The organism is Rhizobium sp. 18065 (assembly GCF_902706095.1).
Lineage (GTDB): Bacteria > Pseudomonadota > Alphaproteobacteria > Rhizobiales > Rhizobiaceae > Allorhizobium.
In genome coordinates this window covers 460,027-575,369 of sequence record NZ_CACSJP010000003.1, presented here as the reverse complement: position 1 = coordinate 575,369, position 115,343 = coordinate 460,027, and the positions used below count along the sequence as shown (strand labels likewise).

The window sequence follows — 115,343 nt, the reverse complement described above, 5'->3', positions numbered from 1 at the left end:
CCACTGGAGCGAATGAGCGACACCATTACCCGCGTCGAGGCCGGCAACATGGGCGCAAGGACCGAGCTCAAGGCCGCCAGCGACGAGATCGGGCGCGTGGCGCTGCATCTCGATGGTTTGCTGGAACAGTTGCAGCAGCGTGATCGTGAGCTCCGGCAATGGAACGACGAGTTGAATGACCGCGTGGCTGAGCGCACCAGCGAACTGGAGCTTGCCAACCGCCAGATCGAGGCGACAACGAAGCAGTTGATCATGTCGGAAAAGCTTGCGGCCATCGGCGAGATCACCGCAGGCGTCGCCCATGAAATCAACAACCCGATTGCCGTTATCCAGGGCAATCTCGACGTCGTGCGCAGTGTTCTCGGCGAAAAGGCAGACGAGGCCAATGTCGAATTCCGGCTGATCGACGAACAGATCCACCGGATCAGCCAGATCGTCACCAAGCTTTTGCAGTTTGCCAAACCAGAGGAATATGCTGGCTATCTCGAGCGCCATGCTGCCAAGGACGTGGTCCTGGATTGCCTGCCGCTGGTGCAGCATCTGCTCAACAAGGCCGAGATCGCCCTTGTGCTTGAGGATCGGGCAACCAGGCTGGTCCTTATGAACCGCACGGAATTGCAGCAGGTCGCGGTCAACCTGATCGTCAATGCCCTGCACGCCATGCCGAATGGCGGCAAACTGACGATCCGTACCTTCGATCAGAACATGGATGGCAAGAAAGGCCTCGCCCTTGAGGTCGAAGACACCGGCGTAGGCATGGCACCGGACCTGATCGGGCGGATCTTTGATCCGTTCTTTTCGACCAAGAAACGGGATGGAACGGGTCTCGGCCTCTCCATCAGCCAGCGGTTGATCACCCGTCAGGGCGGTCGGATCTCCGTGCAGAGCGAACCCGGCAAGGGCACCTGCTTTTCGATCTGGCTGCCCGAAGCCAGTTGACGGACAATCTGTCCCTGTTTTCCCGGACATTTTGTCCGTCAACTGGCTTCGGGCAGCCGCCTGATCATCGACAAACCCTTGATAAAACACAAATTCCAATCTGGCACACCGGTTGCAACGCTCCTGCGGGGATGGACGAGGCCTTGCGCATGCGCGACAAACCGCATGGCACAATGGCCTCTATTGAACCCGGCAAAGACTGCAACTGGGACACGCCTGATGACATTCGGGCGCAAGGGAGGACAAAAATCATGGCCGCGACAACAGACACATACCCCGGCGGAGGAGCGATCGGGCTTCTTGACCGCGAGCGCATCATCGCCAAACCGGGTTTTAATCGCTGGCTCGTGCCACCGGCAGCACTGGCCATTCATCTCTGTATCGGCATGGCCTATGGTTTCAGCGTTTTCTGGCTGCCGCTGTCGAAATCGATCGGCATCACCGCTGCCGCAACCTGCTCCGACCTGACACTGACTTCGGCCCTGTTCACCACCAGCTGTGATTGGCGCGTCAGCGACCTCGGCTGGATCTACACGTTGTTCTTCGTGCTGCTCGGGTCGTCAGCTGCCATCTGGGGCGGTTGGCTCGAGCGCGCTGGCCCACGCAAAGCCGGCTTTGTCTCCGCCTGTTGCTGGTGCGGCGGCATCCTGGTCGCAGCACTCGGCGTGCTCACTCATCAGCTGTGGCTGATGTGGCTGGGTGCCGGCGTGATCGGCGGCATTGGGTTGGGCCTTGGCTACATCTCGCCGGTATCGACCCTGATCAAATGGTTCCCGGATCGTCGCGGCATGGCGACCGGCATGGCGATCATGGGCTTTGGCGGTGGTGCCATGATCGGTGCACCGCTGGCCAATCTGCTGATGACCCATTTCCGCACCGATAGTTCGGTCGGCGTCTGGCAGACCTTCGTCGTCATGGCCGCTGTCTATTTCGTCTTCATGATGGGCGGCGCATTCGGCTACCGCATTCCGCCGGCAGGTTGGCGTCCGGAAGGCTGGACGGCACCGGCTGCCAAGAGCACGATGATCACCACTCGGCATGTGCATCTGCGCGATGCCCACAAGACCCGCCAGTTCTGGCTGATCTGGGCCGTTCTCTGCCTCAATGTCTCAGCCGGCATCGGCGTTATCGGCATGGCGTCTCCCATGCTGCAGGAGATTTTTGCCGGCTCGTTGATCGGTCAACCAGGCGTCGCCTTCATCGACCTTCAACCTGAACAGCTCGCAGCAATTGCGGCGATCGCTGCCGGTTTTGCCGGCCTGCTGTCCCTGTTCAACATCGGCGGCCGTTTCTTCTGGGCATCACTGTCGGACAAGATCGGCCGCAAGAACACCTACTTCTGCTTCTTCGTCCTCGGCATCGTGCTCTACGCTTTGGCCCCTTGGGCTGCCGGCATCCAGAGCAAGATCCTGTTCGTCGGCATGTTCTGCATCATCCTGTCGATGTACGGCGGCGGTTTCGCCACCATCCCGGCCTACCTTGCCGACATTTTCGGAACCCAGTTCGTCGGCGCCATCCATGGCCGTCTGCTGACGGCCTGGGCAACGGCGGGCATCATTGGCCCGGTCGTCGTCAACTATATCCGCGAAGCGCAGATTGCCGCCGGTGTTCCGCGCGACCAGGTCTATAACTTCACCATGTATATTCTCGCCGGCATGCTGTTGCTCGGCCTGATTGCCAATGCCTTTGTCCGGCCGCTGGCCGACAAGTGGTTCATGACGGACGAAGAGGTTGCAGCGCTTCAGGCAAAGAGTGCTGCGGCGAATGCAGGCCCGAGCGGTTCCTTCGGCATCGGCAAGGGCGGTTTCGATGGCAAGGCCCTGATCGCATGGACCGCGGTCGGCATTCCGATGCTGTGGGGTGTGTGGAACACGCTGAAGGCGACCTTGGCGCTCTTTGGCTAAGGCATGCGGATCAAGAAGCCGCATCGTTACGAAACGATGCGGCTTCATTCTTTTTCACATATCCGTCCGGTCGCCCCCACGCTCCTTGTCCGACGCCGATCGAGGCCAACGCATCAGCGCGTCACTACCGGCAGCGCTAAGCGCGTAAACTCCCTTTTCCACTCTCTCGAACCAGCCATAATAATTGGCCAGCAGGATCTGACCGGCTGTCGGCACAGCGGATTTGAGATCACGCGGACGCAAAGGGCCATTGGCAAGGGCTGCGGCACAGGCAAGAGCCTGCTGACGATAGGCTGTCATGATCGGCACTTTCGTCGATCCGCCAAGCGCCGGATCGCCTTGCCGCTTCTTGTGTTCCTTGACCAGACGGGTTCGACGTTTGGGATTGCTGCGTGGCATCGGCGATACGGAGCTGACGATTATGCTGACCTCGCCGGCATCGGATACGCCAAGCATGCCGATGCCCAGTCGCCGACACAGGTCGCGGTAACGCCGGTCGGCCTCACGTCCCTTGCCGCGGGCCGAAATGCGTGCCGCAATCCAGACCTCATCGCAGGCTGACGCCCGATCGACCGCCTGCAGGATAAGTTCCAGATTGAAGGTCAGTTTCAATTCGCAGATGACGACCAGCGTCGTCTCACCTTCGGCGAGACCGACGACATCGCATCCGCCGATCTCTCCCTTGACGACATAGCCGGCACGTTCGAGGAACAACTTGACGGGCGGATAGAGCGAGGTTTCCAAGGCGTGGCTTTCGTGACGAACTGCAGTCTTTCGGAAAGCAAACCTCATAGCAGAGGTCCAGGGCTTTGCTCAAAGAAGATTTCTCAGCCGTCACTGGTGCATTGCACAGCCATGCGCGGACACGGATGTGCGACGCCCAAGTCTTTCGAAAAGGCGTCACACGCGTCGTCATCTCAACGTCACAGGGCCGTCACACCGATCCCAGGGATCGCTTCTGGAAACCTCAACGACGCCGCTGATGAATATCGAGAAGATCCGAATAGGCCCCGGGATTGCTCGCCAGGACGGGATGTCCTTCAAGCAGCGCATCTCCTTCTGCCGGAAAGTCGAGATACTGGCCGCCTGCTTCCTTCACCAGGCAAAATCCGGCCATGCAATCCCAGGCACGCATATGCGGCTCATAGTAACCAACTAGGCGTCCCGCGGCGACATAGGCCAGCATCAGCGCGCCGGATCCATTGCGGATGAAGTTGCCGCCCTGAGCGAGCAGATCGGTGACGATCCCGCCAACACATTCCGGGCTCACGTAGCTGTTGCTGCCAATGCCCGTCAGGGCGTTGCGGATCGTCCGGCTGGGATCAAGAACAAGTGTCTTATCGTTGAGGCTGGCACCCATGCCCGTGGCAGCCGCATAGGTTTCATCGACACAGGGCACCTGGATCACGCCGACCACCGGCACGCCCTGATGCAGGACTGCAATCGAGACACACCATGTCGGCATTCCGTTGACGAAGGGCGCCGTGCCGTCAATCGGATCGACAACCCAAGTATAGCCGGAACTGCCAGGTTGCAGGCCAAACTCCTCGCCAAGGAAGCCATCGTCCGGAAGCGCCTTGGCCACGCGTTCGCTCAAAAGCGTCTCGACGTTGCGGTCGGCGATGGACACGACATCCTGCAGATCGCGCTTGGTCTCGATCACGAGCGTCTCGCGCCTGTTGAAATAGTCGAGCGCCAGAGCGCCGGCCTCCTTGGCCAGGGTCTTCGCAAGAGCAAAACGTTGCTCGATATCGGCGTCATGCGCAGTCATGGTGGTTGTCCTTGAATTCATCTGTCGGTGTCGTGGATAGGAGCAAGCCGAAGGGCCTGGTGGATCAGAATCACGCGTCGATCAGGGCTATGCCACGGCTCTTGAACCCGAGTGTGACAGCGCTTTGCACCGGCAGACTTCTTTCAACCGCGTGGTCGATGATGAACAGCGTGCCGACATCCGTCTCGACCTCGTATTCGACATGACCACCGAGATAGGCGCTGTGCAGGACACGACCGGCAATGCCCTGCCCGCCCGATGCCGCAATCGATATGGCACCCGGCCTGACCGCAAGTTTTGCCTTGCCAGGCTTTGCGCTGCGCCCCGGCACACGGTGATCCACGCCAGCGACACGGATCAACGCATCGGCCCCATCAAGACTGAGCACCTCGCAAGGGATGACATTGGCCTCTCCCATGAAGTCGGCAATGAAGGACGAGGCCGGCGCCTCATAAAGCTCACGCGGTGCGCCGGACTGGGCGATCTCGCCATCCTTCATCACGATGATGCGGTCAGATACCGCCAGCGCCTCGTCCTGGTCATGGGTGACATAGACGGCGGTGAAACCGAGGCGCTGCTGCAAATCGCGGATTTCGGTGCGCACCCGGCGGCGCAGGCGGGCATCGAGATTGGAGAGCGGTTCGTCGAGCAGAAGCACCTGCGGCTCCAGAACCAGGGCGCGGGCGACAGCGACACGCTGTTGCTGGCCGCCCGAAAGCTCGGCGGGAAGACGGCTGCCCATTCCGCCAAGACCAACAAGCTTCAACCCTTCCTCAGCTCTTTCGCGCGCGTCTTTCTTGCCAAGGCCCGACGACTGCAGCCCGTAGGCGACATTGTCGAGCGCCGTCATATGCGGAAACAGTGCATAGGACTGAAATACCATCGAAACGTCGCGCTCATTGGCCGGCAGCATGGTGACGTCCTTGCCGCCGATCAGGATGCGGCCGGATGTCGGATGTTCAAGGCCGGCCAGCATGCGCAATGTCGTCGTCTTGCCACAACCCGAAGGGCCGAGAAGCGTCACCAGCGTGCCGGGCTCGATGGTGAGAGACAGATCCGGAATGGCGGTGAAGGCCCCGAAGGTCTTGCGCACGTTCTGGAAGGTGACGGAACCGGGTTTCACGGTGATCATACGGTTTTCTCCTGACCAAGGGGAACAGAGGGAGCGGCGGTGACGCCAGCGACGCGGTTTTCGCGGCGCAGGCGTCGCTCACCGACAAGAAGCTGGAAGCCGGCGATAATCACGAGCATCACCACGATCAGCATCGAGGAATAGGCGATGGCCACTCCATATTCGCCGTTCTCGACAAGACCGACGATGTAGGACGTCGCCATGTTGTATTGGGCGCTGACGAGGAAGATGACCGCACTGATCGACGTGATCGCGCGGACGAAGGAATAGACCAGCGCTGCGGTGATCGCCGGGCGCAACAGCGGCAGGATCACTTTGCGGATGGTGCGGAAACTGTCTGCACGCAGCGTCAGCGATGCCTCGTCCAGGCTTTTGTCGAGCTGGCTCATCGCCGCAATGCCACCACGCACGCCGACCGGCATGTTGCGGAAAACGAAGCAAGCAACGAGGATCAGGGCAGAGCCGGTCATCTCGATCGGCGGCAGGTTGAAAGCCATGATATAGCTGACACCGATGACCGTGCCGGGGATGGCGAAGCTCATCATCAGCGCAAACTCGAAAAGGTTGCGCCCGGCAAATTTCTGCCTGACGATGATATAGGCGGTCAGGAGACCGACGGCGGCAGTCAAAGGCGCCGAGATGAGCGCGATCTCCATGGTCGTCCAGAACGAATTCCAGGCGACGCCCGTCCAGGCAATTCCGCCATTGCTGAAATCAATCGAGAAGGCGCGGATATAGTGGTCGAGCGTGAGGGAATTATCGAGGCCCCAGGTTTTGACAAAACCACCCACCAGGATCATCCCATAGACCACCAGCGTGAAGATCATCCACGGAACCACCACCGCATGCACGCCGATCGACAATCCGCGCGGCAAGGCGATATGGGAACCGCTGTCACCCTTGCCGGTAACGGTAGCGAAGTTCTTGCCTGACAGCCAGAAGCGCTGGGCCATGAAGGCCGAGAGGGTGAAGAACAGAAGCACAATGGCGAGCACGGCGGCGCGCGACGGATCATTTTGCGATCCAACGACGGCAAAGAAGATTTCGGTTGAAAGCACGCCGTGGCTGCCACCGAGAACGAGAGGATTGCCAAAATCGGCCATGCTCTCGATGAATCCGATCAGGAAGGCATTGGCGAGGCCCGGCTTCATCAACGGCAGGGAAACGCGCCAGAACGTGCGCCAGCGATCGGCGCGCAGGGTCTGCGAGGCTTCCTCCATTGACGGGCTGACGCCTTCCACCACACCGATCAGGACCAGGAAGGAGATCGGAGTGAACGACAGAACCTGGGCGATCCAGATGCCGGTCAAACCGTAGAGCCAGCGACCGGGTTCGATGCCGAAAAGATTGGAAAGACCTTCCGTGATCACGCCAGCCCGCCCGAACAGCAGCGTCAGCGCCAGGCCAATGACAAATGGCGGCGTGATAATCGGCAGCACTGTCAGGAGGCGAAGGCCTTTCTTGAACGGAAAGCGTGTGCGGGTCGCCACCAGCGCAAAGCCAAGCCCAAGCATGGTCGAGCCGAACGCCGTCATGATGGCGAGGAACAGTGTCCGCCATGCCACCCCGCAGCGTTCCTCACCCAGCACACAGCCCAGGCTCCAAATGCCGGGATCCTGCATGTTGGCGATAAAGCCGTCTGGATTGAACGAGCCGTCGAAATCCTGCACGGAGCCGATCAGCATGCTGCCGATCGGATAAAAGACAAAGACGGTCACGAGAAAGACAAGCACGGAGATCGAGGCGACGATGAAGGCATCCCCCTTCATCACACCGCGTTCGGCCAGACCGAAAGCAAAGAGAAGCACAAAGACCAAAGCCATCAGAACGGCGCCGGCACCCATGGAAGGCTGCCCGTCCGGGAGCATGCCGAACAGGCTTTCGCTGATGGACCAGGTCCAACCGCCAAAGCCGATCGCAAGCCCCTGCAGCGACAGGAAGACGAGACCGACGGCGCCGACCCAGGCCAGAAGCGCGCCGCGCTTCATCGGATCCCGGACACCGCGCGCCAGACAGCCAAGCACAAAGAACAGAACGATGCCGGCAAGCCAGACACGCCCATGCGAAAGGATCTGCAAGAGCCCCGGTGCGGTATCGGCACTGGACAGGAATCCGTCGACCCAGCCAAGCCCAAAGAAGCCGCCTTCGATACGGTACCAGGGAACCAGAGCCAGCGCCGCGCCACCTAGGGCGAGAACAATATCCAGTCTGCGGTTGCCACGTCTCATGGCTGACCTCGCTATGTCATGTCGATGAATGGAAGGAGGGACACGGCATGCTGGCTATCCACCGCAATGCCGTGTCGATGATTATGGACGATCAGTTGGCGACGGCGCCGACTTCACGGTCCCAGCGCTCGAGAAGCGCCTTGCGTCTGGCCGGATCGCCAAAAGTCTTGAAGTCGTAGTCGATCAGCTTGATGTCTTCGAACTTCGGCGCTTCTTTCGGCACCTCGGCAGTCTTGTTGGACGGAAGCTGGAACGACTTGGCATCCTTCATGCGCGACTGGACATCGGGCTGAAGAGCCCAGTCGTACCAGATCTTGGCATTGTCGAGATTGCGCGCGCCCTTGATGATCGACATCGAGCCGATTTCGTAGCCCGTACCTTCGCAAGGTGCGATGGACTTGACCGGGAAGCCCTCGGCCGTCTGGGCGACCGCATCATGCATGAAGACGATGCCGAGGCCCGTCTCGCCGCGCGCCGCAGCCTTGACCGGCGCCGAGCCGGACTTGGTGTACTGCGAGATATTGGTGTTCAGTTTCTTCAGGTAGTCGATCGCCTGATCTTCACCCATGATCTGCACCAGCGAAGCCAGCGCCGTATAGGCGGTGCCGGACGAATTCGGGTTGGCAATCTGGATCTCACCCTTCAGTTCGGGTGCCAGAAGGTCGGCCCAGCAGACCGGCTCCTTGTAGCCCTTCGACTTGAAGATCTCGGTATTGTAGCCCCAGCCGAGCGCACCGGCATAAACGCCGACAGTCTTGAAGCCGGAGCTTTCCGCCTGTTTCTTTGCCCAGTCCTGCAACTGGTCCAGCATCGGCGATTTGTATTCCAGCGTCAGATTCTCCGACGCTGCCTGCATGTGCGGATCGCCTGTGCCAGCCCACCACAGATCCGTTTTTGGATTGCGCGATTCCGCCCGCACCTTGGCATAGGTTTCGCCAGACGACAGGCGCACCATATTGACCTTGATGTCATGAGATTTTTCGAAATCGCCCTGCATCTGCTCGCAGATGACCACATCGGCCGAGCAGATGAGGTTGAGTTCGCCGGCCGCTTGCGCCGAGACCGCTGTCAGTGCGGTTCCGGCAAAAAGCACGGTTGAAAGAATTGTCAGTCGCATGGTGATCCTCCTGTTGCTTGCGTCTGAATGGATTAAGAGGGTGCTTCCAGACATGGCACTCCCTGCGGTGCAGCGATGGCTGCGCCGATTTCTGTTTCGGGTTGTCTCGGGTGGAGAGGTTTGGCCCGCCGGCCCCTATTGGGTCGGGTGGATCTCAGTGTCGAAGCGCTTCAGCAGCCGACTTCGCTCATCCGGCGAACCGAAGGTGGCGAAATCATAGTCGACCATCTTGATCATGGAGATGTCCGGTGCCGACGGCGGCAAGTCCGCCCGTGCATTGGACGGAACCTGGTTTTGCCCGGCCGCAGCCCCCGTCGCCTGGCCCTCGGGGCTCAGCGAAAAATCGACGAAATCGCGGGCAGCCTCAAGATTGCTGGCGCCCTTGATGATGCTGACTGCGCCAATCTCATAACCCGTGCCTTCACAGGGCGCGACGATGACGAGCGGCGATCCCGCCTGCTTCTGGGTGACGGCATCATGCATGAAGGAAATGCCGATCAACGTCTCGCCGCGGGCGGCCGCCTTGACCGGCGCCGACCCCGCCTTGGTGTAGCGCGCGATGTTGCGATCAAGCGCACTCATGTAGCGAAAGGCTTCATCTTCACCAAAGAGTTGCACCAAAGTGGCAAGCTCGGTGAAGGCGGTTCCGGACGAATTCGGGTTTCCGGACTGGATATGGCCGCGGTAGGCAATATCGGTCAGGTCCTTCCAGCATGTCGGCGCTGGCAGTTTGTACCGCTTCAACAGATCGGCATTGTAGGCGAAGCCGAGCGCACCGGCATAGATGCCTGCGGACCGGCCACCCGACATGGAAAAGAAGTTCTGCGCCCAGGGCAACATTTCCCGCGCATGGGCCGGCTGATAAGGCTGCAGCAGATCTTCGGTTGCCGCCTGCAGATGGGTGTCGCCTGTGCCACCCCACCATACATCGATCGTCGGTCGGCTTTTCTCGGCCCTGATCTGATCAAGGATCTCGCCGGTGCTCTTGCGCTCCATGACGATTTCCACACCAGTGCGCGCCTCAAAGGCCTGCTTCATCGTCAGGCACCATGCCTCGTCAACGCCGCACAGCACGTTCAAACCCGGGGCTGCCTGGCTCTGGCTTGCGCCGCACAGCCATGTCGCGACGCCGAAGCTTATGCCCACGGCCAAGCCGAAAGCGGTCAATGCTCGCACTGGTGAAACCTCCCTGACCGGAACCTCCTCGCTCCGATCTCTTGGCACCGAACATGTCAGATCTGGCGGCGACCGCAATCCAAGAATGGTTACCGAATTTTCACTGCAGCGCCGAAGCACATTACATTCATTACAATTGTGACGTCCGCCATAACCAGCAAGCCTTTGAACATTGGCGCCACCGTGCCTATGGTGATCATGGGAGGACTACATATTGCTGACAGACACAATTCGCATTCTGATCGTCGAGGACGACCCGGACATGGCGGAGCTGATTTCCGATCTCATCGAGGCGGAAGGCTGGATACCGGCTTGCGCAGGGTCGGCAGAAGAAGCCGCCGAAATGCTGGAGAAGGAGCCGATGCATCTGGTGCTGGTCGACCACAATCTCCCTGGCATTTCCGGTCGCGTTTTTGCCCAACGACTGCGGGCCCAGGCCAATATCGGCATCGTCATGGTGACAGCTGCGGGCAGCGCCGCAGAACGCGTGCTCGGCCTGGAGACGGCGGCCGACGATTACGTCGTCAAGCCGTTCGAGCCGATCGAGCTGACGGCCCGCATCAAGGCAGTCCTGCGTCGGACCATCCCGTCGTTGCGGCCGGACAAGGACCTGGAGAAGGAACTGGTCCGGCAGTTGGGCCGGGCGACAGACCGCGACCATTCCGGCTCCGCCCTGAGACTCGGTGATTGGGCGATCGATATGAAGGGTCGGCGGGCCGTCTGCCTGTCCGACCAAAGCCGGACGCTGACAGCCGCTGAATTCGCCCTGCTTGAAATTCTCGCCCAGACGCCCAACCAGCCTGTCAGCCGGGCCCAGATTCTCGATCGCCTCGGTTCAGAAAGCGATCGCTATATCGACAGGAACGTCGATGTCCTGGTTCTGAGACTCCGCCGCAAGATCGAGCGCAATCCGGATCTGCCACGCCATATCAAGACGCGGCGTGGCAAGGGTTACGTCCTGCATATGGACGAGGTCGAGCTGTCATCGTGATCAACCGCCCGTTTCTGTCATCCATTGCCTTTCGTCTGCCGTTTGCCATCGTCTTTATCTGCTTTCTGGTTTTCAGCCTGTCGACCATCGCGATCTACGGACTGCAGAAGGCGCGCAACGAAATGGCGGCCTATGGCCTGCAGGCATTTTCCAGCCTGACCAAGGCCTCGCTGGTCTCGCGCCAGGTGTCGGATCTCGTCTCCAGTGCACCCTTCCTGATGAATGCCACCTCGCCCTACAGGGTATCGAGCGAAAGCCGCGCCGTCGTCGCGCAGGTAGACAGCCTCCTGCGCACGATCGAGCCGCAGAATTTTGACAGGCTGATCCAGGGTTTTGCCAGCGCGCAGATCATCGAACTGCTCGGCCATATCCGAACCCAGACGCTCACCCTGGCGAGCGATGCCGACTCCGCGCAGGCCCACAAGGCGCAAGCCGCAGCAGCTCTCAGCGAAATCGCAACGGGCCGCGGCGTTGCCGATACAGATCTGCGCCGCCGGTTGAACGCCATCGTGCAATCAGCATCAACCTCGGACAGTCTTTTCCAGCTGGGAGAGCTGCAGCGTCGGTATGTGGCAGAAACCGCAGCCAGCGAAGACGCAAGGCCGCCGGCTCCGACTGGTCTCACGGCCGAGCTTCGCCCCTATGAGCAGGTCTTCGATGCCCAGACCCGCTACCTGCTAGAGATGTTTGCCATTCGCGCCTCCGTCGCGCGGCTGCATTCCGTATCGCGGGAACTGTCGCTTGCGACAGAGATGCAAAACGACGCGGTCGCCCGTGCGCTGAACGAGGATCTGATTTCCACCTCCGATGCGCTGAGCCGGCTGCTGGTGATCGTCGCCCTGGCCTCCCTGCTCGTCTTCACCATGGCCACACTGTCGATCCGCTCGGTGATGCGGGTCTCACGCGGCATCAGCAACCTGTCAAACGGCATGAATGCGCTGGCAAAGGGCGATACCGATATCGGCCCACCCGACTACCGCGGCAACGAGACGGAGCTTTTGCGCCTGCTCGACGCGTTCAGGGCGTTCAAGGACAGCGTCGACCGTGTCTCGCGGTTGCGGCGCACGGCCGAAGCCGCTGCCCGCACCATCCGTTCAACCTTTCGCAACATGAACGAGGGCATTGCGCTTTTTGATCCGATGGGCCGGCCGATCACCATGAACCGGCGGATGATCGAACTGGTCGGCCGTTCAGGCTCATCGCGCAAGCTCCCGCTTAGACGCTTCGTCCTGCCCATTCCGGAAATCAATCCCGATCTCCTGCCGGATGAGGATAGGCCGGGAAACCTCTCGGAACGGGCAGTCATCCGGCACCACGCGGAGGATGGCACAGTGATTGAAGTATCGCTGTCGCGCCAGCCCGATGGCGGGATTGTACTCCTGGCGCGCGATGTCACGGCGATCGACCGGCAGGAAGCGGAAGCCGCCAAGGCGCAGCGACTGGATGGCATCATGCGCATGACCCATCAGGTGAGCCATGAAGTCGGCAACATGATCGGCATCATCACGGGCAGCCTCGGGCTGCTGGAGCGGGAAGACGGTTTCAACGATCGGCAGAGGCGACATATTGCCCGCATCCGCAAAGCCGCCGATCGCGGACGCGACCTCGCCAGCAGCATGCTATCTATCGGCAGCCAGCAACCGATCAATCCCAGCTGTGTCGATGTGCGGAGCCTGCTTCGCGGCATGGCCGACATTCTGGAAATCGCCATCGGCAGCAAAAGTCACCTGCAGCTGGAACTCGATGCCGACCTGCCGGCAATCCCTCTCGATGCCGCCCTTTTCGAGCAGTCGGTTCTCAACCTTTGCCTGAACGCTTGTGCTGCAATGCCGGATGGCGGCGTGATCGCCATCAAGGCCGTCCTGACCGGGGGCGCCGTCATCGTCTCCGTCCGCGACACGGGCATTGGCATGACGGCCAAACAGGTGGACAAGGCGTTCGAGCCCTATTTCACCACGCGCGGAAAAAAAGGCGGCGCCGGTCTCGGACTGGCGATGGTCTACGGCTTCGTCCGCCAGAGCGGCGGCGACGCCACGATCCACTCGCGACAGGGACACGGAACGACCGTGGAACTCAGCTTTCCGGTCGAGCAGATCTGAGCATCAGCTAATTTCGGCACGTGATGCAACTGGCCGCATCGTTCGTATTCCCGGCGCACTGCCGCCGATCTTCCGTTCTAAGATCAATTTCTGATCAATGCGCAATGTTGGGAGCAATAATTCCCAGACCGCCAAGTCCACTAACGATCAATTGCACGGCAACGGCGGTCAGAAGAATGCCGAATACCACCTCCGAGACCACCATCGTCGCCGGTTTCATGCGTTTGGCGAGCGCGTCGATATTGGTAAACACCAGATAGTCAAAAGCCGCGACGAGCAAAATCAGCCCGGTGACCATGGCTGCGCTGGCGACCGAGACGACTTCGCCGGACGCAAGGATGATCACGGTGATGCCGACAGGATTGAGCAGGTAGGGTACAGCGAGCGGAAACACAGCAAGCTTGTCCGGATCGACAGGCGCCGGCAGCTCATCATGCGGCTTCTCCGTCGGCCCAGCCGCCATTTTGATCGCAATCAGCGCAAGGATAATGCCCCCGGCCACAGCGACAGCTCCGCCGGTGATGTGCAGCAGCCGCATGAGAAAAGCGCCCGAGGCAAACAGGATCAGGGCCGTGACCAGGGCGGTCAGAACCATTTTGCGACCGATACGAACCTTGGTTTCCGTGTCGAACGCGTGTGTCTTTTCCAGAAAAGGCACAAGCGCGATCTTTGGCCCCATTCCGATCAGAAGCATGAGGAGAAGTTTGCCCACCAGAGCAGTGTTGATGACGGAAAAATCCATGTAAAATCCCCCTGAGTTTGTGATCCTAAAAACAGTGCCTGTTCTTCGCCCCTCTGTTGCACGGCTCTCCCACCGGCCCTTGGCAAAGACACGTGTCAGACGTCCACCAGAAGTGCGGGCACTAGCGCCCGCATCCGCTTTGCCCCCTCTCGGCTCTGACGCCCGGCTCGCAGTCCGGCGCATTGTTCTGCATGGTGCCCGAACCGAAAAGACCGCTGACATTTCCAGCGTAGTTGTCTCTTGTATTTGCGTCGATCACGGCAACCGGTGCAGCCAGGATCAGACCCGCGACATTGCCGGCAGCTGCGGCCGTACCGGTCGTTGCGGCAAGAAGCGTGTCACCCAGCCCGATCTTGCTGTCGGTCAGCGCCTGTCCATCCGAAATTCTCGCGCCGATCAGGCGCACGACTTCAGGCGATTCGGCAAATTTGCCATGGTGGAGCCGGTCGCCCGCCTTGACCTTGGTGAGATCGATCACCGTGATCTTGTTATCGGAAAGCTCTTTCTTGTAAGGGGGCTGCTCTGGATCGATCGCTCCCAGTCTTGCGACATCGCCCCAGACCCTGCGCGATAGTGCGAGCGCACGGTCGTCGCGCGAGACAAACAGCGTGAAGTGGGGACGCTGCTCTCCCATGTCGGCAATCTGCTGACGGAAGACGTCGACATCCACGTCAGGTGCGGCCAACATCACATTTTCGAACTTGGCCGGAAGCCGGCCGTTGCGGATCGCCATCTGGCGGAGCGCTTCCAGCGCCAGCCAGTTGCCCATGGAATGTGCAAGAATGGAAACTTCCTTCACCTCCGGATCCCTGGCGAGATACTGGAACAGCGTTTCCAGTGCATTGCGGGTATAGTTTGTACTTTCCCTGTCATATCCATAGGCGAAAACGCTGCCGCGCGACGGCCAGGTCACCAGCACGGGCGCGCTGCGGACACCGGAATCCTCGACGATCTGGGCGAAACGGTAGACGGAATCTTCAAAACGGTTGTTGAAACCGTGGATGAAGACAAGCACGCTGCCATCGCCGCTCTTCCTGACCGCGGCGCGTAGCCAGGTTCTGGCGTCCTCCCGACTGATCTCGTCCGCCTTCAATGTTGCAAAGTCGGTTGCCGGATTGGAGGGAAGTTTTTTCGGCCAGGCGACCTCGCCGACCTTTCGGACGCTCTCAGGTGGTATGGAAACGGTCATGTCGGCAAACGTCGGCTCCGGTGCCCGCTCGCCGGTGAACATCTCCCCCTCCAGCGCCGAGCGGCCGCGCGTCGTGGTGACCAGCATGTCGACGCGCTTGGTTTCGGGGACGCTGTCAGCAACCGGGGTGAGGACATTCTTTGGACGACCGCCACATCCCATAAGAACCGCCAGCATCACGCAGACGAGCAGACATTGCACGACGCGGGGGGAACCGCCATCTGTTTGCTGCGCGATCGAATACGGTGTTCTCAGCAATGTCGCATGCTCCCTTGTCGAGCAGTCCGTGGCAGCCGGCAGCAGATCCGAAGGAAAACCTATTCCAACAGCCAGCAGCTTGCCCGTAACATCTGGTAGGTTACGGGCTGCTGCGGCCGACGTCGCGGCAGGCTGGGCCAACAAAAACCGCTGTTTCGGCAGGCTTTTCGCCTTCAACCGCGCAAGGTGCAGCTGCTCGGACGGCATATCGATATGTACGCCGGGCGGGAGCCAGGACAGTTCCTGGATGAGGATGCCCGCTTTTCCCGTGTCGTTCGAACCTCACGCGTCCCGTATGTTACGGTATCCTACTGCACGAACTCCGCATCATGGTCGACCATGGGCCTGCAAATACGCCTTGCGCCGCGATGTCGAGCCGGGGGGAGCATGAGCCATGGATGAGGACATTGCTGCTGCGGTCAGGCTGCGGTTTCCCAACGGAGCCGAGGCGATCGCTGAACGTGCATTCTGGGACCCCGTCTTCTGCGAGATCTGCCGGGATTTTGCCGAAGCCCAGACGGAATTGGTCAAGTGGGAAGCGTCATTGAATCCGCATGCGGGCAAGCGATGCGACGAGTACAGACAACTGATCATAGAACTCGCCAAGGAAATAGAAGAGGCCCTCGCCAAAGCCAAAGTGGTCAAGCTGCACCATCCGCCTGTGCAGCGTTCCCGGTGATCTGATGAGATCCTGCTGCACCCAACAGGATAGTCGATCGCGGCCCAAGCCTTTTCGACGATTTCATCCAACAGAGATAGAATTCCGAAGGACACAAGACAGTGGATTCAGAAGTCATCAATGAGCCGGCCGCGACGGCTCCACCCCGCAATCCCCTGCGCCGGATCGCCCTGATCATCATTCTGTTGGCATTGGTTCTGTTCGGCCTGTCGGTTTTCATGGAACGGCGAACCCCGTCGACCTCGCAAGCCTATGTGCAGGCCTATGTGGTCGGAATCGCGGCCGAAGTCACGGGACGGATCGTTGAAGTGGGCATCACTGACAATATGCAGGTGGAGGCCGGTCAGATCCTGTTTCGCATTGATCCTGAGCGATACGCACTGGCCGTCAGCGAAGCTGAGGCTGCCCTGGCCAGTGCGGGCCAGTCTATCGGCGCATCCACCGCGACGGTCGATGCGGCGCAGGCCAAGCTGGTGCAGATCAGGGTGGACCGCGACAACCTGCGCGATCAGTATGCGAGGGCCTCCGAACTCGTTAAACGCGGGGTCTATTCGCAGGCGCGCTACGATGCGGCCAAATCAGCCTATGATCAGGCGGAAGCATCCGTCGCAGCAGCCGAGGCGGAACTTGCCAAGGCAAAAGAACTGCTCGGACCATCCGGCAATGACAATCCGCAGTTGCGGGCAGCGCTTGCCGGACTGGAGAAGGCCCGGCTTGACCTTGTGCGGACGACCATCCGGGCACCGTCGGCCGGTGTCGTCACCAACCTTCAGCTGACGATCGGCAAGGTCGTCTCGGTCGGACAGGCTGCCATGACCTTCATCGATGTCGGCACGATCTGGATCAACGCGGCGTTCAAGGAGAACAGTCTCGAGAGGGTTGCCATCGGCAACAGGGCGGAGGTGCTTTTCGATGCACTCCCCGGCCGTGTTTTCCCGGCAACGGTCGAAAGTGTCGGCTTCGGTGTTTCGCAAGGAAACACGGACCCGAATACCGGCCTGCCGAAGATCCAGAACGACAGTGGCTGGGTCAGGCAAGCGCAGCGGTTTCCTGTCCGCCTCCTCATGGACGAAACACAGCGGCCGAAAGGTGGCCTGCGCTACGGCGCGCAGACAACCGTTGTCATCTTCACCGGCGACAATCCGCTGACCAATGCGTGGGGTTGGCTTCGGATCCGGATCCTCTCGGTTCTGTCCTATGTCAATTGACCCGGCCCATAGCCGTCTGGCGCAGACCCGCATGGGATTGCGGGTCGCTCTGGCAGTCGCTATCGGCTTCACCGCAGCGCTGCACGCAGGGGCGGTCGTGCCCTTCCTTGGCCCTCTGTTCGCGGCCCAGTTCCTGCTATCAAGCGCGCGGCCGGCACCCTTGGCAAAGACGATTGGCGCGGTGCTGGTGATCCTGGTTGCCGGGCTTGCAATGATGGTGCTGACCGCTGTGCTGGGCGACCGACCTGCGCCTTTCATGCTTCTGCTGGGGCTCACCTATTTCGTCTGCTTTGAGATGCAGTCGACCGGAAAGGGCGGGCCTGCAATCTTCCTTGTCCTGGTCGTTGCGATCATCGTGCCGCTGTTCGGCATCCTGAACAACGAGCTCGCCGGATCCATCCTCTCCATCCTGGTCACCGGGGTCTTGTCCGGCACCGGACTGATGTGGTTCGCTCATGCGCTCCTGCCGGAACCGCATGCATCGGATGATGAAGTGATCGCGGCTATCGCCAGACCTCCGGCATTGATGCGCGCGCTTGCCAACACGGTCATCCTGCTGGCATCCGTCGTGATCTGCCTGACGAGTGACAATCTGACCGCCGCCGCAGTCATTCCCATCACGGTAGCCTCGCTGCTCGGACAGCTCGATATCTCCGCCAGTGCGCGGACAGCTTTCGGTACGGTCCTTGTCAATCTGCTTGGCGGACTGCTCGCCAGCCTCGCCTATGCATTACTCAGCCTGCGCCCGAACCTGTTCACGATTTTCGTCATCGTCCTGATAACTGGACTGTTTCTTGGCGGCCGGGCGGCCGGGCGGTCGGGCGACGCAAAGATGTATGCCGGCGCCTTGACCATCTTCCTGACAATTTTCGGACTTGGCGTCTCCCCCTTGCCGGGAAGCGCAGGTGAAGCATTCGTCACGCGCATCGTCTATGTCGGCGGGGCATTACTCTACGGCTTGCTGCTCGCTGCAGCCCTGTGGCCGCGATCATCCCACACCAATGGGTCCTCCTTCAAAGTGACGAGCACCGCCGAGTAAAGCCGAAACCGAACTGCGGCGTCCCGGCGTGTCGCCCGGCTTCAGGCTTCGGGACAGTCACGATCTCGAACAGGCCAAGCACGAACCGGCCAAAGGACGGCAGTGCGTCCAATTCGGACAAGCGCCGACGCAACCAACTGCGACGATTCAAAGTCTCAGCGGGGTTGCAAATCTGACGTATCGACCGCATCTGCCGCCTCCTGGGGAAGCGGCAGGCCGGCCTTGCGCAGATCTGCCATCAGCCGCAAACGATCATCGGGCTGGACATTCTTCGCTATGAGTTCTGCATCGATGTTGGCAAGGACATCAGGACGCATCGAAGCAAAGATCTCTCCCTGATGCCGGGCGTCATCGATCATGCCGGCCTGTGCATAAATGACCGCCGCCACCGCGTGAAACAGCGGAAACGTCTGCATATTCGCCCTAGTGATCTCCCGGACGGAGGTCTCATTGTCATGCAGCATATAGGCAGCAAGCGCACGCATACCATGATAGTAGCCGCCACCCGCCGGATTAAGTGCGATTGCCTGGTCAAGCAGGTCCGCCCCTCGTCGCCACTGGCCGGCGAGCGCCATGCTCGTGCCCAGTTCGCCGATCAGTTCGGTGTCATTCGGGTTCGAGCCAAGTGCCTGTTCGCCTATGCGCAAGGCCTCGCTGACGTCCCTGTTGAAAAACAGGGCCATCATCAATGCCTGCAGCCCGCGTGTATTATTGCCGTCGAGTTGCGTCGCGCGTCTGGCCGCCACCAGCGCCTGTTCTATCGGCGGTCTGGATCCCGTCTTTGGATTGAAGTTGAAACGGGCCTCGTCGAGATGAATGATCGACAGCATCGCCCAGGCGGTGGCGTTGGTTGGATGCTGCGCCAAGGTGGTCTGGAGGCAATCCCGTGTGCCTGCATGCGCCTCGACGCTCGGATCGAAACGATACGCGTAAAAGCGCAGCGCGCATTCATGGCGACCAGAATCGGTGTGGGACGGATTTGCCGTATCAACCTGCGCCATGATGCCGTAGGGCTGAGCGATCGCCGTCGCAACCCGCCGTGCAACATCCTTCTGGACCGAGAGCGGATCCTTCGCAGCAAGAATTTCGTCGTAGTCTCTCGACCAGAGGATCTCACCATTGGCCGTGGCGAGCAGACGCGCCGTCACACGCAGACGGCCGGATGAGGCTCTGACACCACCCGCGAGCAGATAGCGGGCCCCAAGTTCCGGTCCTACCCGGGCCGTATCGACATCTGCGGCAAGCGTTTTGGATGCCTCGCCGCTGAACACTTTGATCTCCTTGAAACGGGGAAGAGCCGTCAGCAGCTCTTCTGTCAGGCCAGCCGAAAAGAGCTGTGCATCCGACCCTCCGTCGAGATTGGTGAACGGGGCAACGGCAACTGACGGAATGCCATGAAAGGCATCACCGAGCGGACGGCCCGAACTGCCTGCTGACTGCACCACTGGCTGGGCACCCGTGACCCGTGACGCGGAGACACCTGCAATCCAATACGAACACGCAGCCACCAGAGCTGTCGCGCCGGCAAGGGCCACGCCCCTTGCAGACCATCGCCTCGAGGCAGGCTTCAGTTCAAGGTGAGCAGCTACGGGCTCCTGCACCGTGCCCACGGCATTTGCGTTCCAGGAAAACGCCGGTGAATAGCCGCCTTTGGGGATGTCGATCCGGACGGCATCCCTGTTTCCTTCAACCAGGTAATATCGCTCGAGGGCACGCCGCAGGCGTCCCGCCTCTATTCTGACGACGGGATCGTCCTGCGTGAACGTCTGGTCGCGTCCGAACACCTCGATAGCGATCGAATAGCCCTTGATGCGCCCAGCTCGCCCGGCAAGCGTCTCTTCCACGACATAACGCAGAAATGCGGGCGCGCGCCCAGCGCTTGGAAATTCCGGGCTCGAGAGGATGCGTTCCAGTTGCGCCCGGACGTCATCGATCCCGGGCATTCCCGCCGCCGTTCCCGAGGCTGCGGATCTTGTCGATAGCATAGCCGTCCCCCAATCCCCCGGAGTACTCACTGTCAGCATGCATGATCGTGCCAGCCTACTCCTGCGAGGCGAACTCGTCCAATGTTTCGCCGGAGGTTGCACATCCCAGGTTGATGAGCGGTATTCGCATTGGCAAAACCGCCTTGCCGCCCTGCAGGCATCCCAAGACCTGATGCGGCCAAATGTCCAAAAGACGCCGCTCGGTGACACCGCCAAGTCAATCACATTTACGATCGTCAGCGCTGCCGGCATCGCCTGGACAGCAAATGTCTGATAACGTCACCCACATCGTCGAATTCGCATGCCGGCTCATGCAGCCACCATGGCGGCAATGGAGCGCGTAGCGAAAGCCGTTTCTCCAATCCTATCAGGGCGCCACCACTCTCGACGCTGCTCTGCACGAGCTTGAACGAACATCGTTTCAGACCTCGCGGCAAACCCACAGTCCGATCCACATTCAGAGGATCAGGCAATCATCCAAGAGGATCGAACCTACTGGCTTTCATCCAGATCATGTAAAATACGGATCAAGCTGTGTCGTCGCGCGACCGGCCCTTGCCCACAAATGACGGGAGTAGATAATGATAAAGCTCACAATCAATGACATCGTTCACGAGGTCGATGCGGATGCCGATATGCCTCTGCTTTGGGCAATCCGCGATCTCGTCGGTCTTACTGGCACGAAGTTCGGATGCGGAATGGCCCAGTGCGGTGCCTGTACTGTTCATCTGGATGGTTCGCCGGTCCGGTCGTGCCAGACCTTTGTCAGCGACATCGGCGATGCAAAGATCACGACGATCGAAGGCCTGAAGGGCAAGGTTGCAGAGACGGTCAAAACCGTGTGGGCAAATCTCGACGTCCCGCAATGTGGTTACTGTCAGTCCGGACAGATCATGTCCGCCACCGACCTTCTGGCAAACAATCCAAAGCCGACCGACGAAGACATCGATGGCGCGATGGCTGGCAATCTCTGTCGGTGCGCCACCTATCAGAGAATCCGTGCCGGGATTCACGAAGCTGCAAAACGCTTGGAGGCTTGAGCCATGATTCCGAACCTGATGAACAAATTTTCCAATCCATTGCAGCAGGCCGTGTCGCGCCGCAATTTCCTGCTCGGCGCATTGGCGACAGCCGGTGGCCTGGCTGTCGGCTTTCGCGTTCTCGAGGCCGTTCCGGCCGAAGCGGCAACGGACAGCAGCGGCAAGGCTGCCAACGCCTTCAGCCCCTACGTGCTGATCGACGCAGACGGCAAGGTCACAGTCCTGTCGTCGCAGTTCGAAATGGGCCAGGGAGCCTATAACGGCATCGGCACGCTCGTTGCAGAAGAACTCGACGCGGATTGGTCCGCCATCGAGGTCGTCGGCGTTGCCGGTGACGTCAAGGCCTACGGGAACGTGGCCTTCGGCGGTGCGCTCCAGGGCACCGGTGGTTCAACATCGATGTTCACTTCGTGGGACCGCTACCGCCAGGCGGGTGCAGCGACACGCGCCATGCTGGTTGCGGCAGCAGCTGCCGAATGGGCCGTGCCCGCATCCGAGATCACCGTGGAAAATGGCGTCCTGAAGCATGCGTCCGGCAAGGAAAGTGGCTTCGGCGCGTTTGCTGCCAAGGCGGCGACAATGCCGGTTCCCACCACTCTCGTGCTGAAGCAGCCGGCCGATTGGAAACTCATCGGCAATGAGAGCCTGAAGCGTTTCGACAGCGCCCGCAAGGCAAACGGTACCGAGCAATATACTCTGGACGTGAAACTTCCCGGCATGCTCACCGCCGTGATGATCCACCCACCGCTGTTTGGCGCCAAGGTCAAGTCGTTCGACGCGGTTGCGGCCCGTGCGATCAAGGGCGTGGTTGATGTCGTCGAAACACCACGCGGCGTCGCCGTCGTGGCTGAACATATGTGGGCCGCCATCAAGGGCCGCGAGGCAGTCACGGTGGAATGGGACGACAGCGCCGCCGAAAAGCGCGGCACCGCCGAGTTGTTCACCAGTTACAAGGAGATCGCCGCAAAAGCACCAGCCGCCGTGGCACGCAAGGATGGCGATGTGGATGCCGGTTTTGCATCCGCCGCCAAGGTCATCGAATCGACCTACGAGTTCCCTTACCTGTCGCATGCGCCGATGGAACCGCTGAATGCCGTGGCGCGCATGAACGAGGATGGCACGCTGGAAATCTGGGGCGGACACCAGTTCCCCGACGTGTATCAGGGGCTCGCGGGCCAGATCGTCGGGATCACCCCGGACAAGGTCAAGCTGTGGGTGATGAAAACCGGCGGCAGCTTTGGCCGGCGGGCTGTCTTCGATGGCGATATCGTGGTCGAAGCCGTCTATGTGGCGAAGGCGATCGGCTACAAGGCACCGGTCAAGGTCCAGTGGACCCGCGAAGATGACATGCGTGCCGGGCGCTATCGTCCGCTTTTCGTCCACCATGTGAAGGCCGCACTCGATGACAAGGGCCAACTGATTGCGATGAGCGATCACATTGTCGGCCAGTCGATCATGGCCAAGACCATGTTCGAGAGCATGGTCCAGAACGGCGTCGATCCGACCTCTGTCGAGGGCATGCACAACATGCCTTACAAGATCCCCAACCAGGCGATCGGCCTGACCTCGACCGACGTCGGCGTGCCGGTCTTATGGTGGCGCTCGGTCGGTAATACCCATACGGCTTTCGTCGCTGAAACCTTCATGGACGAAATGGCCGAGGCTGCCGGCCAGGACCCAATTGCTTTCCGGCTTTCGCTGCTTGAGCCGCAGTCGCGTCATGCAGTGCTGCTCAAGTTGGTCGCGGACAAGGCCGGCTGGGCAGAACCGGCTCGGGAAGGCCTGTTCAGGGGCGTCGCGGTCGCCGAAAGCTTTGGCACCGTGGTGGCGCAGATCGCCGAGGTCACGGTCGACGCCTCCGGCGGCTTCAAGGTCGAACGTGTGGTGGCGGCTGTCGATTGTGGCCTGGCGATCAATCCGGACCAGGTTCGCGCCCAAGTCGAGGGCGGCATCGGCTTTGGATTGGGAGCTATCATGGGTGAAGAAATCACCTTGACGGACGGACAGGTCGATCAGGGCAATTTCGACGTCTACACGCCCCTGCGCATCGACGCGATGCCGAAAGTCGAGGTGCACATCCTGGCATCCGCCAATCCACCTTCTGGCATCGGCGAACCAGGTGTTCCTCCCATCGGGCCTGCCGTCGCAAACGCCCTTTACAAGGCGCGCGGCAAGCGTCTGCGTGTCATGCCCTTCTCCAAATCCATGGAATCGTAACCCAGAAACCCCGGCTCCAGCCGAGCCGGGGTTTCAATTCCCTCGCCGTCAAAATCAACGACAGCTGAAGGTCGATCGCGCGGACTGTACCGTTCGGTGCTTGCTTCAACCCTTTCAACGACATTCGAACCGCCAGTGCTGAACAACGGGCAGACCCAAGTCCGTTCTGCGGCCTGCCCTGGTTAAGATGGCACTCCTTCGAAACGCTCAACGGCGAACAAGCCGATTGAATGCGTGTTTTTTCGACCTTTGTTGCGCTCGTCTTGAGCAAGCACGCGCCCCTCTGCCCCATTACTGTGCACCCACAACTCTGCCCAAAAAATATCTTGACGGGCGCCGAAATTCGGCATTCACTGAACCAATCATCAATTGGTTCGGACCAATCATGCCAGGCACCCCCGCTCCGGAAAGTTCGAAGGAAAACTCCAATTACGCGCTGGAAAAGCTGCGGGATCTCCTTCGACACGGCGACGTCGCGGCCGACGGAAAGCTGCCGACGGAGCGCATGCTGAGCGAAACACTGGGCCTAAGCCGTCGGGCGATCCGTCGGGCGCTGGAGGTTCTGGAGGCCGAAGGCGCGATCTGGCGCAAGCAGGGATCCGGCACCTATGTCGGCCAGAAGCCGGACGACTGGAGCGAGCAGTTAGAGACTATCGTGGCTGGCACCAATTTCATGGAAATCATGGAAGTGCGCCTGCGGATCGAACCGCAGTTGGCGCAACTGGCCGCCCTTCGCGCCAAGGGCAGCGACATCGACATCATGCGCGAGCTTGCCCAGAAGATCCTCGCCAGCGAAGATGCCGACGCCAAGGAATTGTGGGATGGCGCCCTGCACCGGCAGATCGCGCAAGCCGCCGGAAACCAGCTCTTCCTGTCGATCTTCGATGTCATCAACCAGGTGCGCCAGGATGACGCCTGGCAATCGATCCGCGAGCGCGCCCGCAGCAGCGCCAACACCATGGGCATATCCAATGCCCAGCATGCGACCATCATCGACGCCATTGCGGCGCGCGATCCGGCAAAGGCCGGTGAAGCGATGCGCCAGCACCTGTTGATGCTGCAGGAGAGGCTGATCCGCCAGACATCCATGGACCACCTGGAGAACGACCCGCTCGGCGATGTGTCCTGAGTGCACAGTTCCGGCCGCTGCCGGACAATAATCAACGTCGGGGAAACAACCGGCGACACCCGTGAAAACAGAAAACCACACCAGAGGATTTTTCGACCATGAAGATACTGTCCCGATTTTCCGCCCTACTCCTGGCGAGCGCCATGCTTGCAGGCCCCGCACTCTCGGCCGAGCTTCGCATCGGCCTGCAGGACGATGCCGACGTACTAGATCCGGCCCAGTCGCGAACCTTTGTCGGCCGTATCGTCTACACCGCCATGTGCGACAAGCTTGTCGACGTTTCGCCCGACCTGAAGATCGTGCCGCAGCTGGCGACCGAATGGGCCTGGTCCGCCGACGGCAAGGAACTGACCATGAAACTGCGCGAAGGTGTCAAGTTCCATGACGATACGCCCTTCAATGCGGCAGCGGTGGTGGCTACCATCGAGCGCAACAAGACGCTGCCGGAATCGCGCCGCAAGAGCGAGCTGACTTCGGTGGAAAAGGTTGAAGCCACCGGCGACTACGCCGTCAAGTTCACGCTCAAGGCGCCGGACGTGACGCTGCTCGCCCAGCTCTCCGACCGCGCCGGCATGATCGTCTCACCGAAGGCCGCGGCCGAACTCGGCGCCAATTTCGGCTCCAAGCCGGTCTGCGCCGGACCGTTCAAATTCGTCGAGCGCATCCAGCAGGATCGCATCGTGCTCGAAAAATTCGCCGACTACTGGGACAAGGACAAGGTGTTTATCGACAAGGTCACCTATCTGCCGATCCCCGACACCACGGTGCGGCTTGCCAACCTGCGCTCGGGCGAACTGGATATGATCGAGCGACTGGCGGCAACCGACGCGACATCGGTCAAGGCAGACGACAGCCTGACATATTCCGACGTCGTCAACATCGGCTACATGGCGCTCTATGTGAACATCGCCAACGGCGCGCGCGCCGACAATCCGTTCGGTAAGGACAAGCGCCTGCGCCAGGCCTTCTCGCTCGCCATCGACCGCGAAGCGCTGAACCAGGTGGTCTATGAAGGCACGGCCGTCGGCGGCAACCAGCCCTTCCCACCGAACAGCCCGTGGTTCAACAAGGACCTGCCGGTTCCGGCCCGCGACCTCGAAAAGGCAAAGGCCCTGATCAAGGAAGCCGGTTTCGAGCGGGTGCCGATCGAAATGCAGATTCCCAACAATCCGGTTGCTGCCCAGATGATGCAGATCGTCCAGGCGATGGTGGCCGAGGCCGGCTTCGACGTCAGCCTGAAGACCACCGAATTTGCGACGCTGCTCAGCGAACAGACCGCCGGCAACTATCAACTCAGCCGCTCCGACTGGTCCGGCCGCGTCGACCCTGACGGCAACCTGCACCAGTTCGTCACCTGCGAGGGCGGCATCAACGACACCAAATACTGCAATCCGGAAGTCGACACGCTGCTGAACGAAGCCCGCGCCTCGACCGACGATGCCGTGCGCAAGCAGAAATACGATGCCGCCGGCAAAATCCTCAACGACGACCTGCCTGTGATCTATCTCGGCCACCAGTCGTGGATCTGGGCAACGAAGAAAGAGGTCACCGGCTTCGTTCCTTCGCCTGATGGCATGATCCGCCTGCTCGGCGTCAAGAAGGGCTGATCCGCCTCGATCTCTCCTGCGGAGCGCCAAACGCTCCGCAGGGACCTCCCAAAATCAGGACCGGATGTTCATGCATATCTACATCGGAAAACGGCTGCTGGTCGCCATACCGACGCTTTTGATCGTGTCGATCTTCGTCTTCTCACTGCAAAAGCTGCTGCCGGGTGACCCGATCCTTGCCATGGCCGGTGAAGAGCGCGATCCGCAGGTGATCGAATTCCTGCGGGAGAAATACCGCCTGAACGATCCCGTCGTTTATCAATACGGCTACTGGATCGCCAATGTGCTGCAGGGCGATTTCGGCATGTCGCTGCGCACCAACCAGCCGGTGCTGGAACTGATCGGCGAGAAACTGCCCGTCACCATTCAGCTGGCGGTGATGTCGATGATATTCGCCTTTGTCATCGGTGTGCCGATGGGCATCCTGGCCGCCGTCAAGAAGAACACCGCCATCGACTACATCGCCAATATCGTCGCCCTCTCGGGTCTCTCGATCCCGAACTTCTGGCTGGGCATCATGCTGATCCTACTGGTCTCGGTCAAACTCGGCTGGCTGCCGGCCTCCGGCTACGAGTCGATCTTCGTCGACCCGGTGCGCTCCATTGAAACGATGATCATGCCCGCCTTCGTGCTGGGGACAGCACTTGCCGCCACCTTGATGCGGCACACCCGCTCGGCCATGCTCAGCGTTATGAAGGCCGATTACATCCGCACCGCCCGCGCCAAGGGCCTGTCGGAACGGGTCGTCATTCTCAGCCACACCTTCCGCAATGCGCTGCTGCCAATCGTGACGCTCAGTGCCCTCCTGTTCGGAGAATTGCTGGCCGGCGCCGTGCTCACCGAACAGATCTTCACCATTCCGGGCTTCGGCAAGCTTATCGTCGATGCGGTGTTCAATCGCGACTATGCCGTGGTGCAGGGTGTCGTGCTGTGCACCGCCGTCGGCTTCATCCTGATGAACCTGGTTGCCGACGTGCTCTATGTCATCCTCAATCCGCGCATGAGGGCAAGCCTATGACCGCGCTCGGACAGACCGGCAGCGTGGCCGTTCCCACCAAGAGTGGCAATCGCGCCTGGCGCAAGCTCAAGGCCAATCGCAGCGCGCTGGTCGGCCTTTGCATCATCCTGTTCTTTGCGCTTCTGGCTCTCGCCGCGCCGCTTCTGCCGATCCCCGATCCGCTGGCGACCAGTTGGACCGCCATTCGCAAGGCGCCGTCAGCGGCGCACTGGATGGGCACCGACGATATCGGCCGCGATATCCTGTCGCGCATGATCTGGGGTGCGCAGGCCTCGCTGATGGCGGGCATCTTTTCGGTCGCCATCTCGATCGTCATCGGCGTGCCTTTCGGCCTGATCGCCGGCTATTTCGGCGGCTGGGTTGATCAGGTGATTTCGCGCATCACGGAAGCCTTTCTCGCCCTGCCCTTCCTGATCATGGCGATTGCGCTCGCCGCCTTTCTCGGCCCCAGCCTCACCAATGCGATGATCGCCATCGGCCTGTCGGCCATGCCGGTCTTCGTGCGGCTGACGCGTGGCCAGGTTCTTGCCGTCAAGACGGAGGATTATGTCGAAGGTGCCCGCTCGATCGGCCTTGGCCATCTCGACATCATGCTGCGCTACATCCTGCCCAATATCACCGCACCGATCATCGTCCAGGCCACCCTGACGGTGGCGACCGCGATCATTGCCGAGGCAAGCCTATCCTTCCTCGGGCTTGGCCAGCAGCCGCCGGCGCCGAGCTGGGGCTCGATGCTCAATGTCGCGAAGAACTTCCTCGATCAGGCACCCTGGATGGCCATGTGGCCGGGGGTGGCGATCTTCCTCGTGGTGATCGGTTTCAATCTGCTCGGCGATGGTCTGCGCGATGCACTCGACCCCCGGGAATCCTAAGAATAGAACTGAAGGAATAGTCGATGACTGAGTTTACCACCCGCCCGGAGATCCTCGGCACGTTCGGCGTTGTCACCTCGACCCACTGGATCGCGTCGGCCGTCGGCATGAGCATCCTGGAAAAGGGCGGCAATGCCTTTGATGCGGCTGTTGCCACCGGTTTTGTGCTGCAGATTCTCGAGCCGCATCTGGTGGGGCCGGGCGGCGACATGCCGGCGCTGATCTATTCGGCAAAGACCGGCAAGGTCGAGGTGATCTGTGCGCAAGGGCCGGCCCCGGCAGGCGCGACAATCGAGCACTATACCGCCGAGGGCCTTGACCTGATCCCCGGCGACGGGTTGCTGGCGACCGTTATTCCGGGCGCCTTCGACGGCTGGATGCTGATGCTGCGCGACTTCGGCACGATGACTGTACGCGAGGTGCTGGAACCGGCCATCCATTATGCCGAACACGGTCACCCGATGCTGCCGCGCGTCTCGGCGACTATCAAGGGGCTGGCCAACTTCTTCGAAAAGGAATGGCCGACATCCTATGCGACCTGGCTGCCGGGCGGCGTGGCGCCCGAACCGCATGCGCTGTTTTGCAATCCGGCTCTCGCCGCCACCTATACCCGCATCGTCAGGGAGGCGGAACGCGCCACCGGCCGCGAAAACCAGATCGACGCGGCGCGTGATGCCTTCTACCGCGGCTTCGTCGCCGAAGCGATCGAGGACTACCTGAAGACCGCCGAAGTGATGGATGCCAGCGGCAACCGCCACAAGGGCGTCCTGACCGCAGCGGATATGTCCGGCTGGTCTGCGACGATCGAAGCGCCGCAGACATTTGACTATCATGGTTGGACCGTGGCCAAGACAGGCCCATGGGGCCAAGGTCCGGTGCTGCTGCAATCGCTGGCGCTGCTGAAAGGCATCGATGTCGCGGCGATGGACCCGCTGGGCGCCGATTTCGTCCACACCGTCGTGGAAACCATGAAGCTCGCCTATGCCGACCGAGAGGTCTATTACGGCGATCCGGCTTTTGCTGCCGTGCCGATAGAGCAATTGCTGTCGGATGCCTATAATGACGAGCGCCGCAAGCTGATCACGTCGCAGGCGTCGATGACGCTGCGTCCGGGCCGATTGCCGGGCTACGAGAATCAGCACGACCTCACCATGGAAATGCTGGCCTCCATGTCAGGCACCGGTGCCGTCTACGAACCCACCATGTCGCATCTGACCGAAAAGCGCGGCGACACCGTGCATATCGATGTCATCGACCGCGAAGGCAACATGGTCTCGGTCACGCCTTCCGGCGGTTGGCTGCAATCCTCGCCGATCGTGCCGGGCCTCGGCTTCTGCCTCAATTCCCGCGCGCAGATGTTCTGGCTGAAACCAGGCCTGCCGACCTCGCTCGCCCCTGGCAAGCGGCCGCGCACCACGCTGACACCGTCGATGGCGCTCTACGAAGGCCGCCCGACGCTCGCCTTCGGTACACCCGGCGGCGACCAGCAGGACCAGTGGCAGTTGTCCTTCTTCCTGCGCTACGTGCATCACAAGCAGAACCTGCAGGCCGCGATCGACATGCCGCTGTTCCACACCGCACATTTCCCCGGCTCCTTCTATCCGCGCACCAGCCAACCGGGCAATGTGATGATCGAGAGCAGTATCGGCGCGGAGACAATCAAGGCGCTGAAAGCCATGGGCCACGACATTACCGAGGCCGATCCGTGGAGCGTTGGTCGCCTTACTGCGGCACGCCGCGATGCCGGTGGATTGCTGCGGGCGGCTGCGACGCCACGGCTGATGCAAGCCTATGCGATCGGGAGATAATCGATGACCTGGTCCATCGTCGCCCGCGATCCTGCCACTGGTCATCTCGGAATCGCCGTCGCCAGCCGCTTCTTCGCGGTCGGTGCCGCGGTTCCCCATATGCGCGGCCGCTTCGGTGCGATTGCCACGCAGGCCTTCGTCAGCCCGCTCTACGGCACGGATGGCCTCACGCTTCTGGTCGAAGGCCATTCTCCGGCTGACATCATCGCGATCCTGACCGGTCGCGACGACGGCTGCCAGCAGCGGCAGATGCATCTGATCGACGGGCAAGGTCGCAATGCCGCCTTCACCGGCACAAAATGCATCGACTGGGCCGGGCACCTTGTCGATGACAACGTCTCGGTGGCCGGCAACATGCTGGCCGGACCTGACGTCATTGCCGAAACCCTGCGGGTCTACAAGGCGACGGCGGGCCTGCCGCTGGCCGAGCGGCTGCTGGCGGCCATGGATGCCGGCGAGGCGTCCGGCGGTGACAAGCGCGGGCGGCAATCGGCAGCGCTGAAGATCTACCGCGATCAGGATTATGCCTGGCTCGACATCCGCGCCGACGACCATCCCGATCCGCTCGGAGAATTGCGCAGGCTTTATGCGGTGGCGCAGGAGCGTTTCCTGCATGTCGCGGAAACCATGCCGACCCACGACAATCCCCATGGCCTGACCGACCGCCGGCTGATCGATGAGACGATCGCCGCCCTTGAAGCGGCGCGCATCGCCGAGGGTCACCCCTCGCCTTCCTTTGCCACGCCGCTGAAACCAGCCTGAACAAGCCCCCGATGATCGGAGCCGGAAAGCCATGATGTCCATGACAACAGCAGCAGCCCAGACAGAGACCCCCGCCGTACTTACCGTCGAGGGTCTGACGACCTCGTTTCTGGTCGACGGTCAATGGCGGCCGGTGGTGCGCAACATTTCCTTCGACGTGAAGCCCAGGGAAACCGTGGCCATTGTCGGGGAATCCGGCTCCGGCAAAAGCGTGACTTCCCTGTCGATCATGCGGCTTTTGGCCCGTGACCAGGCGCGCGTCGAAGGCCGGGTGCTGCTGAACGGCCGGGATATTCTGGCGTTGCCGGAAAAGGAGATGCAGGCGATACGCGGCAATGTCGCCGCGATGATCTTCCAGGAGCCGATGACCAGCCTCAATCCGATCTTCACCATCGGACGGCAGATCTCCGAAGTGCTGACACGGCACAAGGGTCTCTCGAAAACGGATGCCCGCACCGAGACCGTGCGCATGCTGGACAAGGTGCGCATTCCGAATGCCGCGAACCGGTTCGACGACTATCCGCACCAGTTTTCCGGCGGCATGCGCCAGCGCGTGATGATCGCCATGGCGCTGGCCTCACGCCCCAACCTTCTGATCGCCGACGAACCCACGACGGCGCTCGATGTGACGATCCAGGGCCAGATTCTCGATCTGATCAAGGAGTTGCAGGAGGAGGACGGCATGTCGGTGCTGTTCATCACCCATGATATGGGCGTGGTTGCCGAGATCGCCGACCGCACCATCGTCATGCTGCGCGGCGACGTGGTCGAGCAGGGACAGACCGCCGACGTCTTTCATCGCGGCCGGCATGCCTATACACGCGCGCTTCTCGCGGCCGTGCCGAAGTTGGGTTCGATGCATGGCCATGCCTGGCCGCTGCGTTTCCCGATCGTCGATATCGGTTCGGGCCTGGCAAGCGTACCGACCGAAGTGGCGAACACCGTCGACACGCGCAAGACGCCGGTGCTGTCGGTCAAGAACCTGGTGACACGTTTTCCGATCCGCAGCGGCCTGTTCGGCCGGCAGACCGGGGCCGTGCATGCCGTGGAGGATGTCACGTTCGATCTCTTCCAGGGCGAGACGCTGTCGATCGTCGGCGAAAGCGGATGCGGCAAGTCGACCACCGGGCGCTCGATCACCCGGCTGATCGAACCGGACAGCGGCGAGGTGCATCTCGACGGCTACAATGTGCTGGCGCTGGATCAGCCAAGCCTGCGCGCCATGCGCCGCAGCGTGCAGATGATTTTTCAGGATCCGTTCTCCAGCCTCAATCCGCGCATGACGGTGGGAGCTGCCATTGCCGAGCCCTATCTCAAGCACCGCCTCGGAAGCCAGGAAGAGGCGCAGGCCAAGGTTGCGGATCTCATGCGCAAGGTCGGCCTTGTGCCTGAGATGATGGATCGCTATCCGCATGAATTCTCCGGTGGACAGCGCCAGCGCATTGCCATTGCCCGCGCCCTGTCGCTCGATCCGAAGGTCATCGTTGCCGATGAAAGTGTCTCGGCTCTCGATGTTTCGATCAAGGCACAGGTCTGCAACCTGTTGATGGACCTGCAGGAAGAACTCAACCTCGCCTTCCTGTTCATCAGCCATGACATGGCTGTGGTCGAGCGCATCAGCCACCGCGTCGCCGTGATGTATCTCGGTGAAATTGTCGAGATCGGCCCGCGCGCCGCAATCTTCGACAATCCGCAGCATGCCTATACGAAAAAATTGATGGCAGCCGTTCCGGTTCCTGATCCAGAGCGGCGCGGCCTGAGGCGAAGTGCGGCGATCGACGAGTTGAAAAGCCCCGTGCGTCCGGCAGGCTATGCGCCGCCACAGCGTGAATATCGGGAAATCACGCCCGGCCACTTCGTTCAGTTGTGATCCCAGCTTCGAAGCGGCTTGCCACTCCAGAACGGATTCAACAAGTTAGCACCAAAAGAAGGCGCCACAGCCTCCCGCTCCTTGCCACCATTTGCGGAAGCTGATCGGTCCCAGGCAAAGCGTGAAAGTGTCGAATCACCCCGGTCATCGCGTTGATCAGCCTGATCTGATCTGGCCTGATCTGATCTGGCTTGGTCTCTCGAGCACTGCCGTCCGGCTTGCAGGCCCGAACCGGGTTCGGTCGCCACCGAACTCCAGGCTTTGATCATGATCGGCAAAAGCGTAAGGTCCGCGATGGGCACGTTCCAGAGACCGCTTCGGACAGTCACGACCGGCATTCTGCTGGGCACAATCGGCGCTGCCTTGGTGCCTGATTACGTCGCTGCCGCCGAGGCGGAGGACAGACCCGGCTGCCTCTACCAACGCGCGGACGACCAACTCTGCATTCGGCAGGAGACATTCAACGCCGATCTGTGCCGCATGATTGGCCACTTTGCCGATTCCCATGACGTGCCCTCCGCCTTCTTTGCCCGCCTCATCTGGCGCGAAAGCCTGTTTCGACCGGAAGCGGTCAGCCCGAAGGGTGCCGAGGGCATTGCGCAGTTCATGCCGAATACCGCCAAAAGGCGCGGCCTCGACAACAGCTTCGACGTCATTGACGCCCTGGACGCATCGGCAGCCTATCTCAAGGCGCTGCACACCCGGTTCGGGAATTTCGGTTTTGCCGCGGCCGCTTACAATGCCGGAGAAAACGGGCTCGGGCGCTTCCTGTCCAAAGGACGGCTTCCGATCGAGACACGGGACTATGTCTTTGCAATCACCGGCAACATCATCGAGACATGGCGCGACGCTCCGCCCGTCATCGCAGCTCCGGCACTGGACGAGGCGCTGCCATTCGAGGAGGCCTGCACAAATCTGGCGCAAACGCGCCGGATGAACGAGCCCGTGCTTGCCGGATCGGCCGACTGGGCACCCTGGGGTGTCCAGCTTGCTGCACATTTCCGCCCTTCCGTCGTGGACCATCTGTTCAGGCGCGCAATCAGCAGCCTGCCTGAACCACTCAATGCCGAGCGTGCCCTGATCGTCCGTCAGCGTGGCGGGAATTTCGGATACCGAACGCGCTACGCAGCAAGGATCGGGCGTGAGACACGACAGGAGGCGACCAAGCTCTGCGCCGCCATTCGCGCTGCCGCCGTGCCCTGCACGGTCTTTCGAAACCGATGAGAATGGTTGCTTGTCAACCGGTTGCCATCCACGGCTGCGTACCAGAGCCACCCGTGCCCGTGCGCGCACCCTGTCCTTCGTGCACGATACAGGCGACCGCGTCGCGGCTGCCCGACGAGGCACTTTTCCACCTCACATCGAGCTGACAACCTTTTCTGAAGCGTCGTGAAAAACTTGCATCCACATGCCAGCTAGCTGTCGACGTTTCCACCTGTTTGCATTAGAAACGCACTAGACCGTTGATAAGCACGCGCCAGAACGATAAGTTCTGCCCGCGAGTCAAACGGCTGCACAATTAAAGAGGAACTATCATGGCGACCGGTACGGTTAAATTTTTCGCTGAAGACAAGGGCTTCGGCTTCATCACGCCTGACAATGGCGGTCCAGACGTTTTCGTTCACGTTTCTGCCTTGCAGCAGGGCGGCTCGCTGAGAGACGGTGACAAGGTCAGCTTCGAAGTTGGCCAGGATCGCAAGACGGGCAAGTCGAAGGCCGAAAGCGTCAGCGTTCTCTGATCGCTTCAGGATACGGATTCAGCCTGCCTCAACGGGCGGGCTGAATCTGTCTCAAATTCTACGACACCTGGCATTACACAGCGTAAAGCGTAGTGGACACGTGCAGCATTGCATCGGTCCCGGATAACTTCGGCCGGTGACTTTTGATGTTTCCAATCCCTCAGATAGGCCATTCTCATGGCACAAGGATCTGAGGAACAGTTGGAGCCAGCAGCTTTCGCATTGATATCAAGCAGCTGACATCATCGACATGGCGACCAGCCATTGATCGCTCCATTGATCGACGGGCCTTGAGCCGCGCTCCGCCAAATAGCTCTTAATTCCATCCGACAAGTTCTCTTCTTCTCCGGTGGGGCAGTCGGCATCGAAGTCGACGTCAGAGCGCCTCTCAGACCACATCGACATGAAGCGAAGAGGGGTTGCTCATTCCATGAGCCGGCAAGCCGCATGCCATCGCCTTCAATTGCTGATTGACGGGCACCGGTGCTGGTGTGCAAATATGGCGGCAAGAACGCTCCAACCTCGCGCGGGAAAGCTCTATCATGGACGCGTCATGGACGGCCCTATGCTTGAGAACAAGAATGCAACTTCAGGTCGCGGTCCTGACGCTAACCCTGTGGCTCCCCGCATTTTCCGCCCTTGCGCAAGCATCTGCACCCAGTCCCTCACAACCGGAAAGCGTGCAGCAATTTATTGAGCTCATCGCCAATCCAGACGTGCAGAAATGGCTTCTCGATCAGGCTGCCCCTTCGCAGGCAGCCGAACGACCCGCAGCCCCACACATCGAACCTGATATTTCCTTCGCCGGTTTCACCATGCGCTTGCGATCGCATATGGCAAGCCTCTTCGATGCGAGCCAATCGTTCCCGTCGCAGACGATGCAGGCGGCCGACCTGCTCAATCAGGAAATCCGCGAGAGCCGCGGGATACGACCAACGTTTCTGGTCGCAGCCTTCCTTGCCGTCGGTCTGCTAGCCCAATGGCTCTTCCGTCGGCTAACCGTTGGATGGCGCGCATGGATGGCACAGGCGCCATTTTCCACCGTTCACGAGCGAACGCTTGCAGTGGGGACACGGCTGCTTTGGGCGGCATGTTATCTGGCATCCTTCGCCATCGGCAGCATCGGCTTTTTCCTGCTGTTTGCATGGCCGCCGCTGATCCGCGAAATCGTCGTCGGCTATCTGCTCGCCATCGTCGTGTTCCGGCTGGCCAGTGCCTTGGTCACCGTCCTCCTGGCACCGCCAGGTTCGACAGACCCCACGCTGCACATTCACCGTGTCATTCCGGTCAGTGATGCGGCCGCCGCCCATTGGGCAAAACGCGCAGTCTATCTGATCGGCTGGTATGCCTTCGGCTGGGTCACGATCAGGCTGCTCGGAACAATGGGCTTTTCCATTCCTGCCCAGCAACTCGTGGCCTATTCACTGGGCCTGGTGCTACTCGCTATCGGCATCGAAGCCGTCTGGCGGCGGCCTCAGGCTTCAACCCTGACGGAACAGAGGCCACGCATCAGCTGGCGGGCGAAAAATACACTCTGGACGCTCTACTTCGTCGCGATCTGGATTCTGTGGGTCGTGGGGGCCATGAAGCTGTTCTGGCTTGCCGTGGTGATTGCCGCCCTGCCGGGCTCGGTGATCCTTGCCAAGGCGTCGGTCAACAATATGCTTGGCGCAAAAGACGCGTACGGCGATGACGGCTCGACCACGACAGTCCTGTCAGTGATCGTCGAGCGCGGCATTCGAGCCGGGTTGATCATCGGGTCGATTGTCTTTCTCGCCGATGTGCTCGGGGTGGAGCTCACCGAGATGACCATGCAGGATTCGCCGACACTGCGCCTGGTGCGCGGCATCCTGAGTGCCGGGATCATTGTTCTCGCCGTCGACCTGATCTGGAACGTCACCAAGGTGCTGATCGATCGGAAACTCGGACAAACGCAAGTGATGTTCGAGATCGGAAGCGAACAGGAGCGACGGCGTGCGCGTATCCGTACTCTGTTGCCGATCCTGAAAAACGTGCTGATGATCCTCCTGGTCGCCATTGCCGTGATGATGGGACTGTCATCACTTGGTGTCGAAATCGGACCTTTGATCGCCGGCGCCGGCGTTGTCGGCGTGGCCATCGGGTTTGGCGCGCAGACCGTCGTCAAGGACGTGATCAGCGGCATGTTTTACCTGCTGGACGATGCGTTCCGCGTTGGTGAATACATCCAGAGCGGCAGTTACAAGGGTACTGTCGAGTCCTTCAGCCTGCGCTCTATCAAGTTGCGCCACCATCGCGGTCCCATCTTCATTGTACCCTTCAGCGAGCTTGGAGCCGTGCAGAACATGAGCCGTGACTGGTCTGTGGTAAAATTCATGCTGACAGTTTCCTATGACGCGGACATCGCCAAGGTCAAATCCATCACCAAGACCGTCGGCAAGACCCTGAAGGATGACGAGGAGTTCCTGCCGTTCATCATAGAAAACCTCAAGATGAAGGGCGTGGAGGAGTTTACCGACTACGGCATCAAATTGAGTTTCGGCATGACCCTCAAACCGACGCAGTTGCAATCCGCGATCCGCCGGCGGGCCTATGCCATGCTGCGGGAGGCCTTCAAGCAGAATGGGATCGAATTTGCGCAACCGACCGTCCAGATCGGCGGGGATGACAAGAACCCTGCCGCGGCAGCGGCCCAGATTCAACTTCAGGCACAACAAAGGGAGGCAGCAATTGGCGCCCTGGCGAAATAGTTCACGTCGTCGCGCCTGATGCGCGTAGGGCATATGGACAATGTCATCCGGAACAATGTCCGTTTGATCGGCTTGATCAGCTTGTGCCACTGAACGTCTGCTTTCACCAGCAAGCCGACCTCGTATCTCTGGAAACCCAAGTCTTGCCCCAGGAACCGAAGCGTGAGGAACGCTTCCCATTCGATGGACCATCGCCATGAAAAACGTCGCACCTATCATGCTTGTTGCATTCGCTCTTTCCGGCTGCTCTGCAACGACAGTCGAACCCATTCCCGGCAGCATCACCTATAGCGGGCAGCCGCAGAGCAGGCTGGCCAAGGCCCCAGTAGGCAGCACATTCACGCATCGCCTGATCGACCAGAATGGTCGACGGGCGGAGGAAACATACCTCATCCTTCCCGACAGATCGTTGAAGCTAATCAGCAGACGCACGATCGAATTTGATTTGTCGCGTCAACGTTGAGGCTCAGGCACATTCGCACACACTGAAAAGGAAGGTACGGCCATACGGTCGGGCTCACCCAGAGCTTGCGTGCGAGAGCGCCTGAAAATTAGCAGAACGTCGGACGGCGGGACCGCAATGCGAGAACGGCTTCCAATGCATGTCCCGCTCTCAGCACTGTGCCATCTTCAAAATGTCGACCGATGATCTGGATTGAGGTCGGAAGGCCGGCGGGTGTGAAACCGTTGCAAAGCGCAAGCGCGGGGCCGCCGGTCAAATTGAACGGGCGCGTCAGCGACAGTTCAGCCTCTCCGATTTCTGTATGCTCATAACCAAGGACCTGTGCGGGTTTCTTCGTGGTTGGCAAGACCAGAACATCGACGTCTCGCATGCGTTCGCTGAGGTCGGCAACCAGCGCAGCCTTCTGCTTTTGCGCCTGAATGTAATCGACAGCGCGGAAGGCCTTGCCATCGGCAAAGCGCGATCGGGTGACTCCGGTAAAGCGGTCGGGATATGCTTCAAGTTCTGCTCTGTGCTCCTCATATTCCTCCGGCCAGGAAATCGTATTCACCAGCGAGCAATACAGGTCGAATTCGCTTAGCCGCACGGTCGAAATATGCGCGCCCAACCGCTCGAAAGCAGACAACGAGTGCTCCATCGCGTCGAGCACCGCATCATCCATATGCGGATCGTCTTCGTAAAAGTGGCGCACGACACCAACCCGAAGACCGTGGACACCGTCCTGCAACATTGATGTGTCCGGACGCCTGAACCTCGTGATTTCTGTATCTTGAGGATCGCATGACACCATTGCAGACAGCATCAGGGCGCAATCTTCCACGGTCCATGCAATCGGGCCGACGCAGTCCAGCGATCGCGACAGCGGAAGCACACCACGACGGCTGACCAGCCCGTTCGTCGGCTTCATGCCGGACACACCGCACCAGGCTGCCGGATCACGGATCGAACTGGCAGTCTCCGTCCCGATCGAACCGGCGCAAAAGCCGGCAGCCGTCGCTGCAGCCGATCCGCTCGACGACGAGGACGGATCGAGCTCAAGGTTCCACGGATTGCGGGTCGCCGGCCATGGCAGATCAAACTGAGTGCCACCCATGGCATATTCCGCAGTTGCCTGTTTGCCGAGAATAATCGCTCCCCCCCGTTTCATGGCTTCGACCACGCCTGCATCGCGGTCGGCGACCGCATCGCGCCTATGCGCCGCCTGCGCCGTTGTCGGCATCCCCTCAACGTCGATCAGATCCTTTATGCCGACCGGAATCCCGTGAAGCGGTCCGAGCCAATCTCCGTTTTTCATGTCCTGCTCGGCTCGTGCCGCGTCCAGCAACGCGCCCTCTGTCCGCACGCAGTTGAAGCTGTGGAGGTGAACATCACACAAAGCGATCCGATCGATATAAGCCTGTGTCAATTCGACGGGGGAGATTTCCCTTGACCGTATGCGGCGGGACAATTCTGCAAGCGGCAACTGGGTCAATTCAGCCATGTCGAACCCCTTCGATACGCTCCGGATTGACTGAAGCAACTAAGCGCTGTTCGAGATTCGCCAAGAAGCTCTCGATGTCCGTCCACAACTCCTCCTCATCTTCAAGTCCGATGCTGAGGCGCAGGATCAGATCCGGACCACCCCACGCGGTCGCGCTGCGAAAGCGTTCAACCGACATCGGCGCAACCAGGCTGCGGGTCCCGCCCCAGGATGCACCGATGGCAAACAACCGGAATGTATCGAGCGCCGCCGCGACATGAGGCGACGCCTCATCGGTAAAGGTCATGCTGAACACCCCACTGGAACCGAGAAAATCCCGTTTCCAGACAGCATGTCCGGCAAAGTTTTCCAGAGCCGGATGCAGAACCGCATCCACCAAGGGGTGCTTTGCCATCCTGCGGGCAAAATTCAACGCAACCCGTTCGGAATGGCGCAAGCGAACCCCGAGTGTCTCGAACCCGCGCAGCACAAGTGAGGCATCGTCCGGCGAAACGCCAATGCCCATGCGTCCCACCAGCGACCTGATCGGTTGCAGCAGTGCCTCGTCTCCAATGGTGATCGATCCCATCAATATGTCTGAATGACCCGAGACGAATTTCGTCAGCGCTTCCGTGACGATGTCGGCTCCATGGAGAAGCGGCTTGAAATTGAGCGGCGTCGCCCAGGTATTGTCGACCCCAACCAGCGCACCGCGCGCATGGGCAATGGCGGAGATCCGGGGTAGATCAAGGACCTCCATCGTTGTCGACCCCGGGCTCTCGCACCAGACGATCTTCGTCCTGTCGCTTATTTTCCCACTGAGGTCTTCCGGGGCAAGCGGGTCAAAAAAGTCCACATCGACACCAAGCCGACGCAGATCGGTTTCCGCCAGATCGCGCATCGGCGGATAGGCCGTATCGACGATCAGCACATGATCACCTGCGGCAACAAACGGAAGGATCGCAAGCGCGTTTGCCGCCTGACCTGACGGCGTCAGGAAAGACCAGACACCTCCTTCGAGACTGGTGAGCTTAGCCTCCAGGGTTCGCGTCGTCGGCGTGCCGTAGAGACCGTAGGAATAACCCTGGTGACCGCGCTCCCCACGGGCAGCGTAGGCCGCAGCATCCTTGAACACGATCGTCGATCCACGATGGACGCCCACCCCCAGAGGATCAAAACCTTCGGACGAGACCGCCGGGGTGAGCACACATTGGGTCAGATCTTTCATGGGGCAAGTGCCTTTCGGAAAATGCTTCGGATGCCTTGGAACGACAATTCCTTTTTAGGCAAGCGGCTGCTATGTCTATTCTTCTTGGTTATGGAATCGGGTCGAGTTGCGCGATGAATTTGCGGCAGGTGGAAGTTTTCAGGGTCGTGATGACGAATGGCACCACGGCGCGGGCCGCCGAAGTCCTGCATATTTCGCAACCCGCGGTCAGCAAAATGATCCAGGAGCTCGAGCGCTCCCTCGACTTCGATCTCTTCCATCGCATCAAGGGACGATTGCTGCCGACGGCTGAAGGACAGCTTTTCTTTCGAGAGGTCGAACAGGCATTCCTTGGCCTGACGCACCTGCGCGGCGCGGCGGCGCGAATTCGCGACTATGGGTCGGGCGAACTGCGGATCGCCTGCCTTTCGGCCTTGTCGACCAACGTGCTCCCCCGCGTGTTGCGCAGCTTCATGGATCGAAACCCGAACATCGCGATCACCTTTCAGGCACGAATGTCCTCGAATGTTCGCGATCTCGTCGCCTCCGGCCAGTTCGATCTCGGCATCGTCGCCGACGAAATCGACAGGACGGGGGTTGAAGTTCAGCCCTTCACCCAGTTTCGCGTGGCCATAGCAATTCCGGAGGGCCACCCTCTCGAGGCGCTGGATGTCGTTCATGCTGCCGATCTCGCTGGACAGCCCTTTATTGCCCTTGCTCCCGAAGACACCACCCGACGTGAAGCCGAACGGGCGTTCGAGATCGCCGGGATCACCGTTCGCACCGTGATCGAAACACCTTACTCGACGACCATCTGCTCCATGGTGGCGGCCGGCATCGGCGTCGGCCTTGTGAACCCGCTGACGGCCGAGCCCTATATCGGTCAGGGACTGACGCTGCGACCGTTCGAGCCCGCCCTGCATTTTCGTACACTCCTGATTACGCCGCCCAACCGACTTCCTTCCCTCGCCCTTGAAGCGTTCATCGAGGAACTGAAGCGCGCCGTTGCCTGACTGCTCTCTGCTGGCACTCGTCATTCGCGCAATGCCATCTTGGCGACCGTCGTGAGCCAGGACATGGCAGGAGCAAGGACGTCATCATTGAATTCGTAGCGTTCGTTGTGAAGCTTTCCGTCCTCAACCACGCGGCCATTTCCGATGAGGACATAGGCCCCCGCCTTTCCCTCCACAAGGAACGCGAAGTCGTCGCCGCCCATCGCCGGCCTGATGTCGCGGGTCACAGCCAATCCGGCGGCCTCCGCTGCGGCGACGGACAATGCGGCCTCCGCCGGCGTATCAGCCATCACACGACCCGTGGAATTGATCTCGTACTCGGCCTTGACGCCCCAAGCTGCAGCCGTCCCCTCTATGACCTCCGACATCCGCTGGATAACGGCTTTGCGAATGGCTGCATCGAATGTCCGGAGCGTGCCCATGACGGTCGCCGTCTCGGGAATCTGGTTGGTGACTGTTCCGCCTTGGATCATCGAGACGGTCAACGCAACCGTCTCAAGCGGATCGATGTTGCGTGAAACAATGTTGTTCAGCGCAACAATCAGGTGTGCTGCCGCATTGATCGGATCGCGCGTCAGATGTGGAGCTGCTGCGTGACCTGCCAGTCCTTTGAGTTCGACGCGCCAGTCACCACCGGCGGCCATCGAGGGCCTCGTGTGGACCGCAACTTGGCCGACCGGCAGGCCGGGCCAGTTGTGCCAGGCAAACAGCTTTTCCATCGGGTAACGCTCGAACAACCCATCGGCGATCATCGCCTTGGCACCCTTGCCGTTTTCTTCGGCCGGCTGAAAGACGAGGTTGATTGTTCCCGTCCAGCTATCGTCCTTGAGCAGCACGGCGGCTGCCCCGAGAAGCGCTGCTGTGTGGCCGTCGTGACCACAGGCATGCATGACGCCGGGGTTGCGAGAAGCATGCTGGAAACCATTGGCTTCCTTGATCGGCAATGCGTCCATGTCGGCGCGCAGGCCGATCGACCTGTTCGAACCTGGCCGATGGAGTGTCGCGACAATGCCGTGATTGCCGATGCCTGTTTCATGCGGAATGCCCAGGGATGTGAGTTGCCCCGAGACAAAAGCCGCAGTCTTTATCTCTTCTCCGGAAAGTTCCGGATGTGCATGAAGGTGGCGTCGCCATCCAGTGACTTGTTCAACGAGTTTCGGCTCTATCATGGTTGTATTTTCTCAAAGGACCTTGGAGAGGAATGCGACCGTGCGCGGGTTTTTCGGATTGGCAAGCATGTCACGGGGACGCCCCTCTTCCATGATCATGCCTTGATCCATGAACACCAGATGGCTTGCGACTTCTCGAGCGAACCCGATCTCATGGGTCACCACGACCATGGTGATACCGCTTCGGGCAAGGTCCTTGATCACATCGAGAACTTCCCCGACAAGCTCTGGATCCAGCGCACTCGTAGGCTCGTCAAAGAGCATGACCTCCGGCTCCATTGCCAATGCGCGCGCAATGGCCACGCGCTGCTGCTGACCACCGGATAACTGGCCGGGATAGCGATTGCCGAAACCTGACAACCCAACGCGGCCCAGAAGCTCCAGTGCCTTGGCTTGGGCATCGTTCTTGGACCAGCCCTTAACATGCACCGGCCCTTCCATCACGTTTTGCAGCGCCGTCATGTGCGGAAAGAGGTTGAAACGCTGGAAGACCATGCCGGTCATCCGTCGCTGCCTTGCCACATGGCCGGGCGCGAGCGGATGGAAGCATTCGTTCTGCTCGGTGAAGCCCTGAAGCTCTCCCTTGACGAACACCCTTCCGGCCGAGATCGCCTCCAACTGGTTGATGCAGCGCAACAGCGTCGACTTGCCGGATCCGGAAGGCCCGATTGCAACGCAGACCTCACCGCGCCGAACCACCAGGTTCACGCCTTTGAGCGCGTGGACCGGGCCATAGAACTTATGGATGTTCTGCATTTCGACGCAGACGTCCGATTTAGCGACTGTATCCATGACCTCACTCCGCCCTGGCTGGATTGGGAGAGACGCCCTTGCCGAAGTGAAGCTCGAGAAAATGCTGACCAACCATCAGCAGGCTTGTGATGGCGAGATACCAGGCGCCCGACACCATCAGCAGAGGGATCGGCAGGTAGAGCCTGTTGGCGATCGCATTCGTGGCGAACATCAGGTCGAGCGTAAATGGCACCGCAAGCACCAGGGATGTCATCTTCAGCATGCCGATGGTTTCGTTGCCTGTGGGCGGAATGATCACGCGCATCGCTTGCGGCATCAGGATGCGCAACCAGATCTTGGTCGGCCGCATTCCCAGAGCCTGCGCGGCTTCCGCCTGACCATGATCGATGGAATTGAACCCCGCCCGGAAGATTTCGGTGAGATAGGCGGACTCGTTGAACCCAAGTCCGAGAATGGCCGCAACCGCCGGCGTCACGAGATAGCGTGTTTCCACGCCGACAATTTCAGGCCCGAACGGAATGGACAGCGTCAGATGCGGAAACAGGACAGCGAAAAGGCCCCAGAACAGCAACTGCGTGTAAATCGGAGTTCCCCGGAAAAACCAGATCCAACTGTAGGCCAGGCCTTTCAAAACCGGATTGTCACTGTCGCGCATGACCACCAGCACGCCGGCGACAAAAATGGCGACCGCCATGGCGACAACCGTCAACAGGAGCGTCCAGCCGACACCGCGAATGACCTGCGGCCAGAACAGATATTTCAGGAAAACGTCCCAATGAAAATTCGGATTGACCGCGACAGCGTGCGCGGCCTGAAGGGCAATGACCGTGATCACGGCCACCGCCAGCCAGCGGCCCGGGTGTCGGCGCGGAACAACGATGTTCCGCGCGACGTCCGGTTTCACGGCTGCAGACGGATCCGCTGCGGTCCGCGTGGTATCTGCGTCCAAAGCCACGGCATCAATCCTTGACTGTCGGATTAACTTCGGCCTTCTTCACAATTTCGGTTCCGACGCCCCAGCTATCGAACAGGGCCTGATATGTGCCTTCCGCGATCAGCGCGTTGATGGTATCGGCGACAAGCTGGGTCAATTCAACATCGGCCTTTGCGACGGCGATCCCGTTCGGTCCACGTTCGCTGAACACTCCGGTGGTCGGCGAGACAACTTCCAACTGGCCCTTTGATTGCTTCGAAGCATAGCCGACAGTCGAGCCACCGGAAATTGTTGCATCCGAGCCGCCGGCGGCAACACGGGTCAATGCTTCTGTCTGCGTTGCAAAGGGCAGAACTTCGATCGCTGGCTTTCCTGCAGTGGTGCACGTCTTGTCCACGTCATTGACGATGCCCTCGTGCCAGGAACCAGACTGGATTGCGATTTTCCGACCGCAGAAGTCTGCAGGATCGAAACTGGACGGGTTGCCAGCCTTGACGGCCCACAAGCTTCCGCTGTCGGAATAGCTGACGAAATTGACCACCTTCATCCGCTCGTTGCTGACAGTAAATGCGGATACGCCGAGATCGAATTTGGTCCCGAGAGCAGGCAAGATGGCGTCAAACGCTGAAGTCTGGAAGTCGATCTTGACTCCGAGTTTCGCCCCGATTGCATTGGCGATGTCGACATCGATGCCCTCGGGCGTTTGACCGTCTTTCTCGCTGAGATATTCCCAAGGAGCATAGGCGGTGTCAGAGCCGATCGACATTACGCCCGCCGCCTTGATCTTGGCAGGAAGGCGCGCAGCGAGCACCGGATCAGCCTTGATGCCGGACGTATCAAAGCCGTCGGCAAGGGCGGGACCGCAGAAAGCGATTGCGACCAGGATGGCGGTACCAACGGTCGACTTAAGGCAATTACGCGTGTTGGACATTGAGTTCCCCATTATTTTTGCTTCGAGTTACGCAGATGAGTTCAGCTTGGGAGGATGCACGTCTCTGGCTCGATGAAAGCAATATGCGCGAACCTAACAATGCCGTCTAATAGTAAGAATGATGCGATCTATTCTCCTGGGTTATCGGGTTGATGGAGGCAGGCTGGTACACAGGCATGGAGCCGCGGTGTCCGATGAAACGGGGCCTGACCTGGCTGAAGGTGACACAGAGGGCGCGCCAGCCGAATTTGCCACCAGCTGGAATGGCGATGAGGATTTGGGAGACGCGCGGAAATCATAACGCTCGCTGCGGCGATGTACGCCATCTTGAACATACGCATTATTTCGATGTCCTTGCGTTGTGTTTTGATCACACGGCGCATATTGCTTTCCGTGATGGTTCCGCCCGATGAAATGACGGCGGATGAAAAGGGAACACGGTGAGGACTACCCATCAGGGACCAAAACCGTGGCTGCCCCCGCAACTGTAAGCGGTGAGCGATGTCCAACGATGCCATTGGCCGATATTTCGGCTGATAAGGCGGACTGAGCCAAGACCCGTGAGCCAGGAGACCTGCCATCGCTGGGCCACGACATCCGTGGTGTTTGTTCGAGCCGCGCGGTGGGCGCGGTAGAGGGTTATGCTATGCATATTATGGAAGGCTATTTGCCGGCCGCGCACGCAGTCGGCTGGGGCGCGGTTTCCGCGCCATTTGTGATTTACGGCGCCCGGCGCATTGTAACGCTTGTTCGTGAAAAACCCGAAATCAAGCTCCTGATGGCCGCGTCCGGCGCTTATGTGTTCGTGTTGTCCGCACTCAAGATCCCGTCTGTAACCGGGAGCTGCTCGCACCCGACGGGAACCGGACTTGCGGCATCGCTATTCGGTCCCACGGTCACCACTGTGCTCGGGACGATCGTCCTCCTGTTTCAGGCTTTGCTGCTGGCACATGGCGGACTGACCACGCTGGGCGCAAATATCTTTTCCATGGCGATCGTCGGTCCATTTGTCGCCTATGGCCTGTTCCGAGGCATCACAGCAGCCGGCTTCAGCGGCGCGATTGCAATCTTCGTGGCTGCGACACTCGGCGATCTGGCAACCTATGTGACGACATCTCTGCAGCTCGCTCTCGCGTTTCCGGACCCGGTATCGGGTATCGCGGGTGCTGCGGCGAAATTTCTGGGTATTTTTGCGGTCACACAGGTGCCACTGGCTATCAGCGAGGGCCTGTTGACGGTCATCGTCTTCAACCTGTTGCAGCGCTACAGCCGCGGCGAACTGAACGCCCTCAACATCTTTACCGCGAAGGCCTGATCATGCTGAAACGTAACCTCTGGATGTTGTTTGCCGTCGTCGCCCTGGCAATCCTGCCGTTGATCATTCACCATGGCGGAGACGCCGAATTTGCGGGTGCAGACGGCGAGGCGGAAGCCGCCATCACCGAAATTCAACCAGACTACACGCCCTGGGCCGCACCGATCTGGGAACCGCCGAGCGGAGAGATAGAAAGCCTGCTGTTTGCCCTGCAGGCAGCTTTGGGAGCAGGCCTTGTCGGCTTTTATTTCGGTCGTCGCACGTCGCCGGCAAAGCGCCCGGATACCCACTAGACGATGCGTGCGATCGATCGCTGCGCCCAGACCAACCGGTGGCGACACTACGCCACCGGAGAAAAGCTCCTGCTTGCCCTCGGCCTGATGATCATCTCGCTGGTATCGGTCGGATGGGCGGGACAAATCGGCCTGCTCATCGCCACACTCGCCCTGATGAAGGCAGGTGCCGGGATTCGGTTCGCTGACATTTTCAAGGCGGCGCGGGTACCCATGCTGTTCATCGTTACGGGAACAGTGGCGCAGCTCGTGTCCGTCAGGATGACCGGGCTTGTTCCGAACTTGTCGCTGGTCGCCGGAGATGCTGTCTATTCCGCATGTTTCGTGGCGCTCAGAAGCACCGCCTGCGTGTCAGCCCTGCTGCTTCTGGCCTTGACCACGCCGCTTTCCAGCATCGTTCAACTGTTGCAGCGGATAGGCTTGAACGCGGAAATATCCGATATCGCCATGGCAATGTTCCGGCTGATCTGGCTGCTACTGGACTGTCTCGAGGCCGGCCAGCAGTCGCTCGGTGCGCGATTGGGCTACACCAGCAACCGGCGGATGCTGAGGTCCAACGGTCTATTGCTCGCATCGCTTCTGCCGCGCGTACTCGGACGAGCCCAGCGCATGGAGGCAGGCCTCGCGGCGCGAGGCTATAGCGGTCGCCTGAACTTCATCTCGGTGGAACAGCCAGCGTCGACCGCACGGCTCATGATGATCTTGTGCCTCCTCTGCACCGTTGCTGTCATGATGTGGTCCTTCCCATGATCCTTGAGGCACGCGCTGTCGACTTCAGCTACGACGACGGGACCCGCGCCCTCGACCAGGCCTCGCTCGTCGTCAACCGGCAGGAAATACTGGCGATCCTTGGCGCGAACGGCGCTGGGAAATCCACACTTCTGTCGACGCTGAACGGCACTTTCAGACCTGCGGCCGGACATATACTGCTTGACGGCAATCCCGTCAGCTATAGTCGCAAGGGCCTTGTCGAGCTCCGCTCGCGGGTTGGACTGGTTCTGCAGGATCCCGACGATCAGCTTTTTGCCGCCACGGTTTTCGAAGACGTGTCATTCGGCCCACTCAATCTCGGCCTTTCGGTCAGCCAAGCCCGGACCCGCGTGCTTGAGGCGCTCGCCATTATGGGGATCGAGGCACTGTCGCATCGCCCGACGCACATGTTGAGCTTTGGGCAACGCAAACGGGTTGCGATCGCCGGGGTGCTTGCGATGTCGCCCGCTGTTCTTCTTCTCGACGAACCGACCGCCGGCCTCGATCCGAAATCGGTCGACGAACTTTGCGAGACCCTGCGCGGCCTTGCCGTCCAGGGCGTTTCCGTGGTGATTGCCACGCATGACATGGATATCGCCTACAATTGGGCGGATCAAATCGCAGTCTTCGCCAGAGGCAAAATCATCATGGAAGGGCGTGCCGAAGATGTATTCGGCAAAAGTGGCTTCCAGCAGGACACGGATTTGCGGCTTCCGCTCATCTACCAACTGTCGAGCGAGCTCAGAAACAGCGGACTGATTTCGCAGGATGGAGATCTGCCGCGAAGCGTGCCGGAGTTAGTCCACCAGCTTCGATCACATCGCAGCTGAAATACGCCATCGCATGCCATGAAGCCGCGATCGCTTCGCGTTCTTCTGGATTTCAACGGATGCTACCTCGAGCCGAAGGTCGCCTCCATCGATTCAGACGTCACCCGGAAAGCCAGCGATCAGCTTGTCCAGCGTGGGAGGGTAAAGCCTGCCCCTACCTCATGACGCGCGTGGCATCGTCGACACAATCGCAAACTCGAATGGACGGGTGTGCCTTACTGCGAATTCGCCAAACCAGTTACTCGTCTGGAATGGCTCGGCACCGGCGTTTTCCAAACACCTGCAGAACGCTGATCTGAGGTGAACAAGCGAAACGGCAGCCCGCCGGAGCCCCTCACTATGCTTGCTCGGCCTCGAAAAAAATATATAATGCCCACAACAGTCATTTATAGCGGCACAATCAGTGCCGAAAAGTTTTTGCATGTTCAGTTTTTCGTGCAAGAGAATGACGGATGAAGGAATTGTGTCGGAATGACCGTTTCAACCATTGAACCCGGCACCTCTCTGCGCAAGCGCAGCCTCTATGAAGAGTTGTACCTTCAATTGAAGACCGACATTGCCAGCGGAAAGGCTCTGAGGGGGACGGTCCTTTTGGAAGGCCCGCTTGCCGAACTTCTCGGCAGCAGCCGCGCACCCGTGCGGCAGGCTCTTCAACTGCTGGCGGAAGAGGGCCTCATCAGCCGCTTCGAAGGAAGAGGCTTTGTCGTCGGCCCGTCTGGGACCGCGGCCAAACGTATCGACCTAGCCGAGAGTTTCGGACATCTGACACAAGCCCAGGACCGGCCGATGTTTGCCTGGCAGTCGCTTTACGAGGACGTCGAGCGGATCGTCGTCTATCGCTCGTTTTTCGGCCGCTTCAGGATCAACGAGATCGAACTGGCCCGGCATTTCAGCGTCGGACGGACGGTTGCACGCGACGTGCTGCTCAAGCTGGAAACGCTGGGCATCACGCAAAAGGATGAGAGCTTCCGCTGGTCGATCGTCCCGCTGGACGACCAGCGCATCCGGGATCTTTACGAAGTCCGCGAGCATGTGGAGCCGCTGGCGCTGGTCCATGCAATGGACGCGATTCCGGACGATCATATCGACAGGATGCTGTCTCGACTGGCTCTGGCACTCGACACCTATCCCGACGTCTCGGCGGCAACAATGTATGATCTGGAACTGGATTTGCATTTGCGCAGCATACAGCCGTGCCCGAACAAGGAACTGCTGAGCATCCTGCAACGCACACATTGCATCCTGACGCTGAGCAAGCACGTTCTCGGCATCCAGCTGGAGATGCCGGAATATGAGCCGTTCCTCGCCGAGCATGTCGCCGTGTTCCGGATGATGCGCCGGCGCGACAAGGAAGGGCTGATGCTGGCGATGCGTAGCCACATTCATGGTTCACAGCCGAAGGTGGTGGAGCGCGCAGCTGCCGTGCGCCGAACCTACAAGCCGGACGACTACAGCTTCATCGTCTGATCCGGCGCGGTTCTGCTCAGGTCACGGCCCCGACCTGCCAGGGAACGAATTCGTTGTCACCGTAGTCGTAGATCTCGCTCAGCGTCTTCTTGCCCGATGCGACCGCGATGATGCTTTCGAAAATCCGGGTTCCCGCCGCCTCGATCGTATCCTCGCCGGTAACGATACCGCCGCAGTTGATATCCATATCCTCTTGCATATGCTCGTACATTTCGGTGTTCGTCGCGATCTTGATGCAAGGAGCCGGCTTGAAGCCGGAGACGGATCCGCGGCCGGTGGTGAAGCAGATGACATTGCAGCCGCCGGCCACCTGGCCTGTCACCGCGACGGGATCGTAGCCTGGCGTGTCCATGAAGACGAAGCCGGGTTCGGTGACGATTTCGGCATATTCATAGACGGCCTTCAACGGCATTGTTCCACCCTTGGCAACGGCACCGAGCGACTTTTCGAGGATGGTCGTCAGACCGCCCAGCTTGTTGCCATGCGATGGATTGTTGTTGAGCTCGGCACCGTTGCGTTGGGTGTAATCACGCCACCAATCGATCCGCGACAGCAGTTTCTCGGCGACCGCTGGCGTTGCCGCACGGCGGGTGAGCAGGTGCTCGGCGCCATAGATTTCCGGTGTTTCGGCCAGAACCGAAGTGCCGCCATTGCGCACGATCAGGTCTGATGCATATCCAAGCGCCGGGTTGGCGGAAATGCCGGAATAGCCATCCGAACCACCGCATTCCAGAGCCACTTTCAGGCCCGAAAGCGGTTGCGGCGTACGTTTCGCAGCATTCACATCCGGCAACATATCGCGGATAATGTCGCTTGCCGCCGCGATCGTCTTGCGTGTTCCACCGAGATGCTGAATCGTCATGGTCCGCAATCGCTTGCCTTCCTCCAGCTTGAAATGCTCAAGGATCGGGCCGATCTGGTTGGTCTCGCAACCGAGCCCGATCATCAGAATACCGCCGAAATTGGGATGCCGCGCATAGCCTTGCAGCGTGCGGATCAGCATCAGATATCCTTCAGCCTTGGTGTTGATGGCGCAGCCGCCGCCATGGGTCAGCGCAACGACGCCATCGACATTGTCGAAACCTTCGAGCCCGCCGGTCCGGTTGAAATGCTCGGCAATCGCCTTCGACACTGTGGCCGAACAGTTCACCGTAGTGATGATGCCGATGAAGTTGCGCGTTCCGATACCACCGGCGCCGCGATCGAAGCCCATAAAGGTGCGGCGCTCAGCCTCGGGCAGCATGCCCTTTTCCTCGATATCGACACTGAACTGATGCTGATGTTCGGACTCGATGACGGCGAGGTTGTGGAGGTGCACATGTCCGCCGGCAGGAATGAGCTGCGTGGCAATTCCGATCGACTGGCCGAACTTGCGAATTTCCTCGCCCGGCAAGATATCGCGCACCGCGACCTTGTGGCCACGCGGAATCTGCTCCGCGGCAGCAAGGCCATCGATACCGGTCGGAGCACCCGCCCTCACCATGGCGCGCGCCACGGCCACGTCGTCGATGGCGTTGAGAAGGATCACCGGTGAGTTTGAGATGGTCATGGACGCTTTCCAGGAATGTATTCAAATAATGACTATTGCAGGCAATAAACAATCATGTTAGGTCACTGCCGTCAAGTGAAATCGGGACCCGAACTTGACGGGAGGATGTCTTGGGCTACCAGTTTGATTTCAGCTTTCTGGCCGACTACTGGCCGCAACTCGTCGACGGCGCACTGCGCACGCTGTGGCTATCGGCGTTCAGCATCCTGTTCGGCTTCGTCTTCGGCGGTGCTTGCGCCGTTGCCCGCATTCACGGCTCACCGCTGTCGCAGCGTCTTGTCGGTATCTATGTAGATGTCATCCGCAACACGCCGCTGGTCATCCAGGCCTTCTGGCTGTTTTTCGGCATGGCGGCGCTCGGGTTCCGCATTCCGGCCTTTTACGCGGCGGTCATTACGCTGGTGATCAATGTCGGGGCATATACGGCCGAAATCCTGCGCGCGGGGCTAGAATCCATTCCGAACGGCCAGCGCGAGGCGGCGAACTGTCTTGGCTTGAAGACCTGGCAGGTGATTTTTTACGTCGAGTTGCCGCAGGCGGTCGAACGCGTTTATCCGGCGCTGGTCAGCCAGTTCATCCTGATGATGCTCGCAACGTCCATCATGTCGCAGATCTCCGTCGAAGAACTGACAGGCGCCGCCTACGGCATCCAGTCCATCACCTTCCGCGGTTTCGAAATCTACATCGTCGTGGCTGTCATCTACCTGCTTTTGTCATGGTTGACGCGCGCCGTGATGATGCTGGCCGGCAAAGTGGTGTTCACACGCAAACGCCGTCTCGGCACGAACTTGTGAGGAGATGATCATGGGTGGCGTCACATATCCGCAAATTCTCTTTATTCTTCAAGGCGCCGGCTGGACGCTGGTGCTCTCCCTTCTGGGGTTTGTCGGCGGAACGATCATCGGCCTTCCGGCCGCGATTGCCCGCATTTCGACAAATGGCCCGCTGCGCATCGCCGTTGCTGCCTATATCAACTTGGTCCAGGGCATCCCCCTGCCGATCATCATGTTCCTTGCCTATTTCGGAATCTCGATTGCCGGCTTCAACGTTCCGGCACTGGTAGCAGCCGGGATCGCAATGACGGCCTATTCCAGCGCTTTCCTTGCCGAAATCTGGCGGGGATCGATCGAATCCGTTCCAAAGGCGCAGTGGGAAGCCGCGGAGTGTCTGGCGCTGACCAACCTGCAGCGCCTCACACATGTCATCCTGCCGCAGGCCGTGCGCATCTCCATTCCGCCGACCATCGGATTTCTCGTACAGATCATCAAGAATACGTCCTACGCGGTCGTGATCGGCTTTGCGGACCTCACCTATTCGGCCCGCCTGATCAACAACACCACGTTCAAGCCGTTCACCGTCTTCACGATCGCCGCCGTTCTCTATTTCGCGATCTGTTTTCCGCTCTCCAGGTTCAGCAAGACGCTCGAACGCAAACTCAACCGCAGCTGATTTAGGAAAATGGCCATGTCGTCTCTGGTAGCGTTCAAGGATGTCCACAAAGCCTATGGACAGGTCGAGGTTCTCAAGGGTGTCTCGTTCGATGTCCCCAAGGGGAATGTCGTCGCCCTGATCGGACGCAGTGGCTCGGGCAAGAGTACGGCGCTCCGCTGCATCAACGGACTGGAGAAGATCAAGTCCGGCACACTCGACGTGTGCGGCCGCAGCCTCGGCGCAAGCCCGGACCTGCGCGACCTGCGCATGGAAGTGGGGATCGTCTTCCAGAGCTACAACCTCTTCCCGCACCTGACGGTCGAGGAGAACATCACGCTTGCGCCGCGCCTGGCCAAGAAGCTGTCGAAAACCGCAGCAAAAGCCGTTGCCGAACGCGTGCTGACACAGGTCGGCCTGTCGGAAAAGGCGCAGTCCTATCCCGAACAACTATCAGGCGGCCAGCAACAGCGCGTGGCGATCGCCCGCTCGCTCGCCATGGAACCCCAACTGATGCTGTTCGACGAGGTGACCTCGGCACTCGATCCGGAACTGACCGGCGAAGTGCTGAAAACGATCGAGGCACTGGCCGAGGGCGGCATGACCATGGTGCTTGTGACCCACGAAATGGCATTCGCCAAGCGCGTCGCCGACACGATCATCTTCATGCATCAGGGCGTCGTCTGGGAAACCGGCGATGGTTCGATGCTGGACAATCCGCAAACGGCGGAACTCAGGCAATTCATTGGCAATGGCCTTTGACAGCAACGATTTTTCTCACCACAGGGAGGTAACGATGGTGACTTTGAAGGGACTGATCAAACTGACGCTGGCGGCTGCAACCGTCTTCACGCTGGCGCAGGCGGCGATGGCCGATACGCTTGCCGACATCAAGGCACGCGGCCGCATCCTGGTCGCGATCGATCTGGGAGCTCCGCCCTACGGCATGCTCGACGGCAACGCGCAACCCTCCGGTTCGGACGTCGAGGCAGCACAGGCACTTGCCAAGGATCTGGGCGTCGAGCTGGAAATCGTGCCGGTAACGGGACCAAACCGCGTGCCCTTCCTTCTGACCAGCAAGGCCGACATCGTCATGGCCTCCTTCTCGATCACCGACGAGCGCAAGAAGGTCATCGATTATTCGACGCCTTACGGCGTTGTACCGACGGTCGTCGGCGGGCCTGCCGGTGAAGCGATCGCCGATTTTGCCGCACTTTCCGGCAAGACCGTCGCCGTGACCCGCGGCACCACCAGCGATGCAGCGCTCACCAAGGGGGCTGACGCCGCTGGAGGCCTCGAGATCGTTCGCTACGAGGACGATGCGACGACCAACACGGCCATTTCCACTGGGCAGCAGGATTACATCGCTGCGGCGGCCTCCGTGATCAAGCAGGTGAATATCGCCAACCCGTCGCGCAATGTCGAAATCAAGTTCGTCATGACGACGGCGCCCTACGCCATCGGTTTGCGCCAGGGAGAGACAGAGCTGAAATCCTGGCTCGACCAATGGGTCTCGGCGAACATTGCCAGTGGCAATCTGAACACGATCTACGAGAAGCATTTCGGCATTCCGTTGCCCGCCGAATATCAGGCCAAGAAGTAGTTCCGCGGGACAGCACTGCCCGAACTTTACCGTTCGGGCAGGATTTCGCTTTCATGGATTAAAGGACAGAAACATGCTGATATCCCAGATCAAGAGCACAGAGGGTGCGACGGCCGTTGTGGCGCGCGCGGTCGGCGAGGCCGGGCGCATCGTCAACGGCGTGACCAGTGTGCATGCTTTGGCGCTGGAAGCGGCAAACACCGGTCGCAGCCTAGTCTCCCTGATCGAAGCCAAGGGGTTCACCGAGACTGTAGATCTGGATGCGGTCTATGCGGATGGGCGCTTCCTGCCGCCAATCACGCATGACGATCCGGCGCATCTGCATCTGACGGGCACGGGCCTGACCCATCTCGGCTCGGCCTCAACGCGCGACGCCATGCATGCCGCCGTCTCCAAGGTGGAAGAAGGCGCCACCGACACCATGAAAATGTTCAGAATGGGTCTTGAGGGCGGCAAGCCGATGGCTGGCGAAACCGGCGTTCAACCGGAGTGGTTCTACAAGGGAAACGGCATGCAGGCATCGGCACCCGGCAGCGCGCTGGTGTCTCCTTCGTTCGCGCTCGACGGCGGCGAGGAGCCGGAAATGGCAGGCATCTATGTCATTTCGGACAGCGGCCAGCCATTCCGCATCGGCTTTGCCGTCTCCAACGAATTCTCCGACCACGTGACCGAGCGGATCAACTATCTTTACCTCGCCCATTCCAAGCTCCGACCAGCCAGCTTTGGCCCGGAGATCCGGATCGGCGCGCCGCCGGCCGATATCCGTGGCACGTCGCGGATTATCCGCAAAGGTGTGGTACTGTGGGAGAAGCCTTTCCTTTCCGGCGAGGCGAACATGTCGCATAGCTTCGCCAACCTCGAACATCACCATTTCAAATACGGCATCTTCCGTGCGCCGGGCGATGTGCATGTCCATATGTTCGGAACGGCCACGCTGTCCTTCGGCGACGGCATCAGGACTGAGGCCGGCGATGTGTTCGAAATCGAGGCGGCCGATTTCGGTCTTCCTCTGCGCAACACGCTGACTGTCGCAGCGGCAGAAGAGATCGTTGTCACGCAGCTTTGATCCTTAAAAGTCCGCACACTCGTCTCGGGCGACGCAGCCGATGACAGTAAAATTATCGTCCCCCCACTTTTCGAAGTGGGGGGTGTTTTCGGTTACGCGTCGCTATTTTCTTTTTTGAAAACCATTTGACTAAATCATTTCCCGCTGTCACTCTTTCGTCATTCGGAGACATTCGACATGGCTTTACGGGGAACCAATCAGGAAACGGGAAGACCGTATAACCGACGGATCGTGCTGGAAGCGATTCGTCTGCGTGGCCCGACGACGCGTGGTGATGTCGCGCAAAGCGTCGGCCTCACCGTGCAGACCGTCTCGACCATTGTCCGCGAACTCGAGGAACAGGGACTGATCCTTTCGGTCCAAAAACCGCCCAAAGGACGCGGCATCCCGCCCTCGACCTTGACCATCAATCCAGAGGGCGGACATGCCCTGGGCATTCACGTCACGCCGCTCGGTATTGAGGCGGCGCTGGTCAATCTGCGTGGCGACGTGGTGGACAGCGTGCGCCGCAAAGTCATGAATGCCACGCCCAACGAGGCATTCTCCGTCATCAGCGACATGGTCGTGCAGCTCAAGGCCAGTCCACGCTGCGGTCGCCTGCTCGGTGCCGGGCTGGCACTGCCCGGTCCGTTCGACGTGGAATCCATGAGCTTCGTGGGTTCGACCACGATGACCGGTTGGAAGAACGTCGACATACGACAGCATCTTGCCGATGCCACCGGCCTGCCTGCATTCATCGAAAACGACATGGCCGCCGCCGCATTGGGAGAACAGTTGTACGGCCTCGGCCAGCAGGTATCGGACTACTATTATCTGTTCTTCAGCGTCGGCCTGGGTGGCGTCATGCTGCATGACGGGTCCGTCATGCGTGGGGCATGGGGCAATGCCGGTGAAATCGGCCATATCCCCACGGTCCCGGATGGCGAGCCGTGCCCCTGCGGAAATCGCGGCTGCCTCGAACGGTATCTTTCTCTCGATGCCTTCGAACGTCGCGGCCTGCCCGTTTCCGAATGGGTAAACGAGGTTGCACCATTCTTCCGCAATGCCATCCGCACGATCGAAAACCTCTTCGATCCAGAGACCATCGTGCTGGGCGGGCTGGCGCCGCAGCCGTTGATCGAGCAGCTTGCAACGCTGGCCGACGGATTGAACAATTCGATTTCAGCCCGCTCCGACCGCACGCACCCGCGCGTCACGGTGGCCAGCGATTGCCAGCACTCGGCGCTTCGCGGCGCAGCGGCCCTCGCCGTCTTCGGCGTCCTGTCGCCGCGCTTCGGCCAGATGTTTGAAACTTCAGAGAAAGAGATTGTCGAATGACCGAGAAGCTGCTCGTCCTGGATGATATTCGCAAGAATTTCGGCGCCATCGAAGCCCTCAAGGGCATCAGCTTTTCGATCGGGAAAGGCGAGGTTGTTGCCCTTCTCGGCGACAATGGCGCTGGAAAGTCGACGCTGGTGAAAATCATCTCGGGCGGCTTGCAGCCGACATCGGGACACATGCTCTTCGAGGGCGAGGCTTATCAGGCAAAGACTCCGGCCGAAGCCAAGGCAGCCGGGATCGAAACCGTCTACCAGGACCTGTCGCTCTGCACCAATGTCGATGTGGTCGGAAACTTCTTCATGGGCCGCGAAATTACCCGCAAGGTTGCCGGCATTCCCTTCCTCGACGAACGCGCGATGGAAGACATCACAACCAAGGCGCTGACCAGCGCCGGTACCCGCATTCCATCGATGCGGACCAAGGTCGAGCATCTGTCCGGCGGCCAGCGCCAGGCGATCGAACTCAACCGGTTTGCCCATTGGGGTGGAAAGCTTCTTTTGCTTGACGAGCCGTTCGCCGCCCTCGGGGTCGAGCAGACACGGCGCGGACTCGACATGATCCGTCATGTCGCCAGCCAGGGCATCGGCGTCGTCATCATCACGCATATTATGCAGCAGGCCTTTCAGGTCGCAGATCGCATTGTCGTCATCCGCCACGGCGTGGTCGCCGGAGATGTGGAGAGAACCAAGACAAGCCCGGATGCAGTGATCGAGATGATCACAGGGCAAACCCTCGCCGGAGCCGGACCGGTGAGCAAAGAATGAAAAGGGGTCCGGCTTAAACTGGAGAGAACGATCATGAAGCGAATAATGCTAACTCTGCTGAGCGTTCTGGTGCTCGGCCTTTCGATGCTGACGACGGCGGCTGCCCAGTCCAAGGGCGTCGTCTATTATCTCGTGCCGACATTGCTCGATGAATTCCAGACAGGCTCGGTCAGCGCGTTGGAAATGTTCCTCAAGCAGACCGGCTACGAGATGAAGACGCTCAATGCCGACAACAAGACCGACGCGCAGCAATCGCAGATGAACGATGTCATCGCGCTGAAACCCTCTGCAATCATTCTTGCAGCTGTCGATTTCAATGCGTTGAAGCCGTCGATCGACGCGGCACGGGCCGCTGGTATCCCGGTCGTCGAATTCGACCGCCAGATCACCTCGACCATGTCCGACTTCACATCCGTCGCCGGTACGATCGAGATCGGTCATGTTGCCGCCGACCAGGCAGAGGCCATGCTCAAGGCCAAGAATAGTGATGTGAAGGGCAAGATCCTCCAGGTTCTCGGCGACCCGGGCGATCCTTACACACTCGATATCCAGAAGGGTTTCGAGGAAAAGATGAAAGCCTTCCCCGGCGTCACGATCATCTCGGTACCGGCAATGCAGTGGGAAGCCAGCAATGCAGGGACGATCGTTTCCGACCAGATGCTGGCCAACCCCGATATCGACCTGATCTTCCTGCATGCCGCCCATCTGTCGGTCGCAGCCGTCGCCTCGCTTGAGGCCGCCGGCAAGAAACCGGGCGACGTGATGATGATGAGCTCCAACGGCGCACCCGTCGGTCTCGATCTGATCCGCAAGGGCTGGCTCAACACCGAAGTCGAGCAGCCGCTCTATGCCCAGGCAGCAGCCGTTGCCATGTTCATGGACAAGATTGCCGGAAAACAGGAGATCAAGGCGGGCGACTATGACGTGCTTGGCCTGAAGAGCACTGTGACGATCGAAGCATGGGGTCCCAATATCAAGGTTCCCGGCGCTGCGATCACCAAGGAAAACGTCGATAACCCGGCCTTCTGGGGCAACATGAAGCCACCGACCGGCACGGTCGAATCCGTCAAATAAGACGGCATTTCCATCCGGGATCCGCATGGATCCCGGACCCTTCTCCCTCCAATCCGGAATTGCCGCATGACGCCTCGTACGCGCAAAACTCTCGAATTCGTCCTCGATAATCTCGTCTGGTTCATGCTGATCGTTGTTCTTGCGCTGTTTTCAGCGCTGATCCCGAGCTATTTCCAGATTGGCATCTTCACCAACATCATCGAAGCGTCGAGCGTGCTCGGCGTCATGTCGATCGGCCTCGCACTGGTGATCATCACAGGACATATGGACCTCTCTGTCGAATCCGTCGCCGCTCTCTCGGCCATGGCGGTCGGCATCCTGTTCTGCTCGGCCGGTATAGGGCGCGGCATCACGCTGTCGCCGGAATGGCTGATGATCCCGGCTTCGCTGATGGTCGCCTGTGCCATCGGCGCACTGATCGGCCTGTTCAATGGCTTCCTTGTCGTCAAACTGAAGATGAGCGCCTTCATCATCACTCTCGCCTCGTTCATCTGGGTGCGCGGTCTGGTTCTGGCCGTGTCCGGTGGCCGCTCCGCCCAGGACCTTGCACCTGCCATTCGATGGTTCGCAATCGAGCGTGTTCTCGGCATTCCGCTGTCAGCGTGGATCGCAATCGCCTGCTTCCTGATCTTCTCGGTCATGATGGCAAAGACACCATTCGGTCGGCACCTCGTGATGATCGGCGGCAACGAGACCGCAGCCTACCGCGCCGGCATTCGCGTCACCCGTAACCTGATCATCGCCTTCGTGATGGCCGGTGCCATCGCCGGTCTTGCCGGCTGGCTGCTTGCTGTTCGAACCTCTGGCGCGACGGCCAATCTCGGCATCGGGTTGCTGTTTAATGCATTTGCAGCCGTTGTGATCGGCGGCGTCAGCCTCAAGGGCGGCGTCGGGGCACTTCCCGGCGTCTATGCCGGCGTGCTTCTTCTGTCGTCCATCAATACGGCCATCAACCTCATGGGGCTGCCGGCGAACTACACCCAGGTCATCCATGGCTTCCTGGTGCTTGCAGCCGTGCTTCTCGATACATTCAAACAAAGGCTCCGCCAGAGGCTCGCATGACAGACAGGTTGAAAGACAAGGTAGCACTGGTGATCGGCGCTTCCCGCGGCATCGGCAAGGCGATTGCCGTCCGCTTCAAGGAAGAAGGCGCAAAGCTCGTGCTCGCCGATTTCGAGGCCGAAGAAGGCAAGGCAGCAGCCGATGAACTCGGCATCGATTTTGTCCACACCGACATTTCGAAGATGGATGACGCGATTGCAGCCGTCGCGTTGACGCTCGAACGCCACGGCCGGCTCGATATCATTGTGCAGAATGCCGGGATCTATCCCTGGCAGCTGATCGAAAACACTGCGCCGGAAGACTGGGACAATGTGATGGCCGTCAATCTGCGCGGCTGTTTCAATGCGGCGCGCGCCGCCCTGACGCCGATGAAGAAGCAGGGCTCGGGGCGCATCCTCTTCACCTCGTCGATTACCGGGCCGCATGTCACAAGCCCCGGTCACGGTCACTATGCCGCCAGCAAAGCCGGTATCAACGGCTTTATCCGCTCTGCGGCGCTGGAATTTTCCTCCTACGGCATCAATGTCAACGGTGTCGAGCCGGGAAACATCCTGACAGAGGCGATCCAGCTCCATCGCAGCGCCGCCTTCATCAAAAACATGGAGGATGCGATTCCGCTGGCTCGCCTCGGCTCACCGCGCGATGTTGCCAATGCCTTCCTGTTTCTCGCCTCCGATGACGCAAGCTATGTGACCGGCACCACGATCATCGTTGACGGCGGACAGCTTTTGCCGGAAGGGGCCGATTTCAGATTGTTGCCAACCTAAGGAAGCCCCTCCGGAGCGCGCTGGCTCGGTTTGTCCGAGCAGTCTGCAGCGATTTATTAAGGGGATACGCCTCGATTCTGCTGCCACAATCATCGGTGTCAGCACGTTGCAATCGGCCTTGCAAACGCGCAATGCGTGACGCTGCAACGCCCGCGAGGCCTACTTCCATTCCAGCGGGGCAATTGATTTTGCTATCATACCTTTCGGCCCTGACGGATCAGGTCGGCCGCCTTTTCCGCGATCATCACGACCGGTGACGCCGTATTGCCGGAGACGATACGCGGCATGATCGAGGCATCAACGATCCGAAGTCCGTCAAGGCCGGCGACCCGAAGCGAGGGATCAACGACCGCGTCAGGATCGGCTCCCATGCGACATGTGCCGACCGGGTGAAAGATCGTCGTCGCGATATCGCCGGCGCGCCGGATCAGGGCGTCATCGTCCTGATATTCGATACCGGGAAGCATTTCCGCAGGCTGATATCGTTCCAGCGCCTGTGCCGTCATGATGCGGCGAGCCTGCCTGATTGCGGAGACCGCCACGCGCCGATCGAAATCCGTCGACAGATAGTTTGGTCGGATGTCCGGCTGAACGGCCGCATCATTGTCGGTGATGTGGCAAGTGCCCAGGCTTGTCGGCCGCAGCTGGCATACCGACACGGTGATGGCCGGAAACGCATGCAATGGCTCCCCCAGCCGATTGGTCGACAAGGGTTGAATGTGGTATTCAATGTCCGGTGTGATCTGGTCGGAACCCGAGCGTGTGAACATGCCGAACTGGCTGGGTGCCATCGACATCGGGCCCGAGCGGCGCAGCAGATATTCGCCGGCGATCTTCAACTTGCCGGCCACGCTGTTGGAGAGCTGGTTCAGGGTCAACGTGTTGCTGACCTTGTAGACGGTGCGGATCTGCAGGTGATCCTGCAGGTTTTCGCCGACACCTGGACGGTGAAGCGCCACCGGTATTCCAAGATTCCGCAGCATGTCGGCATTACCGATGCCCGACAGCTCCAGCAGCTTCGGCGAATTGATTGCGCCGGCGGCGAGGATCACCTCGGCAGAAGCCTCGACGGTGAACTCGCCACCCGGCGTGCGGAAGCATACACCGCTGACACGTTTGTCGGTGATGGTCAGCCGCTGCACCAATGCATGCTTGATCAGCCGCAAGTTGCCGCGTTTCAGCGCGCCACGCAGGAAACCCCGGGCTGTATTCCAACGCATGCCCTTGTGCTGGTTGACCTCGAAGAAACCCGAACCTTCGTTGTTGCCGTCGTTGAAATCTGCGCGAGGCTCAATGCCGAACTCACGTGCGCCCTTCTGCACGGCCTCCAGAATCTCCCAGCGCAGTCGCTGACGGCTGACCTTCCACTCGCCGCCGGTGCCGTGCAGGTCGTTGGCCCCTCCATGATGGTCTTCCGATTTCCGGAAATAGGGCAGGACATCGGACCAGCCCCAGCCTGCATTGCCGAGGTCGCGCCAGCCATCGTAGTCGCTGGCCTGACCGCGCATGTAGATCATTCCGTTGATGGAGGAGCATCCACCCAGCACCTTGCCGCGCGGATAGGCGAGGCTGCGGCCGTTAAGCCCCGGCTCTGCGGCCGTCGTCATCATCCAGTCGGTGCGCGGATTGCCTATACAGTGGAGATAACCCACCGGGATCTGAACCCAGTGGTAAAGGTCGGAGCCTCCGGCTTCCAACAACAGCACACGAACCGAGGGATCCTCCGTCAGCCGCGCCGCCAGCACACAGCCTGCGGTTCCGGCGCCGATGACAATGTAGTCGTACGTGCCCTCAAGCCGATTTGCTTGCGACATGGCATGTCCTTTCACCGTTACAGGGCAGCTGACTATATTTCAGTGTGTAGCGCAACAATGGCCTCATGCTTTCAAAACAGACCAGAAGTCGCGCATCCGATCGGTCAATTGCCCATAGAGGGCAAAGCGACGCTCGTAGTGTTCACGCAGATCCGGATCTGGCTCATGGCTCCGATCTACACGGGTCATGGTGGACACCGCCGTCTCGAAATCCGGATAAAGACCGACTGCTACCGCCGCCCCGATGGCGGCTCCGAGTGCGCCGGTTTCGCGGGCCTCTGCAACACCGATCGGTAGACCGAGGACATCTGCCATGATCTGCGGCCAATGCGGGCTGCGCGCGCCGCCGCCCGACATGACTGCGGCATCAACGCTAAGACCTGCCGACCGCAGGACATCGATGTGACGACGGTGCTCGAAGCAGACGCCCTCGAACAAGGCCCGCAGCATATGCCCCTCGCCATGCCAGCCGGCCAGCCCGTAGAAGCCGCCGCGGAATTCTGCGCCCAGCCGGGATCCAAAGATGAACGGGTGGAAAAACGGATCGTCCGCCGCCGGCGACACGGAAGCGACCGCGGCATTGCAGCGGTCGAAGGCCGGCTCGCCATGGCTGCCCAACAGCCGGTGAACATACCATTCCAGATTTGCGGCCGAGGTGGCACTGGACTCGATGTTGACGTAGCGATCCTTTCCGAATGTCGCCACCATGAAGACATCGGGGCTTTGCACCGGTGCAGCGGCAAAGACCTGGTTGATACCCCAGGTGCCGGCAATGATCGACGCTTCCCCCGGACGCACCACCCCAGACCCCATGGCGCTGGAGACGACATCGAAGAAGCCGCCGATGACAGGCGTGCCCTCGGCAAGCCCGGTCAGGGCTGCGGCTTCGGCGGTCACATGACCGACAATCTCACAGGAATCGACCGGCCGAGCAAACAGCGGCAGTGCATCCTCCAGGCCATAGAGACCAAGCAGTTCCCGGTCGAGCATGCCTCCCGGCATATTGAGCAAGCCGGCACCGCTGAGATCGGAGATGTCACTGGCGAGCTGTCCGGTCAGCCGGAAGTTGACATAGTCCTTGGAGAACAACACCGCGCCGGTTGCCGCATACACCTCCGGCGCATGGCGCTTGACCCATGCCAACAGGCTTGGCGTCTGGGCAGGCCAGGGACGCTGCAGGCAGCGGCGCTGCAATGCCTCGCCGCTTGCCGCGTCGATCTCCTGCGAGATGGCGGCGGCGCGGCCATCCAGCGACTGGATGCCGAGCAGCGGCTCATGCGTCCGGTCCAGCAGGTACAGGCCGTTGCCATGGCCGGCGCAACCGATGCCGGCGATGGAAGCGGCATTCACGCCGGAATGCGTCAGCAACGCGCGGATTGCCTCACAGCAATTGCGCCAGAGTTCGCCGAGGTCGCGCTCCACCTGGCCCGGAGCCGGATAGGTGGACTTGCCATCGACGCCATGATGGGCGACCTGCCGCCCCTGACGGTCGAAGAGGACGGCCTTGATGACGGTATTGCCCGCGTCGAGGCCCAGAAGATAGATGTCGTCAGCCACGATTATAAATGTCCCATGCTTCCTCACCACTCGCATCCTGATGGATAATCGCCATCAGCGCCGAGACCACGGCCTTCGGATTGTCATGTTGATAGATGTTGCGACCATAGACCATGCCGTTTGCGCCCTGCGCCTTCAAGGCCGCCGATTTTGCCAGAACGGCGCGTAGGTCCTCCTTGCCGCCGCCACGCACCAGAACCGGGCAGCGCGCCGCCTCGATGACCCGATGGAAATCCTCGGGATCGCTGGTCGGATCGGCCTTGATGATATCCGCACCCATTTCTGAGGCCAGCCGCACCAGCGTGACGATCTTCTCCGCGTCGCCATCGACCTGATAGCCGCCCCTCACGTCATTGGGCAGCATGACCAGCGGCTCGATCATCAGCGGCATGCCGTAGCGATGGCAGTCGGCCCGCACACGGCTGATGTTTTCCACGCATTGGCGGAACAGCTCCGGCTCATCGGGCAGCATGAACAGGTTGACCACCACGCAGGCCGCATCCATTTCCAGCGCGCCGATCAACGGCTCGTCACGGTTCTGCAACTGCGACCACATCACACGGTGGCGCGTCGCATTGTAAGGATTTCCCATGTCGATGCGCATGACCAGTGCCGGCTTGTCACGACCGGGGCGGTTCTGCAGCAGGTCGGCCTGCCCATATGCCAACTGGATCGCGTCGGTTCCGGCATCGACCAACCTGTCGATCACCACTTCCATGTTTTCCAGTCCGACCAGGAAGCTCGGCTCGTTGCAAACCCCGTGATCGACCGCGACATCAAGGCAGCCGCCGTTCCGAAAGAGACGGTTCAGGCGTGCTTTGTGCGAAAATCTTGTCATCTTGACCTTCCTTGCATCTGTTTTCGAGAATGTCCTTGGAGACGCCGTGGAAGACGTCCAGTTCAGTGATCAGCTGACTTTGCTCGAGGGCTGCCTGCTCCTCGCTCCAACCGAGTTCGCTTGCGGCGATCCTTGCCAGCGACACGATGATGTCGAGGCTGATCTCGCCGGTGATCGCCAAGGCCGTGCGCCGCAGGACGATGTCGGCAAGATGGCGAACGGCTTCCTCGCGGATCAACCACAGGATTTCGGCCTCGGTGATCGGCAGCGCTGCCGTCAGCGGGCGGTCGTTAGTTTGCGTGGCGCAGAAAGCCATGAGTTCGAAGGCGCGCGAGCCGTAGGTCTCGGCAAGATGGTCGGCACGCATCCTGTCGATCGGAAAGCCACACTCAAGCATATCGGCCAGCTGGCCGACGGAGCCGGGAAAATTCCGACCTCCGCCGATCGGCCGCGTCGACGTTCCGGTGATGCGTGGCCGTCCGAGAAACGCTAGTGCCTCGTCAGCCGTCTGCTCCGCAAAGGCCCGGAATGTCGTCCATTTGCCGCCCACCATGCACAGCTGCGGCGGATCGCCCTCGATGCGGTGGACGAAATGACTGCGCGAGATGCGGCCAGTGAATTCGGCATCGCTGCGCGGCAACGGGCGAATGCCGCTGAAGCTGAAGACGATGTCCGAGGTCGCGATGGCGATCTTGGGAAACACGTAGCGTATGGCGTCGAGAATGTAGTCGCGTTCCTCCGGCTCGCATCTGACCTTGGCCGGACGCTCCACCTTGATATCGGTCGAACCCGCCAGCACCCGACCGAGATAGGGAAACAGAATGCAGACGCGGTTGTCGGTATTTTCAAAGAAGATCATATGGCCGTTCAGGGCGTCGTGAAGCGCTGCATTGTCGAGGATCAGATGCGAGCCCTTCGTACCCGACACGACAGGCTGCTCCACCGCCGCTTCCGTGCCAAGCGCGCGCACGGTCTGATCAATCCAGGCGCCGGTCGCATTGACGATGATGCGCGGCCTGACCACGAGGACGTCGTCGGCGCCTTCCACGCGCAGCCGGTAGCCGTCCGCGCCGCGCTCCAGTTCGCCATAATTCAGAGCGATCGCCTGCGGCGCATCCCGTTCCGTATCGGTGATCAACTCGATCGCAAGCCGTTCAGGATGGCTGATCCAGGCGTCGTGATAGGTGGCGGAATATCGCAGCGCCGGTGTGAGCGCCGGCCATTGCGCCAGGGTCTTGTCCCGGTTTCTGAATTCGTGCCGCGGCAGCAGGCGCTTCTTGCGCGTGACGAAATCGTAAAGTGCCAGGCCGACCTTGATGGCCACGGCGCCGCGGCTGGTCGGCTTTCCACCCGATCCGGCAAAGGCTGCAGCGGCGTTGAACAGCCCGCTGAACACCGACATGATCGGGATCGTCGTCGGCAGGGGGTGGACCATATGCGGCGCGAGCGTCAGCAAGGCATCTCGCTCGCGCAGCGATTCCGCCACCAGGCTGAACTCGCCATTTTCCAGATACCTCAGGCCACCATGGATCATGCGGGACGGGGCAGCGCTGCAACCGGATGCGAAATCGTTGCGTTCGACGAGCAGAACGCGCAGACCCTGGAGGGCGAGGTCGCGATATGTGGCGATCCCGTTGATCCCTCCGCCGACAACCACGGCATCGAAATCACCGTCCTGTCGGATGCGCCTGATGGCATCGTTGCGAAATGCGGGCATAGTAATCCCATTCACCGGTTTGCTGCCGGTGTCCCAAGGTTCAAATATTGTAGGTCGAAGCTAGCGGTCGAGGTCGACCAGATGCCGATCGACCGCCTCGCCGATGAAGTCGCGTTCGTCATCGGCAAGCGTCAGCCGCGCCGCGGCGGCATTCTCCCGCGCCTGCGCCGCATCACGCGCGCCGCAGAGCGAGAAGGTTATCCCCGGCTGATGCACCGTCCAGGCGATCACCAGTTGGGCGATGGATACATCATGTACCTTGGCAATCGGCGCGACATCACGAACCAGATGCGCCACCTTCTGCCGGTTCGCCTGGCTGAAGCGGGGATTGCCCTGGCGCTGGTCATCAGCTGCAAAGATGCGGTCAGGGCCGACCTTGCCCGACAGCAGCCCCAGCGCCAGCGAGGAATAGCTGAGGACGGAGACATTGTTGGCTTTGGCAATCGGCAGCAGCGTCTTTTCGATGTCGCGGCGAACCATGGAATATTCCTCCTGGATCGCATCGATCGCGCCGCTTTCTACATAGGCGTTGAGATCCTCCTGGGAGACATTGCTCGCACCGATCGAGCGGATCTTACCCTGCTCCTTCAAGCGGATCAACGTCTCCATCGTATCGGCGATCGGCGTGGTCTGGTCCTGCCAATGGGTGATGTAGTGGTCGATGTGGTCGGTGCCGAGCCGTTTCAGGCTCTGCTCAAGCTCGTGGGCGATGGAACCCGCGCCGAGATAGCGGTGAACGGGCTTGTCGTCCTGATCGAAGAAATAGTTGCCCTTCGTCGTGTGCCAGACGAGACCGCATTTGGTCGCGAGCACGACCTCGTCACGCCTGCCCTTGATGGCTTTGCCGACAATGGTTTCCGACAGACCCATGCCATAGGCGGGTGCGGTGTCGATCAGCGAAATGCCGTCGTCGATGGAAGCCTGAATGGCGGCGATGGATTGCTGTTCATCGGTGCCGCCCCACATCCAGCCGCCGATGGCCCAGGTTCCCAGTCCCACGACGGATGCCTGGATGCCACTGGTCCCGATAGACCTCTTCTTAACCGCGCTGTTTGTCATGGTTTCCCACTCCGATATTGGCAATAACATGTCTGGCGACCGCCTCGTCGACGACGAGCGAGGTCAGGTAGCGCCCTGCAAGTGCTGCCGCGACGGGGCCGGCTTTATAGTCCCCTGCGGCAACGCCGATGATGTTGCGGCAATTGTCGAACTGCCCCGGTGGCAGCGCCACGACGCGGGAATTCAGGTCGATATCCGCCAATGATCCGTCGGCGCTGATCAGGTGCGCCAGGAACTCTCCCGCTATTCCGGCATCGACCAGCGCCTTGCCGCCACGCGCCGGATCCGGCAGCAGATCGTAATAGCCAGATCCCGGCGCATCGACCGAACCGATGCCGACCAGAGCTACCGTGGCGCGCCGGGCAAGATCGAACACCTCGCGGATCGACGCGACGTTCATCAGGAGATCGCGTTGCTCGGCGTCTTCGGCAAACAGCGGCGCGTGGACCAGTGATGCGCTGCCGCCAAGCTTTTCGGCCAGTTGCGTCGCGAGATGATTGACATCCGTAAAGTGCTTGCCCTGGACACCTCCTGTCACCGGCACAACCCGGACGTCGAAACGGCGTTCAGCTTCAAGATTTTCAACCACAGCACTGACGGCCTTGCCGCCGGTAATGGCGATAATGTCTCCATCCCGCAGGGTTTCCAGCAGATGGCCTGCCGCAACCCGGCCGACCATCTGCAGCGTCGTCTCCGGATTGTCCGATACGGTCGGCGTCACCACGGAATGCCGCAGGGAAAACCCGCTCACCAGATCGTTCTCCAGATCGACAAGCCGCTGGTAGGGGCTCGATATGGCGATCTTGACCATGCCCGCCTTGCGCCCCGTCGCGATCAGCCGGTTGACTTTCGAATGGGAGAGATTGAGCCGCTCAGCGATTTCCGACTGCTTCAACCCTTCGATAAAATGCAGCACGAGCGCCGAATACATCTGCCGCTGCTGGTCGAAGTCTTCCTTGATATCCGCCATAGTCGAAATCTCTCGTTTCCCTGAACAGTTCTCAGCGGCGCCGCTTGACGAGGTAGTGGTCGAACAGCACCGCCCCCAGCAATATGCTGCCGCGAATGATGTCCTGCCAATAGACTGACACGTTGAGCAAGGCGAGCGAACTCGACACCATGGACAACAGCACTGCACCAAGGATGGCGCCGAGAATGGTTCCCGATCCGCCCGAGAGGCTGGCGCCGCCGATGACGGCCGCCGCAATCACGTTGAGTTCCATGCCGATCCCGAAGCTCGGCTGGGCTGAGCCAAAACGCGCCATATAGATCACGCCGGCCACGCCGCAAAGCGTCGAGCAGAGCGTCGTCGTTGCGAAAATCACCCGGCCGACCCGAATGCCGGAATAAGCCGCCGCTTTCGGATTGCTGCCGGTGTAGAACACCTTGCGAAAGGCGGTCGTGCGGCGCAGCAGCAGGTCAAACGTCACGACAACGACCACGAAGATGATGATGACAAGCGGAATGTTCTGGATGGTGCCCTGACCGATGAATTTGAATTCCGGCGGCAACGAATAGAGGCCGAGCGGCCGGCCGCCCGTCGCCAGCAGGCAGACGCCCCGGGCAATCACCATGACGGCGAGCGAAACGATGAAATGATGCAGCCCGACGACAGTGGTCAGGAAGCCCATGGCCATGCCGATGGCCGTCGTCAGGGCAATGGCCATCGCCGCCGCCGCCCAGGGATCGACCCCGTTGAGAAACAGCCAGCCGCCGGCGACCATGGCCAGCGCCGTCACCGAGCCGACCGAAAGATCGATGCCGCCGGAGATCAGCAGGATGGTCATGCCAACGACTACGATGCCTTCCACCGCAAACGCCATGGCCATCGCCCTGATGTTCTCCACCGTCAGGAAATATGGCGATATCAGCGACATCACGCAGAACAGCGTGAGGATGATGAGGATCAGACCCGTTTCCCGCGCCCTGATCATGGTATCGAACCAGCCGATGCGGCGGATCGATCGCACAATGCCGGACTGTTGTTCCTGTGTTGCTAGCATGCTTCTCACTCCCTCAGCCATGTGCCGCTACCGGACCGATATCGATCGACGCCAGATGCATGATGTTTTCCTCCGTCATGGCGGCTCCGCGCACCTCTCCCGCAATGCGTCCCTCCCGCACCACCAGTACCCGGTCGCTGATGCCGATCAGTTCCGGCAGTTCCGACGAGATGACGACGATGCCGACGCCCTCCCGCACCAGCGCGCGCAGTTGGCGGTGGATCTCCGCCTTGGCGCCGACATCCACACCACGGGTCGGTTCATCCAGGAAAATCACCCTGGGATTGACCGACAGCATCTTTGCGAGCGCGACCTTCTGCTGGTTGCCACCGCTCAGCGACGAGACGGGATCGTCGACGCTGTTGGCGCGAAGCTGCAGCCGCTGGCCGAGCTCCCGCGCCCGCGCCTGCTCTCGCCGCCTTTCGATCAGCCCCATCCCGTTCGCAATCAGGTCGACGTCGAGCGCCGAGACATTGGCGGCGATGGACATGTCGAGAAACAGGCCGTCGCTCTTGCGGTCCTCCGACAGGTAGACAATCCCCTCACGAATGCTGTCGCGATAGTCGTGCAACTGCAGAACACGGCCGTTGAGCGCAATCTCGCCACTGGCCCGGCCCTCCAGCCGGCAGATACCGCGGACGATCTCGCTGCGGCCCGCACCGATAAGCCCGGCAAGGCCAAGGATCTCGCCCTCGTGAAGATCGAAATCGACATCAAAAATCCGCCGGCTTTCGCAAAGGCCGCGCACCGATAGGATCACCCTTCCGGAGTGCTCGTCCTCGCCCTGCTTGGCCGGATAAAGATTGCTTAGCACCCGGCCGACCATGCTGTTGATCACCTCGTCCTGGGTGATCTCGCCGATATCTGACGTCCGCACATGGCAACCGTCCCGCATGATGGTGATGCGATCGCAATGGGCAAAAATCTCGGCCATACGATGCGAAATATAGATGATGGCGATACCCTTGTCGGCCAGCCGATGCATGATGCGGAACAGGATCTTCGCCTCTGTTTCCGTCAGCGCGGCAGTGGGCTCGTCAAGTATCAGAATGCGACAATCGAGCGTCAGCGCCTTGGCTATCTCGACGATCTGTTGCTGGGAAATCGACAGACTGCCAGCCTTCACCGTGGGGTCGATATTGCCCAACTCGCGAAGCACCGCCGCTGCCCGATGATTGATATCGGCATAACGCATGAACCAGGCCGGGCTGGAATTGGTCTCCGACATATACATGTTCTCGGCGACTGAAATTTCCGGGCAGAGCGCAATTTCCTGATGCACGAAGCCGATGCCCAGTCGATGGGCTTCGTTCGGAGACACGATGCGCACCTTTTTGCCATCGAGCCTGACCTCGCCGGAATCGGGCTGCAGGATGCCGTCGATAATGTGCATCAAGGTCGATTTTCCAGCACCGTTTTCCCCGACGAGCGCGTGGATCTCACCTTTTCTCAATTGCAGACGGGCTCCGCGAAGCGCGTGGACCGGCCCGAAGGATTTGTGCACGTCCTCGATATCAAGAATAACCTCACCCATCACGCCCTCCGCCCTCCGCCCTCGCAGTGCCATCGATATTTTCCGTCCCGGCCGCAATATTGCCTGCCGGGACGATTGCCGCGAAATCAGCGGTTTTTCATGTATTCATTGAGGTCGAAGGCATCTGCATTGGCCTTGGTGATGACCGCAAAGCCATTGTCCATCGACGGGACCTGAAGCGGGTTGAAACCCGACAGCTTGTAGTCGTTGAACGGATCCAGCAGATCGGGATGGGCACCAAGGAAGGTGTTGACGAAACCCATGAAGCCCTGAACGCCCTGGTTCGGGTTGATGGCCATATGGATATTGCCCGCCTTGATGTGATCAAGCGTGGTGGGTGTGATGTCCGCGTGAATGATCAGCACGTTCTTCTTGGCTTCCAGCACGGCGGTGACTGCGCCTTCGGCCGAGCCGGCCTCGGGGATCCACAAGGCACCGAGGTTCGGATTGGCCTGAAGCATGGCCGAGACGGCCTGATAGGCGGCATTGGCGTCCTGGTTCGTCGCCTGGCGTGCAACCAGCTTCATCTCGGGATAGGTGCTGCCCATGTAGTCGACGAGGGCGGTGACGCGCAGGTCGTGATTGCTCTGGCCAGGGTTCTCCAGCACGGCGAACTCGCCCTTGGCACCAAGCTGTTTGACGATTTCCTCGGATGCGAACTTGGCCTCGGCCACGTTGTCCGAGGTAATGTAGGCGGTCCGCTTCGACTTGGGCGAGTCAGCGGCAAAGGTGGTGATCGACACGCCTGACTCGATGGCCTTATTGATCGGCTCGATGAACGGGTCCGCCTGCATCGGGTGCAGCAGGATGCCCTTGGGCTTTTTGACCAGATCCTGCTCGAAGGACGCGATCTGCTTGGTGATATCATAATCCGGCGTCCCGGAGAAAACCGCTTCGCAGCCCAGCGATTCAGCCGCCTGTTTGAAACCCTCGAAAACCGGCACCCAATACGGATGCGCCGATACCATCACATTCATCACATAGGTTTCGCCGGGCTCACAGGCAAATTTACCGTTGGCGCTGGCTGGTGAAACAGCAGCGCCGACAACAAATGCAGCCACGCCAAGGCCCAAGGCCCTCTTCAGGTATTTCAACATCTTCCCCTCCCAGGAATGGTCAAACCAGAAATGCAATAAATTTCCGCTCTAGGTATTTGTTGCAGCCTTACTCCTAATGATGACTCAATCAGACGTCAAGAGGATTGCAAGATATTATTTCCTATGAAATAAATATCGCATCGTCCGGTGCAAGATGGAAAGAGAGGGCGTTATGATCCGTGGTGCTGACCAACTGCGGATAATGCGAGCCTTCTTCAAGCAGGAGAAGAAACGCAGGGCGTCATTGGCACTTCGGCGTTTGACATCGATTGTGGTGCCGAGATCGAATCCGACGTCTTCCCAGCTGCCGCCAATCATCAACGTCTCATCTTCCGTATCGATCGGCCGGTCGGTTTCGCTTGCGATCAACTGGAAGACAATCAACCCGCAAACCCGTCCCTGACAGGCGCCCATGCCAGACCGTGCAAAGGCCTTAGCCTGGGAGAGACCGACGGAGCATCCTTGACGATCGACCGAAACGTGCCCGCGTTGACCTCCTCGCAACGGCAAATGATCGTCGTATCGCTCGGTACAGCCGCGAAAATGCGCGGCGGATATCACGCGCGATTGATTGCCAATTGCTACTGACCCGCTGGTTGTGGCCTCTTATGACCGGAGGGATCGCAGTATGGTTGAGCCACGCTGGCGTGTGGCATTCCCGACACCGCGTTCAATGTCGGCAACATGTCAACATTGAACGCGGCTTCACCAGAGATCTCAGCGAATGAGCCGGTACGGAGCCGTCCCATTTCGGAGAGGTAGGGCAGGCGCAGCCGGGGATCGATCAACCCCCGCGAGCACACTCCGACTTCAATTCAAGCGCTTGCCGGTTGCCGGATCAAATACGTGCAGATCCCGCGCTTCGACGTCCACTCCGACAACCTCGCCCAGCCTCAACACGCTGGACGCCGGCACCGCGATATTGATTTCGTGCAGATCGTTGCGCAGGCTGACCAGCCGCGTCTCTCCGTGAAACTCGTTGCGCTCGACGGTACCGCGAAACGCCTGCGCCTGGTCACTGACACGGAACGCACCGGGCCGGATGCCGACCGTGACCGCGCCTGCACGGATGCCGGTCGGGGCCTGGAAGCGGACGAGATCGTCACTCAGAACACCGTCGACCATCTGCAGCGGCAAAAAATTCATGTTCGGCGTACCGATGAAGCCTGCGGCAAAGACGGTCGCCGGCGACTGGTAGATTTCCTCAGGCGTGCCCATCTGCTCGATGCGGCCATCCTTCATCAGGACGATCCGGTCGGCGAGAGTCATCGCCTCAAGCTGGTCATGCGTAACATAGATGCTCGTCGTCTTCAGATCGCGATGCAGCCGCGCGATCTCGACCCGCAGGCTGCCGCGCAGCTTGGCGTCAAGGTTGGAGAGCGGTTCGTCGAAGAGAAAGACTTCCGGCGTCTTGATCATTGCGCGTGCGATAGCGACGCGCTGCTGCTGGCCGCCGGACAGTTCCGTCGGCTTGCGCGACAGATAGACGCCGAGACCGAGTGCATCAACGACAGGCGCCAGACGCCCGTCGATTGCGGCCTTGCCGACGCCTGCGCGCTCCAGCCCGAAGGTGATGTTCTCACGCACGCTCATATGCGGATAGAGCGCATAGTTCTGGAAGACCATCGCGATACCCCGGTCACCGGGATCGCGATCGTTCATCCTCTGGCCACCGATCAGCAGGTCACCGCCGGAAATCTCTTCAAGGCCCGCGATCATGCGCAGCATGGTCGACTTGCCGCAACCGGACGGGCCGAGAAAGACAACAAACTCGTGATCCTCGACCTTGAGATCGAAGTCGCGCATGACTTCGAGTGCGCCATAGGTCTTGGCTATGCCGCGGCATTCGACGGTCGCCATCAGTTGCCCTCCCCATCCAGAATGATCTGCAGCTTGACGTCCTCCGGGCGTCCTTCGGCTGCGCGCTCAAAGGCAGCAATCGACTGATCGAAACCATAGGTCCCCGACACCAGCGGCTTGAGGTCCACCTTGTCGGCAGCAATCAAGGCCAACGCCCGATCGAAGACATTGGCGTAGCGAAACACGGTCTCGATACGGCATTCGCGGAAGCAGGCAGCGGCGAGGTCCACCGGCACCGGTCCAGGGGGCAGGCCGACCAGGACCACCGTTCCGCCGGGGCGCACGACCTTGAAAAGATCGGCAACGGCAGCAGCCGCTCCCGAGCATTCGAAGACGATGTCGGCACCCCAGCCTTCCGTCGCTTCATCGACGGCCTCGGCGAGGTTGCGTTCGCGCAGATTGATACCGGTAATCCCGTCATAGGTCTCGGCCAGCTTGAGTTTCGTCTCCGAAAGATCCGAGATCAGCACCCGAGAGCAACCGCCGGCAAGCGCCGCCAGCGCCACCATGATGCCGATCGTGCCGCAGCCGGTGACAACCGCCGTGTCGCCGGGGGTGATGCGGGCGCGTGTGGCGGCCTGCATGCCGACCGCGAACGGCTCGACCATTGCACCTTCGGCAAAGGAGACATTGTCCGGCAGTTTGTAGGTGAAGCCGGCCGGATGCACCGTTTCCGGGCAGAGCACGCCATGCACCGGCGGTGTCGCCCAGAACGTCACGGCGGGATCGACATTGTAGAGGCCAAGGCGCGAGGCACGCGACTTCGGGTCGGGGATGCCCGGCTCCATGCAGACCCGATCGCCGGGCTTCAGGTTCGTGACATTGGCGCCAACCTCCGTCACGGTTCCGGCCGCTTCGTGGCCGAGCACCATGGGCTGATTGACGACAAAATCGCCGATATGCCCATGCGTGTAATAGTGCACATCGCTGCCGCAGACGCCGACCGTGTGTATTTTGATGCGAACGTCATCGGGACCCATGGCCTGGGGGAGATCGATGTCGCGCAGGGACAGTTCGCCGACGCGTTCGAGGACAAGAGCTTTCATGGAGGTCAACCTTGATCAGTTTTCTTGGAAAATGCGGCATTGAGACCGCCGGCCATCACCCCGAGCAGGATCAGCGGCGGCAGCGACAACAGGACGACGGCGGCGTTGAGGATTCCCCAGGGCACGTTCATGCCGAGCTGAGACATTTCCGACGCGATGATCGGCAGCGTCTTCGCCTGGGACGTGGTGAGCATCATGGCGAGCAGGAACTCGTTCCACACCAGCACGAAGGAGAAGGCGATGGCGCCGAAGACCTGGAACCTTGCGATCGGCAGCGCGATGCGGAAGAAGGTAGCGTAAGGCCCAAGTCCGTCGACGCGGGCCGCCTCCTCGACATGCAGGCTGACGCGCTCGAAGGCCGGCACAGACAACCAGATAGTGATCGAGGCCGTCACGATCAGATAGGTGACGATCAGTGAGAACCGCGTGTCGTAGAGATCGAGGCCGAGCCAGATGACCAGCATCGGAATGGCGATCGCCACCGGCGGCAGGAAGCGCAGCGACAGGACAAAAAACTGCGCCTCGGCCGTCAGACGGTTCTTGAAGCGTGCGATGACGTAAGCCGCCGGCACACCGAGCAGGGCGCCGAGCACGACGGCGCTCGAGCAGATGATCAGCGAATTGGTCAGTGCGCGGGCCACGGATCGGCGATTGAGCACATAGCTCATATTGTCCCATACCGGCTGGAAGACCAGTTTCGGCGTCGAAACCAGCAGGTCGGCATTGGTCTTGAAGGCGTTGAGCAGGGTCCAGAGCAGCGGCAGGACCACAAGCGCTGCCGCAAAGAGCAGAAGCAGCTTGAGCAGCAGGGTCGAGAGCTTCATCGGTTCAGCCTCTTCCAGGTGAAGGTGAAGGTGACGATGGTCAGCACCATCATGATGACCGCCATCGACGAGGCATAGGAAATCTTGCCGGATTCGATGAAGCCTTGCGAATAGGCATACATATCGAGTGTCTCGGTCGAGATGCCAGGACCGCCCCGCGTCATGACATAGACAAGATCGAAGGAGCGCAGGCTTTCGATCGCCTTGACCAGCAGCAGGCTGATCAACGGCGCCTTCAGCATCGGCAGCGTGATGAAGCGGTGGATCTCGAAACGGCTCGCACGGTCGATCCGGGCCGCCTCAAGCGGTTGCGGTGGCAGTGATTCCAGCAGTTTCAGGATGATCACGGCGAAGAACAGGCCCCATTGCCAGACATCGACAAAGGCGACCGCGAGCAGCGCACCGAGCGGTGTCGACAGGATGTCGGGCGTGATGCCGGTCAGTTCCCGGACCGGCCAGGTCAGCGCGCCATAGAGCGGGTGAAAGGCGAACTTCCACACAAATGCGGCACAGACACGCGGCAGCAGGACCGGGATGATGAACAGCACGCAGAGAATGTTGCGCATGCGCAGGCTGGCGGCCTCGAACATCGCGATGCCCAACGCAAGCCCCGTGACCATGGTTGCGGAAACGCTGAGGATCTCCCACTTGAACGACACCCAGAGCGCATTCAGAAAACGGGCATCGGAGAGCAGCGCCAGATAATTGGCGAACCAGACATAGTCCGCCTGCGGCTGTGCGAGCGTGCGGTTCTGTAGGGAAATATTGATCGCATAGATCGTCGGCACGAGAGCGAGGACGATCAGGATGCCCAAAGTGGGGCCAAGAAAGACGTAAGGCAGCGAACGGCCGCGGCGCATGGCAAATCCTCGGATGGGAAAAAAGGGCGCGCCGTGCGACGCGCCCAGTTGACGGCTTGGGAGACGTCAGAGTTTGGCGGCGAAGGTCTCGAGTTCGGCAAGCGTCGCCTTGATGTCGGTGCGGCTGCCGGTGATCAGCTCTTCGAGCATGATGCCCCACTGGTTGCCCAGCTCCTGCCAGCGCGGATCCTGCCAGAAGGTGACTTCCGTCTTCGCGCCGGTGGCGGCCATTGCATCGGCGAGGTTCTGGCCAAATGTCGCGGCATATTCCGGGCTCTGATAGGTGCTGGTGCGGGTCAACTCGCCCGGCTGGCCGGCGGCGAGGCGACGCGCTTCCTGCTCCTTGGAGGTTGCCCAGGCGACGAACAGGCCGGCGCAGGCCTTCTCCTCCTCGGTCGCATTGGCCTTCGACGCGATGGCAAAGCCATGGGCGTAGCCGCCACCCGGCAGCGGCGACGGGGGCACGGAGAAGGCCACCTTGTCGGCCACCTGGCTCTGCGCCTTGTCGACGGACATGCCGCCGAGCGGCGCGGATTCAATGATGATCGCGACCTTTCCTGCCCGGAAAGCACCGGTCGACTCGTCCCAGGAACCGGTCTGCGTGCCCGGAGCCGAATACTTGAACAGGTCGAGATAGGTCTGGGTCGCCTTCACTGCGGCTTCGGAATTGAAGGCCGGCTTGCCGTCCTTGTACCACTCGCCGCCATTGGCCTTGAAGAATGGCATCCAGCGCCAGACATTCGCGCCAGAACCACGCTGGCCGCGCAGGGCCGTGCCGTAGACACCGTTGTCCGGATCATGCAGTTTCTGGACGGCGGCGAAATATTCGTCCCAGGTCTTTGGCGGTGCGATGCCCGCTTTTTCCAGCAGGTCCGTACGATAGACCATCAGGTCGCCACCGCCCTGCACCGGAGCGAACCACTGCTTGCCATCATAGGTGGCGGCCGCCCGCATGCCGGCGTCGAAATCCTTGTAGTCATACTCGGCCGGGTAGAAACCTTCGAGCGGAACGATCCAGCCCGAAGAGGCGAACAGGGCAAGATTGGCCTCGTCGACATAATAGACGTCGAAGCTTCCGACGGTAGACGCGTCGGCCTGCGACTTGGCACGGCGGTCGTTTTCGTTGAGATAGCTGATCTCGAAACCGGCGCCGGAGAGCTTCTCGAACTCGTCGACATAGTCCTCGAGAAGTGTCAGTCCGTCACGCGGCTGTGCCAGGATGCGCACGTCTTCGCTGCACTGGGCAGCGGCAAATGCGTTCGAAGCCGCAAGAATGGCGATCACCGCGCAGCCGGCGCGGAGGCTGTTGAATTTCATGATTTCCTCCCTCGGATGGCAAAACTCCCTCGCCATCTACGGGGGCTATTTTGCGCAACAGAGGGGCCTGAACTAGTTTACCTTCGCTGGATAATTGATACTATATTGACATTTTTGCACTGCAACACGAGTCCATCCATGCCAATTGCATCAGATTTCCCGCTCTCGGTTTCGGACACTTTCACGGCGACGCGAGAGCAGATCGTGCTGCCGGGCGGCACGTCCTATCTGATCCGCCGGGACGATTACCCAAATCCGATATGCATCTGGAACTATCATCCCGAATGGGAGATCCATTTCATTCCCGATGCCAACGGCTTTGCCTATGTCGGAGATTATATCGGCCCATTCAAACCCGGCCATCTGGTGCTGGCGGGCACCAATCTGCCGCATAACTGGATCACCCCCGGCGCACCCGACCTGCCCGGACGCGACATGGTCCTGCAGTTCGATGCGGAAGCGCTGATGAGTGTCCGGGCCATCTGTCCGGAATTCGAGGTGCTGCACCGGATGAAACCGATGGCGGAGCGTGGCGTCGAGATCCTCGGCCCGGAAGCGCATGAAATCGGCGCCAGGCTGCTCGAACTTCAAACTGCCGGAAACGGCAGCGGTCTGGGCCTGTTCATCGAGATCCTCAACGCCATCGAGGCCGCCCCACAGAAACGTCTGCTGGCCAGCGAGCACTTCATCTCCGTCTACAACCAGTTGTCGGACAGGCGGCATCGCAGGATCGACCGGGCGATCCAGATCATGCAGTCGAACCCGGGCGCGCAGATGCATGAAGTGGCCACAGAGGTCGATCTTGAGCCATCCGCTTTCTCACGGGCGTTCCGCAGGCTGACCGGCATGAATTTCTCCGACTACAGCCGGTCGCTGCGCGTCTGGCGGGCTCGGACCCTCCTGTCGGAAAGCGAGATGCCGATCACCGACATCTGCTTCGAGGCCGGTTTCAACAATCTCTCGAACTTCAACCGGTATTTTCGGATGGAAACGGGCCTGACGCCCCGCGCCTATCGAAAGGCAGCCCGCATCCGGGCAAAATCGGTGATCGCACCGCCATCACTGCACGGTATACGATTATAGTGCGCGCTTGTGCGCGCGCCCAGAGAAGTTATCCGAGCAACAATCCGTGTCCGCAATCAGGTCTGCGCGCGCAAAAAAGCATCATGCTGGGCGCAAATTGATGCTTTTCCTTGCCTACCATCTTCCCGTATTCCTCGGATGGATCATGAGGCAAGGGCGGACGCGGGCATGGGAAAACCATTTTTCTGGAACGAACTGAATACGGGCGATTTTGCCCATCTTTCGGTTGACCGGACCATCGCCATCCTGCCAATCGCCTCCACCGAACAGCACGGTCCGCATCTGCCGATCTCCACCGACGTTACCATCGCCAATGGCATGCTGACCGAGGTGCGCGCCCAACTGCCGCAGACACTGGATATCCTCGTTCTGCCGACGCAGGAGATCGGCAAGGCCAACGAACATATCCACGGCCCCGGCACGCTTTCGCTCGGAGCCGAGATCCTCATTCCCGCCTGGACCGCCATCGGCGGCAAGGTGGCGGAGGCTGGCGTGCGCAAGATGGTGATCGTCAATTCGCATGGCGGCAATCTCGATGTCATGAACATCGTCGCGCGCGAACTCCGCGTGCGTTTTTCGATGGCGGTGGTCGCCACCCAGTGGTCGCGGTTCGGTAGCCCGGCAGGCCTGATCAGCGAACATGAGCAGAAGTTCGGCATCCATGGCGGCGACATGGAAACCTCGATGATGCTGCATTTTCGTCCGGATCTGGTGCGCATGGACAGAGCCGAGAATTTCGCCTCCAAAGCCGAATGGATGAAGGACAACACGCGTTATCTGCAGCCACTGCCACCGCATTCACTCGCCTGGATCGCGCATGATCTCAACCCGAACGGCGTCGTTGGCGACGCCTCGCTCGGCACAGCGGAAAAAGGTGCATTGATCGCCCGACATCAGGCCAAGGGCTTCATCGACCTTCTGGACGACCTGACGAATTACCCTCTTTCCAATCTCTATTCGAAGTAAAACATCCGGCCTCATTTGTCCGCGGCCAGAATGGAGCCGTTCGCCTGCAATTCCTGCATCAGCGCCAGCAATTCGGTCATCAGATATTCGACGAACAGGCTGGTGGCGGCATCCAGCGGCGCCCGCGCCCGCGCAAACAGCTTCATCGGCTGGCGCGAATGGGTCTCGGCGATCGGGCGAAACACCAGTTCGCCGCGCCGGCATTCGACAATCACATCCAGTGGATTGAGCAGCGTCAGGCCGGTGCCGGCTTTCACCAGTTGTTTCAGCATCTCCGAGGCATTGGTTTCCACCACAGGCTCCACCGAGACCGGCAGGGGTGCCAGCGCCAGATTGATGACATCGCGCAGGCTGGTGCCGGTCTGCGCCAGAACCAGCCGTTCCTGAACGACATCGGCAAGGCTGATCGGGCCGGTGCCAGCCAGCCTGTGTCCGGGCGGCAGAACGACACCGATCGGCACATCGAAATTGGCCAGCGTGCGGATGCCCGGCGTCGCCTGGATATTGAATCCAAGACCGATATCGACTTCGCCGGTGATCACGGGGTTGAGCGTCGTCGAACCGCCATCGTTGCGCAACTGGACCCGCACCCGTGGATGCTGCGCGACAAATCGGGCGATGATGTCCGGCAGCGGACCGGCAGCAAGACCCACGGTGGTCACGATCGAAACCTTGCCGGCCTGCGGCATTTTCAATCCGCGAATGCGCGATTCCAATCGCTCGTAGTTTTTCAGCACGTCACGGATATGCTCGATACACAATTCGCCGGCCGCCGTCAGCCGCAGGCCGCGCGGCAGACGCTCGAAAATCGGAACGCCTATTTCCGCCTCCAGCGCAAGAATCTGCCGGTTGATCGCCGAGGACGCGACATTGAGCCGGGCGGCGGCCTTGCGAATGGAACCGCAGCGGGCAATTTCATTGATATATTGCAACTTTCGGGAATGCAGCATTCGTCTGGTCTTTCACCGTTCACGGAGCGATCGAGCGCCTTCGACACCATCCATACATAGATGCCTAAAAGGCATCAATGCGGACGAATTTTGATGCTTTTCAAAGAGCAACGCAACCGCTCAAATGGAGAAAACAGGCGGTCAATGACGACGGTCTGTTGCATCAAAGGGGAACGACGCAGAATGCGCACTCTACTGAAATCGAACGCACTTCCCGTCATCGTCGGCCTCGGAGCCATGGCGGCTTCCTTCACCCACGCCGCTGCGGCGGACAAGGTGAGCTATGGGACCAACTGGCTGGCGCAGGCCGAGCATGGCGGTTTTTACCAGGCGGTGGCCGACGGCACCTATGAAAAATACGGCCTCGACGTCACGATCGTGCAGGGTGGACCGAACGCTGCCAACAGCGCATTGCTGATTTCCGGCAAGATCGATTTCTACATGGGCAGCCCGCAGAGCGAAATCTCCGCAGTCGAGCAGGGCATCCCGATCGTCGATGTCGCCGCCATCTTCCAGAAGGATCCGCAGGTTCTGATCGCCCACCCGGATCAAGGCATCGAAAAATTCGAGGATCTGGCCAAGCTGCCGACGATCTTCATGGGAAAGGACGGCTACCTCACCTATTTCGAGTGGATGAAGGCAAATTTTCCGGGGTTCAAGGACGAACAGTACAAGCCCTATAACTTCAGCCCGGCCCCTTTCCTGACTGACAAGCAATCCGCCCAGCAGGGTTACCTGACGTCTGAGCCCTACGAGATCGAAAAGCAGGCGGGCTGGACGCCGAAAGTCTTCCTCTTGGCCGACAGTGGCTATTCACCCTATTCGACGATGATTACCACGCAGGCGTCCCTCGTTGAAACCAAGCCGGACCTCGTGCAGCGTTTCGTCGATGCCTCGATCGAGGGCTGGTACAACTATCTCTACGGCGACAATGCCAAGGCCAATGCTCTGATCAAGACCGACAATCCGGAAATGACCGATGGGCAGATCGCTTACTCGATCACCAAGATGAAGGAATATGGAATTCTGGAATCCGGCGCCGCACTCGAAAAAGGCATCGGCTGCATCACGGAAGAGCATTACAAGAAATTCTTCGAGGACGGCGTAGCCATGAAACTCTTCAAGACCGAGACCGACTACAAGAAGGCTTTTGCCGCGCAGTTCACCTGCAAGGGCGTCGGCATGGCGCTGAAGAAGTAACCGCACATAAATCTTCCCGCCGCCGGACCGGCGGCGGGGCACAGAAACTGTCAATCATCCGGGACCGAAATGATTTTAGAAGAAGCGCAAGCGCCGACACGGTCTACCGAGACGCGGAAACGGCCGCTTGTTGCGATGGACAGGGTCTCGAAGCGCTTTTCAAGCGGCACGCAGGCGCTTTCGGACATGTCGCTGGTCGTGGAAAGCGGAGAGTTCGTCAGCCTGCTGGGGCCGTCGGGTTGCGGCAAATCGACGGCACTGCGCATCATCGCCGGCCTCGGCGACGCCACGTCGGGCATGATCGACTGGCCGAGTTCGCGGATCAATTCCCGCGGCTTGCCGGAAGGCGACATCAGTTTCGTCTTTCAGGAGCCGACTTTGATGCCCTGGCAGACGGTCTTCGGCAATGTGCATCTGCCGCTGAAGCTGCGTGGCATCTCGAAAGCCGCTGCCCGCCCGCAGATCATCGAAGCGCTGGCAACCGTCGGTCTTGCGGATTTCGCCGATGCCTATCCGCGCGAGCTCTCCGGCGGTATGAAGATGCGTGTCTCGATCGCCCGTGCGCTGGTGACAAAGCCGAAGCTGTTGTTGATGGATGAGCCTTTCGCCGCGCTTGACGAGATCACCCGTCAGAAGCTCAACGACGACGTACTGCGCCTGTGGAAGCAAACCGGCATCACCGTGATCTTCGTCACCCATTCGGTGTTCGAATCCGCCTATCTCTCCAATCGCATCGTGGTGATGAAGGCAAGGCCGGGCCGTGTTCATGCCGACTTTCCACTGCATACCAGCCTGGAGCGCGACGCCCACTACCGAACCTCGGAGGACTATCGGCAGGCCTGCGAGAAGGTCTCGACCATGCTGCTCGAAGCCATCGGATCGGGAGAGCACTGATGCGCATGCAAGAACTGACGCGCACGCAAGACAAGGCGCCGGATAGCTCCACGATTGTCTCCTCCTCGGTCCGCAACAGGAACCGCGACCTCGTGCTGCGCATTCTCGTTCCGTTTGTCGTGCTCGCGACCATGGTGCTGATTTGGCATATCGCCGTCACGGTTTCCGGCGTTCCGCCCTACATCCTGCCAAGCCCGTTTGCTGTTGCGACGGCGCTGGTCACCGATTGGCATACGCTGTCGCCGGCGCTCTGGGTGACCACCAAGATCACGCTATTGTCGCTGTTGCTTGCACTCATCGGCGGCGTCGGCTTCGCGATTTTTCTGGTGCAGTCACGCTGGGTCGAGATTGCCTTCTACCCCATCGCCGTCATCCTGCAGGTCACCCCGATCGTCGCGATCTCACCGCTGATCCTGATCTATGCGCCCTCGACCCAGGTGGCGCTTTTGATCTGCGCCTTCCTTGTCGCCTTCTTCCCGATCCTGTCGAACATGGTCCAGGGACTGAAAAGCGTCGACCATAACCTGCTCAACCTGTTCGATCTCTACGGCGCCTCGCGGTGGCAGACGCTGCTCTATCTCAAGCTTCCCGCATCCCTGCCCTATTTCATGACCGGCCTTCGCATCGGCGGCGGACTGGCACTGATCGCAGCCGTCGTTGCGGAATTTGCGGCAGGCTCCGCTGGCGCTGGTTCGGGCCTTGCCTTCCGCCTGCTCGAGGCCCAGTACCGAATGAATATACCGCGGCTGTTTGCAGCCCTTATCCTCTTGTCGCTGCTCGGCGTGACGATCTTTGCGCTTACCTCCTTCATCTCTTGGCTGAGCCTGCATCGCTGGCACGAAAGCAGCCTGAAAAGGGAAAACTGATGTCGAGCCCATTCGTTTCCCTGCCGGATAGCCCGCATTTCGTGCTGAGCAATGCCACGGTTCCAGCAATCACCGTGACGGCACCCACCGGCCCCGCAGTCGAAGGCCTGGCATCGGTCGATATCGTGATTTCCAATGGAAGGATCGATGCCGTTTTGCCCGCTGGCACTGCGCCGTCGGAACTACCGATGGCTGATCTGCGCCAGGGCATGGTCTGGCCCTGTTTTGCCGACATGCACACCCATCTCGACAAGGGCCATATCTGGCCGCGACGCCCAAACCCGGACGGCACCTTCTTGGGTGCGCTCGACAATGTCGGCATCGATCGCGAAGCCAACTGGACGGCAGACGATGTCAGGACACGGATGGAGTTCTCGCTGCGCGCAGCCTATGCCCACGGCACCCATCTGATCCGCACCCATCTCGATTCCATCGCACCCCAGCACCGCATTTCCTTCGAGGTCTTCTCAGAGCTCCGGGAGGTATGGAAAGATCGGATCGCGCTGCAGGCGGTTGCACTGTTCCCGATCGACAAGATTTTCGAGGCGCCGTTTTTCGATGATCTCGTCTCGGTCATCCGGGAGCACAAAGGCATTCTCGGCGGCGTCACCTACCTGATGCCGGATCTGGAGGAGCGCCTCGACCTCCTGTTCCGCACCGCCACCGACAATGGCTTCGACATCGATCTGCATGTCGATGAGACCGAGGACCGTCAGGTGCTGACGCTGAAGACCATCGCCGAGGCCAAGCTGCGCAACGGGTTCAAGGGTGCCGTCACCGTTGGCCACTGCTGCTCGCTTGCACGACAGGACGAGGACGTCGCAAAGGCAACCATCGACCTCGTTGCGCGGGCCGGTATCTCCGTCGTCTCACTGCCGATGTGCAACATGTATCTGCAGGACCGGCATCCGGGCCGCACGCCGCGCTGGCGCGGGGTGACGCTGTTTCACGAACTGGCCGCCGCCGGCGTGGCAACGGCCGTGTCGTCGGACAACACCCGAGACCCCTTCTATGCCTATGGCGACATGGACCCGGTCGAAGTGTTTCGCGAGGCAGTACGCATCCTGCATCTCGATCATCCGCTGACGGATGCTGCCCGTGTCGTCACCACCTCGCCTGCCGATATTCTCGGCCGCCCGGACCTTGGCCGTATCGCCGTCGGTGGCCCTGCCGACCTCGTCCTTTTCAGCGCCCGTCGCTGGAGCGAATTTCTCTCCCGTCCGCAGGCCGACCGCATCGTCATGCGGAATGGCATGGGCATCGACCGCAGCCTGCCGGACTATCGCGAACTCGACCCGATCCTTGGAGCATGACATGCCCGACTACGCCGCCATCAAGAAGGAACTCGAAGGCATCGCCGTCGAGGACAATCCGGCGCTGGTGCGCCAGAAGAGCCGCGACTTCTTCTGGTATTCGCCGATCCTGAAGGCGCAGCTCGAGAACGTTACCGGCGACCTCGTCGTTTCGCCGACATCCGAAGAGGAGGTCATCCGCACCCTCAAGGTCGCCTATGCACACGGAGCCCCTGTAACCCCGCGTGGTGCCGGCACCGGCAATTACGGCCAGGCCATGCCGCTCTCCGGCGGCATCATCCTCAATCTTGCCGGCATGGACAAAATCAAATCCATCCAGCCCGGAAAGGTCGTCTGCGAGCCGGGCGTCGTCATCGCCCAGCTCGACAAGGCGACGAAGGCCCATTCCGGCCAGGAACTGCGTTTCCATCCCTCGACAGCCCAGACAGCAACCATCGGCGGTTTTATCGCCGGCGGATCGGGCGGCGTCGGCTCCATCACCTGGGGCGGTCTTCGTGATCTCGGCAATATTCTGCGCCTGCGCGTCGTCACCATGGAAGCCGAACCCCAGGTGCTGGACCTGACCGGCTGGGACCTGCAGAAGGTCAGCCACGCCTATGGCACCAACGGCATCATCACCGAGGTCGAAATGCCGCTCGCTCCCGCCTATGACTGGGTGGACGTGCTGGTCGGCTATGACGACTTCATGGATGCCGTGCGATTCTCCGATGCGCTCAGCCATATGAACGGCCTGCTACTGAAGGAAGTGGCGCCGATCGCAGCCCCGATCCCTTACGACTATTTCACCCGTCACAAGCCCTATCTTCGTGATCGCGGCCAGTCGGTGGTGGTGATCATGATCGCGCCGCATGCGATGGACCCGTTTGCTGCCTTCGTCGCCCAGCAGAAGGGCGAAATCCTGTTTCGCTCCGACAAGGTCGAAAGCATGAAGGGCATTCCGCATGCCTATGAGCTCGCATGGAACCACACGACGCTCAGGGCGCTCAAGGTCGATCCGAGCTTCACCTATCTGCAGGTCCAATACCCCGGCCCCGATCACGTTGCCAAGGTCGGGAAACTGGTGGAAATCTTCGGCGACGAAGTTCCGGGCCATCTCGAGTTCATCAAGTTCGATGCGGCGATCCAGTGTGCCGGCCTGCCGCTGCTGCGCTACACCACCGAAGCGCGGCTGGAGGAGATCATCCGCATTCATGAGGACAATGGCTGCCCAATCTTCAATCCGCATCGCTATACGCTGGAGGAAGGCGGCATGAAGCAGACGGACACGACCCAGCTCGCCTTCAAGCAGCAGACCGACCCCAAGGGCCTGCTCAACCCGGGCAAGATGATCGCCTGGGACAATCCGGATTTCGATTTCAACGCCGGCAAGAACTATCTCTTCCCCGGCCTTGCGGCACTGGGGGTCTGATGCGCGTTCTGCTGCTCCATTCTCACCCTGTCGAAGAAAGTTTCGGCGGCGCCCTCCACCGCCTCACGCGGGAAAGCCTGCAGACGGCGGGTCACGAGGTCGATGACTGCAATCTCTATGCCGAAGGGTTCGATCCTGTCCTGTCGCGCCACGACCGGATGATCTATCACGACTATCCCGACAACACGGCGCTGGTGAAGGAGCATTGCGACCGGCTGCTGGCGGCGGAAGGATTGGTTATCGTTACACCAGTGTGGAATTTCGGCTTTCCGGCAATCCTCAAGGGCTATTTCGATCGCGTCTGGCTGCCTGGCATTTCCTTCGAACTGGTGGACGGCAAGGTCCAGTCGCGGTTGCGCCACATCCGCAAGCTCGGCGCTGTCATGACCTATGGCGCGACGCCGTTCCGGGCATTTGTCGTCGGCAACCCGCCCAAGAAGATCGTCAAGCGCGTGCTGCGTGCGCAGATCAATCCGTGGTCACCGGTCACCTTCCTTGCGCACTACGACATGAACAACTGCACCGAAGACACGCGGGCACGCTTCATGGCGAAGGTGAAGGCGAAGATGGAAAGGTTTTGACGCAATGTCGGAAAAGACCGTCTTCAATCCGCCCTCTGTCCGTCGTCCTTTCGGCAACTACAATCACGGTCTTCTGGTTCCGCCGGGCGCAAGCCTGCTCGTCACCTCCGGTCAATTGGGCATAGCCCTCGACGACACCATTCCTGAAAGCGTCACGGCGCAGGCGGAACTCTGCTTCGAAGCGGTCAGTGCCATTCTCTCCGAAGCAGGCATGAGCTTTGCCGACGTCATCCGCATCAGCGGCTTCGTCACCAAACGGGACGACTTCCCGGCCTATATGGCGGTTCGCGACCGCTACACGCTGGAGCCGAAGCCGGTTTCGACGCTGATCATCGTCTCCGGCTTCACACGGCCGGAATTTCTGGTCGAGGTTGAAGTAACTGCAGCCAGGGTGGCGTGAATTCGACGTTGCGAAACCGGCCGTGGCTTCGGGTACCGCTCATCGGTCTGGGGTGATTCAAAGGGCAACAGACTTGGATCTTGCTGCATGCTTTTGGATGCCAATCCTGGGCTTGCACACCTGCCATCGGCCAGCTGAAGCCGACGATCATACACAAGCACCACGCCTCTGAGGTTGAGGCCTTGCTTCCGACCGTGGGCTCCACGGTCGGAAGCGATAATGAGGCCAGATCGGCACAATCAGCACGCGCTGTTTCGCGGCGAGAAACCGCACGTCAAGACAAACCAAAGGACTGCCCGAACGGTTTTTGGCTTGGGTCAAGGTGCGAACCGACGGTTCGCGGTCCCAAGAGCGATGACGGCGCGGGTGATGAAATCAGTGCCAAGTCCGGCATCTTCGTTTGCGCCGATCGCCTCGAAGCAGAGTTCCGTCGGCCTCAAAAAGCGCAGCGGGAAAACATGGCTTTCGCACGCGCATAAGGCGCATTTGGGCGTCGTCAACCCGCTGGCAGCGGATGAAAACTGCCGTTTTCAAACTCCACTTTCCGGCGCCAAGGGCAAGGAACCTAATCAGATCCGCGGCGTTTTGTTGTCACGGCTGCTGTAAACACGGCCCGGTAAGATGAGGAAATCACATGAAAAAGATTGTTTTCGTGGCGGCAATTCTTGGCGCCTCTGCCTTCTCCGCCCTGGCTCAGACCAGCACCACAACAACGCCTTCAAGCGATGGCGAGACGCCAGCGATTGCAACGCCTGACCAGACAAACCCGACCGCGCCGGTTGCGGGTGAAAACAGCTTTACCGAAGCGCAAGCCAAGCAGCGCCTTGAAGAGGCCGGTTACACGAACGTCACCGAACTGAAGCTGTCCGAACAGGGCGTGTGGCAGGCTATGGCCGACAAGGACGGGAAGCCTGTGAAGGCCAGCCTGGATTATCAGGGCAATATTGTCGCTGAATAAACACTCATAATAAAGACAACGAGGAAACCCGAAGATGAAAACCATTACTGGACTTTTTGATGATTATGCCGACGGCCGCGCCGCTGTGACCGCACTTGAGGCGGAAGGCATTCCGTCGAAGGATATCAGCATCGTCTCCAACAATTCTGCAGGCCGACCGGCTGAAGACGCGTCTGACGTTGGCGAGAAGGCTGGTGCGGGCGCTGGTATCGGCGCCGTCGTCGGCGGTGCGGGTGGTCTACTCACCGGTCTTGGTCTGATGGCGATCCCGGGCGTCGGCCCGGTGGTTGCAGCAGGTTGGCTCGCGGCAACGGCTGCCGGTGCGCTTGCAGGCGCAGTTGCCGGTGGCGCTGCGGGTGGCCTGATCGGAGCCCTGACAGATTCGGGCGTTCCGGAAGACCATGCACATCTCTATGCCGAAGGTGTGCGCCGCGGTGGTACGCTGGTGACTGCCAAGGTGGACGACATGCATGTCGAACGGGCCAACGCTATCCTGAAGCGGTCCAGCTGGGTTGATCCGGTCGAGCGCCGCCGCGCCTATGCCGAGCAGGGTTGGACGACATTTGATGACACTGCAGCTCCCTATGAACAGGCTGAAGTGCAGCAGGAGCGTGATCGCTATCGCCGCGCCGGCTTCTGACTTCCAAACGCTGATTGAAAGACCGGTTCGCCCACAAGGCGGGCCGGTTTTCTACATCTCCGGGCCACATCGAGCATTGGCCAGATGTTTCCGCGTGTTTGGCTCTGTCGACTCGCCTATTGCCGGCTCCCCAATACAGACCCGAACAACATCCATACAAGGAGAATTCGAAATTGAGGCAAGCCTGCCTTGCGGACAGGTGTTATGATCAAGGGACAACCACAGAGAGCTCCAATTTCGGGCCGCCTTCCCGTTCGAGGCTCTTCATCGGAGCACAAGGCAAATTTCAAAATGACCATTTTTTCCGTAAGGCACGTCACCGAATATCGTTACAACCGGCCTGTGCATTTCGGCGAACATCGGCTGATGTTTCGGCCACGCGACAGCTATGACCAGCGGCTTCTGGATGCGACGCTGATCTGCGACCCGGACCCACAACAGATACGCTGGATCCAGGACGTGTTCGGCAATTGCGTGGCGATCGTCGATATCACCCGGCCGTCAACAAGCCTGCGGTTCGAGACCTGGATCACCATAGACCACACGCCGCAGGTCGCACTCGATCTGGAAATCGACGAGGCGGCAGCTACCTATCCATTCTCCTATGATCCTGAGGAAGAGCCCGACCTTGAACGGGTCATTCAAAGACACTATCCCGACCAAAGCGACGAAGTCGCCAAGTGGGCCAGCCAGTTTGTCGCGCTCGGAATGCCGACACCGACGGGCCAGTTGCTGATGACCATGTGCTGTGCGATCCAGGAAAGTTTCAGCTATGCCCGCCGCACTGAAGCCGGCACGCAAACGCCGCAGACGACGCTCAGCTCGAGAAAAGGCACCTGCCGCGACTTCGCCCTGCTGATGGTCGAGGCATGCCGATCGCTTGGCATCGCGGCCCGGTTCGTAACCGGTTATGTCTATGTTGCCGATCGCGACGGCTCGACCACGCGCGGCGGCGGTTCCACCCATGCCTGGTGCCAGGTCTATATTCCAGGTGCCGGATGGGTCGAGTTCGATCCGACCAATGGCATCGTCGGAAACCGGGATCTCATCCGTGTCGGGGTCGCCCGCGATCCGCGTCAGGCGGTGCCGCTCTACGGAAGCTTTGATGGCGGACCGACCGATTTTGCCGGCATGTCCGTACAGGTCAATGTCACGACCCGGCCCGCTGACCATTAACGGATTTGGTGTGGCGCGACGGAACACTCACCACCGCACGGCGTTGATCCCTGACGCTGCGCCAGTCGCCGACTCGCAAGGGCACGAACCGAGGGTTTCATGAAAATACGAGCTGGCTTCAATCTGGGCTATGAATGCACGCAGCCAACACCAATGCTCCTCGCATTGAACATTCATCCATCACGGCGCGCAGACCTCCTGTCTGATCAGGTTCTGACCTTCGACCGGCCAATCGAGGCATGGAGCTACCTGGATGGGTTCGGCAATGCCTGCTCGCGCATTCTCGCCCCACCTGGCCTGACGACGATATCGACTCGGTTCGACATCTACGACGACGGTCAGCCGGATGTCATACCGGAACAGGCGGTCCAGCATGCGATCAAGGATCTGCCGGACGATGTGCTGGTCTATCTGCTCGGCAGCCGCTACTGCGACACGGATCGCCTGGCGGATATGGCTTGGCAAACGTTCGGAACAACGCCTCCCGGCTGGCCGCGGGTCAAGGCGATCCTCGATTTCACGCACAACCGTATCGTCTTCGACTACAGCAAGGCGGATTCAACCCGCTCAGCTTATGGTGGTTATGTCGATCAAACAGGTGTCTGTCGCGACTTTGCGCATCTCGCCATTACCCTTTGCCGCTGCATGAACATTCCCGCCCGCTACTGCACCGGCTATCTTGGCGATATCGGCGTGCCGAAAGACCCGAACCCGATGGATTTCAGCGCCTGGTTCCAGGTCTATCTCGGCGGCTGCTGGCATACGGTCGATGCCCGACACAATACGCCGCGTATCGGCCGTATCCTGATGGCAACCGGAAGAGATGCGATTGACGTGGCTTTGACCACCAATTTCGGACCGGCGGAACTGGTTCGTTTCGAAGTGATCACGGACGAGATCGTCGACTAGCGAACGCTCTACCAGTTGGTGAACGATCCGTCGGTGCGGCTGAGATGTGGCGGTTCTGAATATTCGAACGGCATTTTCTGCAATTCCGCCTCGTTGACATCTATTCCGAGCCCCGGCGCCTCGGGCACGACATAGAATGCGCCATGCATCTCGATCTGGCCCGGAAACAGCGTGGAGTTGTCGAAGCCCCAATGCTGTTCGGCCGGGCTCTGGCGGCATTCCAGCCAGCCGAAATTGGCAACGGCCGCGCCAAGATGCACGGATGCTGCCGTGCAGATCGGTCCCAGCGGATTGTGCGGCATCAGATCGACGTAATGGGCTTCACACCAGCCAGCGACCTTCATCGCTTCGGTAAAGCCACCGACATTGCAGACATCGATCCGGCAGAACTGCATGATGTCGCGCTCGATATAGGGCATGAATTGCCATTTCGATGAAAACTCCTCGCCGATCGCAAACGGTATATCGGTCAACCTGCGCAAGGCCTCGTAGGCTGATGGCGTCTCGTCGCGGATTGCCTCCTCGATAAAATCGATCGTGCCTCTCGGCATTTTCTGGCAAAAGGATGCCGCTTCCGCGACGCTGAGGCGATGATGATATTCAACGCCCAGCGTCATCGCATGGCCGACCTCCGCGCGTGCGCGGGTCACCCATTCGGCAGTCATGGCGATGGATTCCCTCGGCTCGAAGCGCTCGGTGTTTTCCTGGCCGGCGGCAATGAAACGCACACAGTTCCATCCGGCCTCCTTCAGCAGCACAGTCTGCTCGATCATCGCCTCGCCCGGCTCTGCGGATGTCGTCGCAAATGCCGGCACCAGATCGCGCTGCTTTCCGCCCAGCAATTGATAGACGGGCACGCCGAGTGCCTTGCCCTTGATGTCGTGGAAAGCGATGTCCAGAGCCGCGATCGCTGCCGTCAGAACGCGGCCGCCTTCGAAATACTGGCTCCTATACATCTCCTGCCATAAAGCCCCGCACCGCATCGGATCCTTGCCCACCAGAAACTGCGAATAATGGTCGATTGCACCAGCAACCGCTTTTTCACGATAGGACAGGCCGGATTCGCCCCAACCATAGATGCCGCTGTCGGTTTCGACCTTGACGACCAGCTGGTTCCTGACGCCGACCCTGGCGATGTAAGGCTTGATGGCGGTGATTTTCATATGGGATTCCAGAAAGTTTGACGCGGTCTATCGAACGAGACCCAAAAGATCGTCGGGGCACATGCACGCGCCGCTGAGCGCAACCTCATCCAGCGGATGCGGCAGGCCCAGCGGGTGCGGGGCCAGATCAAAGTGACAGACCGCTTTGCTGATCGAAAACGTGAACCTGTTCGGCGGCGATGGCGGCTTCGAAAGGTGTGCCGTATCGTGCCGGGAAGGCGCCGTCGACGACAGCCGTCGCCGGTTCGCCGGCCAGGTTGAAGACGACATGGGTCTGCGCGCCGGTCGGCTCGACGACCAGCGTCTCGCCGCGCACAACACTGTCACCCGCCTGGCCCGCCTGCAGATGTTCCGGCCGGATACCCAGCTTGACCGCCTGTCCACGCCTTACCTTGCGCGCGGCAGACAGCTGGATATTTGTCCCGTCGGTCAGACGCGCGCTCGGCCCACCGTCTTGCGCATCCACAACGGCATCGAGAAAATTCATCGCAGGCGAGCCGATGAAGCCGGCCACGAACAGATTGCTTGGTGTGCGATAAAGCTCGAGCGGCGTGCCCACCTGTTCGATATGGCCGCCGTTCAGAACGACGATGCGATCGGCAAGGGTCATCGCCTCGATCTGGTCATGCGTGACATAGACCGAGGTCGTGCCGACCTTCTGGTGCAGTGTCTTGATCTCGGTGCGCATCTGCACACGCAGCTTGGCATCCAGGTTGGAAAGCGGCTCGTCGAAGAGGAACACCGCGGGGTCACGCACGATGGCACGGCCCATAGCCACGCGCTGGCGCTGACCGCCAGACAATTGACTCGGCTTGCGATCGAGAAGCTCGCCAAGTGCCAGCATCCGCGCGGCTTCGTTGACCTTTTTGTCGATGTCGGGCTTGGAGACGCCGGAAAGCTTCAGGTTGAAGCCCATGTTCTGCGCCACCGTCATGTGCGGGTAGAGTGCATAGGACTGAAAGACCATGGCGATGTTGCGCTCGCGCGGCGTCAATGCGTTGACCACCTTGTCTCCGATCAGCACTTCTCCATCGCTGATCTCCTCCAACCCGGCGATCATTCGCAAAAGCGTGGATTTTCCGCAGCCGGAAGGCCCGACCAGGGCAATGAATTCGCCGTCCTCGATCGAGAGCGAAACACCGTGGATCACCTCCAGCATGCCGTAGGCCTTGCGGATGTCCCTCAGTTCGACAGATGCCATTTTGCTCTCCGTATTTATGACTTGACCGCGCCAGCCGTCAGGCCCGCGATGATGTGCTTTTGTGCCAGGAAGAAGACGATGACTGTCGGCAGGATGGTCAGCGTGATGAAGGCGAGTACCAGTTGCCATTCCGTCCCGAATTCGCCGCGATAGACCATGATGCCGAGAGGCCACGGATATTTGCTTTCGGTGTTCAGCATGATCAGCGGCAGGATGTAGCTGTTCCAGCTGTTGACGAAGGTGACGATGCTGACCGTCGCAATGATGGGTCGCGACAAAGGCAGCGACACGTACCAGAAGAAGCGGATGTAACCGCAGCCATCGACAAATGCGGCTTGAAACAACTCGTCCGGCAGGTTGCGAAAGTAGTTGCGGAACAGAAGGATGCTCATGCCCAGCCCGAAGGCGACCTGGGGCAGGATGACCCCCCAATAGGAGTCGAGAAGGCCAAGGTCTCGGATCCGGATGAACAGCGGCAGGATGGCGGTTGCGACCGGGAACATCAGCCCGATCAGGAAATAGTTCATCAAGTGGCCGGCTCCGAAGAACCTCACATGGGCGAAGGTGAAGGCGGCCATGGCCGAAATGACCACGGTCAGGAATACGGTCATGGTGGCGATGAACAACGAATTCATCATCTGGCGCCAATAGCGCTCACCGAACAGGATGTCGGTGTAGTTCGACCAAATCCAGTCGGTCGGCAGTCCGAATGGACTGGTGCGCAGGTCGCCAAGCGACTTGAATCCCCCGAGCGCCGTCGTCACCAGCGGGACAAGGACAAGGGCCGCGACAAGCGAGAGCGAAACATAGAGATAGAGCCTGGTCGCGGCCGTTACTCTGACATCGGATTTCATATCAGTCATGGCGCATAAATATCCGTTTGTAGCCGAACGCCAGGGTGACGCAGATGACAAACAGCACCACGCCGACGGCGCTGCCGAGACCCACCTGCATTCGGGTGACACCATAGGTGAAAAGGAATGTGACCATGGTCTGCGTCGCATTGGACGGGCCACCGCCAGTCAGCGGCATGATCAGATCAAAAAGCTGCAGAGATCCGATGATGGCGAAGAAAACAGACAGCCTGACTGTCGACGATAGAAGCGGAAGCGTCACATAGCGGAACTTCTGCCATCCGGTGGCGCCGTCGATTTCCGCGGCCTCCAGGACGCTTTTGTCGATAGCCTGCAGGCCGGCGATGTAGAGCATCATGTGAAACCCGAAATATTTCCAGATGATCACGACAAGCACCGCGTAGATCGCCAGGTCGCGATCAGCCAGCACATAGGGCGTCTCGACGCCGAGGAATCCGGCAATCGCCGCAAGCAGGCCGTAGTCGCCGTCATAGACGAAGCGCCAGATCAGGCCGGCCGCGACATCGGCCAGAACATAGGGCAGGAAAAACACCAGCCGAAAAGCGACCACGCCCGGCAGCTTGTGCGCCAGCATCATCGCAAGCCAGATCGCCAGCGGGATCTGGGCCAACAGAGAGACCACGATGATCAGCCCGTTGTTGATCAGGGCCTGCGAGAAAGCTGCATTATTGAACAGGACAGTGAAGTTGCGGAGGCCGACAAATTCTGTCGGGGTGCCATAGCCGTTCCAGCGATACAGGCTATACCAGGCCGCCTCGCCCATCGGCAAAATGACGAAAAGTGTAAACAGCAGCAGTGCCGGCGGCAGGAACAGCACAAGGACGGGAAGTCGTCCGCGGGCAGTCGGGCTCTTGTGTCTGGCCCTGCTCGCCGGCGTGACCGGTCGAGCCGCTGCCATGGCGGTGGTATATGTCATGCTGGCTTTTCCTCCCTGCATGTAGGCCGCTCGAATGCCGCCGGCGCGAGGGCCGGCGGCATAACGTCAAAACATCAGTCGAGCTCGCGGGCGTCCTGGATCATCTGCGCGCCCTCCTCCGGCGACATCTGTCCGGCCAGGATTTCCACCGAGACGTCGTTCACGACGCGACCCACCGACGGTCCCAGATCCTGGTCGAAGAAATTCTGGTGCCATGTCGAGGCGGCCAACTGGTCGGCTGCTTCACGCATCAGCGGGTTCTTCAAAGCGTCCTCGGCACCGGTGGCAGCCGGGATGATCATACCGGCTGCAGCCATCTTGCGTTCCTGTTCTGGGCTTGTCAGGAAGTGGAGGAAATCGACGGCCTCAGGCGAGGCATTCTTGGTCACGGCCCAGCCGTTCAGTCCGCCCAGCGTATCGGTTACCTTGCCAACCCCGCCCTCAACGAGAGGGAACGGAAAGCGTCCGATGTTTTCGATCGCAAGCCCCTTGCCATCGCCCGCATTGTTGCGCTGGTTTGGTTCCGTATGTTCGAAGCCTAGCAGCATGGCGGCCTTGCCATCGCCGAACACGCCGAGTGTCTGCGGCCAGCTCGATCCAAGATATCCGCCCTGGAACGGCTCCAGCTTGCCGAGCTCGGCCAGTTGCTCACCCGCTTTGATGATCGTGGGGTCGAGGAAGCCGTCGCCCTCGTTGTTCTTCGCCTTGTCGAAAACCTCCTGGCCGCCATTGCGCATGACCAGATAGCTCCAGTAGAAATGCAGGGGCCACTTGTCGCCACCACCACCGGCAATCGGGGTAATACCGGCGTCCTTCAGTGTCTTCACCGCTTGCAGGAAGTCATCCCATGTCTTGATGTCCTCGGCCTTCAAGCCGGCTTTCTCGAACAGCGCCTTGTTGTAGAAGAAGCTGATCGTGCCCATGCGATACGGAACCGCATGGATCTTGCCGTCGAAGGTGAGGCCGTTCACAGCCGCCGGCTTATAGTTCTTAGCCCATGCACCGCCGTCGGCATTCATCGCTTCCGTCAGATCCATGAGCGCACCGGTTTCAGACTGCTGGCGCAGGACGCCACCGCCCCAGCTGTAAAAGAAGTCCGGAGCCGCGTCGGATTGCAGAAGCGTCGGCAGCTTCGCCTTGAACGCTTCATTTTCCAGGAACTGCAGCTGGACGTCTACATCCGGATGTTCGCCTTCGTATGCCGCCGCAATCTCCTCCCAGACCTGGATATAGGCCGGGACTGTCTCGACATGCATCCACTTCACGACCGTCTGAGCCGATGCAAGTCCTACTCCGCCCAGAAGTGCGACAGCTGTTGCAGCTGCCAGACCAACGAGACGTTTGGCGCCAACGGGCGCCTCACTAAAAAGATGCGTCATCCGGTTCTCCTCCCAAGGTGCGCATTTATTCCTCAACGCGTACAAAATCAGGCCAAGGACATCGCAATGTCAACTGACAAACTGCAAATTCTTACGAAATCTATTGACAAGAGGCGCCACCTAGCGGCTATTTTTGTCCCGATACCGAATATAATCATCAAGATGCGAGCGCCCACCCAGCAATGAAAACAGCCGATCCGGAATTGATGCGCGCCATCAATCGCTTCACCGTGCTGGATACGATCCGGCGCTTTGGCCCGATATCACGGGTGGAGATCAGCGAACGCTCGCAGCTATCGACCACCACAGTCTCCGCCATCACCGGCTCGCTTCTGGATGACGGCCTGATACTGACGCGACACGAAGGCGACATCCGCAATGTCGCGTCGAGAGGCAGGCCCCGGGTGATGCTGGAGCTAAACCCGGATGCCGCCCGTGTGGTCGGCGCCAAGATTGCCGCCAACCAGATGATTTTCGTCGTCACCGATTTCTGCGGCGAGGTCATTTCCCATCTTGCCCTGCCCGTCAGGATCACCCGGCAGCCGATCAGCGTGATCGCGGATCTGATCGAGGACGGGATTCGTCGGTGTGTCGTCGACGCCGGACTTGCCCTGGAGCAGGTCGACACCGTTTGCGTTGGCTTCCCGGGGGTCGTCGAGCACCGCACGGGGCTGGTGCGCTCAAGCCCGATCCTCAGCGAAGCGGACGTTGATTTCTCCACCGAGATGACAAAGCGGCTGAATGTGCCGACAATCGTCGAGAGCGATTCCCACGCCATCACACTCGCCCATCACTGGTTCGGCAAGGGACGCGATCTCGACGATCTGGTGCTGGTCTCTCTTGAGCAGACACTTGGTCTGGGGGTCCTGCATGGCGGACAACTCTTTCGCGGCGCCGGCGGTCTCAGCCACAATCTCGGCGACCTCGTCATGGGAAGTGGGCTGGCTGAAAGCGTTCGCCTTGCATCGGTTGCCGGCGAGGCCGCGATCCTCGGAGAGCAGGCGCCATACGGCAGGTTTGCCGATGCCGTGCGCCTTGGACGCGGCATGACGCTGGCCCAGGCGCTGATCGCGGCGGAGGACAACACGCTGATCCTGGCCGCGACACGCGCCGGCGAAGCAATCGGCATTGCCGTCGCCAATATCGTCACGCTTTTTGGTCCGCCACGCGTCATCATCGTTGGATCAAGCCTGTCGCTCGGCCCGTTGTTTATCAAGGCATTGTCTGATTCCTACAGGTCCGCCATCCCCTCCTCCATCAAGGAGATCGCCGAACTGGTCTTCGACGGATCAGAGGAACAGATGTGGGCACAAGGGGCTGCCGTCGTGGCGCTTTGCGAGCTTTACGAATCCCCTTGGGGGACCACAGGTCCGGCACCGGCGCCGCAATCGGCAAAAGCCTGACTTTATAAAAACAACCTTGGGAGGTAGTATGGAAAAGGTGGGTATTGGTGTTATTGGCTGCGGAAACATTTCCTCGGCCTATCTGAAGGCGATGGCCTCCTTCCCGATCCTGGATGTGAGGGGCATTGCGGATCTCAATCGCGATCTTGCCAACCAGCGCGCGGCAGAATTCAACCTGACGGCACGATCGGTCGACGAACTGCTTGCGGACCCGGCTATCGAGATCATCGTCAACCTTACCATCCCGAAGGCGCATGTTGCGGTTGCGATGCAGGTCCTCGAAGCAGGCAAGCATACCTATTCGGAAAAGCCGCTGGGCATCAACTTCAAGGAGGGCCAGGCGCTGGCTGCCGCGGCCAAGGCAAAAGGGCTGCGCATTGGCGCGGCACCGGACACATTCCTCGGCGGCTCGCACCAGACGGCACGCGCACTGGTTGATTCCGGCGCTCTCGGCATTCCGGTCGGAGGGACCGCGACCTTCATGTGTCCCGGCCATGAACGCTGGCATCCCAACCCCGACTTCTACTACGAGACTGGCGGCGGCCCGATGCTCGACATGGGACCCTACTACATCACCGACCTCGTCAATCTGCTCGGGCCGGTCTCCCAGGTGGCCGGCTTTGCGACTGCGCCGCGCAAGGAGCGCCTGATCACCAGCGAACCGCGCAAGGGCGAACACATCCCGGTTCACGTTGCGACCCATGTGGCCGGCGTACTGGCGTTTGAATCCGGCGCGATCATCCAGATCGGCATGAGCTTCGATGTTGCCGGTCACAAGCATGTTCCGCTGGAGCTCTACGGCACGGAAGGCACCCTGATCGTGCCCGATCCGAACCACTTCGGTGGCCAGGTCGAGTTTCTGAAAAAGGGCGGCACTTTCGAGCCGCAGGAAACCACGCAACCCTATGCCGATGGCAACTACCGCTCCATCGGCGTGGCCGACATGGCCCATGCCATTCGCTCGAACCGACCGCACCGCGCCAATGGCGATCTCGCCCTGCATGTGCTGGAAGTGATGGAAGCATTCCAGCGGGCAGCTGAAAGCGGCACAACGATCAAGATCAACACCAAGACCGAGCGTCCGGCACCCCTGTCTGATTCGCTGAGCGACGGCCAACTGGCCCGCTGACACTGGAGGAATGAAACATGCGTGAAGCCCTGATCGTCTGGGGTGGCTGGAGCGGCCACGAACCGGAACAATGCGCCGAAATCATCCGCGACATGCTGCAGGAGGGTGGCTTCAAGGTCTATGTCGAGCGCAGCACCGAAGCGTTTGCCGATCCCTCGATCCACGACCTCTCGCTGATCGTGCCGATCATGACGATGTCGAAGATCGAAAAGGAGGAGGCGAAAAACCTTGCTACCGCCATTGAAAATGGCGTGGGTTTCGCCGGCTATCATGGAGGCGCCGGCGATGCGTTCCGGGAATGCGTCGAATACCAGTTCATCGTCGGGGGGCAATGGGTCGCCCACCCGGGTAACATCATCGACTACACGGTCAACATCACGCGACCCGACGACCCGCTGATGAAAGACATGACGGATTTTCCCTACCGGTCAGAGCAATATTACATGCATGTCGACCCATCCAACGAGGTTCTCGCGACAACCACCTTCACCGGCGATCATGCCTGGTGGATAGACGGTGTCGTCATGCCGGTAGTGTGGAAACGCAACTACGGAAAAGGCCGGGTCTTTTATTCGGCGCTGGGGCACGTCGCTGCGGAATTCCAAGTTCCGCAGATGCGCGAGATCTTTCGCCGCGGGGCCGACTGGGCAGCGCGGTAACGCGAAACGCGAAACGCCAAAGGTAACGCCGGCTTACCGTTGAAGCCCTCCTCGAATGCGATTGCCTATGGCGATCGCATTCGAGGAGGGCTTCGATCTGTCGACCGTGCGGCTGGTTTTCACGGCATGACTGCGCAAAGACAGGCATTGCCGAACAGGACGCAGCCACGGACCAATGGGGGCAACGCCCCTCCTTTGCCGCACGGCAACTCCTCTGATTTTTCATTATTTTCGGGCAGGAAGCAGACGCCATTGCCGCGCGATCACGGCCGCACCGTCCGCCCCTCGCTTTAGCTGGGGTTTGCGCTGATCCCCGTCTCTTTCAAGGTGACACACGACGTTCGCCGGGCAATGAATAAGGTTCATGCCGAGCCTAAACCGGCCATCGGTGATGGCAGTCACTGGCCATGGTCACGTTTGCCAACCAGTATGTCGGTCAAGGATTTGAGCCCCGCCGATGGCGGGCCTCGTTTGAAGTTGGAGGAGGAAAACCCATGAAGATAACCGGACTTGAAACTGTGCGTATTGCCGAGCGCGCCAATCTGCTTTGGCTGCTGGTCCATACGAATGAAGGGATTACGGGTCTCGGTGAAACCTTCTTTGGCGCGGAAACGGTTGAAGCCTATGTGCATGAATATATCGCGCCACGTGTGATCGGTCGCGATCCGCTGCAGATTGATCTTCTGGCCGCAGACCTCGTCGGCTATCTCGGTTTTCGCTCGTCCGGCGCGGAGGTGCGCGGCAATTCCGCGTTCGACATCGCGCTCTGGGACATTTTCGGCAAGGCGACGGGCATGCCGATCGCACAGCTGCTGGGCGGCTTCACCCGCCAGGAAATCCGCACCTACAACACCTGCGCAGGCACCGAATACATCAAGAAAGCAACCGGACAGACGACCGCCAATTACGGCCTGTCCGAGGGACGCGACTATGACGACCTGAACGGCTTTCTGCACAATGCCGACGAACTCGCCCATTCCCTGCTCGAAGAGGGGATCACGGCGATGAAGATCTGGCCTTTCGACGCCGCCGCGGAAAAGTCCCGCGGCCAATATATCTCGATGCCGGACCTGAAACAGGCGCTTCAGCCATTTGAAAAAATCCGCGCCGCTGTTGGCGACAAGATGGACATCATGGTCGAGTTCCACTCGATGTGGCAATTGTTGCCGGCCATGCAGATCGCCAAGGCGCTGACACCTTACCAGACATTCTGGCATGAAGATCCGATCAAGATGGACAGCCTGTCCAGTCTTGCCCGCTATGCCGCGGTTTCGCCGGCCCCCATTTCGGCGTCAGAAACGCTGGGTTCTCGCTGGGCCTTCCGCGACCTGCTGGAAACGGGTGCCGCCGGTGTGATGATGCTCGACATTTCCTGGTGCGGCGGCCTGTCGGAGGCACGCAAGATTGCCTCGATGGCCGAGGCCTGGCATCTGCCGGTCGCGCCGCATGACTGCACCGGTCCGGTCGTGCTATGCGCCTCGACACACCTGTCGCTCAACGCGCCGAATGCGCTGGTCCAGGAAAGCGTGCGCGCGTTCTATCGCACCTGGTACCGCGATCTGGTCACGGCTCTGCCGGAAGTGAAAAATGGCATGATCACCGTGCCGCCTGGCCCGGGCCTTGGCATGGAGCTCAATCCTGAACTGGATCGGGCCTTTACAGTCAGCCGCCGCCTTTCGGATGCGGCCAGCCTGTAAGACCAAAATCAAAAAGACATATTGGGAGGAATTACGTGACGACTTTAGAAACCCGTGCCACTGCACCGGGGGCTTCGGCCATGACAGGTCCGCTGATCATGCTGCTCGGCATGCTGATGTTTGCGCTCAATGACGCAATGGGCAAATGGCTGGTGGCAAGCTACGGATTGGGCCAGGTTATCCTGATCCGCAGCCTGGCCGCGCTTGTCATTCTGGCGCCGTTCCTGTGGAAGGCCGGCCTGCGGTCCGTGACTTCGGCAGAAAATCCATGGATGCAGTTTGCCCGCGTAGCCTTGTCGACCATGGAGGTGTTCTGCTTCTACTATGCGGTGATGTATCTGCCGCTGGCGGATGTGATGACCTACTGGCTGGCAGCCCCGATCTACGTGGCGGCTGCATCGCCGCTGCTGCTCGGCGAGAAAGTCGGCTGGCGGCGCTGGTGCGCGATCGCGGCCGGCTTTGTCGGCGTCATCATCACGCTGGAGCCGTCGGCGGCAATGTTCACCCTGCCGGCATTGATCTCGATCGTCGGCAGCGGTGCCTTCGCCTTCATGCTCCTGTCAGGCCGCAGCCTGCGCAACACGCCGGACAAGACCCTGGTCTTCTTTCAGGTGGGAGGTGCAGCCCTTGCCGGCCTCGCCTTCGCACCGTTTGACTGGGCACCGATTTCCTCCGGCATCGACCTGGCGTTGCTCGGGCTGCTGGGCATTGTCGCGATGGCGGCCCATATGCTGGTCAATCGCGCCTTGAAGATTTCGGACGCGGCAACGGTCGCACCGCTTCAATACACGCTGCTTTTGTGGGCAGTGGTGTTCGGATGGATGTTCTTTGGCGATGTGCCCCGGTTGAGCATGATGCTGGGTGCCGGCCTGATCGTCGCGTCTGGCCTGTTCATCTTCTTCCGCGAACGGCAACTCAAGGCACGCGACGCAGTTTCACCGGCTGTCGTGGAGTGAGGTCTGCGCCTGGATTGCGGTCCGAACGGCCATGAAAAAGGGGGCCGAAGCGCATGGCTTCGGTCCCCTCTCTTCTCAAGTCCAATGCGGCCAGACGATTACTTGCGGATCGCAGCCAGCTCGGCAATGATCGCATCAACCACGTCGGCGCCGATTTCAGCCTTGTGCTTTTCGTAGACAACCATAGACTTTTCGCGAATACGTGCCTGCTCTTCCGGCGACAGGACGTTCACTTCCAGACCGGCGGCCTTGATCTTTTCGAGCGAGGTCTTGTTCAGTTCCTGGATAACCTTGCGCTCTTCATCACGGCCAACAACGGCACATTCACGAAGGGCAGCCTGCTCTTCGGGCGTGTAGGTGTCGAAGATCGCCTTGGAGAACAGAAGCAGGAATGGCGTATAGGCGTGGTTGGTCTCGGTGATGTATTTCTGCACTTCGTAGAACTTCGACGTGTCGATCGTCACATAGGGATTTTCCTGTGCGTCGATCGCATTGGTTTCCAGCGCCGAGAAGACTTCGCCGAATGCCATCGGCGTGGCGTTCGCACCAAGGTTCTGGAAGGTGTCGAGGAAGATGTTGTTCTGCATGACGCGAACCTTCATGCCCGAGAAGTCTTCCCACTTGGTGACCGGGCGAACCGAGTTCGACAGGTTGCGGAAACCGTTTTCCCAATAGGCCAGATTGACCAGGCCAGCGGCTTCCAGCTTCTCGTTCATCATGTCGCCGAACTTACCATCAAGCACGGTATAGGCTTCCTGCGGCGTGCCGAACAGGAACGGCAGGTCGAAGACGCCAAGCGCCGGGATGATGCCGACGAGCGGCGAAGACGAGGTGACAACGCCTTCCTGAACGCCGGAACGCAGCGCCTGGGTTGCCTGAAGGTCGCCGCCAAGTGCGCCGCCCCAGAATGCGGTGATCTTCAGCTTGCCGCCCGACTTCTCGTCCAGGCAGGCCTGCATCGCCTTGATGCCGTTGCCGACCGGATGGTCGGCATTGATGCCGTTGGAAATGCGGATGTTGCGGTCGTTGAACTCGGCAAACGCCGGAGCGGCAGCCGACAGGCCGAACGCGATCGCAGTGGTGGCTAGAAGCAGTTTTCTCATAATATCCTCCCAGGATGGTTAAGTGAGACTGTTGGGCTCGCCGGCTGTTAACGCAGCCATTGAGCAGGCACGATGACGATGTCCGGGAACAGGACAAGGACAAAAAGAACGAAAACCTGGGCAGCCAGGAACGGCAACACGCCGATCGTGACCTTGCCGAGCGGTACGCGACCGACGCCGCTGACGACGTTGAGAACAACGCCAACCGGGGGTGTCAGAAGACCGATGCAGGTGTTCATGATGAACATCACACCGAAATAGACGGGATCGATGCCGGCCTGCTTGATGATCGGCATCAGAACCGGTGTCAGGATCAGAATGGTCGGCGTCAGGTCAAGCGCCGTGCCGACAACGAGCACGAGCAACATGATCACGAACATCAGCAGGATCGGACGATCGATCAGCGGTTCGATATAGCCTGTGATTTCAGCCGGAATATTTGCGGCCGTGATCAGCCAGGCGGAAACCAGAGCGGCGCAGACCAGGAACATGACTACAGCCGTGGTTTTTGCAGCCTGGAGGATAACACGCGGCAATTCCCGCAGACTGAGTTCCCGGTAGATGAATACACCGACGAACAAGGCATAGGCGGCGGCAACGACAGCCGCTTCCGTCGGCGTTACGATGCCGGCCTTGATGCCGCCGAGGATAATGACCGGCATGCCAAGCGCCCAGAGCGCACGCGCGGTCACCTGCATACGTTCCTTCATGGACGTGCGGGGAAGTGTCTGGACATTGTCCTTGCGAGCAACAATCAGCCACGTCACGATGAGCGCGACGCCCATCAGCAAACCAGGCACGATGCCGGCCATGAACAGTTGAGTAATGGACACATTGGCTGCGACGCCGAAGACGATGAACGCCATGGACGGCGGGATGACCGGTGCAATGATGCCGCCTGCCGCAATGAGGCCTGCGGAGCGGGGCACATTATAGCCGGCCTTGGCCATCATCGGGATGAGGATGGCGGCAAGTGCCGCGGTGTCTGCCGCAGCCGATCCCGAAATGCTGGCCATGATGATGGCAGCCATGATTGCGACGATGCCGAGACCGCCACGGATGTGGCCGACACAGGCGATGGCAAAATCGATGATGCGGCGAGACAGGCCACCGGCATTCATCAATTCGCCTGCAAGGATGAAGAAGGGAATTGCCAGAAGAGTAAAGGTATCGGCACCGGCGATCATGTTCTGCGCAATGATCTGCGAATTGAACATGCCCATGAACCACATGAGCACGACGCCGCAGAACATCAGCGAGAAGGCAACCGGCACACCGATGGCCATGGCTCCGACGAGCGAAGCGATGAAAACAAGCAAAGTCATTGGCTGCGCTCCGCCATCTGTTCGGCAGTGAGGTTCTCGCCGGCAAAGGCGGCGATTTCTTCGTCGGTAACCCGGCCCGTCAGCAAACGGATCAGGCGTTCGAGCGCAATGATCACGACGCCTGCACCGGTGAAGAAACCAATGCCATAGACCCAGATCATCGAAATCTTGGTGACCGGTGCATCCATGCTGGCATTGATCGGCACCTGGTTCCAGGTGCCCCAGAAGAAGATGGCCGACACGCCGATGATAATGATGTTCGAGAGGATCATGCAGACGATACGGCCCTGGCGGCCAAGCATCATCACCAGTGTTTCCACGCCGACATGCCCATGTTCGCGAAAAGCGACCACTGCCCCGATGAAAGTCAGCCAGACAAAGAAGTAGCGCGACATCTCATCCGACACATTCAGGCCTGAGTTAAACCCATAGCGCAGGATCACATTGACGAAGACCATGATCGCCATGCCCGAGAGCAGGATGATCAGCAGGAGTTCAAGGAAGCGGTAGAAAAGGTCTATTGCCCTTTGCATAATGTCCCTCACGCTTTTTCCAGAAGACCACGACCGGCCAGGTTGCGAATGAGTGCGCTCACGCCAAAGGTCCATTCCGGGCAGGCATCGCTGCGCTCGACCCAGTTCACCAGGCGACCGAGCTTGCTCGTCGAGATTTCGACCCTGTCGCCGACCTCATGGGTGAAGCCAAGGCCCACGCCGCGCCGATCCTTGACCGGGGCAAACATCGTGCCGAGAAAAAGCACCGCCCCATCCGGATACTGATGATTGCGGTTCATGAGTTGCGATGCAAGGTTTTCCGGCGAGCGGCTGATGGCTTCCATCGGGCTCTCGCCGGTCATTTCGAAACCGTCATCACCGGACACCCGAAGTGCCACCCGGACACGGCGCAGGTCGTCCATCGTGAAGGCGTCATCAAAGAGCCGGATGAACGGACCGATCGAGCAGGATGCATTGTTGTCCTTGGCCTTGCCGAGCAGCAGCGCCGAACGTCCCTCCACATCGCGCAGGTTCACGTCATTGCCGAGCGTGGCGCCGACGATCGTGCCGTCTGAGCGGAGCGCGAGCACGACTTCAGGCTCGGGGTTGTTCCATTGCGAAATCGGATGAATACCGACAAGCGCGCCGCAGCCGACGGACGACATCGGCTGGGACTTGGTGAAAATCTCGGCGTCAGGGCCGATACCTACTTCCAGATATTGCGACCACAGGCCCATGTCCTGCAGCAGAGCCTTGACCTTGGCTGCCTGTTCGGAGCCGGCCACAAGTCCGCGCAGACTGTCACCGAGAACGGGCGCAAGCTTGCCGCGGATCGCCTGGGCACGGAGAGGGTCACCTTTCGCCTGCTCTTCGATCACCCGCTCCAACATGCTGTCGGCAAAGGTTACACCGGCAGCCTTGACCGCCTGCAGGTCGATCGGCGCCAGGACCATGCCCTTATCGCCGGACAGGAAGTCATCGAGGCTGCCGAGGTCAGTCAGTTCAGACGTCGGGGATGCTTTTCGCAGGAGATCAGCAAGGTTATCTTTCTCAAGCAGTGCCGACATGGTTGCGGCCATCATCGTCAGATCCAGAACGCGGCCGCCGGAGATCATGACCGGGCATGGGCCAGCGCTTGCCTTCGACCAGACGCGCCCAACGAGAAGCGCATTGGCTGCGTCTTCGGGTAAGACGGATTCTGCACGCAGTACACGTTCGGAATTCAAATGCAGTCCTCCACACTATCCAGGACGAGCGTGCCCTCCAGCACCACTTGCCCTATTGTCAGGATGTCTGACAACGCTCCGCCAGCGTTTTTAATGCCACTTGCCCGACCTGTCCAGAGCCTAAGGCGCAAAGCCCGCAAAAACCTGTTTGCAGCTCATATCGGCCACTTAGCCGTCCGCAAGGCTCAGAATATTTCCAGCGTCAGGTCGAGTCGGCCGGCGGCCCCCATCAGGTGGTCGTGCATTGCCGCCCGAGCCTTCAAGGGATCGCGCGTCACCACAGCATCGCGAATGGCCACGTGTTCTGCAATCGTGATCTCGACGATTTCCTCAAGTATGGCGGCGGCGCGAGCTGCATTGATGGCCAGGCTGATGCGCTCGGCGATGAAACCGATGAACAGCGGAAAATACTCGTTATGGGTAGCAGCCGCCAGCGTCCTGTGAAAAATCAGGTCGGCAACGATACCCTGATCGGTCCATTTCTCGGCACCGGTCATCTGGGCAAGCGAGGCGTCCAGTTTCTTCAGATCGTCGTCATCGTGATGGACGGCAGCAAGACCCGCCGCCTCGATTTCCAAGGGGATGCGCAACTGGAAAAGGCTGCGAAAGCTGTCGCGATGGTGAAGATCTGTCTGCTCAATACGGATGGAGCCCCGCCCCATGCCTTCGATGACAAAGGCGCCCACACCCTGGCGGGTATCGACCAGTCCCTCGTTGCGCAACTGGGCGATTGCCTCGCGCACAACGGAGCGGCTGACGCCGAATGTCTTGGCCAGGATATGTTCGGTCGGCAGTTTCTCACCCGGCTTGATCCGGCCCTCGGCAATTTCCTTGCCGATATGGCCGGCAATGCGTGCCGGGAGATGTTCGATCCGTCTGATCTGGCTGAAATCCGCCGTCATGTTGGTGTCCGTCCCTGATGATGCCAGACTATTCTACGATATGCCGGGGAAATTCAATTGGCAGCCCGGGTTCATCACCATCGCCGGATCGATGGCCTGCTTCAGGGCGGTCAGCAATGCGCGTCGCGAGGGATCGAGGCGCTCCTCGAAATCGGCACGCTTCAGGCGACCGATACCGTGCTCGGCGCTGATGCTGCCATGGTAGTCGTCCAGCACCCTGTTCACCACGGTCTTCGCCTCGTAGATCCTGGCTGCGATCTCGGCCGGCGAGCTGCCGGATGGTGGCAGAACGTTCAGATGCACATTGCCGTCACCGACATGGCCATAGGACACGCTGATGCAATCGGGAAGCGCTTCCGATACGGCCTGCTCCGCATCGCGGACAAAATCTGCAAGACGCGAAAGCGGAACGGATATGTCGGTGCGCATATGCGGTCCACGCTTGGCCTGCCCCTCGTTCATGCCTTCGCGGAACAGCCAGAGATTACGCGCCTGCGCCTGCGATGCGGCAATGACGCCGTCAACAACGAGACCGTCCTCCATCACGCCACCGAGGAAGCGCTCCATCAGGTCGGCGATATCGACGAGACCTGAGCCGGAAATCTCCATCAGCACATAGGCTGGATAGTCACCGGCAATTGGCATGGCCAGATCCGGGATTGCTTCCCTCGCCAGGACAAAGGCAAGCGGCGGCATGAACTCGAAGGCCGACATCAGGTCGCAGCAATCGCGGCGGGCGCGTCGATAGAGCGTGATGGCATCGTCGAGCGAATTCAGCCCGAGCAATGCCGTAGCCACCTGGTCGGGAGAAGGCATCAGCTTGATCGACACCGCGGTGATAATGCCGAGCGTGCCTTCCGCACCGATGAAGATCTGCTTCAGGTCGACACCACGATTGTCCTTGCGCAGGGTCGACAATCCATTGAAAATACTGCCGTCCGGCAGGACGACCTCCAAGCCGAGCACCAACTCGCGGGTCATGCCATAGCGCAACACATTGATACCGCCGGCATTGGTCGAGACATTTCCGCCGATCCGGCAGGACCCCTGCGCGCCGAGCGCCAGCGGGAAATACATTCCCTTCTCGGCGACTGCGTCCTTTACCTCGGAAAGGATACAGCCTGCCTCGACAACGGCCGAAAAATCATCGGTGTCAATGTTGCGGATCGCGGACATTCGTTCGAGGCTAAGGACCACCTGGGTTGCGGGCTGATCGGGCACGCCACCATGCACCAGGCCGGTATTTCCCCCTTGAGGAACGATCGAAAGCCTGAGCTCCCGGCAGATGAGAACAGCAGCGGCAACCTCTGCCGTCGAGCGTGGTCGCAGCACCGCAATGGCGCCGCTGGCGACGTCACCGTGCCAGTCGCGGCAGAAGCGCATCATCTCGTCCGGCTGTGTCAGCACCATGTCGCTGGTCAGTGCGGCACGCAGGGATGCCTGCAATTGAGCGGATGTACTCATGACCTCGGCCTGCATTGTCTTGCCCTTCGCTCCGACTGCCCCATCGAAACCAACGGTCCTCAGTCCTTGCAGACCGGGCGTGTATTTCATGGGCAATCAAACTATTCTGTTTTCAAGCGAAGCATATAAGGTTATCAGACAACCTTACAATCAAAATTTTTCTGTCTTTCGCCGAGCCGGCTCGGTGAAATCTCAGAGTTGAAACCAGGGAGGAGAGACCTGATGCATATCCTGATCATCGGCGCAGCCGGTATGGTTGGCCGCAAACTTGCCGCCAGACTGACTGCGGACGGCCAACTCGGCGGCAAGCCGATTACCGAGATGACCTTGGTAGATGTCGTCACACCTGAGGCCCCAGCGGGCTTTACTGGAACGGTCCATGCCAAGGAGGCAGACCTTTCTGCTCCTGGTGAAGCCCAATCGCTCGTGGCCGCCCGGCCCGATGCCATTTTCCATCTGGCCGCGATCGTCTCCGGCGAAGCCGAACTCGATTTCGAGAAGGGCTACCGGATCAATCTGGATGGTACGCGCTATCTGTTCGACGCCATCCGCCTCGCCAATGGCGTGGACGGCTACAAGCCGCGCGTCGTCTTCACCTCGTCGATCGCGGTCGTCGGCGCACCCCTGCCCTATCCGATCCCGGACGAGTATCACACGACGCCGCTGACCAGCTACGGCACCCAGAAGGCGATCTGTGAACTGCTTCTGTCCGACTACAGCCGTCGCGGCTTCTTTGACGGCATCGCCATCCGCCTGCCGACGATCTGCATTCGTCCCGGCACGCCGAACAAGGCAGCCTCCGGCTTCTTCTCCAACATCCTGCGCGAGCCGCTGGTCGGCAAGCAAGCCATTCTGCCGGTGTCCGACGATGTTCGCCATTGGCACACCTCGCCGCGCTCGGCCGTCGGTTTCCTCATCCATGGGGCTACCATCGATCTGGAAAAGGTCGGCCCGCGTCGGGCTCTTTCCATGCCGGGGCTCAGTGCCACGGTCGGCGAACAGATCGAGGCACTGCGCCGCGTCGCCGGCGACAAGGCCGTCGCATTGATCCGCCGCGAGCCGGACGAGATGATCATCAAGATGGTCGCCGGCTGGGCTCCCGGCTTTGAGGCAACACGTGCAAAAGCGCTTGGCTTTACCGCCGAAACCTCCTTTGATGAAATCATCCGCGTGCATATCGAGGATGAACTGGGAGGAAAACTGTGAGCGAAACTGATCGGGGCGAAGACCATCCGCGCCGGATTGCCTTTCTCGGAACCGGGCTGATGGGCGCACCGATGGTGCGACGGCTGCTGGCAGCCGGCCATCAGGTCACGGTCTGGAACCGTGATCGTTCCAAGGCGGATGCCCTCGTCTCCGACGGCGCTATCGTCGCTGCGACGGCTGCAGACGCTGTCAAAGGTTGCGACATCGTTTTCACCATGCTGAGCGACGGCAAAGCCGTCGATCAGGTCTTGTTTGATGGCGGCGTTGCCGGCGCCCTTGCTGAAGGCGCCGTTGTCGTCGACAGCAGTTCCATCTCGCCGCCGATTGCCAAGGATCACGCAGCGCGCCTGAAGGCGCTCGGCGTCGCGCATGTCGATGCGCCCGTCTCGGGCGGCGTGGTCGGTGCAGAGGCGGGAACGCTCGCCATCATGGCCGGCGGTGACGCCGGTGTGATCGAGGGGCTTGCGGACGTGTTTGCGGCGCTCGGCCGGGTAACCCATGTCGGTCCCTCCGGCGCGGGCCAGATCTGCAAGCTTGCCAATCAGCAGATCGTCGCGATCACCATCGGCGCTGTTGCCGAGGCGATGATTCTGGTCGAAGCCGGCGGGGCAAGCCGCGAAAAATTCCGCGATGCCATTCGCGGCGGTTTTGCCGAAAGCCGGATCCTGGAATTGCATGGTGCGCGCATGGTCAAGCGTGACTTCAAGCCCGGTGGACCGTCAAGGCTGCAGTTGAAGGACCTGGACGCGGTAAAGGCGATGGCCGATCGATTTTCACTGGATCTTCCGCTGACCGAGCAGGTGCGCCGCGAGTTTTCCGACTTTGTCACCGGAGGTGGCGGCGACACGGACCACAGCGGCCTGTTGCTGCATCTGGAAGCGATGAATGCCGCCAAGGGCGGGGAGGAAAACAATGGCTGAGGACAACAAGACGTCACGCCGCCTGCGCTCGCAGGACTGGTTCGACAATCCCGATCATCTCGACATGACCGCGCTCTATCTCGAGCGCTTCATGAATTATGGCACCACGCCCGAAGAGCTGCGCTCCGGCAAGCCGATCATCGGCATTGCCCAGTCGGGCAGCGATATCAACCCCTGCAACCGCCACCATATCGAGCTTGCCAAGCGCATCCGCGACGGCATTCGCGATGCCGGCGGTATTCCGATCGAATTTCCAACACATCCGCTCTTCGAGAACTGCAAACGGCCGACAGCCGCATTAGACCGAAACCTTGCCTATCTGGGCCTCGTCGAGATCCTCTACGGCTATCCGCTCGATGGTGTCGTTCTGACCACCGGCTGCGACAAGACCACGCCCTCGGCTCTGATGGCGGCCTCGACCGTCGATATTCCGGCGATCGTCTTTTCCGGCGGCCCTATGCTTGACGGCTGGCATGACGGCGATCTGGTCGGATCCGGCACCGTCATCTGGCGGTCGCGGCGCAAATATGCGGCAGGCGAGATCACCCGTGAGGAATTCCTCCAGTCGGCGCTCGATTCGGCACCTTCGATCGGCCACTGCAACACCATGGGCACAGCCTCGACGATGAATGCCATGGCGGAAGCGCTTGGCATGTCGCTGACCGGCTGCGCAGCCATTCCGGCTGCCTATCGCGAGCGTGGCCAGATGGCTTATCGCACCGGACGTCGCGCTGTCGAACTGGTGCAGCAGGATATCAAACCGTCGGATATTCTGACGCGCGAGGCTTTCCTGAACGCAATCAGGGTCAATTCGGCGATCGGCGGCTCGACCAACGCGCAGCCGCATCTGGCCGCCATGGCCAAGCATGCCGGCGTCGATCTGTATCCGGACGACTGGCAGACGCATGGCTTCGACATTCCGCTGCTGGCCAACGTGCAGCCGGCTGGTGCCTATCTCGGCGAGCGTTTCCACCGAGCTGGCGGCGTTCCCGCCATCATGTGGGAACTCTTGCAGGCGGGCAAACTGGCGGGCGGCTGTCCGACGGTGACCGGCAAGACCATGGCGGAAAACCTGGAGGGCCGGGAAGCCACCGATCGCGAGGTCATCCTGCCTTTCGACGCACCGCTGAAAGAGCGAGCCGGCTTCCTGGTGCTGAAGGGCAATCTCTTCGATTTCGCCATCATGAAGATGAGCGTCATCTCGGCCGGCTTCCGCGAAAGGTACCTCAGTGAACCGGGCAAGGAAGGCGTTTTCGACGGCAAGGCCGTGGTCTTCGATGGCTCCGAAGATTATCACAAGCGCATCAACGATCCGGACCTTGATATCGACGAGCGCACGATCCTGGTCATCCGTGGTGCCGGACCGCTCGGCTGGCCGGGCTCTGCCGAGGTGGTCAACATGCAGCCGCCGGATCACCTGATCAAGAAGGGTATCCTCAGCCTGCCGACGATCGGCGACGGTCGCCAGTCCGGTACGGCCGACAGCCCGTCAATCCTCAACGCCTCGCCCGAAAGTGCTGCCGGCGGTGGTCTTGCCTATATCCGCAGCGGCGACATCATCCGCATCGATTTCAACCAGGGGCGCTGCGACATGCTCGTCGAACAGGATGAGATCGATCGCCGCAAGGCAGACGGCATTCCCGCCGTTCCCGCCGATGCGACGCCCTGGCAGATGCTCTACCGGCGCACCGTCACACAACTTGCCGATGGTGCCGTCATCGAAGGCGCTCCTGCGTTCCGGAAGCTGGCTGAAAAGCTGCCGCGACACAATCACTGAGCATGGAGACGTCCCGTGCAGCAAGGGCAACCATTGCATTGCCCTTGCTGCACGGCTTTCCTACACGCTTGTGTGTCCAGCGAAATCCATCACCCTCACGGCAATCGATGGATTTGCACCTCCGGAACCACCGTCTTGGCAAGCTCGCAAAGATGCCAGTGGTGGGTGAGATAGATCACCTGGCCGATATTCGACATCTCGCCCAGAAGCCGGAAGACCTCGGTCGAACGGGGGTCGTCGAAGCTCTCCATGATGTCGTCGGCAACAAAAGGTACCGCCGGACGAACGGCGGCAAACTCCTCGTAGCCCGCCAGGCGCAGCGCCAGATAGAGCTGGAACTGCGTGCCTGTCGACATGGTCTCGGCCAGTTTAGATCCGCCGTCCTGTGTGACGCCGATCAGGATTTCCCTGTCCTTGTCGAACTGCGTGGCGAGGCCTGAATAATTTCCGCCCGTGATCAGGCGGAAGGCTTGGGACGCCCGGTTCATCATCGAGCTGCGGTGCTTTTCGCGGTAGGTATGCAAGGCCTGTTCGGCCGCAAAGATCCCGGCTTTCAGTGTCAGATAGCGTCCGGCAAGCTCCTCGATTTCGAGGAAGATTGTCCTCCGTCTGGCCTCGATACGCGCCACGGTGTCGTCACCGCCGACCGCGTCGAGCTTATCCGTGGCGCGGGTCATCTCGGCATAGAGGTCTCGCGCCCGGTCTGTCAGATCCTCGATGCGGGCCGATAGCTCAGCGACTTCGTGTTCGACGCCATGGGTGTCGGTGTCCGACAGGCGCTTTTCCGCCTCCGCAAAGCTCGTTGTTCTGAGGCTCTGGGCAATCTGCTCCCTGAGCGCGATGATACGGGATTCAACCCTCTCCCTTTCCTTTGCCTGATCCAGAAAACCAGCAACGGCGGTCAGTGTATCGGTGCCGAAATAGGCCGTCAGTTCGGTCTTGCGCGCAGTGTGCACGGCAAGGTCCGTAGCAAGACCAGCCCGCTGCGCCCTCAGGTTTGAAAGCTCGACTTGCTTGTCGTGCACGATCTGCTGATTCCGCAGTGCAGTTTTGTGGCGTTCGAGCAATCGAGCGGCCGCCGACAATGGATCATCCGCTGAACCACCATCATCGAATTGGCTCAGCAAGGCGGCGACTTCGGTTCGAAACTGCGCCTGGTCTCGCTCCATGGCGCTGACACGCTGCGCCATATCCAGGCGTTCCCTCAATATGCCGGGCAGTTTCGCCAACACCTGCAGAATTTCCCGGATCGCGGCGACCGAGCCAGCCTTGTCGGACAGCCAGGTGTTGCCCAGCGCCTCGCGCCAGCCTGCCTGCCAGCTCTCTGCGTTTGCCTGCGCTTGCCGCCAGTCACGCTCGCGTTCCGTCAATTCCCGCGAAAGGTCCGTCGCCGACTTCTCGTGGCGCGCCCTCGCATCAGAATCCGCCCTGTGTCGGACCAAAAGATCGTTCGCCGCCACAACCAGTACATCAAGAGATGCGTCATGGAGTTTTTTTTCGTCGGTCGCTGTCGGCCGGGCTTTAGCCAATCCGGCCAGAAGCTCGGCGTGATATCGATCGAGCTCCGCATGGATGTCGGCAATTGCCGCGTCGGCCTGATACAGGTCGTCTTGTGCAGACAACGCGTCGAGGCGCCGCGCCGCCCAGCTCTCCAGTGTCGCCAACCGCTCCAGCGCATCATCTTGCGTGATCAACATCTCCGGCAGGAAGGCTGCAATCGTTTGCGCCAGTGCCGCATACTCGGACTGCGCCTCATCGAGCAAGTGCGCCTGTCTTTCGATGGCGGCCGTGTTTTCAGCCGACCTTTGTTGCAACTGGCGAAGACCGGCCAGGTCGTGGGCATGCGCCAGGCGGCTGGCAGACACAGCGTCGTCACGGCGCATGAGCGCCTCAAATGACATTGCCGTCTCCATATCGAGCGCGCCGAAATGCATCTGCCAGGCATTGTCACGCTCCCTGCGCAGAGCGTTCGCCTCGCTGTCGTCGATCGTGCCGCTGGCCATCAAAGACGCAAGGCCAGCCTCTATCGCAACCCGGTCGGTGACGAGGTCGCGGTGACGATTGCGATGATCCGCCATGCGGCGGTCGATCGCGGTCGCCTGGGACCGCCAGATCTCGATCTGCCGAATGTCCACCGACCGTGTCGCAGCCAAGGCGTCCAGGTTGCCAGACCAAGGCGCCAGCAGCGCCAGCCGACCATCAAGGTTGCGCTG

At 60.3% G+C, this 115,343-nt stretch carries 101 protein-coding genes and 1 riboswitch (2 of these 102 only partly in view); of the genes, 58 read left to right on the top strand and 43 right to left on the bottom strand.

Features of this window, described 5'->3' with window-relative positions; all coding sequences use genetic code 11:
* Both GVK95_RS11125 and GVK95_RS11120 read left to right on the top strand, forming a co-directional pair.
* Positions 1–939, top strand: the final stretch of a protein-coding gene (locus GVK95_RS11125) for a HAMP domain-containing sensor histidine kinase (protein ID WP_159949436.1). 1,071 nt of this gene lie to the left of the window's left edge; only the last 939 of its 2,010 coding nucleotides appear in the window; the start codon falls outside the window, past its left edge; its stop codon occupies positions 937–939.
* Between the two features lie 251 nt (positions 940–1,190).
* On the top strand, positions 1,191–2,843 hold the full coding sequence (locus GVK95_RS11120) for an OFA family MFS transporter (protein ID WP_159949434.1): 1,653 nt from the start codon (positions 1,191–1,193) through the stop codon (positions 2,841–2,843).
* A 54-nt stretch (positions 2,844–2,897) separates the two neighbouring features.
* Here GVK95_RS11120 and GVK95_RS11115 read toward each other — a convergent pair whose 3' ends face one another.
* The 6 genes from GVK95_RS11115 to GVK95_RS11090 all read right to left on the bottom strand — a co-directional run bounded on the left by GVK95_RS11115 (position 2,898) and on the right by GVK95_RS11090 (position 10,231).
* Positions 2,898–3,587, bottom strand: coding sequence for a DUF2161 family putative PD-(D/E)XK-type phosphodiesterase (locus GVK95_RS11115; RefSeq protein WP_159949541.1), 690 nt, complete (start codon positions 3,585–3,587; stop codon positions 2,898–2,900).
* Positions 3,588–3,810: 223 nt separating this feature from the next.
* Positions 3,811–4,614: an inositol monophosphatase family protein gene (locus tag GVK95_RS11110; protein WP_159949432.1), complete on the bottom strand. Its 804-nt coding sequence runs from the start codon at positions 4,612–4,614 to the stop codon at positions 3,811–3,813.
* A gap of 70 nt (positions 4,615–4,684) precedes the next feature.
* The gene (locus GVK95_RS11105; RefSeq protein ID WP_159949430.1) at positions 4,685–5,746 is read right to left on the bottom strand and encodes an ABC transporter ATP-binding protein; all 1,062 of its coding nucleotides are present in this window, start codon (positions 5,744–5,746) and stop codon (positions 4,685–4,687) included.
* Positions 5,743–7,974, bottom strand: a complete 2,232-nt coding sequence (locus GVK95_RS11100) for an iron ABC transporter permease (protein ID WP_159949428.1) — start codon at positions 7,972–7,974, stop codon at positions 5,743–5,745. Before GVK95_RS11100 ends, GVK95_RS11105 begins: the two co-directional genes overlap by 4 nt.
* A 91-nt stretch (positions 7,975–8,065) precedes the next feature.
* A complete protein-coding gene (locus tag GVK95_RS11095; RefSeq protein ID WP_159949426.1) occupies positions 8,066–9,091 on the bottom strand; it encodes an ABC transporter substrate-binding protein in 1,026 nt (341 codons plus the stop codon).
* Between the two features lie 135 nt (positions 9,092–9,226).
* Complete coding sequence (locus tag GVK95_RS11090; protein WP_159949540.1) at positions 9,227–10,231, bottom strand: ABC transporter substrate-binding protein; 1,005 nt, start codon at positions 10,229–10,231, stop codon at positions 9,227–9,229.
* A 250-nt stretch (positions 10,232–10,481) separates the two neighbouring features.
* On the opposite strand from GVK95_RS11090, the gene GVK95_RS11085 reads away from it, so the two are divergent.
* The gene (locus GVK95_RS11085) at positions 10,482–11,258 is read left to right on the top strand and encodes a response regulator transcription factor (RefSeq protein WP_159949424.1); all 777 of its coding nucleotides are present in this window, start codon (positions 10,482–10,484) and stop codon (positions 11,256–11,258) included.
* Entirely contained in the window at positions 11,255–13,357 is a 2,103-nt protein-coding gene (locus tag GVK95_RS11080) for an ATP-binding protein (protein WP_159949422.1), read from the top strand. The genes GVK95_RS11085 and GVK95_RS11080 overlap by 4 nt, the downstream gene beginning before the upstream one ends.
* A gap of 94 nt (positions 13,358–13,451) precedes the next feature.
* Here GVK95_RS11080 and GVK95_RS11075 read toward each other — a convergent pair whose 3' ends face one another.
* Together GVK95_RS11075 and GVK95_RS11070 are read right to left on the bottom strand one after the other, a co-directional pair.
* Complete coding sequence (locus tag GVK95_RS11075) at positions 13,452–14,099, bottom strand: MarC family protein (RefSeq protein WP_159949420.1); 648 nt, start codon at positions 14,097–14,099, stop codon at positions 13,452–13,454.
* A gap of 121 nt (positions 14,100–14,220) precedes the next feature.
* The gene (locus GVK95_RS11070) at positions 14,221–15,525 is read right to left on the bottom strand and encodes an alpha/beta hydrolase (RefSeq protein ID WP_244618749.1); all 1,305 of its coding nucleotides are present in this window, start codon (positions 15,523–15,525) and stop codon (positions 14,221–14,223) included.
* A gap of 415 nt (positions 15,526–15,940) precedes the next feature.
* Between GVK95_RS11070 and GVK95_RS11065 the strand changes: the two genes are divergently transcribed.
* The 3 genes from GVK95_RS11065 (at position 15,941) to GVK95_RS11055 (ending at position 18,472) form a co-directional block, all read left to right on the top strand.
* On the top strand, positions 15,941–16,225 hold the full coding sequence (locus tag GVK95_RS11065) for a hypothetical protein (RefSeq protein WP_159949416.1): 285 nt from the start codon (positions 15,941–15,943) through the stop codon (positions 16,223–16,225).
* A gap of 101 nt (positions 16,226–16,326) precedes the next feature.
* Positions 16,327–17,433, top strand: a complete 1,107-nt coding sequence (locus tag GVK95_RS11060) for an HlyD family secretion protein (protein ID WP_159949414.1) — start codon at positions 16,327–16,329, stop codon at positions 17,431–17,433.
* Complete coding sequence (locus GVK95_RS11055) at positions 17,423–18,472, top strand: DUF2955 domain-containing protein (RefSeq protein WP_159949412.1); 1,050 nt, start codon at positions 17,423–17,425, stop codon at positions 18,470–18,472. The genes GVK95_RS11060 and GVK95_RS11055 overlap by 11 nt, the downstream gene beginning before the upstream one ends.
* Before the next feature lie 155 nt (positions 18,473–18,627).
* Here the strand turns inward: GVK95_RS11055 and GVK95_RS11050 are convergent, their stop codons facing one another.
* Positions 18,628–20,457 carry an adenylate cyclase gene (locus tag GVK95_RS11050; RefSeq protein WP_159949410.1) on the bottom strand — a complete coding sequence of 610 codons (1,830 nt, stop codon included), beginning with the start codon at positions 20,455–20,457 and terminating at the stop codon, positions 18,628–18,630.
* A gap of 581 nt (positions 20,458–21,038) precedes the next feature.
* Between GVK95_RS11050 and GVK95_RS11045 the strand changes: the two genes are divergently transcribed.
* From GVK95_RS11045 to GVK95_RS10985, 13 genes are all read left to right on the top strand, one after another.
* A complete protein-coding gene (locus GVK95_RS11045) occupies positions 21,039–21,497 on the top strand; it encodes a (2Fe-2S)-binding protein (RefSeq protein ID WP_159949408.1) in 459 nt (152 codons plus the stop codon).
* 3 nt (positions 21,498–21,500) lie between these two features.
* A complete protein-coding gene (locus GVK95_RS11040; protein ID WP_159949406.1) occupies positions 21,501–23,714 on the top strand; it encodes a xanthine dehydrogenase family protein molybdopterin-binding subunit in 2,214 nt (737 codons plus the stop codon).
* Positions 23,715–24,099: 385 nt separating this feature from the next.
* Complete coding sequence (locus GVK95_RS11035) at positions 24,100–24,843, top strand: FadR/GntR family transcriptional regulator (protein WP_159949404.1); 744 nt, start codon at positions 24,100–24,102, stop codon at positions 24,841–24,843.
* 98 nt (positions 24,844–24,941) lie between these two features.
* On the top strand, positions 24,942–26,450 hold the full coding sequence (locus tag GVK95_RS11030) for an ABC transporter substrate-binding protein (RefSeq protein ID WP_159949402.1): 1,509 nt from the start codon (positions 24,942–24,944) through the stop codon (positions 26,448–26,450).
* A gap of 70 nt (positions 26,451–26,520) precedes the next feature.
* Complete coding sequence (locus GVK95_RS11025; protein ID WP_159949400.1) at positions 26,521–27,468, top strand: ABC transporter permease; 948 nt, start codon at positions 26,521–26,523, stop codon at positions 27,466–27,468.
* On the top strand, positions 27,465–28,340 hold the full coding sequence (locus GVK95_RS11020) for an ABC transporter permease (protein ID WP_159949398.1): 876 nt from the start codon (positions 27,465–27,467) through the stop codon (positions 28,338–28,340). The genes GVK95_RS11025 and GVK95_RS11020 overlap by 4 nt, the downstream gene beginning before the upstream one ends.
* 23 nt (positions 28,341–28,363) lie before the next feature.
* On the top strand, positions 28,364–30,148 hold the full coding sequence (locus GVK95_RS11015) for a gamma-glutamyltransferase family protein (RefSeq protein ID WP_159949396.1): 1,785 nt from the start codon (positions 28,364–28,366) through the stop codon (positions 30,146–30,148).
* A 3-nt stretch (positions 30,149–30,151) separates the two neighbouring features.
* Positions 30,152–30,910: a DUF1028 domain-containing protein gene (locus GVK95_RS11010; RefSeq protein ID WP_159949394.1), complete on the top strand. Its 759-nt coding sequence runs from the start codon at positions 30,152–30,154 to the stop codon at positions 30,908–30,910.
* 40 nt (positions 30,911–30,950) lie between these two features.
* Entirely contained in the window at positions 30,951–32,780 is a 1,830-nt protein-coding gene (locus GVK95_RS11005) for an ABC transporter ATP-binding protein (protein ID WP_159949539.1), read from the top strand.
* A 267-nt stretch (positions 32,781–33,047) separates the two neighbouring features.
* The gene (locus GVK95_RS11000) at positions 33,048–34,004 is read left to right on the top strand and encodes a lytic transglycosylase domain-containing protein (RefSeq protein ID WP_244618735.1); all 957 of its coding nucleotides are present in this window, start codon (positions 33,048–33,050) and stop codon (positions 34,002–34,004) included.
* 311 nt (positions 34,005–34,315) lie between these two features.
* Positions 34,316–34,519: a cold-shock protein gene (locus tag GVK95_RS10995; protein ID WP_007606708.1), complete on the top strand. Its 204-nt coding sequence runs from the start codon at positions 34,316–34,318 to the stop codon at positions 34,517–34,519.
* Positions 34,520–35,100: 581 nt separating this feature from the next.
* Positions 35,101–37,248 carry a mechanosensitive ion channel family protein gene (locus GVK95_RS10990; protein WP_159949392.1) on the top strand — a complete coding sequence of 716 codons (2,148 nt, stop codon included), beginning with the start codon at positions 35,101–35,103 and terminating at the stop codon, positions 37,246–37,248.
* A gap of 196 nt (positions 37,249–37,444) precedes the next feature.
* Entirely contained in the window at positions 37,445–37,711 is a 267-nt protein-coding gene (locus GVK95_RS10985) for a hypothetical protein (protein WP_159949390.1), read from the top strand.
* An 88-nt stretch (positions 37,712–37,799) separates the two neighbouring features.
* On the opposite strand, the gene GVK95_RS10980 is transcribed toward GVK95_RS10985, so the two are convergent.
* Both GVK95_RS10980 and GVK95_RS10975 read right to left on the bottom strand, forming a co-directional pair.
* The gene (locus GVK95_RS10980) at positions 37,800–39,191 is read right to left on the bottom strand and encodes an amidase (protein WP_159949388.1); all 1,392 of its coding nucleotides are present in this window, start codon (positions 39,189–39,191) and stop codon (positions 37,800–37,802) included.
* Positions 39,184–40,398, bottom strand: a complete 1,215-nt coding sequence (locus GVK95_RS10975; protein WP_159949386.1) for a PLP-dependent transferase — start codon at positions 40,396–40,398, stop codon at positions 39,184–39,186. The genes GVK95_RS10980 and GVK95_RS10975 overlap by 8 nt, the downstream gene beginning before the upstream one ends.
* Before the next feature lie 71 nt (positions 40,399–40,469).
* On the opposite strand from GVK95_RS10975, the gene GVK95_RS10970 reads away from it, so the two are divergent.
* The gene (locus GVK95_RS10970) at positions 40,470–41,390 is read left to right on the top strand and encodes a LysR substrate-binding domain-containing protein (protein ID WP_348532452.1); all 921 of its coding nucleotides are present in this window, start codon (positions 40,470–40,472) and stop codon (positions 41,388–41,390) included.
* 20 nt (positions 41,391–41,410) lie between these two features.
* Here the strand turns inward: GVK95_RS10970 and GVK95_RS10965 are convergent, their stop codons facing one another.
* Genes GVK95_RS10965 through GVK95_RS10950 form a run of 4 tightly spaced genes read right to left on the bottom strand, consistent with a single transcriptional unit; the run spans position 41,411 to position 45,177 of the window.
* A complete protein-coding gene (locus GVK95_RS10965) occupies positions 41,411–42,559 on the bottom strand; it encodes an amidohydrolase (protein WP_244618734.1) in 1,149 nt (382 codons plus the stop codon).
* A gap of 12 nt (positions 42,560–42,571) precedes the next feature.
* Positions 42,572–43,351, bottom strand: coding sequence for an amino acid ABC transporter ATP-binding protein (locus GVK95_RS10960; protein ID WP_159949382.1), 780 nt, complete (start codon positions 43,349–43,351; stop codon positions 42,572–42,574).
* A gap of 4 nt (positions 43,352–43,355) precedes the next feature.
* On the bottom strand, positions 43,356–44,267 hold the full coding sequence (locus GVK95_RS10955; protein WP_200844260.1) for an amino acid ABC transporter permease: 912 nt from the start codon (positions 44,265–44,267) through the stop codon (positions 43,356–43,358).
* Positions 44,268–44,271: 4 nt separating this feature from the next.
* Positions 44,272–45,177 (bottom strand): ABC transporter substrate-binding protein, encoded by a 906-nt coding sequence (locus tag GVK95_RS10950; protein ID WP_159949380.1) that lies wholly within the window; start codon positions 45,175–45,177, stop codon positions 44,272–44,274.
* Positions 45,178–45,557: 380 nt separating this feature from the next.
* Positions 45,558–45,774, top strand: a riboswitch (cobalamin riboswitch).
* Between the two features lie 49 nt (positions 45,775–45,823).
* On the opposite strand from GVK95_RS10950, the gene GVK95_RS10945 reads away from it, so the two are divergent.
* The 5 genes from GVK95_RS10945 (at position 45,824) to GVK95_RS10925 (ending at position 49,832) form a co-directional block, all read left to right on the top strand.
* Positions 45,824–46,492: an energy-coupling factor ABC transporter permease gene (locus GVK95_RS10945; RefSeq protein ID WP_159949378.1), complete on the top strand. Its 669-nt coding sequence runs from the start codon at positions 45,824–45,826 to the stop codon at positions 46,490–46,492.
* Between the two features lie 2 nt (positions 46,493–46,494).
* Complete coding sequence (locus GVK95_RS10940; RefSeq protein ID WP_159949376.1) at positions 46,495–46,785, top strand: energy-coupling factor ABC transporter substrate-binding protein; 291 nt, start codon at positions 46,495–46,497, stop codon at positions 46,783–46,785.
* 3 nt (positions 46,786–46,788) lie between these two features.
* Complete coding sequence (locus GVK95_RS10935) at positions 46,789–47,535, top strand: CbiQ family ECF transporter T component (protein WP_159949374.1); 747 nt, start codon at positions 46,789–46,791, stop codon at positions 47,533–47,535.
* Positions 47,532–48,365 (top strand): ATP-binding cassette domain-containing protein, encoded by an 834-nt coding sequence (locus tag GVK95_RS10930; protein ID WP_159949372.1) that lies wholly within the window; start codon positions 47,532–47,534, stop codon positions 48,363–48,365. The genes GVK95_RS10935 and GVK95_RS10930 overlap by 4 nt, the downstream gene beginning before the upstream one ends.
* Positions 48,366–48,836: 471 nt before the next feature.
* Positions 48,837–49,832 carry a GntR family transcriptional regulator gene (locus tag GVK95_RS10925; RefSeq protein ID WP_159949370.1) on the top strand — a complete coding sequence of 332 codons (996 nt, stop codon included), beginning with the start codon at positions 48,837–48,839 and terminating at the stop codon, positions 49,830–49,832.
* A gap of 16 nt (positions 49,833–49,848) precedes the next feature.
* On the opposite strand, the gene GVK95_RS10920 is transcribed toward GVK95_RS10925, so the two are convergent.
* The gene (locus tag GVK95_RS10920; RefSeq protein ID WP_159949368.1) at positions 49,849–51,381 is read right to left on the bottom strand and encodes an altronate dehydratase family protein; all 1,533 of its coding nucleotides are present in this window, start codon (positions 51,379–51,381) and stop codon (positions 49,849–49,851) included.
* A 110-nt stretch (positions 51,382–51,491) separates the two neighbouring features.
* Here GVK95_RS10920 and GVK95_RS10915 point away from each other — a divergent pair, with 110 nt between their 5' ends.
* The 10 genes from GVK95_RS10915 to GVK95_RS10870 all read left to right on the top strand — a co-directional run bounded on the left by GVK95_RS10915 (position 51,492) and on the right by GVK95_RS10870 (position 60,465).
* Complete coding sequence (locus GVK95_RS10915; RefSeq protein ID WP_159949366.1) at positions 51,492–52,175, top strand: amino acid ABC transporter permease; 684 nt, start codon at positions 51,492–51,494, stop codon at positions 52,173–52,175.
* Between the two features lie 10 nt (positions 52,176–52,185).
* Positions 52,186–52,830, top strand: a complete 645-nt coding sequence (locus GVK95_RS10910; protein WP_159949364.1) for an amino acid ABC transporter permease — start codon at positions 52,186–52,188, stop codon at positions 52,828–52,830.
* Between the two features lie 15 nt (positions 52,831–52,845).
* Positions 52,846–53,571, top strand: coding sequence for an amino acid ABC transporter ATP-binding protein (locus GVK95_RS10905; protein ID WP_159949362.1), 726 nt, complete (start codon positions 52,846–52,848; stop codon positions 53,569–53,571).
* A gap of 34 nt (positions 53,572–53,605) precedes the next feature.
* The gene (locus tag GVK95_RS10900; protein ID WP_159949360.1) at positions 53,606–54,412 is read left to right on the top strand and encodes a transporter substrate-binding domain-containing protein; all 807 of its coding nucleotides are present in this window, start codon (positions 53,606–53,608) and stop codon (positions 54,410–54,412) included.
* 73 nt (positions 54,413–54,485) lie between these two features.
* Positions 54,486–55,478, top strand: coding sequence for an AraD1 family protein (gene araD1 / locus GVK95_RS10895; RefSeq protein ID WP_159949358.1), 993 nt, complete (start codon positions 54,486–54,488; stop codon positions 55,476–55,478).
* Between the two features lie 177 nt (positions 55,479–55,655).
* Positions 55,656–56,795, top strand: a complete 1,140-nt coding sequence (locus GVK95_RS10890; protein WP_159949356.1) for an ROK family transcriptional regulator — start codon at positions 55,656–55,658, stop codon at positions 56,793–56,795.
* Positions 56,792–57,562 carry an ATP-binding cassette domain-containing protein gene (locus GVK95_RS10885; protein WP_159949354.1) on the top strand — a complete coding sequence of 257 codons (771 nt, stop codon included), beginning with the start codon at positions 56,792–56,794 and terminating at the stop codon, positions 57,560–57,562. Before GVK95_RS10890 ends, GVK95_RS10885 begins: the two co-directional genes overlap by 4 nt.
* Before the next feature lie 33 nt (positions 57,563–57,595).
* On the top strand, positions 57,596–58,636 hold the full coding sequence (locus tag GVK95_RS10880; RefSeq protein ID WP_159949352.1) for a sugar ABC transporter substrate-binding protein: 1,041 nt from the start codon (positions 57,596–57,598) through the stop codon (positions 58,634–58,636).
* A 66-nt stretch (positions 58,637–58,702) separates the two neighbouring features.
* Positions 58,703–59,698: an ABC transporter permease gene (locus GVK95_RS10875; RefSeq protein WP_159949350.1), complete on the top strand. Its 996-nt coding sequence runs from the start codon at positions 58,703–58,705 to the stop codon at positions 59,696–59,698.
* Positions 59,695–60,465, top strand: a complete 771-nt coding sequence (locus tag GVK95_RS10870) for an SDR family oxidoreductase (protein ID WP_159949348.1) — start codon at positions 59,695–59,697, stop codon at positions 60,463–60,465. Before GVK95_RS10875 ends, GVK95_RS10870 begins: the two co-directional genes overlap by 4 nt.
* A gap of 194 nt (positions 60,466–60,659) precedes the next feature.
* On the opposite strand, the gene GVK95_RS10865 is transcribed toward GVK95_RS10870, so the two are convergent.
* The 14 genes from GVK95_RS10865 to GVK95_RS10800 all read right to left on the bottom strand — a co-directional run bounded on the left by GVK95_RS10865 (position 60,660) and on the right by GVK95_RS10800 (position 77,991).
* Positions 60,660–62,279, bottom strand: a complete 1,620-nt coding sequence (locus GVK95_RS10865; RefSeq protein WP_159949346.1) for a GMC family oxidoreductase N-terminal domain-containing protein — start codon at positions 62,277–62,279, stop codon at positions 60,660–60,662.
* 63 nt (positions 62,280–62,342) lie between these two features.
* Complete coding sequence (locus GVK95_RS10860; RefSeq protein ID WP_200844259.1) at positions 62,343–63,836, bottom strand: FGGY-family carbohydrate kinase; 1,494 nt, start codon at positions 63,834–63,836, stop codon at positions 62,343–62,345.
* The gene (locus tag GVK95_RS10855) at positions 63,829–64,674 is read right to left on the bottom strand and encodes a class I fructose-bisphosphate aldolase (protein WP_159949344.1); all 846 of its coding nucleotides are present in this window, start codon (positions 64,672–64,674) and stop codon (positions 63,829–63,831) included. Before GVK95_RS10855 ends, GVK95_RS10860 begins: the two co-directional genes overlap by 8 nt.
* On the bottom strand, positions 64,613–66,391 hold the full coding sequence (locus GVK95_RS10850; RefSeq protein WP_159949342.1) for a glycerol-3-phosphate dehydrogenase/oxidase: 1,779 nt from the start codon (positions 66,389–66,391) through the stop codon (positions 64,613–64,615). The genes GVK95_RS10855 and GVK95_RS10850 overlap by 62 nt, the downstream gene beginning before the upstream one ends.
* A gap of 60 nt (positions 66,392–66,451) precedes the next feature.
* The gene (locus GVK95_RS10845) at positions 66,452–67,450 is read right to left on the bottom strand and encodes an aldo/keto reductase (RefSeq protein ID WP_159949341.1); all 999 of its coding nucleotides are present in this window, start codon (positions 67,448–67,450) and stop codon (positions 66,452–66,454) included.
* A complete protein-coding gene (locus GVK95_RS10840) occupies positions 67,431–68,420 on the bottom strand; it encodes a sugar-binding transcriptional regulator (RefSeq protein ID WP_200844258.1) in 990 nt (329 codons plus the stop codon). The genes GVK95_RS10845 and GVK95_RS10840 overlap by 20 nt, the downstream gene beginning before the upstream one ends.
* 31 nt (positions 68,421–68,451) lie before the next feature.
* Positions 68,452–69,453, bottom strand: coding sequence for an ABC transporter permease (locus GVK95_RS10835; RefSeq protein ID WP_159949340.1), 1,002 nt, complete (start codon positions 69,451–69,453; stop codon positions 68,452–68,454).
* A 13-nt stretch (positions 69,454–69,466) separates the two neighbouring features.
* Positions 69,467–70,987 (bottom strand): sugar ABC transporter ATP-binding protein, encoded by a 1,521-nt coding sequence (locus GVK95_RS10830; RefSeq protein WP_159949339.1) that lies wholly within the window; start codon positions 70,985–70,987, stop codon positions 69,467–69,469.
* A gap of 86 nt (positions 70,988–71,073) precedes the next feature.
* Positions 71,074–72,084, bottom strand: coding sequence for a substrate-binding domain-containing protein (locus GVK95_RS10825; RefSeq protein WP_159949338.1), 1,011 nt, complete (start codon positions 72,082–72,084; stop codon positions 71,074–71,076).
* 810 nt (positions 72,085–72,894) lie between these two features.
* Positions 72,895–73,944 carry a sn-glycerol-3-phosphate ABC transporter ATP-binding protein UgpC gene (gene ugpC / locus GVK95_RS10820; RefSeq protein ID WP_159949337.1) on the bottom strand — a complete coding sequence of 350 codons (1,050 nt, stop codon included), beginning with the start codon at positions 73,942–73,944 and terminating at the stop codon, positions 72,895–72,897.
* On the bottom strand, positions 73,944–74,990 hold the full coding sequence (locus GVK95_RS10815) for an NAD(P)-dependent alcohol dehydrogenase (RefSeq protein ID WP_159949336.1): 1,047 nt from the start codon (positions 74,988–74,990) through the stop codon (positions 73,944–73,946). The genes ugpC (GVK95_RS10820) and GVK95_RS10815 overlap by 1 nt, the downstream gene beginning before the upstream one ends.
* A gap of 5 nt (positions 74,991–74,995) precedes the next feature.
* Positions 74,996–75,814, bottom strand: coding sequence for a carbohydrate ABC transporter permease (locus GVK95_RS10810; protein ID WP_159949335.1), 819 nt, complete (start codon positions 75,812–75,814; stop codon positions 74,996–74,998).
* A complete protein-coding gene (locus GVK95_RS10805) occupies positions 75,811–76,674 on the bottom strand; it encodes a sugar ABC transporter permease (protein WP_159949334.1) in 864 nt (287 codons plus the stop codon). Before GVK95_RS10805 ends, GVK95_RS10810 begins: the two co-directional genes overlap by 4 nt.
* A gap of 66 nt (positions 76,675–76,740) precedes the next feature.
* Positions 76,741–77,991, bottom strand: coding sequence for a sugar ABC transporter substrate-binding protein (locus tag GVK95_RS10800; protein WP_159949332.1), 1,251 nt, complete (start codon positions 77,989–77,991; stop codon positions 76,741–76,743).
* A 138-nt stretch (positions 77,992–78,129) separates the two neighbouring features.
* Between GVK95_RS10800 and GVK95_RS10795 the strand changes: the two genes are divergently transcribed.
* Positions 78,130–79,074 carry an AraC family transcriptional regulator gene (locus GVK95_RS10795; protein WP_159949330.1) on the top strand — a complete coding sequence of 315 codons (945 nt, stop codon included), beginning with the start codon at positions 78,130–78,132 and terminating at the stop codon, positions 79,072–79,074.
* Positions 79,075–79,242: 168 nt separating this feature from the next.
* Complete coding sequence (locus tag GVK95_RS10790; protein WP_159949328.1) at positions 79,243–80,040, top strand: creatininase family protein; 798 nt, start codon at positions 79,243–79,245, stop codon at positions 80,038–80,040.
* An 11-nt stretch (positions 80,041–80,051) separates the two neighbouring features.
* On the opposite strand, the gene GVK95_RS10785 is transcribed toward GVK95_RS10790, so the two are convergent.
* Complete coding sequence (locus GVK95_RS10785) at positions 80,052–80,990, bottom strand: LysR family transcriptional regulator (protein ID WP_159949326.1); 939 nt, start codon at positions 80,988–80,990, stop codon at positions 80,052–80,054.
* Positions 80,991–81,227: 237 nt separating this feature from the next.
* Between GVK95_RS10785 and GVK95_RS10780 the strand changes: the two genes are divergently transcribed.
* The 12 genes from GVK95_RS10780 to GVK95_RS10725 all read left to right on the top strand — a co-directional run bounded on the left by GVK95_RS10780 (position 81,228) and on the right by GVK95_RS10725 (position 91,335).
* Positions 81,228–82,190, top strand: coding sequence for an ABC transporter substrate-binding protein (locus tag GVK95_RS10780; protein WP_244618747.1), 963 nt, complete (start codon positions 81,228–81,230; stop codon positions 82,188–82,190).
* A 69-nt stretch (positions 82,191–82,259) separates the two neighbouring features.
* The gene (locus GVK95_RS10775; protein WP_159949322.1) at positions 82,260–83,084 is read left to right on the top strand and encodes an ABC transporter ATP-binding protein; all 825 of its coding nucleotides are present in this window, start codon (positions 82,260–82,262) and stop codon (positions 83,082–83,084) included.
* A gap of 5 nt (positions 83,085–83,089) precedes the next feature.
* Positions 83,090–83,950 carry an ABC transporter permease gene (locus GVK95_RS10770; protein WP_159949533.1) on the top strand — a complete coding sequence of 287 codons (861 nt, stop codon included), beginning with the start codon at positions 83,090–83,092 and terminating at the stop codon, positions 83,948–83,950.
* Entirely contained in the window at positions 83,950–85,263 is a 1,314-nt protein-coding gene (locus tag GVK95_RS10765; protein WP_159949320.1) for a cytosine deaminase, read from the top strand. The genes GVK95_RS10770 and GVK95_RS10765 overlap by 1 nt, the downstream gene beginning before the upstream one ends.
* 1 nt (position 85,264) lies before the next feature.
* Positions 85,265–86,671: an FAD-binding oxidoreductase gene (locus tag GVK95_RS10760; protein WP_159949318.1), complete on the top strand. Its 1,407-nt coding sequence runs from the start codon at positions 85,265–85,267 to the stop codon at positions 86,669–86,671.
* Positions 86,671–87,252 carry an NAD(P)H-dependent oxidoreductase gene (locus GVK95_RS10755; protein WP_159949316.1) on the top strand — a complete coding sequence of 194 codons (582 nt, stop codon included), beginning with the start codon at positions 86,671–86,673 and terminating at the stop codon, positions 87,250–87,252. The genes GVK95_RS10760 and GVK95_RS10755 overlap by 1 nt, the downstream gene beginning before the upstream one ends.
* Before the next feature lie 4 nt (positions 87,253–87,256).
* Positions 87,257–87,652 carry a RidA family protein gene (locus GVK95_RS10750; RefSeq protein WP_159949314.1) on the top strand — a complete coding sequence of 132 codons (396 nt, stop codon included), beginning with the start codon at positions 87,257–87,259 and terminating at the stop codon, positions 87,650–87,652.
* 369 nt (positions 87,653–88,021) lie between these two features.
* Entirely contained in the window at positions 88,022–88,258 is a 237-nt protein-coding gene (locus GVK95_RS25135) for a hypothetical protein (RefSeq protein ID WP_210252958.1), read from the top strand.
* A gap of 28 nt (positions 88,259–88,286) precedes the next feature.
* Positions 88,287–88,610 carry a PepSY domain-containing protein gene (locus GVK95_RS10740; RefSeq protein ID WP_159949310.1) on the top strand — a complete coding sequence of 108 codons (324 nt, stop codon included), beginning with the start codon at positions 88,287–88,289 and terminating at the stop codon, positions 88,608–88,610.
* Positions 88,611–88,644: 34 nt separating this feature from the next.
* Complete coding sequence (locus tag GVK95_RS10735; RefSeq protein ID WP_159949308.1) at positions 88,645–89,250, top strand: hypothetical protein; 606 nt, start codon at positions 88,645–88,647, stop codon at positions 89,248–89,250.
* Between the two features lie 291 nt (positions 89,251–89,541).
* Positions 89,542–90,426 carry a transglutaminase family protein gene (locus GVK95_RS10730; RefSeq protein WP_159949306.1) on the top strand — a complete coding sequence of 295 codons (885 nt, stop codon included), beginning with the start codon at positions 89,542–89,544 and terminating at the stop codon, positions 90,424–90,426.
* A 99-nt stretch (positions 90,427–90,525) separates the two neighbouring features.
* On the top strand, positions 90,526–91,335 hold the full coding sequence (locus tag GVK95_RS10725; protein WP_159949304.1) for a transglutaminase family protein: 810 nt from the start codon (positions 90,526–90,528) through the stop codon (positions 91,333–91,335).
* Between the two features lie 8 nt (positions 91,336–91,343).
* Here the strand turns inward: GVK95_RS10725 and GVK95_RS10720 are convergent, their stop codons facing one another.
* The 5 genes from GVK95_RS10720 to GVK95_RS10700 all read right to left on the bottom strand — a co-directional run bounded on the left by GVK95_RS10720 (position 91,344) and on the right by GVK95_RS10700 (position 96,869).
* The gene (locus GVK95_RS10720; protein ID WP_200844267.1) at positions 91,344–92,510 is read right to left on the bottom strand and encodes a mandelate racemase/muconate lactonizing enzyme family protein; all 1,167 of its coding nucleotides are present in this window, start codon (positions 92,508–92,510) and stop codon (positions 91,344–91,346) included.
* A gap of 115 nt (positions 92,511–92,625) precedes the next feature.
* A complete protein-coding gene (gene ugpC, locus GVK95_RS10715; protein ID WP_159949300.1) occupies positions 92,626–93,699 on the bottom strand; it encodes a sn-glycerol-3-phosphate ABC transporter ATP-binding protein UgpC in 1,074 nt (357 codons plus the stop codon).
* A gap of 14 nt (positions 93,700–93,713) precedes the next feature.
* Entirely contained in the window at positions 93,714–94,562 is an 849-nt protein-coding gene (locus tag GVK95_RS10710) for a carbohydrate ABC transporter permease (RefSeq protein ID WP_159949298.1), read from the bottom strand.
* Positions 94,555–95,490, bottom strand: coding sequence for a sugar ABC transporter permease (locus tag GVK95_RS10705; RefSeq protein ID WP_159949296.1), 936 nt, complete (start codon positions 95,488–95,490; stop codon positions 94,555–94,557). The genes GVK95_RS10710 and GVK95_RS10705 overlap by 8 nt, the downstream gene beginning before the upstream one ends.
* A 74-nt stretch (positions 95,491–95,564) precedes the next feature.
* A complete protein-coding gene (locus GVK95_RS10700) occupies positions 95,565–96,869 on the bottom strand; it encodes an ABC transporter substrate-binding protein (RefSeq protein ID WP_159949294.1) in 1,305 nt (434 codons plus the stop codon).
* 182 nt (positions 96,870–97,051) lie between these two features.
* Between GVK95_RS10700 and GVK95_RS10695 the strand changes: the two genes are divergently transcribed.
* The 5 genes from GVK95_RS10695 to GVK95_RS10675 all read left to right on the top strand — a co-directional run bounded on the left by GVK95_RS10695 (position 97,052) and on the right by GVK95_RS10675 (position 102,713).
* A complete protein-coding gene (locus GVK95_RS10695; protein ID WP_159949292.1) occupies positions 97,052–98,272 on the top strand; it encodes an ROK family transcriptional regulator in 1,221 nt (406 codons plus the stop codon).
* Between the two features lie 28 nt (positions 98,273–98,300).
* Positions 98,301–99,401 carry a Gfo/Idh/MocA family oxidoreductase gene (locus GVK95_RS10690; protein ID WP_159949290.1) on the top strand — a complete coding sequence of 367 codons (1,101 nt, stop codon included), beginning with the start codon at positions 98,301–98,303 and terminating at the stop codon, positions 99,399–99,401.
* Between the two features lie 17 nt (positions 99,402–99,418).
* On the top strand, positions 99,419–100,060 hold the full coding sequence (locus GVK95_RS10685; protein ID WP_159949288.1) for a ThuA domain-containing protein: 642 nt from the start codon (positions 99,419–99,421) through the stop codon (positions 100,058–100,060).
* A 494-nt stretch (positions 100,061–100,554) separates the two neighbouring features.
* Complete coding sequence (locus GVK95_RS10680) at positions 100,555–101,757, top strand: mandelate racemase/muconate lactonizing enzyme family protein (protein WP_159949286.1); 1,203 nt, start codon at positions 100,555–100,557, stop codon at positions 101,755–101,757.
* 80 nt (positions 101,758–101,837) lie between these two features.
* Complete coding sequence (locus tag GVK95_RS10675) at positions 101,838–102,713, top strand: DMT family transporter (RefSeq protein ID WP_159949532.1); 876 nt, start codon at positions 101,838–101,840, stop codon at positions 102,711–102,713.
* A 98-nt stretch (positions 102,714–102,811) separates the two neighbouring features.
* On the opposite strand, the gene GVK95_RS10670 is transcribed toward GVK95_RS10675, so the two are convergent.
* The 6 genes from GVK95_RS10670 to GVK95_RS10645 form a co-directional block, all read right to left on the bottom strand.
* Positions 102,812–103,816, bottom strand: coding sequence for a TRAP transporter substrate-binding protein (locus tag GVK95_RS10670; protein WP_007600773.1), 1,005 nt, complete (start codon positions 103,814–103,816; stop codon positions 102,812–102,814).
* Between the two features lie 47 nt (positions 103,817–103,863).
* Positions 103,864–105,141, bottom strand: coding sequence for a TRAP transporter large permease subunit (locus tag GVK95_RS10665; RefSeq protein ID WP_159949284.1), 1,278 nt, complete (start codon positions 105,139–105,141; stop codon positions 103,864–103,866).
* Positions 105,138–105,674, bottom strand: a complete 537-nt coding sequence (locus GVK95_RS10660; RefSeq protein ID WP_159949282.1) for a TRAP transporter small permease — start codon at positions 105,672–105,674, stop codon at positions 105,138–105,140. Before GVK95_RS10660 ends, GVK95_RS10665 begins: the two co-directional genes overlap by 4 nt.
* An 8-nt stretch (positions 105,675–105,682) precedes the next feature.
* Positions 105,683–106,861 (bottom strand): fumarylacetoacetate hydrolase family protein, encoded by a 1,179-nt coding sequence (locus GVK95_RS10655; protein ID WP_159949280.1) that lies wholly within the window; start codon positions 106,859–106,861, stop codon positions 105,683–105,685.
* Between the two features lie 185 nt (positions 106,862–107,046).
* Positions 107,047–107,763 (bottom strand): FadR/GntR family transcriptional regulator, encoded by a 717-nt coding sequence (locus GVK95_RS10650; RefSeq protein ID WP_159949278.1) that lies wholly within the window; start codon positions 107,761–107,763, stop codon positions 107,047–107,049.
* A gap of 33 nt (positions 107,764–107,796) precedes the next feature.
* The gene (locus GVK95_RS10645) at positions 107,797–109,227 is read right to left on the bottom strand and encodes an FAD-binding oxidoreductase (protein ID WP_244618733.1); all 1,431 of its coding nucleotides are present in this window, start codon (positions 109,225–109,227) and stop codon (positions 107,797–107,799) included.
* A gap of 222 nt (positions 109,228–109,449) precedes the next feature.
* Here GVK95_RS10645 and denD point away from each other — a divergent pair, with 222 nt between their 5' ends.
* The 3 genes from denD to GVK95_RS10630 are packed head-to-tail and all read left to right on the top strand — an operon-like array spanning position 109,450 to position 113,130.
* Positions 109,450–110,433: a D-erythronate dehydrogenase gene (gene denD, locus GVK95_RS10640; RefSeq protein WP_159949276.1), complete on the top strand. Its 984-nt coding sequence runs from the start codon at positions 109,450–109,452 to the stop codon at positions 110,431–110,433.
* Positions 110,430–111,353, top strand: coding sequence for an NAD(P)-dependent oxidoreductase (locus GVK95_RS10635; RefSeq protein WP_159949274.1), 924 nt, complete (start codon positions 110,430–110,432; stop codon positions 111,351–111,353). Before denD ends, GVK95_RS10635 begins: the two co-directional genes overlap by 4 nt.
* Positions 111,346–113,130, top strand: coding sequence for an IlvD/Edd family dehydratase (locus GVK95_RS10630; RefSeq protein ID WP_159949272.1), 1,785 nt, complete (start codon positions 111,346–111,348; stop codon positions 113,128–113,130). Before GVK95_RS10635 ends, GVK95_RS10630 begins: the two co-directional genes overlap by 8 nt.
* A gap of 95 nt (positions 113,131–113,225) precedes the next feature.
* On the opposite strand, the gene GVK95_RS10625 is transcribed toward GVK95_RS10630, so the two are convergent.
* Positions 113,226–115,343: the 3' portion of an AAA family ATPase gene (locus GVK95_RS10625; protein WP_159949270.1), read on the bottom strand. It continues 1,374 nt past the right edge of the window; the window shows 2,118 of its 3,492 coding nt (coding positions 1,375–3,492); its start codon lies off the right edge, out of view — the gene reads right to left on this strand; the stop codon is at positions 113,226–113,228.

What these genes read in the sequence shown, in the direction of transcription:
- GVK95_RS10740 (WP_159949310.1), top strand. Translation starts at nt 88,287, where the DNA reads ATGAAAAAGATTGTTTTCGTGGCGGCAATTCTTGGCGCCTCTGCCTTC.
- GVK95_RS11100 (WP_159949428.1), bottom strand. Translation starts at nt 7,974, where the DNA reads ATGAGACGTGGCAACCGCAGACTGGATATTGTTCTCGCCCTAGGTGGC.
- GVK95_RS10945 (WP_159949378.1), top strand. Translation starts at nt 45,824, where the DNA reads ATGCATATTATGGAAGGCTATTTGCCGGCCGCGCACGCAGTCGGCTGG.
- GVK95_RS10930 (WP_159949372.1), top strand. Translation starts at nt 47,532, where the DNA reads ATGATCCTTGAGGCACGCGCTGTCGACTTCAGCTACGACGACGGGACC.
- GVK95_RS10775 (WP_159949322.1), top strand. Translation starts at nt 82,260, where the DNA reads ATGATTTTAGAAGAAGCGCAAGCGCCGACACGGTCTACCGAGACGCGG.
- GVK95_RS10880 (WP_159949352.1), top strand. Translation starts at nt 57,596, where the DNA reads ATGAAGCGAATAATGCTAACTCTGCTGAGCGTTCTGGTGCTCGGCCTT.
- GVK95_RS10695 (WP_159949292.1), top strand. Translation starts at nt 97,052, where the DNA reads ATGAAAACAGCCGATCCGGAATTGATGCGCGCCATCAATCGCTTCACC.
- GVK95_RS10660 (WP_159949282.1), bottom strand. Translation starts at nt 105,674, where the DNA reads ATGCAAAGGGCAATAGACCTTTTCTACCGCTTCCTTGAACTCCTGCTG.
- GVK95_RS10770 (WP_159949533.1), top strand. Translation starts at nt 83,090, where the DNA reads ATGCAAGAACTGACGCGCACGCAAGACAAGGCGCCGGATAGCTCCACG.
- GVK95_RS11020 (WP_159949398.1), top strand. Translation starts at nt 27,465, where the DNA reads ATGACCGCGCTCGGACAGACCGGCAGCGTGGCCGTTCCCACCAAGAGT.
- GVK95_RS10685 (WP_159949288.1), top strand. Translation starts at nt 99,419, where the DNA reads ATGCGTGAAGCCCTGATCGTCTGGGGTGGCTGGAGCGGCCACGAACCG.
- GVK95_RS10810 (WP_159949335.1), bottom strand. Translation starts at nt 75,814, where the DNA reads ATGAAGCTCTCGACCCTGCTGCTCAAGCTGCTTCTGCTCTTTGCGGCA.
- GVK95_RS10835 (WP_159949340.1), bottom strand. Translation starts at nt 69,453, where the DNA reads ATGCTAGCAACACAGGAACAACAGTCCGGCATTGTGCGATCGATCCGC.
- GVK95_RS11055 (WP_159949412.1), top strand. Translation starts at nt 17,423, where the DNA reads ATGTCAATTGACCCGGCCCATAGCCGTCTGGCGCAGACCCGCATGGGA.
- GVK95_RS10870 (WP_159949348.1), top strand. Translation starts at nt 59,695, where the DNA reads ATGACAGACAGGTTGAAAGACAAGGTAGCACTGGTGATCGGCGCTTCC.
- GVK95_RS10710 (WP_159949298.1), bottom strand. Translation starts at nt 94,562, where the DNA reads ATGACTGATATGAAATCCGATGTCAGAGTAACGGCCGCGACCAGGCTC.
- GVK95_RS11120 (WP_159949434.1), top strand. Translation starts at nt 1,191, where the DNA reads ATGGCCGCGACAACAGACACATACCCCGGCGGAGGAGCGATCGGGCTT.
- GVK95_RS10865 (WP_159949346.1), bottom strand. Translation starts at nt 62,279, where the DNA reads ATGTCGCAAGCAAATCGGCTTGAGGGCACGTACGACTACATTGTCATC.
- GVK95_RS10675 (WP_159949532.1), top strand. Translation starts at nt 101,838, where the DNA reads ATGACAGGTCCGCTGATCATGCTGCTCGGCATGCTGATGTTTGCGCTC.
- GVK95_RS10960 (WP_159949382.1), bottom strand. Translation starts at nt 43,351, where the DNA reads ATGGATACAGTCGCTAAATCGGACGTCTGCGTCGAAATGCAGAACATC.
- GVK95_RS10665 (WP_159949284.1), bottom strand. Translation starts at nt 105,141, where the DNA reads ATGACTTTGCTTGTTTTCATCGCTTCGCTCGTCGGAGCCATGGCCATC.
- GVK95_RS11005 (WP_159949539.1), top strand. Translation starts at nt 30,951, where the DNA reads ATGACAACAGCAGCAGCCCAGACAGAGACCCCCGCCGTACTTACCGTC.
- GVK95_RS10990 (WP_159949392.1), top strand. Translation starts at nt 35,101, where the DNA reads ATGCAACTTCAGGTCGCGGTCCTGACGCTAACCCTGTGGCTCCCCGCA.
- ugpC (WP_159949300.1), bottom strand. Translation starts at nt 93,699, where the DNA reads ATGGCATCTGTCGAACTGAGGGACATCCGCAAGGCCTACGGCATGCTG.
- GVK95_RS10765 (WP_159949320.1), top strand. Translation starts at nt 83,950, where the DNA reads ATGTCGAGCCCATTCGTTTCCCTGCCGGATAGCCCGCATTTCGTGCTG.
- GVK95_RS10645 (WP_244618733.1), bottom strand. Translation starts at nt 109,227, where the DNA reads ATGAGTACATCCGCTCAATTGCAGGCATCCCTGCGTGCCGCACTGACC.
- GVK95_RS11065 (WP_159949416.1), top strand. Translation starts at nt 15,941, where the DNA reads ATGGATGAGGACATTGCTGCTGCGGTCAGGCTGCGGTTTCCCAACGGA.
- GVK95_RS11040 (WP_159949406.1), top strand. Translation starts at nt 21,501, where the DNA reads ATGATTCCGAACCTGATGAACAAATTTTCCAATCCATTGCAGCAGGCC.
- GVK95_RS10790 (WP_159949328.1), top strand. Translation starts at nt 79,243, where the DNA reads ATGGGAAAACCATTTTTCTGGAACGAACTGAATACGGGCGATTTTGCC.
- GVK95_RS10785 (WP_159949326.1), bottom strand. Translation starts at nt 80,990, where the DNA reads ATGCTGCATTCCCGAAAGTTGCAATATATCAATGAAATTGCCCGCTGC.
- GVK95_RS10845 (WP_159949341.1), bottom strand. Translation starts at nt 67,450, where the DNA reads ATGACAAACAGCGCGGTTAAGAAGAGGTCTATCGGGACCAGTGGCATC.
- GVK95_RS10805 (WP_159949334.1), bottom strand. Translation starts at nt 76,674, where the DNA reads ATGCGCCGCGGCCGTTCGCTGCCTTACGTCTTTCTTGGCCCCACTTTG.
- GVK95_RS10985 (WP_159949390.1), top strand. Translation starts at nt 37,445, where the DNA reads ATGAAAAACGTCGCACCTATCATGCTTGTTGCATTCGCTCTTTCCGGC.
- GVK95_RS10825 (WP_159949338.1), bottom strand. Translation starts at nt 72,084, where the DNA reads ATGTTGAAATACCTGAAGAGGGCCTTGGGCCTTGGCGTGGCTGCATTT.
- GVK95_RS11030 (WP_159949402.1), top strand. Translation starts at nt 24,942, where the DNA reads ATGAAGATACTGTCCCGATTTTCCGCCCTACTCCTGGCGAGCGCCATG.
- GVK95_RS10815 (WP_159949336.1), bottom strand. Translation starts at nt 74,990, where the DNA reads ATGAAAGCTCTTGTCCTCGAACGCGTCGGCGAACTGTCCCTGCGCGAC.
- GVK95_RS11000 (WP_244618735.1), top strand. Translation starts at nt 33,048, where the DNA reads ATGATCGGCAAAAGCGTAAGGTCCGCGATGGGCACGTTCCAGAGACCG.
- GVK95_RS11045 (WP_159949408.1), top strand. Translation starts at nt 21,039, where the DNA reads ATGATAAAGCTCACAATCAATGACATCGTTCACGAGGTCGATGCGGAT.
- GVK95_RS10800 (WP_159949332.1), bottom strand. Translation starts at nt 77,991, where the DNA reads ATGAAATTCAACAGCCTCCGCGCCGGCTGCGCGGTGATCGCCATTCTT.
- araD1 (WP_159949358.1), top strand. Translation starts at nt 54,486, where the DNA reads ATGCTGATATCCCAGATCAAGAGCACAGAGGGTGCGACGGCCGTTGTG.
- GVK95_RS10750 (WP_159949314.1), top strand. Translation starts at nt 87,257, where the DNA reads ATGTCGGAAAAGACCGTCTTCAATCCGCCCTCTGTCCGTCGTCCTTTC.
- GVK95_RS10650 (WP_159949278.1), bottom strand. Translation starts at nt 107,763, where the DNA reads ATGACGGCGGATTTCAGCCAGATCAGACGGATCGAACATCTCCCGGCA.
- GVK95_RS10670 (WP_007600773.1), bottom strand. Translation starts at nt 103,816, where the DNA reads ATGAGAAAACTGCTTCTAGCCACCACTGCGATCGCGTTCGGCCTGTCG.
- GVK95_RS10730 (WP_159949306.1), top strand. Translation starts at nt 89,542, where the DNA reads ATGACCATTTTTTCCGTAAGGCACGTCACCGAATATCGTTACAACCGG.
- GVK95_RS10755 (WP_159949316.1), top strand. Translation starts at nt 86,671, where the DNA reads ATGCGCGTTCTGCTGCTCCATTCTCACCCTGTCGAAGAAAGTTTCGGC.
- ugpC (WP_159949337.1), bottom strand. Translation starts at nt 73,944, where the DNA reads ATGGCGACCGTCGAATGCCGCGGCATAGCCAAGACCTATGGCGCACTC.
- GVK95_RS11010 (WP_159949394.1), top strand. Translation starts at nt 30,152, where the DNA reads ATGACCTGGTCCATCGTCGCCCGCGATCCTGCCACTGGTCATCTCGGA.
- GVK95_RS11035 (WP_159949404.1), top strand. Translation starts at nt 24,100, where the DNA reads ATGCCAGGCACCCCCGCTCCGGAAAGTTCGAAGGAAAACTCCAATTAC.
- GVK95_RS10680 (WP_159949286.1), top strand. Translation starts at nt 100,555, where the DNA reads ATGAAGATAACCGGACTTGAAACTGTGCGTATTGCCGAGCGCGCCAAT.
- GVK95_RS10970 (WP_348532452.1), top strand. Translation starts at nt 40,470, where the DNA reads ATGTCTATTCTTCTTGGTTATGGAATCGGGTCGAGTTGCGCGATGAAT.
- GVK95_RS11095 (WP_159949426.1), bottom strand. Translation starts at nt 9,091, where the DNA reads ATGCGACTGACAATTCTTTCAACCGTGCTTTTTGCCGGAACCGCACTG.
- GVK95_RS10690 (WP_159949290.1), top strand. Translation starts at nt 98,301, where the DNA reads ATGGAAAAGGTGGGTATTGGTGTTATTGGCTGCGGAAACATTTCCTCG.
- GVK95_RS10830 (WP_159949339.1), bottom strand. Translation starts at nt 70,987, where the DNA reads ATGGGTGAGGTTATTCTTGATATCGAGGACGTGCACAAATCCTTCGGG.
- GVK95_RS10850 (WP_159949342.1), bottom strand. Translation starts at nt 66,391, where the DNA reads ATGCCCGCATTTCGCAACGATGCCATCAGGCGCATCCGACAGGACGGT.
- GVK95_RS10890 (WP_159949356.1), top strand. Translation starts at nt 55,656, where the DNA reads ATGGCTTTACGGGGAACCAATCAGGAAACGGGAAGACCGTATAACCGA.
- GVK95_RS10905 (WP_159949362.1), top strand. Translation starts at nt 52,846, where the DNA reads ATGTCGTCTCTGGTAGCGTTCAAGGATGTCCACAAAGCCTATGGACAG.
- GVK95_RS11025 (WP_159949400.1), top strand. Translation starts at nt 26,521, where the DNA reads ATGCATATCTACATCGGAAAACGGCTGCTGGTCGCCATACCGACGCTT.
- GVK95_RS10875 (WP_159949350.1), top strand. Translation starts at nt 58,703, where the DNA reads ATGACGCCTCGTACGCGCAAAACTCTCGAATTCGTCCTCGATAATCTC.
- GVK95_RS10920 (WP_159949368.1), bottom strand. Translation starts at nt 51,381, where the DNA reads ATGACCATCTCAAACTCACCGGTGATCCTTCTCAACGCCATCGACGAC.
- GVK95_RS10795 (WP_159949330.1), top strand. Translation starts at nt 78,130, where the DNA reads ATGCCAATTGCATCAGATTTCCCGCTCTCGGTTTCGGACACTTTCACG.
- GVK95_RS10935 (WP_159949374.1), top strand. Translation starts at nt 46,789, where the DNA reads ATGCGTGCGATCGATCGCTGCGCCCAGACCAACCGGTGGCGACACTAC.
- GVK95_RS10980 (WP_159949388.1), bottom strand. Translation starts at nt 39,191, where the DNA reads ATGGCTGAATTGACCCAGTTGCCGCTTGCAGAATTGTCCCGCCGCATA.
- GVK95_RS11105 (WP_159949430.1), bottom strand. Translation starts at nt 5,746, where the DNA reads ATGATCACCGTGAAACCCGGTTCCGTCACCTTCCAGAACGTGCGCAAG.
- GVK95_RS11050 (WP_159949410.1), bottom strand. Translation starts at nt 20,457, where the DNA reads ATGCTATCGACAAGATCCGCAGCCTCGGGAACGGCGGCGGGAATGCCC.
- GVK95_RS10995 (WP_007606708.1), top strand. Translation starts at nt 34,316, where the DNA reads ATGGCGACCGGTACGGTTAAATTTTTCGCTGAAGACAAGGGCTTCGGC.
- GVK95_RS10965 (WP_244618734.1), bottom strand. Translation starts at nt 42,559, where the DNA reads ATGATAGAGCCGAAACTCGTTGAACAAGTCACTGGATGGCGACGCCAC.
- GVK95_RS11075 (WP_159949420.1), bottom strand. Translation starts at nt 14,099, where the DNA reads ATGGATTTTTCCGTCATCAACACTGCTCTGGTGGGCAAACTTCTCCTC.
- GVK95_RS10630 (WP_159949272.1), top strand. Translation starts at nt 111,346, where the DNA reads ATGGCTGAGGACAACAAGACGTCACGCCGCCTGCGCTCGCAGGACTGG.
- GVK95_RS10925 (WP_159949370.1), top strand. Translation starts at nt 48,837, where the DNA reads ATGACCGTTTCAACCATTGAACCCGGCACCTCTCTGCGCAAGCGCAGC.
- GVK95_RS10780 (WP_244618747.1), top strand. Translation starts at nt 81,228, where the DNA reads ATGGCGGCTTCCTTCACCCACGCCGCTGCGGCGGACAAGGTGAGCTAT.
- GVK95_RS10735 (WP_159949308.1), top strand. Translation starts at nt 88,645, where the DNA reads ATGAAAACCATTACTGGACTTTTTGATGATTATGCCGACGGCCGCGCC.
- GVK95_RS10840 (WP_200844258.1), bottom strand. Translation starts at nt 68,420, where the DNA reads ATGGCGGATATCAAGGAAGACTTCGACCAGCAGCGGCAGATGTATTCG.
- GVK95_RS10760 (WP_159949318.1), top strand. Translation starts at nt 85,265, where the DNA reads ATGCCCGACTACGCCGCCATCAAGAAGGAACTCGAAGGCATCGCCGTC.
- GVK95_RS10885 (WP_159949354.1), top strand. Translation starts at nt 56,792, where the DNA reads ATGACCGAGAAGCTGCTCGTCCTGGATGATATTCGCAAGAATTTCGGC.
- GVK95_RS10940 (WP_159949376.1), top strand. Translation starts at nt 46,495, where the DNA reads ATGCTGAAACGTAACCTCTGGATGTTGTTTGCCGTCGTCGCCCTGGCA.
- GVK95_RS10725 (WP_159949304.1), top strand. Translation starts at nt 90,526, where the DNA reads ATGAAAATACGAGCTGGCTTCAATCTGGGCTATGAATGCACGCAGCCA.
- GVK95_RS25135 (WP_210252958.1), top strand. Translation starts at nt 88,022, where the DNA reads ATGAAATCAGTGCCAAGTCCGGCATCTTCGTTTGCGCCGATCGCCTCG.
- GVK95_RS10700 (WP_159949294.1), bottom strand. Translation starts at nt 96,869, where the DNA reads ATGACGCATCTTTTTAGTGAGGCGCCCGTTGGCGCCAAACGTCTCGTT.
- denD (WP_159949276.1), top strand. Translation starts at nt 109,450, where the DNA reads ATGCATATCCTGATCATCGGCGCAGCCGGTATGGTTGGCCGCAAACTT.
- GVK95_RS10855 (WP_159949344.1), bottom strand. Translation starts at nt 64,674, where the DNA reads ATGACAAGATTTTCGCACAAAGCACGCCTGAACCGTCTCTTTCGGAAC.
- GVK95_RS10910 (WP_159949364.1), top strand. Translation starts at nt 52,186, where the DNA reads ATGGGTGGCGTCACATATCCGCAAATTCTCTTTATTCTTCAAGGCGCC.
- GVK95_RS10705 (WP_159949296.1), bottom strand. Translation starts at nt 95,490, where the DNA reads ATGACATATACCACCGCCATGGCAGCGGCTCGACCGGTCACGCCGGCG.
- GVK95_RS11015 (WP_159949396.1), top strand. Translation starts at nt 28,364, where the DNA reads ATGACTGAGTTTACCACCCGCCCGGAGATCCTCGGCACGTTCGGCGTT.
- GVK95_RS10900 (WP_159949360.1), top strand. Translation starts at nt 53,606, where the DNA reads ATGGTGACTTTGAAGGGACTGATCAAACTGACGCTGGCGGCTGCAACC.
- GVK95_RS11110 (WP_159949432.1), bottom strand. Translation starts at nt 4,614, where the DNA reads ATGACTGCGCATGACGCCGATATCGAGCAACGTTTTGCTCTTGCGAAG.
- GVK95_RS10950 (WP_159949380.1), bottom strand. Translation starts at nt 45,177, where the DNA reads ATGTCCAACACGCGTAATTGCCTTAAGTCGACCGTTGGTACCGCCATC.
- GVK95_RS10975 (WP_159949386.1), bottom strand. Translation starts at nt 40,398, where the DNA reads ATGAAAGATCTGACCCAATGTGTGCTCACCCCGGCGGTCTCGTCCGAA.